The sequence below is a fragment of the Sphingomonas sp. Leaf339 genome (assembly GCF_001426195.1).
Taxonomy (GTDB): Bacteria; Pseudomonadota; Alphaproteobacteria; order Sphingomonadales; family Sphingomonadaceae; genus Sphingomonas.
Map to the genome: position 1 here is coordinate 228364 of NZ_LMRS01000034.1, position 115343 is coordinate 343706.

A 115343-nucleotide genomic window follows, 5' to 3' on the forward strand; every position below is an offset into this window, starting at 1 on the left:
GAGTAGCGACGACTTGCCCGATCCCGACGCGCCGAGCAGCGCGACGCTTTCGCCCTGCCCGACGCGCAGGTCGAGCCCACGCAGAATAGTGGTGGTGCCAAGCGCCAGCGTGACTTCGCGCGCGTCGATCACCATAGAAGCATCAGGATCGGTCATGAATGGAGCATCGCATTGGCGGGACGGGTAAGGCGCTATGCGGCAGGGGCCGTGCTTCTCCAAGCCCTCGCGATCGCCGGGTGCGATCGATCGCCCGCGCCGCCCCCCGCTCCCACCGCCGCCGCGACGCCCGCATCGGTCGCCCGGCCGGCGGGGCCGGAACGGCTGGTGTTGGCGTTCGGCGACAGCCTGTACGCGGGCTATGGCCTCGACCGGGGCCAGAGCCTGCCCGATGCGATCGAGGCGAAGCTGCGCGGCGCTGGCGTCAATGCGACGATGGTCAATGCCGGCGTGTCGGGCGATACCAGCGCAGCGGGGCGGCAACGGCTGGCCTTCGCGCTCGACAATCTGAAGCGCAAACCCGATCTGGTCCTGCTGGGACTGGGTGGCAACGACGTGCTGCGCCAGATTTCACCGGCGGAAACCCGCGACAACATGATCGCGATGCTGGCCGAGCTTGACCGTCGCGGCATCCCAGTGTTGCTGACCGGGATGAAGGCACCGCCGAATCTGGGGCCGGACTATGTCGTGCAGTTCGATGCGATCTGGCCTGATCTCGCCGCGCGCTATCGCGACACGCTCTATCCCTTCATCCTCGACGGCGTGATCGGCGATCCGGCGCTGATGCAGGCGGACCGCGTCCATCCCAACGTGCGCGGCATCGCGCGCATCGCCGATCGGGTGACGCCGCTGGTGCAGGAACGGCTCAAAGCCGCACCGTCGACCGCAGGCTAATCGTCCGCGGCCGCGCGCTGTACAACTGACGCTCGCCGAAGGCGCTGGAGAACAGGCGCACCGGCGCGATCGCGTTCAGGGCGTTGTCGATGTTCAGGTCAACTTGCCACGATCCGTGTTCATACCCCGCCCGCAACGCGACCTCGGTGCGCGACGCGGTGTGGGTGAAGTACGGATTGCCGGCGTTGAAACCAGTCGGCGACGCGCCGTTACCGCTGACGTCGATGCCCGCGACCAACCGATCGCCCGGCGTCGGCGGCGGCAGCGTCGCCTCAGCCGACAGCAGATAGGCGATCCGGGGCACATTGGGCAGGCGATCGCCCTTTCGCCCCATGCCCTCGCTCGTGCCCAGCACGGTGTCCGCACCCAGCCGCGCATCGCTCAGACTGGCGGCGGCGATCAGGCGTAGCGGCCCGGCGGCGACCGTCGATCGCAGCTCCGCCCCCGTGATCCCGACATTGGTCAGGTTGGCGTTGTAGTTGAATGCCCCGTTCGCGCTGCTCGCCGCGAAAATCGTGTTGCGCCATTCGATCCGGTAAACCGCCGTCTCGACCGACCAGCCGCGCCGCGACGCCTTCATCCCGAGTTCGTAATTCCACAGGTGATCGGCATCATAGAAGCGTTCGGCATCGGTCAGGTTCGGCGTCACGTTGATGCCACCGGGCCGATATCCTTCCGATATCAAAGCATAAAATAGCGGCCCGTCCGGCACCCTGTACGCCAATTCACCCTTCAGATTGCTGCCCCTCGCCCGGCCGGCATAGGTCTGTTCGGCTAGGCCCGCGGTGCCGGTAATGATATTGGGAATCGGCACCGCGCCGGCGGCCCGGCGCTGATACCGGTAATAGCGCGCGCCCAGCGTTGCTGACAGGCGGGGCACGACCTCATACATCCCCTCCGCGAAGACCGCCTGCTGATCGATCCCGGTGGCGATCGTACGCAGACCGATGACATCCAGCGGCTGGATCAAGAGGCCGGTCGCCGCATCGGCACGGGCGGCATAGCTGGCCACCGCATCGCGCCGATGCTCCATGAACGCGCCGATCGTCCAGGTCAGCGCCGCACCGGCGGGAGAGGCCAGCCGCACCTCCGCATTGCTGCTGCGCATCCGGGTCGGCTGATAGAGGATCGACGGCAGCCGCGCATCGACATAGGCGCGGAACACCGCCATCTGATCGGCCGAGCACCGCGCCCCGACCGGCAGGCCGGCGAGCCGCAGGCACCCCGCCATGCTCTCACGCTGGCGGGTCAGAACATTGGTGTAATCGAGCTGGCGGACCAACGCCCAGCGGACGTGCGACCCGGTCGCGGTCAGCGTCATCCCCGCGATCCCGGCATGCACGGTGGCGCTGGCCAGATCGATGCGGTCCGTATTGGGCGTCCGCGTCGCCGGCACGTCGCGATAGCGGCCCAGTGCCGGGTCCCACGCACCACCATCGTCGATCCGCGTGTGCTGGTGCAGGTACAGCCCCTCCACCCGCACGTCCGGCGCCGGCGCCCATGCCACGCGCAGGCGGGCACCTTCGCGCACCAGACCGCCCGTATCGGCGATGCCCAGCCGGTCATTGTCGATGTAGCCGCCCAGCGACCGGCGATGCGCGACGATCCGCACCGCCAGCCGGTCATCGATCAACGGCAGATTGGCGACCGCCGCGATCGACCCGCCCCATCCACCGCCATTAACCGCGTCGACACGGGACTCCACGCTGGCGCTCGCCCGCGCCAGATTGACGGGTTGCGGCAGGATGCGCAGCGTCCCGCCCATCGAACTGGCGCCGTATAGCGTCCCCTGCGGCCCCTTCAGCAACTCGATCCGCTCGACATCGACCAGATCGATATCGGGGGCGAAGGCGCCTGGATCGCCGGTGGTGCCGGACGGGCCGTTGATCGGCGTCTCGCCGAAATAGACGCCGACCGTCGCCTCGCCAGTGCCGGAGACGCCGCGGATGGCCAGCCGCTGCTGCAACGGCCCGGTATTAAACGCGACCAGCCCCGGCAACTGCCGGGCGACCGATCGCAGGTCGTAACTGCCCCGCGCGTCGATCTCGGCCGCGGATACGGTGGCGATGCTCATTTCGGTATCGACCAGCGGCGTCGGTCGTTTCAGGGCGGTCACGACGATCTCGTCCTCGACCAACATCGGGAGTGGCGCAGCGGTCTTGGGCGCAGGCGCGGTGGCGACGATGATGACGACCCCACCCGGCAGGGTGCGGGCGGCCAGGCCACTGCCCGCCAGCATCCGGCGCAGCGCCCGGTCGCGGTCGACCGGCCCCCTCACGCCGCTCGTCCGGCGATCGCCGACGACGGCCGGATCGAACAGCACCTGCCGGCCAGTCGCCACCGCCAGCCGCCGCAACGCCGAATCGAGTCGGCCGGCGGGGATCGACGTGACGGTGGCCGGGGGCGGCTTACGCTGCGCCACGACCGGCGAACACAGAGCGATAGCGATCCACAGCGAACGCCGATATCCTGCAAGCGCCCACCGCCCCGATCGCTGATGCGTCATTTCGGTATCGCGGCGCATGGCAGGCTCGTCGGCTACTCCAGGTTAAGGTTGGGGCAACGGCGGATCGGACCCCCTTCGTCCCCTCCGGTGCGTCCGCCACCCTCTTCTGGCGTTCGATCCGTCATCCGATCGTCATCGGTCAATGTCCACGCTTGACGCGTCGCTGGCAACATGATCGATTGCTGCCATAAACGGGGGGATGCCGGCGGCTGCATTGGATGGGCGACGGACGTGGTCATGCTGGGACTTTATGCATCCATTGATATGGAACGGGGCGCCGGGGGGCCAGCGCGGACGGACGAGATGCGCCAGGGCTTCACCCAGCATCTGGGCGCGATCCGCCGTTTCTTCCTGAAACGCGCGCCGGTCGCCGATGTCGACGACCTGGTGCAGGACGTCGCGATGCGGATGCACACTCGCCGCGCCGACGATCCGATCGCCAATGTGGAGGGATATCTGTTCCAGACTGCCCACAGCGTGCTCGCCGATCGCGGCCGTCGCGATTCGACGCGGTGCCGATCGAGCCACGACAGTCTGGAAGAATTTCACCATCCGGTTGAGGACAGGTCGCCGGAGCGCGTCTTGGAAGGAAAGGAGCAGTGGTCGATGCTGCTCGCGGCCATGGAGGACCTGCCCGCGCGAACGCGTGAGGCTTTCGTCCTTCACCGGTTCGAGGAGATGCAGTATGCGGCCATCGCTGGACACATGGGAATATCGGTGAGCGCGGTCGAAAAACATATCATGCGGGCAATCCGCCGGCTTGCAGACGCGATCGCCTGACATGAGCGGCCCCGATCTGTCAGACGACCTGCGGCGCGACGCGGGCGGTACGGCGGCGCGCTGGTATGCGCGGCTGCGCGCCGATGACGTGACCGATACCGATCGTCTGGCCATGCGCCGCTGGCACGCGGCCGATCCTGCCAATGCGCGTGCATGGGACGCGGTATCGCAGGTCGACGGCCGGTTGAGCGCGATGCGGGACGATCCCGCCATGCGCGCGATGCGGGACCGGATGCGCCCCCACGCGTATGCCAAATCCGCACTCCCTTGGCGATCCTATGCCGCCGCGGCGGCGATCATGTTGACGGTGGGGACGTCGGCCACGTGGCTGATCGCCGGCCGCGCGCCACCGGTGCGTGAGGAGCGAATCGCCTCCGCCACCGGCCAGATGCGGCATCTGCGGCTGTCGGACGGCAGCGTCATGACACTGGACACTGCATCGACTGCAATGGTCCAGGCGCCGGGCGACGAGCGGCGGGTCACGTTGCAACAGGGCCGCGCGTTGTTCGCCGTCGCCAAGGATGCCGTCCATCCATTCATCGTGTCGGCCGGCGACAACACCGTCACCGCCGTCGGCACCGAGTTTTCGGTCGAACTGGCCCCGAACGGCATGACGGTCGCGCTGATCGAGGGATCGGTCCGCGTCGCCTCGCCCGACGCCACCCGCCTGCTGTCACCGGGTGATGTCCTGACGATTGCGAACGGGCATGGCACGGTGCGAGCCGGTGCAGCCACGATCGACACCGAATGGCGCAACGGCACGCTGACGTTCGACGCGATGCCGCTGGGCGAGGTTGCGGCCCAGTTGAACCGCTACACCAAGCGCCAGATCGTCATCGGCGACCCCGCGCTGGCCCGCCGCCCGTTCAGTGGCGTGTTGCTGACCCGTGATGGCGCCGATGCGTTGGTCGCCGCGCTCGACGCCTATGGCACCGCTCGTGTCGCGCGGACCACGCGCGACCAGATCGTGCTGATGCCGCAATAAAACCCGTGCCGCCCGGATGGCGGCACGGGTATCTTCCTTATTCCGCTGCCGGTGCCTTGCGGTAATCGAGCGGGGGCTTTCGATCGCCGAGCATTGCCTTGTACGTGAAGCCGGGGCCGCGCTTCTTCTCGAATTCCGCCTTTGCCGCGGCGATCGTCGCCGGATTGCGGAACAGATCCGCCGCCGCCAATGCCAGCGTCTTGGTCGCCAGCACCGCGCCCTTGGCACCGATGCTGCTGCCCGCCGCTGCGACGTTCTGCCAGCTGTGCCCGGCCGATCCCGGCACAAACGTGGCGGTCGACAGTCCCACCGTCGGCGTCACCCAACTGACGTCGGACACGTCGGTCGATCCGCCCAGCGCATCGTCTTCCATCACCGCTGTCTGGATTTCACCAACGCTGGACAGTGGCGGCGCACCTGGTGCCAGCGTCTTCTGAATGCCCTGTGCAAACGCCGTTTCCTCCGGCGTCCAGCTGATCGCGCCCGCCGCGTGCAGGCTGCGGTCCATTACTTTCATCAACGCCTCATTCGGCAACAGGCTGTACACGCCGCCCGTCACCTCGAAATCAACCTTCGTCTCGGTGCCCAGCGCCGCGCCCTCAGCAGCCTTCTTCACCCGGTTCATCACCGACACGACGATCTTGGGATCGACGTGTCGGACATAATAATAGACCTCGGCCTCGTCCGGTACAACGTTGGGCGCCTTGCCGCCATTGGTGATGACGTAATGGATGCGGGTGCGGTCGGGAATGTGTTCGCGCATCAGGTTGACCATCGCGTCCAGCGCCTCGACCCCGTCCAGCGCTGACCGCCCCTTGTCGGGATTGCCGGCGGCGTGGGCGGAGATGCCGTGGAAGCGGAACTTGCCGCTGATATTGGCCATTGACGGCCCCTGCGACGCGCTGTTCGTGTTGCCGGGATGCCAATGCAACACGGTATCGACGTCGCTGAACAGACCGTCGCGGACCATGTACACCTTGCCCGACCCGCCCTCTTCAGCCGGCGTGCCATAGACGCGGATCTCGCCCGCCACCTTGTTGCGGACCATCCATTCCTTGACCGCGATCGCGGCATAGGTGCTGGCGGTGCCGAACAGGTTATGGCCGCAGCCATGGCCCGCCTCGCCGCCGACCGACTGCTTGGTGGGCGACGCCGCCTGCGACAGGCCGGGCAGCGCGTCATATTCGGCCAGCACGCCGATCACCGGCCCGGCGCCGTTCTTGAAGCTGGCGACGAACGCGGTCGGCTCGCCCGCCACGCCGGGCTTCACCGCAAAGCCCGCCGCCTTCAGCTTTGATTGCAACAGGGTAGAGCTTTGCTGCTCCTGATACCCGACCTCGGCGAATTTCCAGATCTGCAATGCGGTGTCGGCGATCGGTTTCTGATCCGCCTCCACCGCCGCCAGTATCTGTTGCCGGTCGGCCGGCGCCAGTTCCTGCGCGGCGGCGGGCATGGCCGCCCCTGTCATCAACGCGGCGATCGTCAGTGTCTTTATCATGATCCGGTTCCCGTCAGGTCAAAAGCGCTTGGTGATGCCGATGAAAAAATATCGGCCCATGACATCGTAATTCTGGGCGTCGAACGTCCCCTCGATATCGCCGACTTGTGGCGGCTTTTTATTGAACAAGTTCGTTGCACCCAGCCGAAACTCGGTCGTCTCCCCCGCCTCGAACCGGGCGTTCAGGTCGAACACGTTGTACTTGTCGACGCCGCGCGTCGTGCTGGTCGGCGACACCACCCGCGCCGATGCCTTCATGCTGCTGATGTACCGCCACCGCATGCCGAGACTCGCGCCGCCCAGGGAATAGGTGAGCGACGTGATCGACTTCCAACGCGGATGCGCCGTCCCTGCCACGCTCTCAACGCCGGTGCCGATGCTGCCGGCATAGTCATAGGTGGGCGCCCCCGGCAGCGCCTGAATCTTGAATGAGTCGGTATAGCTGACCGCCGAATTGAGCGCGATCTGACCAGCATCGCCGTTGAAGCCAAGGCTATTCAGCGGAAAACGCCAGTCGAACTGCACGTCGATCCCGCGCACCTGGAACGTGCCTAGATTGAGCAGCGGCTGGAGCGGATTGACGGGCACGCCGCTTGCCGTGCTGCGGGTGATGAGCGAGCAGTAATAATTGGTCGCGCTGTACGACGGATTGTTGCCGCCCGAATTGAAGCAGAACTGGAAAGCCTGTGCGATCGACAGCGGCCCCACCGCGTCGCGGATCTTGATCTGATACGCATCGACCGACAGCGACATGTTCTTCAGCATTGCCGAATCGAACGGCGACTGGATGACGCCGCCGACCGAATAGGTATCGGCGGTTTCCTCCTCCAGCTCAGGATTGCCGCCGGTCAGCGCGAAAACCTGCGCGGTGCCGAGTTGATAGCTGTCGATGATCGTCGTCGGTATGCCCTGCGCCAGGCACAGCGAGCGCACCTGCGCGGCGGCGGTGCCCCGGCGATAGGACGAGCGGGTGTCGCACGGATCGCCATTGGTCGTCGTCGCCGATGCCGTGCCGATCGCGACCGATCCGGTGGACACGGGCGCGAACAGCTCGCCGACGCTGGGCGCCCGGATCGCGCGGTTGTATCCGCCGCGCAGTCGCAGCCCCTCGAACACCGTCCACGATGCGTCCGCCTTGTACGTATGGACACCGCCGACCGTGTTGTAGCGCGAGTAACGATAGCCGAGGTCGAGATCGAGCTGCTGGATCAGCGGAGTATCGTGGAGCAACGGCACCAGCAATTCGGCATAGGCCTCGCCTGTGTCGATCGATCCGCCGGCTGGGCGCAGCACGCTGTAGCCGAGGATGTCGCTGGTCCCGTCCGGCTGCGCCAGTGCCGCATCCGGGCTGAAGCCATAACCGTTGAACCGGTAATCGGCGCCGACCGCGAACCGCACCTCGCCAGCGGGCAGGTTGACGAAGCCGCCCTGGATATTGCCTTCGACCGTCCGCTGCTTCAGCTCGTTGGAATTGACGGTGCGGCGCGAGATGTAGTCGATGCACGCCTGTGACGGCGTCAGGTTGCCGAACGGGTTGAAGCCGCCCGCGCACAACTCGGTGCCGCCGGTCGGGCTGTTGAGCAACCGCGCGGTCGCGCTGGCGCTGGCACCGCCGGTCTGCGCGTTGACGAACTTGGCTTTGCTCACGCTGCCATACAGGTCCCAGGTCCAGTCCCTGATCCCGATCTTGCCCGACAGGCCGGTCGTGATCTGGTACACGTCGTAATCATAGGTCTGATATCGCGGCCCCAGAATATTGAGCGCCTTGTAGAAGGTGAACGCCCCGTTCGGCGTCGGTCGCGATGCCAGGATGGTACGGAACGCGGCCGGGATGAACGGGTTCGTCACCGGCACCGTCAGGCCGTATACGTTCGATGCCAGCGTCGGGTTGGTGATCCCCAGCGACGAATAGCTGGTGTAGCTGAACTGCACGAACGCCTTGATCGATTCCGTCACGTCGTAATCGATCTTGCCGAACACGTTGTATCGGCTGAGATCGGATTGCAGCGAGCTGCCGTTGAAGCCGAAATTGACCTGTTGGCTGTTGGTGCCGCTGTTGACGATATATGCCTCGTCGGTCTGCGGATCGCGGAAGTTCAGCACCGGCACGCCGACGGTCGAGAACAATGTCTGGTCGGTGTTGAACCCGATCTGCCCGGTGTAACGCCCCGCCGCATTGCCGGTCAGCGCGGGCACGCCGTACCCGCTGAACACGCCGTTGACCGACGCCAGCGTGGGCAGGTTCGCACCAAACAGCACGGTGCCCTGCGGAATGGTGGCAAGGCCCGGCGTGGTCTGACGCGCGGTGTAATAATCGCGCGCGCTCTGCAGCGCGCGTTCGCGTTTGGTGTAATCGACCGAGAGCACCGCCCGACCGCGCCCCTCGTCGAACGCGCCGCCGATCGTGCCGGTCAGACGATACGAGTTGCCGTCACCATAATCGCTGACGCCGGTCTGGCCGTTCAGCTCCAACCCCTTGAAGTTGCGGCGCAGGCGGAAATTGACGACGCCCGCCGTCGCATCCGATCCGTAGGTCGCCGACGCGCCGCCGGTGATGACCTCGATATTCTCGATCAGCGCATCGGGGATGATGTTCAGATCGACCGAGCCATCGGGGTTCGACGGCTGGATGCGCCGGCCATCGAGCAGCAGCAATGTGCGCTTCGATCCCAGACCGCGCAGCGACGCGTAGGCCTGTCCGCCGTTCAGGCCAGTCGACGTACTGCCACCGTTCGCCTGCCCGAATGCACCGCTGAACTGCGGCAACTGGGTCAGCGCGCTTTCCACGGTGACGCGGCCGGTGTTTTCCAGCGCATCCTGCGACAGCGAGACGATCGGGCTGTTCGCGGCATAATCCTGACGCGCGATGCGCGATCCGGTGATCAGGATTTCCTCGGACGGTTCGGGCGCGGTGTCCGGCGTCTGCGCGTCGATTGCGGACTCCGGTGGGTTCTCCGCAGTCGGCACGCCGATCTGCGCCGGCGCGCTGGCGGCGATCAAGGCAAAAGAGGCGCAGCTGGCAGCCAGCAACGAACGGCGAACGGTGCGTCGAACCATATGGAAGTGTCCCCGATTTGCGGCCGCTTCGTTGGCGGCTTCATCGGGAAAGACGCGGGGCTGTCACATTCCCTCACCCCGGTTTCGTAAAAAAGTTCCGAAAAAATGAACCCGCTAGTAATTTTGCTGTCTTGATGGTCTGTGCAACGAAACAACCACCCTCACCCATAAATGCTGTTTGCCTTCCTCTCTCTCCCGGCGGGAGAGAGAGGAACGGCGGCAAAGTTGCGGAACGGTGAGGGCGAATGTTTACCGCGTTGCCGCCACCGAAGGCCCATACAGCAATCCGTTGAACAGCAACTTGAACGTCGCATAAGGCTGCGCCCGCTGCGTCACCTCAGGGCCCATCGCGAACAACTTGCCGCGACCCAGATCAAGGTCCGCGACCGCGATCGTGCCCTGCAGCTTTTCCTGCCCGACCGCCCAACCGCTGCGCAACGGTTTGGCGCTGTCGAACCACGCCACCCGCGCGCCCGACCCGCCATCGAGGCGGAAGGGCTGGCTGTCGTCGAAGAAGATATCGACCTTCGGCGTCATCCCGTATCCCAGCGGCTGGCGCGTATCGACGCTCGCCGACAGGACCGCACCGGGGATGTAGAACTCCTTCGTATCCAGCGCCGCCAGCGTGCCGTCCGCCTTCTTTGTCACCAGTGCCGGCTGCAATTGCGGCGCGAGCAGCGTGGCGAGCCGGTTGGCGCTGCCCACCGTCAGTACCGTACCGCCAGCCTCCGCGAACGCCTTCACCGCCGGCACCGTCCTGTCGGTCGTCACATCGCCCAACCAACTGCGATATTCGGCCGGGATGCTCTTCGGCTTGGGCATCTCGAACCGGTAACCGCCGGGATATGGCCCGCCGCGCACCGTTGGCACGGTGCCGTCCGCGAACAGCAGCACGTCGTATTTCGCGTTCAGATTGCCGGCGTCCAGTTCCTGCGGATAGACGACCGAGAAGGGGAACTCGAACTGCTCCAGCAGCCACCGCGTCCATCCCGCCGGCATGATCCCGCCATATCGATCGACCAACCCGACACGGACCGGCTTCAGCGCCATCGTGCCGCCCGTCGGCACGCGACCGGCGGCATAGGCGTCTATCCCCAGCTCCGCCACGCCCCGCGCCAGCACCTCGCGCGCGGCCGCCGATGCCGGAATCCAGATCGCGCCGGGTGCCAGTGTCTTGCCCCCGGCCTTCGTCTCCGCCTTCACCCACGATACCGGCACGCCCGCCTTCAACAAGCGATTGGTCAGGATGAAGCCGTTGTTCGTCTCGTGCCCGACCATCCAGCCGGCGCGGCCCGACCCGACGATCCGGCCCGGCGGTGGCGCGATCATGTCCGCCACCTTGGCGAATGGCCCGTCGAACCCTTCCAGTACCCGGTCGAAGCCGATGCCCATCTGGTATGCCAACGTATAGCCGGTGATGTCGTACGGTGCCTTGGGCGGGCCGCCGGGATATTCCACGTCGTGCGGGTGATCCTGCGGTTCGAACATGTCGAGCACGTGCGGGCGATACGCCTGCGCGGTCTTCACCACATACGACCCCGCCGGATAGCGCTTGCCACCGACCGTGAAGGCCGCTGTCGAACGCTGAACGTCGACGCCGTTCTTGATCAGCGTATTCAGGAACGCCACCGTCGTCGGCAGGTCGCGCTGATCGGCGGACAGGATGTATCCGCGCGGATCGCGCTTGGCCGGGTCCTGCAGCACCGTCTTGTACAACTCCGGCGCCACCATGCCTTCGCGCGCGCGGCTGTTGTAACCGACAAATCCCTCGTCAGCCTTCTTCAACTTGCCCGCTTCCTTCAGCGCATCGACAGCTGCCGGGGTCGTCGTCCAGCTGTCGCGATTGCCGCGCTGGATCGCCTGATCGCCCATCCGCCAGATGTTCAGCAGCAACCGTTCGCGATTGCGCGCGGCGTAATCCATCACCGCCCGGTCGAGCGACCATTGGTATTCCAGACTGTCGCGTAAGTGCCAGTCGCGCGGCCCGATCGGCAGCGGTTCGTCGCTGCGCGCCAGTTGCGTCTCGGCGATCAGCGGGATCTTCTCCGGTGTCGGACCACCGATAATCTCGGTCAGCAAGCCGATCGAATTGTGGAAATACGCGATCGATCGCACCATGCCGTTGTGCCACGTCGAATAGGGCGCGGCGCTGCGCATGCCCGATCCGCCCTTCTCCTCCGAGACCAGCCGGCTGTGCATCGCCGCGCCGACCTCGTTCAGCTCGGTCATGACGATCGGGTTATAGTTGTAGTTGAACGGGTCGCGGAACGGCGGCACGAACACCACCATGCCGGCCGGGCCGGTCTGGTGCTGGTTGAACACGATCTGCGGAAACCATTCGCGGAACAGCACGCGGTTCATCGCCACCGTCTCGGGCATCTGCGCCATGAAGCTGTCGCGGTTGTTATCGTGGCCGACATATTTCTGGTAAAGCCGCGGGATGGTGCGGAACTCGCGGTCCTTGGGGTCCTTGTTCCGCATGTACCAGTCGGCCACCAGTTGCAGGCCGTCGGGATTGTCGTGCGCGAACAGGACGATCGTCTCGTCCAGTATCCGCATCGTCTCGGCATCGGTGCCGGTCAGCATCCGGTATAGCACATGAATCTGGCTCTGCGTCGTCACCGTCTCGGTCGCGTGCAGGCCGGCGTCGATCCACACCACGGCCTTGCCCTCGGCCGCCAGCGCCTTCGCCTCGGCCTCCTTCACGCCCTCCGCCTTGGCCAGCCGCTGCGCGATGGCGCGGTAGCGGTCCAGCTTGGCGAGATTCGCGGGCGACGAGACGATCGCCATCCACATCGTCCGCCCCTCGGCCGACTTGCCGATATCGACCAGCTTCATCCGGTCGGACTGGCTGGCGAGCTTCTTCAGATACGCTTCATACGCGTCGTAGTTTGCCAGATAATAATCGCTGCCCGGCTCGGTCGGAAAGCCTTGCGACGGCGCGGTTACGCCCGCCACCGGCGGGGTGATGACCTGCGCCGGCAGCGTCTGCGCGCTCGCCAGCAACGTGGTGCCCAACAGCAAACCGATCTTCATCATCGCGTCCCCCCGATATGGTCGGTCGCCGCCCCATGACGTGCGACCGGTCAACCATCATGACGCAAGTCCGGCCGTCCACCACACCCCCGCCCGACAAATAATCACGCCGGCAACAGATCGAACGCCACGCTCAACCGCGACGCCTCGCCCGTAAACGGCTCGGTCCCGTGCCACAGATAGGATGGGAACAGCACCAGTTGCCCTGGTCGCGGCCGGATATGGCGCACCGGCCACAGCGCCGGCCGCGTCGCGATGCCCGGCCGCCCCAGCGCCAGCCACCCCTCCGGCTCCCGCGCCACCGCCTCGGGCAACGCGACGTAAAAGGCCGACGACAACCAGCCGCGCGGATGGACATGGTCGCTGTGGAAACCGCCCGGCGCCAACCGCACCGACCATGCACCGGCAAAGCGGTAGCCGCCCGCCACCCGCCGCCGCACGGGATCGGTGCCGCTTCCCAATCCCGCGATATACGCCCGGATCGGTGCATCGAACGCGGCGAACAGCGCGCGGACGACCGGCACGTCGAGCTGCGCCAGATCTTCCTGCGTCTGGCTGCCATGCCGCACCGACTGTTCCAGCGGATGCGTGCGCCAGCGATGCCGCGCCGTCAGTTCGCCCGCCAGATCGCCGAGGAACGCGGCAAGATCCGGCCACCCCGCCGGCGTCTCGATCGTCGTCACCAACACCAGCGCCGGGTCTTCGCACAGCGCCGCGTAACGCGGATCGCCGAGCAGCCGCCACGCCGTCGCCTGCACCGCGATCGCGCCCTGATCGTCCGGCACCGCCGCCACGATCCGCGCCGCTAGCGCCGCCGCCTCATCCGCGCGGCCGGCGTGGAGCAGCGCCTCGGCCACCGCCTTCGCCGCCTCGATCGATGCGGGCGCCGCCTGCAATGCCGTGCTCGCATGCGTCAGTTGCCCGTCCGCATCGCCCAGCCGTGCCGCCACCTGCGCGGCGAGCAACCGCAAGCCCACGTGGCCCGGATCGATCGTCAGCGCCGTGTGCAGCACCGCCGCCGCGCGAACGTCCTCGCCCGCCTCCATCAGCACCGTCGCCTTAACCTGCGTGATGGCGGCGGTGGGCGGGGCCTGTTCGATCGCAGTCAGCGCGTGGCCCACATCGGCGCTGCGCATCCAGCGCAATTGCGCGAGATCGCGGTGCGCCACCGCATAATCCGGCCGCCGCGCCACCGCCGTCGCCAGCGCATCGTCCGCCGCGTCGAGTTCGCCCAACCCCTGCAAGGCGCGGCCGCGCACCAGCCACGTCTCCGGCGCATCGCCGCCCTTGGCGATCGCCCGCCCCGCCGCCGCCGCCGCGCCCGCGAAGTCGTTCAGGTCACCCAGCACCGATGCCAGATTATGCTCCGCCACTGCACTGTCCGGCCGCGCCGCCACTGCCTGCGCATAGCAAGCCGCCGCCCCGCGCAGATCGCCCTGCGCCTTCAACAAACGGCCACGTTCGGTCGGGGATGGGGGAGCGGCGATCACGGGTCTCCGGCTGGATGCCCGATCCTATCGACGTACCCGCGACAAGTCATCTAGCGTCGCCATGCCATGACATGGCCCGCCGGACGGGGGGGGGGTGAAAGCGCGGAAAGTTAGGCTAAAGTTAGGCCTAAACCGTCCCTAATTTTTCGATGACGGCGATGAAAAAGAGCGGCGGCGTTGATCTTGACGACGTCATACCAAGGCCGGGGCCTGTAGGACAGATCGCGCGGCGACCGGACGCGCCGCCCCCGTCAATAATCCACGTAATAATCCTTCGCGAACCGTTCGCCGGCAAATGCGCGTTTCATTGTCCAGTCCTGCGGCGGCACGGTCCAGTAGCTGTCGGCCGCCGGCAGGCCCAGCGCCAGCAGGCTAAGCGAGGCGAGGTACATGCTGCCTGCGTTCGAATACCAGTCGCCCAGCGTCGGCTGATGCCCGGCGAACCCGATCGTCAGATACCCCTTCGCATCGAAGTTCGACGGATGGCGGAAGATCGCGCGCTGTGCCGCCACCGTCGCCGCGCGCGCCTGTCCCTCTGGCAGGGCCTTGGGCAATCGCTTGCGCCATGCCAGCAGGCCCAGCGGCTGGAAGGCGGCGGTGCGATAGGTGAGCGATCGGCCGATCGGCGGATAGCTGCCATCGGGGCCGATCATCCGTTCCAGACTTTCGCCGCAACGCTGCATCCGCTTGTACGCCTGATCCAGCAGGTCCTTCGTCGGCAGGCTGTTGAACTTCGCGCCGGTGGCGACCAGCACTTCGAGGATTTCGACGATCATCGGATGGATGACGTAGGAGTTGTAATAGTCATAATGGAAATGCGGACCGTCCGCATACCAGCCATCGCCGACATACCATTCGTTGAACTTGCGGATCGCGAGGTCGAGGCGAACCGGGTCCCATTGCTCCCCGATCGACAGCAGGAACGCCTCGTTCATCGCCGCGAACAACAGCCAGTTGGTATAGGGCGGCGAGATGTCGCGCAGCCCCTTGATGACCGTCACGATCCGGGCCTTCGTCGCCTTGTCGAGCGGTTCCCACAACTGCTTGGGCGCGCGCATCAGCGCGTTGGTGAAATAGGCGGAATCGACCAGTGCCTGTCCCGCGCCCTGCCACAACAGGCAATCCGGGCTTTTGGGATCGACCGAGTTCGCATAGGCCGCCACCGCCTGCGCGCGCAGCGTCGCGCGCACCCGTGCCTCCGCGCCATCGGTATCGGGCAGCGCCAGCCATGGCGCGATGCCCGCCATCAGCCGCCCGAAACATTCCAGATAGGCCACCCGCCGGTCCCGCCCGTCCCAGGTGGGGCTGAGTTCGGGATCGAAGCGGGCCTGCAACTGCCCCTTGGCCATCGGTTCGAGCACCGGCGTCGCCATGCGTATCAGCAGGTCGAGCATGTAACGGCGGTCGCCCGCGCCATTTCCAGCGGCCGGCCCCGTGATCGGCCCCGCCGCCACGCCGCCCTGCGCCATGGCCGGTGCCGCGAGCGCACCCAGTCCCGCCGCCGTCAGGAATTCGCGCCGTTCCATCCTATCGTCCTTTTGCCGGCACGGTGAAGTCGAGCTTCGCGGCCATCACATATTTGTCCCAGTCCGCCTGACTGCGGATATCGCCGACCCCCCGGCTCCACGCCGCGCCGCTGTAATAGACGAACGGCTTGCCCGGGGTGACGCGCAACAGCACCAGATGATTGTCGGCATCGTCGCGTATGTCGGCAATCATCGCCGGATCGACGCGGATCGCGATCCCCATCGCGCCATGCCCCGGATCGTCCGGCCCCCAGAACGACAGCACGCCCCGCGCCCGGTCGACCGTCAGCTTGCCGCCATCGCCCGTCGCGCGCTTGCCGATGCCGATGCCGACCAGCAGCGGCGCCGGCTGATCGGACGAGATGGTCGACACCTGCCGCGTGAAGGCGGTGCCGAGCGGGAGGGTGAAGCGCCGCGTTTCCCACACCCGCCGGCCGACATCGACCGGCCAGGGCGCGTAATTCACCTCGAAATCCGCCGCGTCGGGTCCGTTCTTCAGAATCCGATGGCGGATGAAATTGCGCGAGGTCCACAGCTTGTTGTCGTACCAGACGCCGAGACCACCATCGCCGCGCGCGCTGCCGACATTATAGAAATCCAGCCCCTCGCCATGGAACGCGTGCTGGTCGCCGGTGCGCAACTGGCGGTCCATGAACGGCCAGGCGACGTTCTTGCCCCACGCGTCGATGCCGGAGCCGGACGGTGGTTCGGCCACCTCCAGCGCATGGCCATAGATGCGGTGCGCGGTGCGATCGTTTTCCCACAACAGATCGTCATAGCGATAATCCGCCAGCATCACCGCCGCGCGCGGCTGGCGTGCCGTGCCGGTCGGCGGGGCAAGCGGTTTGGCGGCGGCGGGCTGAGCGGCGGGCGGCGCGGATTGCGCAGACAGCAGCGGTGCGGCAATCAGTACCGACAGGATCGCGACCAGGCGGGGACGTTTCACGCTCTCTCCTCTTGACCCGTTATCGGGATCGACGCTCCGTATGAACGATGTTAGATTGATAGTACAAGAGCATGGCCACCGCACAAGCCGTAAGGATAAGGGCCACATGGAGAAGACCGTGACCGATCGCCCATCGTCGCTGACCGACGACCTGTTCGTGAAGCTGGAGGCGCGCATCAGGTCGGGCGAAATGCCCCCCGGTTCACGATTCCCGACGCAGAAGGATATCTGCATCGCCGAAAACGTCAGCCGCACCGTGGTGCGCGAAGCAGTGGCGCGTTTGTCGGCGCAAGGGCTAACCAATTCGCGACAGGGATCGGGTGTGTTCGTCGCCGATACCGCCGCCTATCGCGCGTTTCAGGTCACGCGCGATGAATTGAGCGAGCTGACCGATGTCATCAAGCTGCTCGAAATGCGCCTCGCGGTAGAAACTGAGATGGCCTCGCTCGCCGCCGCCCGCCGCACCACCGCCGATATCGGCGCGATCCGCGAGGCGTTGCAGGAAATGGCCGACGTCAGCGACGATCCCGCCGCCGCCGCCCGCGCCGACATCGCCTTCCACCTCGCCATCGCGCGCGCGACGCAGAACGATTATTTTGTCCGGCTGATCGATTTTCTCGGCCTGCGCCTCGTCCCGCCGCGCAACCTGTATCTGGAAGGGCAGTCGGACGAAGCGCACCGCGCCTATGCCGCGCTGGTCCGGGCCGAGCATGAGGCGATCCTGGACGCGATCGTTCGCATGGATTCCGAGCGCGCCCGTGCCGCGGCCCGCCAGCACATGCAGGAAAGCCTCAGCCGCCATTCGCAACTGAGCGAGACCAAGCGGCTGCGAGACCGGGCGGCGTAAGCGAGCGAGCTATTTGAGGATAATGTTCCGACCTGCCATACTCGCCGTCCCATCCGTCATCCCGGCATTCGCCGGGATGACGGATGGGACGGTGCATGACCGGTGGCGCGATCAAATTGGTATGCCGCCGGTTGACGTTACCCAGAGTTATATGACAACAATGATGAAACGCAGCGATAGCCTGCGCCAGTGAGGATGACACCGCGGATGCCCAGCCCTAATCGATCCGCAACGTCATGACCGATCCCGTCGATACCACTGCCGATGCCGCGATCACCGGCGCGGCGACGCGCGCCGGGTCCTATCGCTGGGTGATCTGCGGGCTGTTGTTCGCCGCCACCGCGATCAATTACGTCGATCGTCAGATGATCGGCGTGCTGAAGCCGCTGTTGCAGGCCGATCTCGGCTGGCGCGAGAGCCAGTATGCCGACATCGTGTTCTGGTTTCAGGCCGCCTATGCGATCGGCTTCCTGTGCGTCGGCCGGTTCATGGACGTGGCGGGCGCGCGGGTCGGTTATGCCGTCGCCTTCACCTTCTGGACGTTGGCGCACATGGCGCATGGGCTGGTGAACAGCGTCGTGCAGTTCGCGGTCGTCCGCTTCGCGCTGGGACTGGGCGAATCCGGCAACTTTCCCGCCGGCTTGAAAGTGGTCAGCGACTGGTTCCCGCAACGCGAGCGCGCGTTTGCGGTCGGGCTGTTCAACGCCGGCGCCAATGTCGGCGCGATCGTCACGCCGCTGCTCGTCCCCGCCATCGCGCTCGCCTATGGTTGGCGGATGGCGTTCATCGCGACGGGCGCGTTCAGCGTCGTCTGGTTGATCGCGTGGATCGCCATCTATCGCCGGCCCGAGGAACACACCCGCGTCGGCGCGGAGGAACTGGCGTTCATCCGCAGCGATCCCGTTGCCCCCGCCGGCCATCTGCCGTGGCGCAAGCTGTTCGCGGTGCGCGAGACCTGGGCCTATGCGCTGCCGAAATTCTTCACCGACCCGATCTGGTGGATGTTCCTGTTCTGGCTGCCCGATTTCTTGGGCAAGCGATACGGCCTCGACCTGAAGAGTTTCGGGCCGCCGCTGGTCGTGATCTATGTCATCTCCGATCTGGGCAGCGTGGCGGGTGGCTGGGCATCGTCGCGGCTGTTGAAGGCGGGATACAGCGTCAATGCCGCGCGCAAGCTGACGATGCTGGCCTGCGCGTTCCTGATCCTGCCGATCGTCACCGTGCAATATATCGATTCGCTGTGGACGGCGGTGCTGCTGATCGGGCTCGCCACCGCCGGGCATCAGGCGTTCTCGGCCAATCTCCTGACGTTGCCGTCCGATCTGTTCCCGCGCGCGGCGGTGGGATCGGTGGTCGGCATCGGCGGCACGGCGGGGGCGATCGGCGGCATGCTGATCGCCAAGTTCATCGGCTATGTCCTCGACGTGTCGGGCAGTTACGGCCCGATCTTCGCGGTCGCCGGCGGTGCGTATTTCCTGGGGCTGATCGCACTTCATCTGCTCAGTCCCCGCCTGACGCCGACGCGCGCGGGCCTTCCCCTTGCTGCTTCGGAGACATCCGCATGATCGTCCGCCCCCTTGTCGCGCTGATGGCGGCGCAAGCGCTTGCCCTGCCCGTCGCCGCACAGGCGCCGACCAGCGCGGCCGCCGACACCGCCAGCCCCCGCGCCGCGATCGCCGCGGCCACCCGGTTGGCGGAATGGCAGCTCGGCCGGATGTCCGACACCGCCACCGTGTCGCGCGCAACGCATGAGACGAAGAACCCGCGCGCCTGGGAACAGGCGGTGTTCTGGGTCGGCATGACCGCCCTCGCCGATGCCGGCAAGTCGCCCAAGATCAAACAGGCGATCATGGCAATGGGCCGCGCGAACGAGTGGCAACCGGGCGCGAAGCCCTATTTCGCCGACGATCACGCGATCACCCAATCCTATCTCTGGGCCGCGCGCAACGGCGCCGGGGCGTCGGCGATGGCGCCGACCAAGGCGACCTTCGACCGCATCCTGGCCAAGCCCGCCGTCACCACGCTCGCCTTCGCGGTGCCGCCGGCGGGTTATGGCGACACCGAATGCCTGACGCGGTGGTGCTGGTGCGACGCGCTGTTCATGGCGCCGCCCGCGCTCGTCGCGCTGACGCAGCAGACCGACGATCCCCAGTATCGCGACTTCGCGATGAAGGAGTTCTGGGCGACCACCGACTTCCTGTTCGATCCGGTCGAACACCTGTATTACCGCGACAGCCGCTTCTTCGACCGCCGCGACGACAAGGGGCGCAAGCAGTTCTGGAGCCGCGGCAATGGCTGGGTCTTTGCCGGCATGGCGCGGATCATTCCACTGTTGCCCAAGGGCAGCGCCGACCGTGTCCGCATGGAACGCCTGTTCGTCGAAATGGCGGTGCGACTGAAGGGCCTGCAAAAGCCCGACGGTTATTGGGCGCCCTCGCTGCTCGCGCCCGAAAATGCGCCGCCGGAATCGAGTGGCACCGGCTTCTTCACCTACGGCATGGCGTGGGGGATCAAGGCCGGGCTGCTCGACCGTCCGACCTATGAGCCCGTCGTGCGTCGCGGCTGGGCCGGCCTTGTCCGGGCGATCCAGCCCGATGGCCGGCTCGGCTGGGTGCAACAGGTCAGCGACCGACCGGAAAAAGTGGAGCCGACCGATACGCAATATTACGGCGTCGGCGCGTTCCTGCTGGCGGCCACCGCCGTCGCCGATCTGAATCTCCGCTGATGTTCGAGCGCACCTATTACGCCAGCCATCCCGACATGATGGATACCGCGTCAGGGCAGGACCTGCGCGACCGGTATCTGGTCGGCGGGCTGTTCCGGGCGGGTGAGATCGTCCTCACCTATTCGCATGGCGAACGCTTCATCATCGGTGGCGCGGTGCCGGCGGGCGATCCGATCGCCCTGCCCCGCCAGACGGAACCGGCCAGCGCGGCGGGACATCCCCTGCTGGAACGTCGCGAGATGAGCGTCGTCAACATCGGCCATGGTGACGGCATCGTCACCGTCGATGGCGAGGCGATCACGATCGCCAAATACGAGGCGCTATATGTACCGATGGGATCGGCCGACGTGACCTTCGCGGGCGACGGCGCGCGCTTCTATCTACTGAGCGTCCCGGCCCATGCCGCCTTCCCGCTGCGCAAGCTGGTCCGGGACGAGGCCAATCCGATGGAGCGCGGCAGCCTGAAGACCTCGAACGAGCGGAGCATCTTCCAGTTGCTGCTGCCGCATACCTGCCAGAGCGCATCGCTGTGCCTGGGGCTCACCATCCTGAAACCCGGCAGCGTCTGGAACACGATGCCGCCGCATGTTCATGAGCGCCGTTCCGAAATCTATCTGTATTTCGATCTGGAGGACGACAATCGCGTCTTCCATTATATGGGCCAACCCGACGATCTGCGCCATATCGTGATGGATAACGAGGAGGTGGTGATCTCACCGCCCTGGTCCGTTCACATGGGTGCCGGCACCAGCAACTACAGCTTCATCTGGGCAATGGCGGGCGAGAATCTCGATTACAACGACATGGACGTGCTCGACATCTGCCAGTTGCGCTGACCCGCTTCCCCTTCACCGGCGCTTCGATTAGACGTCGGATCGAAGAGGATGCGGACCATGATCCCATATCGTGAACTTATTCTGGCAATATCGATGCTGGCGGCATCGGCCGTTCAGGCGGCCCCGCGCGACACGGTACCGCTGACGGCGGACTGGCGTTTTAAGCTCGGCGACCAGCCCATGGCCGCGCAAGCCGCGACGTTCGACGATGCCGGCTGGTCGCGCGTGTCCCTGCCGCACAACTGGAACCGGATGGGCGGCACCGCCGAACGGCGCACCGATTACCAGAACGTCCACGGCGCCGGCTGGTATCGCCGCACCTTCGCCACCCCTGACAGCCTCGGCGATCGTCGGGCGTGGATCGAGATCGACGCGGCCAGCATCATCGCCGATGTCTGGGTCAACGGCGTCCATCTCGGCCGTCATGCCGGCGCCTTTGCCCGTTTCCGCTTCGACGCGACGGCGGCGCTGAAGCCGGCGGGCGACAATATATTGGTCATCCGGGTCGACAACAGCTCGCCGCGCGATCCCGGCTCGCCGACCGCGGAAGTGCTGCCGATGAACGGCGACTGGCCGATGTATGGCGGCCTGTACCGCGGTGTCTCGCTGGTCATGACCGATCCGGTCCGCGTCGCGATGCGCGATTTCGGCGGCCCCGGCATCTATGCCCGCACGCTGACCGCCGATGCGACGCGCGCCAAGGTATCAGTAACGACGCGGCTGGAAAACGATCGCCGCCGCGCCGCCGGCGTGCGTGTGCAGGCAACCGTGCTGGACGCCACCGGCCGAACGGTCGCGACCGCCGCCACCCCCGCGACCATCGCCGCCACCGGATCGGGCGTCACCACCCAGACGATCGCCGTCCCGACCCCTCACCTGTGGAACGGTGTCGCCGATCCCTATCTCTACACACTGCGCGTCGAGGTTGTCGGCAAGGGTGGCGCGATGCTGGACCGGGTCGAACAGCCGCTCGGTATCCGCACCTTCCGCATTGACCCGGACACCGGCTTTCACCTGAACGGTCGCGCGCTACCCCTGCGCGGTGTGTCCCGTCATCAGGACCGGCCGGTGAAGGGTTGGGCGATCGACGACGCCGACATCGCCGAGGATATGGCGATCATCAAGGATATCGGCGCCAACACACTACGCCTGGCGCATTATCAACATGCCGACGCCGCCTATGCCGCCACCGACAAAGCCGGCCTGGTGACATGGGCGGAGATACCGCTGGTCGATCGCTCCGCCCCCTGGGCCAGCGCGACGACGACACCGGGCTTCGCCGCCAATGCCGAACAGCAACTGCGCGAATTGATCCGCCAGAATTACAACCATCCTTCGATCGCCGTCTGGTCAATCGCCAACGAAGTGAACCTCGAAGCCGCCAAGGGTCGCGGTACGTCGAACGCCCGGCCGCTGCTCGAACGCCTGCAGCGCGTCGTTCATGATGAAGACCCGTCGCGCCCCGCCACGCTGGCCGATTGCTGCGGATCGATCCCGGCGGAGGCGCGCGCGGGCCTCGATACGGTGGCGGGGATCACCGATGTGATCGGCTATAACCGCTATCATGGCTGGTATGCCAACGACGTCAACCTGCTCGGCCCCGACCTCGCCCGCCTGCATAAGCTCTATCCGCACCAGCCGATTTCGATCAGCGAATATGGTGCGGGCGGTGCGCTGACCCAGCACAGCGACGATCCGCGCGGTGGCCCGATCGCCGCATTCGGCCGCCCACATCCGGAGGAATTCCAGAACTATATCCTGGAAGAAAGCTGGCGCCAGATCGCCGCTGCACCCTTCGTCTGGGCGAGCTGGGTGTGGAACATGTTCGATTTCTCGAACGAGCTGCGGCTGGAAGGCGACCTGACCGACACCAACGACAAGGGGCTGGTGACGTTCGACCGCCGGACGAAGAAGGACGCGTATTATTTCTACAAGGCGAACTGGTCCGCCGATCCGTTCGTCCACCTGACCGGCAGCCGCCACGCCGATCGCCCCTATCCGCTGGCCGAGGTGAAGGCATATAGCAACCAGCCAACGCTGCGCCTGACACTGAACGGCCGCGCGATCGGTACGGCGACCTGCGCGATGGGCATCTGCCGCTGGCCGAACGTCGCGCTGACCCCCGGCGACAACCGGTTCGAGGCATCGGGCGACGGCGTGGCGGATACGATGACATGGCGGTTTGCCGGCCGCGCCGATACCTACGCCATCCGCGCCGGCACCCTGACCGGCGGGGTAGGCAAGGATGGCAAGCGATGGGGATCGGACGTCTTCATGATCGGCGGCACCGGCCATTTCCGCGACCAGCCCTCATCCTCGCGCGGCGGCCAGCCGGGTCCAGTGCGGCCGGTCGCCGGCACTGTGGATCAGGCGCCGTATGAAAGCTGGCGCGAGGGGAATTTTCGCTATGCCATTCCCGTCGCCAAGGGGCGGTATCGTGTTACGCTGCACCTGTTCGAACCGGTCGCTGACAAGCACCGCGGCCAGCGCGTCTTCACCGTCGCGGCCGAGGGGAAGGCGATGGGCAAGCCGATCGACATGGTGCGCGAAGCCGGCGGGGCGATGACCGCGCTGACCCGACGCTTCACGGTCGATGTCGGCGACGGCGTGCTTGACCTGAGCTTTGCGGGGCAAGCCGGCGATGCGATGGTGTCGGGGATCGAGGTTGAGCCGTCCTGAACAGCTTCCCCGACCTCTGCCGGGGAAGCGAAACGGCCACGCGCGCGCTTCATGCCCGCTGAACGAGCATCACACGGCGCCGTTCAACCCCGCCATCACCTGATCGAACCGTCCCTCCGCCTCGGCATGGCGGAGCATCTTCACCCGTTCGACCAGTATCTCCGATGGTGTCGGCTGCTGTTCGAACAGGCCCATCACCTCGTCGATATAGTCGGCAAGCGGCATATACATATCGCGCGTTGCCTGTCCTGGTGTCAGGTCGGTCTGCACGCCGGGAGGTGCCAGTTCGATCACCTCGACCTGCCCGTGCAACTGGTGCCGCAGCGACAGCGTGTAGGAATGGATCGCCGCCTTGGTCGCGGAATAGGTCGGCGCCGACACCATCGGCACGAACGCCAGCCCCGACGTGACGTTCACGATTACCGGGTCCGGCTGGCGCGTCAGATGATCGACCAGCGCGTTGGTCAGCCGGATCGGCCCCAGCAGATTGGTGACGATCATCGCCTCCGCATCCGCCAGATCGCGTGCGCCGGTCAGGGTTTCGCTGCGCATGATGCCGGCATTGTTGATGACGACGTTCAGCGCGGGATGATCGGCGATCAACCGATCGGCGAACGTGGCGATCGCGGCCGGATCCTCGACATCGACGACCATCGCGGCCATCCCGTCATGCCCGGCGATCGTCTCGTCCAGCGCATCGCGGCGGCGGCCGGCGACGATCACCTGATTGCCCAGCGCGTGAAACCGGCGTGCCAGCGCCTGGCCGATACCGGACCCGCCGCCGGTGATGAGAATGGTGTTGCCGGTCGGTTTCATCGCAGATTCGTCCTTGCGTGCAGAAGTGTGATCGAGCGGCCCAACGCACGAGCGACACGATCGGGGCTTTCCGCCGCCGCGCCATCGGCTTAATCGAACGACCGATGATCAACCGTGCGCGCCGTTTCCTCTCGGAAGAGCAGTGGACCTTCGCCCCGCACGAGGCGCCGGTAATGCCCGGCTCCCCCGGTTCACCCGATCATCCGCATCATCGCCGCCTTGCCTACGGCCTGATCGCCGTCCTCCTTGGCCTGACCGCCGGGTTCGGCAACGCGCTGATCTCGGCGAACACCTATACGTTGCAGGGTGCGCTGGGCCTCGATCCGGCGCAGATCGCGTGGTTGCCGACGGTCTATGTGATGACCAACGTGTCGATCAACCTGATCATGATAAAGTTCAGGCAGCAATTCGGCCTGCGCCCGTTCGCGATGATCTTCCTCGGTATCTATGCGCTCCTCACCTTCGCGCATCTGTTCGTCCACGGCTTCGCGTCGGCGATCGCAGTACGGGCGGCCAGCGGCATGGCGGGCGCCGCCGTGTCCAGCCTGTGCCTGTATTACATGATGCAGTCGCTGCCCGCGAAATGGCGGCTGAAAGCGGTGGTGCTGGGCATCGGCGTGCCGCAATGCGCGACGCCGCTCGCGCGCCTGTTCTCGCCCGATCTGCTGGCGATGTCGCAATGGCGGACTTTGTATCTGTTCGAGTTGGGACTGGCGCTGCTCAGCCTTGCCGCCGTCGCGACGCTCCGCCTGCCGCCGACCACGCGGCAAAAGGCGTTCGAGCCGCTCGATTTCCTCACCTTCGTCCTGTTCGCGGGATCGATGGCGCTGTTTTCCGCGGTGCTCGGTCTTGGCCGGATCGTCTGGTGGACGGAAGCCGGGTGGATCGGCTGGGCGCTGATCGCCGCCATCCCGATGCTGGCGGCGGCGCTGATGATCGAACATCACCGCGCCAATCCACTGCTCAACACCCGCTGGCTGGGCAGCGCCGACATCGTCCGCTTCACGATCGTCACGATCATGGCGCGCATCGTCCTGTCCGAACAGACCTATGCCGCGGTCGGCCTGTTGACGACGCTGGGGCAGAACAACGATCAGCTCGTGCCGTTCTTTTCGATCATCTTCGCTGCCTCGGTCGCGGGGGTCGTGCTGAGCGCGGTCATGCTCGACGTGAACAAGCTGGCGCATCCGGTGATGCTGTCGATCGGCCTCGTCGCGGTCGCCGCCTATGTCGATTCCTATTCGACCAGCCTGACGCGCGCGCCGCAGCTTTACCTGACGCAGGCGCTGATCGCGTTTTCCGCGACCTTCTTCCTCGGCCCATCGCTGCTGTTCGGCATGACGCGCGCGCTGAAGGAGGGGAGCGGCCATATCATCAGCTTCATCGCGCTGTTCGGGATCATCAATTCGATCGGCGGCCTTGGTGGCGCCGCTTTGCTCGGCACCTATCAGGTGGTGCGCGAGAAGGAGAACAGCGCCGCGATCGTCGAACAGCTCGACGCCAGCAACCCGATCGTGACGCAGCGTATCCAGGCAGGCGGCGCGGCGGTAGGTCGCGTCGTCGGCGATCCGGCGCTGCGATCGGCGGAGGGCGCCGCGATCCTGGCCCAGACCGCGACGCGCGAGGCGAACGTACTGGCGTATGACGACGTATTCCGCCTCGTCGCGATCCTGGCGGCGGCGACGTCGGCCTATCTCGCTTTCCTCCTCGCACGTCGGCGCTGGCGCGAACGGCGTGCGGTGGCCATGTAGGGGCCCGCATGACCGATACCCGATCCCCTGTCTCCACCAGCCCTGTCTCCCCCGGCCCCGTGACCGAGGAACGCGCCGCCGAGGTCGCGCCGGTCGCGGCCCCCGTCGCCGCGCCGGTCGGTTCCGGCTGGCGCCCCGCCCGGCCCAGTCGCACGGCCCTCATCGTCATCACACTAGTCGCCATCGCCGGCGTGCTGGCGGTGCTCGCGGCGTGGCGGTTGCCGCCGTTCACGTCGGACTATGAATCGACCGACAACGCCTATGTTCGCGGTCGCACCACTGTCATCAGTCCGCAGGTGTCGGGATATGTGACGAAGGTGCTGGTCCGCGACTTCGCCACCGTGACCGCCGGTACGCCGCTGGTCCAGATCGACGACCGCATCTATCGCCAGCGCGTCGAGCAGGCCGAGGCGCAGGTCGCCGCCCAGTCCGCCACGCTCGACAACGCGCTGCAATCCGCGCGCAGCCGTCAGGCCAGCCTCGCCGCGCAGACCGCCGCCGTCGCCAATGCCGAGGCGCAGTTGATGCGCGCGCAAGCCGACATGAACCGCGTCAACGACCTCGTCACCGACGGATCGGTCAGCTTACGCGAACGCGACCAGACGCTGGCGGCGCTGCGTCAGGCGCAGGCCGGTGTGCGTCAGGCACAGGCCGCGCGCGAGATCGCCCGTCAGGATATCCGCACCGTTGAGGTCGGTCGTGGCGGCCAGCAGGCGGGTGTTTCGGGTGCGGAAGCGGCCCGTCGCCTCGCGCAGATCGATCTAGCCAATACGCTGGTCCGCGCGCCGGAGACGGGTCGCCTGAGCGAGGTCGGCGTGCGGCTGGGGCAGTACGTTACCGCCGGGTCGCAGTTGATGTTCCTCGTGCCCCCCGAAACCTGGGTCATCGCCAATTTCAAGGAGGCGCAGACCGCGCGGATGGCGGTGGGCCAGCCCGCGTCGTTCACCGTCGATGGCCTCGCCAATGCGCGCCTGACCGGGCATGTCGAGCGGCTGTCGCCGGCCGCCGGTTCGGAATTCGCGGTGCTGAAATCGGACAATGCGACCGGCAATTTCACCAAGGTGCCGCAACGCATCGCGGTGCGCATCCGCATCGATCCCGGCCAGCCGCTGATCGACCGGCTGCGCCCAGGCATGTCGGTGCAGGCGCGTGTCGATACCTCGGGTGGACCCGCCGTCCGGTGAAGAAGCTCGGCTCGCTGACGGTCGTGCTAGCCCTCGCGGCCTGCGCCGGCCCGCGCCCCGCGCCGCCCGCCGGAGTCGCGGTGGTCGCGCCGCCGGCCTGGCGCACCGCGCTCGGCCCCGGCGCGCCGATCCGCACCGACTGGTGGAACGCGTTCGGCGACCCGGTGCTGACCGGCTATGTCACCCGCGCGCTCGCCAACAGCCCTGATCTCGGCGCCGCCGCCGCGCGGGTCGAGGAAGCGCGCGCCGCCGAGCGCCTCGCTCGTGCACAGCAATCGCCGCTCGTCACCGCCGGCGTGCCGCTGACCGATGGCCAGACCGTCAGCCCGTTCGGTACGCCCAGCACGGCGATCGGCGCGCAGCCGCTGGTGCAGGCCAGTTACGACCTCGACCTGTTCGACCGCCTGAAATCGGCGAGCGCCGCCGCCCGCGCGCAGGCTTTGGCCAGCGAGGGCGCACGCGACACCGTGCGCCTGGCGATCGCCAGCGGCGTCGCCACAGGCTACATCACGCTGCGCGCGCTCGACCACCGGTTGCTGGTCGCGCGCCAGACGCTGGCGGCGCGCGCGGAGTCGCTGCGCATCGCCCGCCGCCGCGCGGAGACCGGCTATACGTCGAACCTCGAACTGCGTCAGGCGGAGGGCGAATATCACGCCGCCGAACAACTGGCGCCACAAGCGCAGTTGCTGATCGCGCGGCAGGAAAATGCACTGAGCGTCCTGATCGGCGATCCGCCCGGCCCGATCACCCGCGGGCTGGCGCTCGACCGGCTCGCCGCGCCCGCCATCCCCGATGGTCTGCCCGCCGACCTGCTCCGTCGCCGTCCCGACCTGTTCCAGGCCGAACAGACGCTGGTCGCCACCGACCGGAGCCTCGACAGCGCGCGCGCCGCGCTACTGCCCGGCATCTCCCTCACCGGATCAGCGGGTGTCGTACTGTCGACCGCGTTGTCGAACCCGATCGGCGTCTTCTCGCTGGGTGGCAGCATCCTGTCACCGCTGTTCGACGGCGGCCGGTTGCGCGCGCAGGCAAGCGCCGCCGCCGCCCGGCGCGATGCCGCCGCCTTCGCCTATCGTCGCAGCGCGCTGACCGCCTTTCGCGAGGTCGACGACAGCCTCGCCGGCGTCCTGCGCTCGGGCCAGCAGGCGACCGCGCTGGCCGCGCAGCGTGAGGCGCTGGCCGGCGCGCTGCGCAACGCGTCGAACCGCTACCGGGCCGGATATTCATCGTACATCGACCAGCTCGATGCGCAGCGCGGTCTGCTGACCGCCGAGCTTACATTGATTCAGGCGAGGGCCGATCGCCTCAACGCCTATGTCTCTCTCTATCAGGCGCTAGGCGGTGGATGGTCGAGCGCCGACCTCACCGACATTAATCGATAGCAGTATTTCCATTATATGGGATGACTATCGGAAGTATAGAATACCGATTGCAATCCTAAAATTGATAGTACATATCCGGCCCTAACGGGAGGACGGTCCGAACATACGGTCCGCCCCGATCCAGGGGGATGGATAATGAAGCGGAATGTGTACGTCACACTGATGGCCACCGCCGCAGCTTTTGCGGTGCAGCCGACAATGGCGCAGAGCCAGTCGATCGCGCGCGACCAGCCGGCGACCTCTGCCACCAACCGCCCGCCGACCCCCGTCACCGGCACCGATCCGCAGACCGATACCGCCCCGCCCGCGCAGGCCGACGCTGCCGTGCAGGCGCAGGTCGAGGGCAATGCCCCGGTCGGCGACACCGACATCGTCGTCACCGGCATCCGCCAGAGCTACGCCAATGCGCTCGCCGCCAAGCGCAACGCGGTCGGCGTCACCGACGGCATCTCGTCCGATGGCATCGGCCGCTTCCCCGACCTGAACGTCGGCGAGGCGTTGCAGCGTGTCCCCGGCGTCCAGATCAACCGCGAGGCGGAAAGCCGCGACGCCACGATCAACCTGCGCGGCCTGCCCGGCACCTATGCCCGCACCACGTTGAACGGCAGCACCTTCGCCGATCCCGTGCTCGACGGCTCCAGCCCATTAGGTGCGTTCGAATCGGACGTGTTCAGCGCGTTTCAGATCATCAAGTCGCCCTCCGCCGCCGACCAGCCCGGCGGCATCAGCGGCAATGTCGATCTCCAGATCCAACGTGCACTGGCCCGCAAGGACGGTGCCCTGTCGGTGAAGCTGGCCGGCGCGTACGAGGAGCTGACCGAGAAGTTCAATCCCGCCGGCTCGCTCTCCTATTCCAAGCATCTGCTGAACAACACGCTCGGCGTGTATTTCGTCGGTGCCTATTCCAAGCAGAATTTCCGCCGCGATTCGATCACCTTCGCGCAGTACACGCCGCTGTCGCGCACCACGACGCCGGATTATGTCGCCCGCTTCGGTGCCGCCGGCACCCCCAACGTGCTGTTCCCGTCCGACATCCGCCAGTTCGTGAAGACCAACAAGGGCGATCGCTTCACCATCGCCTCGGGCGCGGAATGGGCGGCGACGGACGAGCTGACCTTTGGCCTGAACGGGCTCTATACCCGCCGCAACTATAGCGACGCGAACACCGACATCATCGATTACGACATGCGCGATGCGAACACGGTCGTGAACCCGACCGGCGACGCCTTCACGCTGCCCGATGGCAACCGATATGTGAACGCGTACGACTTCCGCAATGCGCGTGTCTTTGCCTCTGCCCGTGCCGAACCGTCGAAGATCCAGTCCTACGGCATCTATGGCGATATCGGCTACAAGACCGACGAGTGGCGGTCGCTGACCACCTTCTCCTATTCGGATGCCAGCAACTCCGTCATCCAGACACAGTTCGATTACCGCAAACTGCCCAGCGCTGCGGGTAACGGCACCAGCGGTTCAGCCTTTTCGGGCGGCAGCAATATCGAGGACTTCCGTTTCCTGCTGAACCCCTCGCCCGCCGTCACCTTCACGCCGGGGCCATTCGCGGTGCTCGATGCCAACCAGTTGCGCAACGCATCGGGCGACGTGTTCATCGTCGCGGGCAGCGAGAGCATCGCCAAGAACAACCTGTATGCCGGCCAGACCGATCTAGAGCGCTATTTCGACGGTAATCTGTTAAAAAGTATCCAGGTCGGCGCGCGGTTCGAGAAGACCAAGTTCACGTCGCAGCAATACCGGTCGACCGTGTTCGGCGTGCAGCAGCAGAACATCAATGCGGGCCTGATCGTGCAGAGCCCGTATGCCGGCGACTTCTTCGGCGGCAATCTCGCCGGGTACAGCACCAACTGGCAGACACTGAATTTCGCCGCGACCGACGCCGCGCTGAAGCCGGTGACGGTGGGCGCGGGCCAGACGCTGACCGCGAATGGCTTCGTCAACAACACCGCCGATGGCGGCGTCGGCTCGCTCAACTTCAACCTGACCAACGATATCGTATCCAGCTATGCGATGGCCAAGCTCGACACGACGCTGCTCGGCATCAACATCCGCAGCAATGTCGGCCTGCGTTACGAACATACCCGGCAGCAGACCGATTCGACGCAGTTGTTGCTCGGCCAGCCATCGACGGTGGAACGCAGCAGCACTTATGGCGAGTGGTTGCCGTCGATCCTGGTCGCCGCCGACCTGACCGACAAGCTGGTGTTGCGCGGCGCCTATTACCGCTCGTTCGTGCGGCCGCAGCCGCGCCAGGTATCGCCCTCCACCGTCATCAGCGGCGGCGGCGCCTTGTACAACGTCACGCTGGGCAATGTCGGCATCAAGCCGTTCACTGCCAATTCGTTCGACGCCTCGCTGGAATTCTACAACCGGCCGGGCGGCGTGGTGTCGGTCGCGGCCTTCTCGAAGAAGATCGACGGCCTGATCGCGCCGATCACCGATCGCTCGCTGCTCTGCCCGGCGGACGGCGGCGGCTTCGGCCTCGGGCCGCTGCGCCTGGTCGGCGACAGTTGCCAATCGACGACGCTCGTGTCGGCGGGTCAGCCGGTGCAGGTCGTGGTGGGCGGCAACATCAATTCGACCAGCCCGATCACCGTTCGCGGCCTGGAATTCTCGGTTCAACAGAATTTCGATTTCCTGCCCGGCGTTCTGTCGGGGCTGGGCGGACAGGTGAACTATTCGCTTACCGACGTCAGCGGCCGGGCGTCGAACGGCACCGAAGCCATCCTGCCCGGCGTATCGAAGCACGTCGTCAACGTGATCGGCTATTACGAGACAAAGCTTTTCGGCATCCGCGGCACGTACAACTACCGCAGTAAATATGATCTGGCGGCCGGTGGCACCTTTGCCGGCGCGGCGCGGCAGGTGAAGGCGCGCGGCCAGGTCGATGCCTCCGCCTCGCTCAACATCAATGACAGCATCTCGCTGACCGCCGACGCGTTCAACCTAACCAACGCCAAGCGCATCGAGTTCGAGAATTCGGAGCTGAAACCACGCCGCGCCGATTACGACGGCCGGACATACCAGATCGGGGTACGGTTCGCGCTGTAACCCCCGATGGGGAGGCGCGCGCACTCCCCTCCTTGCGCCTCCCCTTCTTTGTCCTGACGGAAAGTGCCGCCCGATGTTCCACCGCCCGTTCATGACCGTCCTGCTGGCCGCCTGCGCCCTGCCAGCCATCGCCGCGCAGCGTCCGGCGGGTGCCACTGCCGAGGTACCGGCCGGTCCCGAACTGTCGGCGATCGACCGCGTCTGGTCCGGCCACAGCGCCCGCTTCGCGTTGCAGGTGACGGCGGATGCGATCATCGTCGCCTATTACGACGCCAACCGGCAACTGACCGTCGCGTCGCGCCCGCGCCGGTCGGCGGCGTGGGTGTATCACAAGCTCGACAGCTGGTTGGGCTGGGACAGCCATAATTACATCGCGATGGCGGTGGATACGCCGGGCCAGATCCACGTCGCCGCCAACATGCACGGCGACCCGATGGTCTATTACCGCAGCACCGTGGCCGGCGACGTCCGCGCGCTGGCGCGGGTGCGCGTGATGGTCGATTCCGCGGTCGAGGCGAAGATGACCTATCCCATCTTCCTGCGCGATGGCGCCGGCCGGCTGGTCTATAAATATCGCGACGGCAGCAGCGGCAACGGCAACGAAATCTACAACGTCTATGATACCGCGACGAAGACGTGGACGCACCTGCTCCAGACACCGCTGACCGATGGCGAGGGCCAGCGGAACGCGTATTTCATGGGGCCGGTGCTGGGGCCGGACAAATATTTCCATATCGCCTGGGTCTGGCGCGAGACGCCAATGGCGGAAACCAACCACGACCTGTCCTATGCTCGCAGCCGCGATCTGGTGCATTGGGAACGCGCGGACGGCACCCCCCTGCCGCTGCCGATCAAGCTTTCCACCGCCGAGATCGTCGATCCCGTGCCGGTCGAGGGCGGGATGATCAACAACAATACGATCATCGGCTTCGACCCCGCCGGCGCGGCGATGATTACGTTCCACAAGTTCGATGCCAAGGGAAACACCCAGATCTACGTCGCCCGGCACGAGGCGAAGGGATGGCGTATTGCGCAGGTCAGCGACTGGCAGGGATTTCGCTGGGATTTCCGTGGTGGCGGCTCGCTGGAAAGCCGGTTGTTCGTGAAGGGCGCCGAACCCGTCGGCCGCGACCGCATCCGCGTATCGGTGATCCGCGACGGCAATCCGATCGACTTTCTGCTCGATGCGAAGACATTGAAGCGGCTGGAAGAGAAACCGGGCGTGCTGTTGGCGGAAAAGCTGGCCGGATCGATCACCACGCCGGCGGGTATGATGCTGAACACGGTCGAGGACGCGAGCGGCATCGCGCTGGCGTGGCCGACCCGCCCACCGCATCGCGACCTGCCGAGCGAGGATATTCCCGATCCCACCGTGTTACGGATGGTAATGCCGCGTTAAATACCGTTCCCCGACGGAGGCCGGGGCCCAGTCGGAAAGGTCTTCGTAACGGAGCGAAGCGCCCGTTCGGCAACGTCCCCCAACTGGACCCCGGCCTCCGCCGGGGAACAGGACTACCGCGCCGTCACCGCAGCCTGATCCACCGGCACCACCGGCAACCACACCCGGCTCGGCGTCGCGCCGCCGCGTTCGATCGTTACCGTCGCCTTCTGGTAATCGGCCTTCTTCGCCAGGAAGATGTTCGGCACATGTTTCTGCGGATTACGGTCGTAGAGCGGGAACAGGCTGGACTGCACCTGCACCATGATCCGGTGTCCCGGCTGGAACACATGGTTCACCGTCGGCAGGCGGAATTTATATTCCTGCACCTTGCCGGCCGGGATCGCCGATGGCTTGGCGAAGCTATCGCGATACCGGCCGCGAAAGATGTCGAGGCTGATCGGCAGTTCGTACCCGCCCATCTTCTCATCCGTCGCATTCTCCGCCGGATAGACGTCGATCACCTTCACCACGAAATCGCCGTCGGTCCCGGTCGTCCGCGCGAACAGATCGGCGATCGGCGCGCCTGATACGCGGACCGGCGCGGTCAGCACCGGCGTGCTGTACGTCATCACATCGGTGCGTCCATCGACGCCGCGCTGGTCACTGACCAGCCAGTCGCCCCAGCGGCCATCGCCGAAATTCACGGGGCGCGGCAGATGCGGAACCGGCTTGGCAGGATCGGAGACGTAGCTGTCGTCCCCCGCCGCCTGCTTGCCGAACCCCAGGCCGCCGTCCGCGCCGAAATTGATCGCGGTCAGCGGCGCGGCGCACCCCTGTTCGCAGGCCAGCGGCCAGCTCGTCAGCTTGTCCCAATGGTTCTCGCCGGTGTTGTAGATCGCGGCGGCCGGCAGGTTCGCCGCCGGCCCGTCTTTCAGATACTGGTCGAACAGCGGCAGCACCATCTGCTCGCGGAACTGCGCGGCGGTGTCGCCATTCCACTGGAACGGCCCCAGCGAGCGGCCCTCGCGGTTCACCTGGCTATGCCGCCACGGCCCCATGACCAGGAAATTGTTGCCCGTTTTTCCCTTGGCCTTCAGCGCCTCCCACGCGGTGATCGCGCCGTACATGTCCTCCTGATCCCACAGGCCCTGTTCCCAGATCGTCGGCACGTTCGACGGATTGGCCGCCAGCAGCTTGTCCAGCGCCTGCCCGGACCAGAACCCGTCATAGGCGGGGTGCGACACCATCCGCTGCCAATACGGCAGCTGGTCGTATCCCGATTTCTTCGCCCAGTCCCCGGCGGAACCAATGTCACGGAAATTCTCGTAATCGTCCCAGCCACCGGTCGGCGGCGCCGAGCCGGCACCCTTGTATCCGGTCTGCGATCCCAGCCAAGCGATGTTCGCCAGGCGGAAGGCGCCGTAATGGAACCAGTCGTCGCCCATCCAGCCGTCGATCATCGGACTTTCGGGCGCCGCCACCTTCAACGCCGGATGCGGATTGAGCAGCGCCATGACGACGGTGAAGCCCTCGTACGACGATCCGATCATCCCGACCTTGCCGTTCGATTCGGGCAGGTTTGCCTTGTTCACTAGCCAGTCGATCGTGTCGTACGCATCGGTGACGTGATCGACCTTCGTCGGATTCAGCGGCCCGATCACCGGCCGCGTCACGACGTAATCGCCCTCCGACCCGTATTTGCCGCGCACGTCCTGATACACGCGGATGTAGCCGCCCTTCACGAACATCTCGTCCGCCAGCGGTAACGTGGCGAGCATCGATGAACTGTCGCTGCGGCTGGCGCGACCCTTGGCGTTGTAGGGCGTGCGCGTCAGGACGATGGGCGCATTCGTCGCGCCTTTCGGCACCACGATCACCGTGTACAGCTTCGTGCCGTCGCGCATCGGCACCATCACCACCCGCTTGTCGTAATCGTTCTGCGCGGTCGGCGGCGTGAAATTGGCCGGGATATCGCCACCCGCCGGTGCGGTGGCCGTCTTCGGCGCCGGCGCCTGTTGCGCGAGGACGGGCGCCACCACCAACGACGCGGCAGCGGCAAACAGGACAGATTTCAACATGGAACAATCTCGCACCGAAAGGGACATGCCGGCATCGTGACGCCCATCACGTCCAAGATCAATCCGTGATATAATATTGCACGGCGGCGGCGCGATCAGCCGCGCCCACAAAAAAAAGAGGCGCAGGCTTACGCCGGCGCCTACTTCGACAACCCGCTGACCGTCCTAGAACGTGGCGCGCGCCGTGACCGTGAACGTCCGCCCGTCATAATCCGCACGACGGATCAGGCGCGGATCACCTTCATATTCGACGCGGATCGCGTTGGTCAGGTTATACGCATCGAACGACAGCGATACCGTTTCGCTGACATTGTACGACGCGGACAGATCGAGCTGACCGCGCGACCGCACCTGGCGCGCCGCGCCGGTGAACGTGCCGGCCGAGGCCAGGTCGTATTTGCTGCGCACGTTGTACACTAGGCGAAGTCCGTAATCATCGGTTTCGTAATAGCCGATGATGTTGGCGTTGTGGCGCGACACGCCCGGCAACGTCGCCTGTGCCCCCGACGCGGTCTTGCCGCTGATGTCGGTGAAGGCATAGTTGAAGCCGCCGCCCAGGTGACTCAGCGCGCCCGGCAGGAAATCGAGCGTCTGCTGAAGGTTGAACTCCAGGCCGCGCACCGTGATCGGGCTGTCTTGATTGACGAAGCCGCTGGCCGCGACGAGGAACGGCGTCGGCACCGCACCGCCCGTGTAGACCAGGCTGCTTTCGCACCGGTCGCCATTCACGGTCAGCGTACCGAGGCCCAGCGCGGTCGCGTTCGGCGGGCAGAGCTGGCGCGGGTCGGAGATGGTGGCGATCAGCCCGGTGATCCGCTTCTGGAAGCCGGCGACCGAGATGATGCCGTTCGGCCGGTTGTACCATTCCAGCGACAGATCGAGCGAGGTCGAATCATACGGCTTCAGATCGGGGTTGCCGAGCGTCAGCGAATAGACGCCGTTGACCGGATTGCCGACGATCGTGACCGGCGTGAACTGGCGCGGCTGCGGACGGACGTAGGTGCGATACGCCGCACCGCGCAGCAACAGCTTGTCGCTGAGGTCGGCCACCACGATGAACGACGGCAGCAGCTTGCCGTACTTGTTCTCGTAGGTGACGGTCCGGAAATCCGCGGGCGAACCGATCGTGCCGGTCAACGATACGCGGTTCAGCGCATCGATCGTGTTGCGGGCATATTCATACCGCAAACCGCCATTGCCGCGGATGCGGATGTTGCCGATGTCGAAACTATACTTCAGCTGTCCATAACCGATCGCCAGATCGGTCGTGTTGTCGAAATTGTAGAGGGAATAATTGTTGTCGTTGTAGCGGATGTTGAACCCTTGCGGCGACAGCGCCCCGCCCGGAAACACCGTGACAGGCTGAAGCTGGTCGATCGCATATTGGAACCGCGACGTCTGCCAGTTGGTGGTGTACGTTCCCGCCTTGCCACCGAAGAAATCGTCGGCAGTCGGCGACTGCTGCAGGAAGCTGCCGTTGATGTTCTGGGTTTGGATGCCGAACGCCGAGATGCGATAGCCCTCGGACCGGAAATCATTATGCTCGAAGCGGAAACCCGCCTGAATGCCGGTCAGCACGCTGTTGGTGAAGCTGCGCTCGACATCTCCCTGATACGCCAGCACTTCGGTCGTGACATAGCTTTCGGTGCCGGTCAGCTGCAGGCGATTGGTGCGCCCGGCGGCGGTGGGCGAGTTGTAATATTGGGTAGGATCGGCGACGCCGCCCCAATACCAGGTCGGCACCGCGCTGCTGATGAGGGGATCGGGGCTGAGCGAATAAAAGAAATCGTTCAGATTACCCGCACCGGTACGCAGCGTACCGGACCCGCCATTGCCGCTCGTCGTCTGCAGCCGGTCGAAATCGAGCGAAAGCTCGGCAGACTCGTTGCGGGCCTTCGATGCGGTCAGCACCGTGCTCAACCGCCAGACATCGTCGCTATATTCCGCCTTGCCGTTGATACCCCATGCCCGCTGGACGATACCCAGCCGGCGGGTCGAAGCGCGCGGATCGGCGGCGTTGCTGAAATCGATGTCGGTGACGACGTAACGTCCGTCGTCCAGCGCGATCGGCTGCGACCGCGCCGTCAGCGTGCTGACATCGTTGTTCCCGACGATCGACAGATACTGCGTCGTCTTCGGCAACCGGCGATCGGTGTAGAAACCGGTGACGCCGATGCGGGTCCGGTCATTCGGTTTCCACTCCGCCCCCGCCGCGCCGGTGTAGAGGTCGCCGGGATTGATGCGCGAATATTGGCGCAACTGCGAATTATAGAGGACGCCGGCGGTGGTCGTCGATCCGGTGCAAGATGGGCACGCAGCCGACCGTGGGTAATAGGCGCCGAGCGTCGAGGCATTGGCCTGCGCCTGAGCAGCCGAGAACGCCGAATAGCTGTTGAATTGCAGCGTATCGCGGCGGAAATTCTCCTTCTTGTACGCCAACACGCCAAAGATCGCGAAGCTGTCGGAGAACAGGTGATTGTAACCGACCGTCGCGCCCGGCGCGAAGCGATCGCCGAGCTGGTTAAATTCCAGCGCAGCCTTGACGAATCCACCTTCCTTGCGGCTGAGCGCGGGTGCGATCTGCAGGTCGACATTGCCCGACAGGCCGCCGGACTGGGCGTTGGCGAGTGGCGACTTGTCGATCACGATGGCGCTGAAGATGTCGGCGTTGAAGGCGCCCAGCGGTGCCGCTTCCGCCAGCACCGGCTCGGCAAAGGCGACGCCGTTGATGGTCAGTCGGGCATATTCGCCGGGCAGGCCGCGCAGGTTGATCGTCGCGTTGCGGCCTTCGGCCTCGCGGTTGATCTGCACGCCCGGCACCCGCTGCAACGCCTCACCGACGTTCAGGTCGGGAAAGCGGCCGAGACCATCCGACGAGATGCCGTCGGTGATCGCGATCTCGTTCTTCTTCGACCGGATCGCGTCGGCATAGCTCTGGCGGAAACCGGTGACGACGATGTCGGCGCCGGGCTGTTCGGTCGCCTCGGGCTGCGACTGCGGATCGGCGGCGGTCGTCTGCGACGGATTGGCCGGCGTGGCGACGGTGGGCGTCGGCGTGCTGACGACCGGGGTTTCAGCCGGCACATCGGCCGGTGTCGTCGTCTGTGCATCCTGCGCGAAGGCCGGCACCGCCGTCAGCATCGTCGCACCCAGCAACGCCGTCGCCATGGCCACCCGACGTGCCGCGTAAATCGTCTTCATCATCTCATCCCCTCTTGTCGTTGTTTGCACGCCTTTTCAGGCGCGTCGTTGTCGCTCCCGGTCGCTCACCAGTTCCACAGGGTGCCGTCCTCCAGCCGGTTCACCGGCAGGTAGGCGCGTCGATATTCATACCCCTTGGCAAGTTCTTCATCGATGTCGACGCCAAGGCCAGGCGCGTCGCCCGGATGCATCATGCCATCGGTAAAAGTGTACGCGTGCGGGAAGACCGCGTCGGTCTCCGCCGTGTGGCGCATATATTCCTGGATGCCGAAATTGGGCACCGACAGGTCGAAATGCAGCGCGGCGGCCATGCAAACCGGCGACAGGTCGGTCGCGCCGTGGCAGCCGGTGCGCACCTGATACAGGTCCGCCAGCGCCGCGATCCGGCGCAGGTGCGTGATGCCGCCGGCATGGACCACGGTCGCGCGGATGTAATCGATCAGCTGGTTTTCGATCAGCTCCTTGGCGTCCCAGATCGAATTGAAGATCTCGCCCACCGCCAACGGTGCCGTTGTATGCTGGCGGATCAGCTTGAACGCCTCCTGATTCTCGGCCGGGGTCGCATCCTCCAGCCAGAAAGGGCGATACGGCTCCAGGTCCTTGCCCAGCCTTCCCGCCTCGATCGGGGTCAGGCGATGGTGGATGTCGTGGAGCAGATGGACATCCCAGCCCAGCGCTTCGCGCGCCCGCTCGAACAATTCGGGCACGACGCGCAGATACTTGCTGGTCGACCAGACATTCTCGCTCGGCAGATCAGCATCGGCGGGCTCGTAGAAATAGCGATCCTTGCTGACGCCGTAGGTCGATGCCATCCCCGGCACGCCGCATTGCAGGCGGATCGCCTTGTAACCCTGCCGCTGGTAATCCAGCGCCGCCTCAATCGTATCGTCGATCGTCGCACCATTGGCATGACCATAGACCATCACGGCTTCGCGACTGGCGCCGCCGAGCAACTGATAAACGGGCAGGCCGGCGACCTTCCCCTTGATGTCCCACAGCGCCATGTCGACCGCGGCGATCGCCGTCATCGTGACCGGGCCACGCCGCCAGTATGCGCCGCGATACAGATACTGCCAGATATCCTCGATCCGGTGCGCGTCGCGCCCGATCAACAGGGGGACCACGTGATCGGCCAGATAGCTCGCCACGGACAGTTCGCGCCCGTTCAGCGTCGCATCGCCGACGCCGGTGGTGCCATCATCACACTCGATCCTGAGCGTGACGAAGTTCCGCCCTGGACATGTGACGATGACGCGCGCGGACACGATCCGTGGCAAATGACCCCTCCTGATTTGGTAAGGCCAATGTGGCCTGATTGGCCTATTGTGTCAATTGCCCCGATGTGGGAACCTGTGATTGTGAAACCACGCGTCGAAAAATTATATCAGAAGGTCGCCAACGCGATCGCCACCGCGATCGGCGAGGGCCAGTACGCGATCGGCACCCGCCTGCCCGGAGAACGCGAGTTGGCGGAGGACTTCTCGGTCAGCCGCCCCACCGTGCGCGAGGCGATGATCGCGCTCGAAATTCGTGGCCTGGTCGAGGCGCGGCACGGGTCAGGCCTCTATGTCACCAGTCTGCCGAACCAGAGCGAGGCGGCACCCGAGCTCGATGTCGGTGCCTTCGAACTGATCGAGGCGCGCATCCTGTTCGAAGGCGAGGCATGCGCGGTCGCCGCCACGGTGATCGACGATGCGACGCTCGCCGAATTGGACAGGGCACTGGCCGACATGGCCGCGTTCGATCCCGCCAGTGCCGAAGCGTTGCAGGCGGACCGCCGTTTCCACACGCTGATCGCCGAGGCGACCGGCAATACCGTCATCAACTCCGTGGTCGAGTCGTTGTGGAATATCCGCGAACACTCGCCGCTGTGCGCGCACATGTTCGCCGAGGCGCGGGGTGAGGGCGTCAACCCGCGTGTCGACGAGCATCAACTGATCGTCGATGCGCTACGTGCCCGCGACCCCGAACAGGCGCGCCGGACGATGCACCTGCATCTTCGCCGCGTGGTCGAGGATCTGCTCTCCGCCACCGAACTCGACGTGATGGAACGCGCCCGCAGCGAAATCCACCAGCGCCGCGTACAGGTGGCGCACCGGCTGGGCATCAGCCATGGCGACACGGATGAGTGGCAGCGCGCGACGGCGGGTTGACCTAAGAACCACCCGATGCCCCGGCCTGCGCCGGGAGAACGACGTTGTCATTGTGCCGTGTCTTCCCATCGGGGCGAAGCGGAAGCCCCCTACCCGCCCGGCGTCATCGCGCCGTACAACGGCCGCGCCCCGTCGAACACGAGTTCGATCCGATCGAGCAGGATGCCCGGATCGAGCGCATAGACCCGGATGACATGCTCACCCTGCCGCAGCGTCTTCAACGCGATCGTCCCTGTCGCGGTGTTCGCCAGCACGTTCAGCCGCCACTGATCACTCCGCCCCACCGTCGCCAGGTCGACCATCACCGGCGCGTCGCCATCGATGCTGACCATCATCCGCAACCCATGCTGTGGATCGCGCGGATGCACCGGCAGGCCGACGATGCGCAGCTTCGCCCCCGTCGCGGTGACGGTCGATAACCGAAACACGGTCGGCGTCAGATTTCCCACCTGCGCCGGCGAACGACTCGGCAGATCGAGCCGCGACCGCAGCGCCCCGCCTTGGCTGCCCAGCCCCGCCACCGCCTGCCAGTCCGCGCCGGCCACCCCGGCCAGCGCCGGCACGATCACCCGCCGTTCCCGCTCGGCCACGACACCCGCCGCCGCGACAGGCGCCGTAACCACGGCGGTATGCAGCGGCAGCGCGCGGCCGTCGCAGATCAAATCGACCGTGCCGCCCGCCCCCCGGCCGTCATAGCTGACCGTCAGTCGCTGCTCATAGCCATTGGCGGCCGAAAGCGTGCCCGACGACGCGGACAACGACACGCCCCCCGCCCCGCGCGCAACCTTCCACGCCACGTCGCGCGGCTGATGACCATACACCGTCACGGTGCGCGTCGCAGGCTGACCAGCGGCAAAGGTCAGCGTATTATCGTCGTTGATCCACCCGCCCCATAGCGCGCTGTCGCAGCCCGTTTTCGTGGAGGCGGCCCAGGCCGGCCACATCGGCTCGTCGAACACCGGCAGCCGGCGTGGCGCCATGTCCATCATGTACCGCCACTTGCCTTTCGCCAGCCCGTTATAGGCGGCGGTATCGGCGACCAGCACCGCGTGCGCCGCCCGTGCCCGCGCGACCCAGACATTGGCGCTCGCCCGCTGTTGCCGCGCATAAAGCTGCGCCAGATCGAGCGACAGGATACGCTCGTTCAGCTTCGCCGCCGCCCGCACCGGATACAGCACCAGTTCGAAGAACGCATCGCGCCGATCAGCCGGCATCCGCGCCGCAATCGCCTCCGCCTGGCGCACGATGTCGGCAGAGGCCGCCAGCCGCGCCTGTGCCTCCTCGCCATCGGAATGGACGAAATCGGTCGGACGGTTCGGCGTCACCCATTCGGTCTGGCCAAAGCCCATGAACTCAGGCCGCCGGTCCCACGCCAGCGCATAGAAGCGCATCATGATCGCCGCGATCCCGTCCGCCTCGCCCACGCCGAACTGTTCGCCCATGAACCCGCGCAGATGCGCCACCGGATCGGCGCGCAACAGATCGGCGTCAAAGGCGAGATCGAGGAAATATTGCGACAGATATTCGATCGGCTTGATGTCGCCGACATTGACGATCCACATCCGCCGCGCGTCCGTATCCCAGGAGCGCTCCATCTGCTCGCGGATCAGCGCCGGGTGCGTCGTTCCCAGCCACAGATAGTCATGCGGCCGGCCCCAGTATGACAGATGATAATATACCCCCGCCCCGCCCGGCCGCTTTTGCTCGGTGGGCGTACTCAGCCGCCGCAAATAGCCGTAATTGTCGTCGGTCCACATCAGCGTCACGTCTTTGGGCACGGTCAGCCCGGCGTCATACGCCTCCTGCAATTCGTGATAGGCGACGAACACCTGCGGAATATCGCCGATCGGCCGCTGCAACGTCTTCGCTAGCAGATCCTGTTGCAGGCCGATCACCCGTTCCAGGATCGCCTGCCTTGCGGCGGTGCTGGTCGCCCCCTGCATCGGCCCGTCGTGAATACCGCGCAGGCCGAGCGTGTAGATGTCCTCCTGCCCCCGCGTCGCCGTCACCCGTTCGCGCCAGTAATCGACCAGCGCCTCTGGCCGCCGGGTGAAATCGAACGCACCCCGCGTCGCCTCGTCCCATTCGCGCAGATTGTTGCGCATCATCGGTTCGGCATGGCTGGTCCCGACGACGATCGCATAGCGATCTGCCAGCGGCGCATTGGCGGCGTCGCCGTAAAAGGGCGTCGAGATCGAATGCATCGCCGGCCACAGCGTATTCGCCTTCAGCCGCCACATCAGTTCATACACACGGTTGTAAGTGCGCGGACCGATATTCCCCTTCGCCGGATCAAAGGTCTTGGCCGCCCATTGCTGCAGCCCCCAATCCTCGTCGTTCAGGAAAATGCCGCGATACTTCACCGACGGCGCTTTCGACACGAAGGTGGCATCATCCACTGTCACGTTCGCCCGCCGCCGTGGCGCCACATCGGCCCACCAGCGCCACGGCGAAATCCCCAACCCCCGCGACAGATCGACCGCGCCATAGATCGCCCCGCGCCGATCGGAGCCCGCGATCAGCAGCACGCGGCGATCACCCATCGTCACGACCGCGCGCACATGCCGCTCCCACGCGCTTGCCAGCATCGACAGATCGACCCGGCCCGCCCGCGCGACCTCAGCCACCAACGGCGTTTCCCGAACCCCGATGACGATGCACGTCGCTGCGCAATCGGCCAGCCGCGCCACGATCGCCGGCCGCCGCGCGCCCAGATCGGCCAGATCGCCCGCCAGCATGTCGGCGGCCAGCCGCATCGTCGCATCATCGCCCGCCACGATCGTCGCCCGGCCCAGATCGAGCGGCGCCGCCATCGCCGGTGCCGCGATGGCCATGATTGCGCTGGTCGCCACCATCATCCGACGCCCGTAAATCATCAATCCCTCCAATATTGGATTGGCCAGTCTGCCGCCGGTTTGCCGGGCTGGTCATGCCACCTGGTTCGCGCTACGTCGAGCGCAGAACCGCGGGGTCCGTCAGCCGCGGCCGTTTCAGGAGGGTTCATGTCCCGCGCGTCCATCCCGTCGCTCCGTGCCGCCGCGCTGGCCGGTCTGCTCCTGTCCGCCACCGGCGTCGCCGCGCCCGCTGATCCGCAACTCTATCGCTATGTCGATCCGCTGGTCGGCACTGGCAACGACGACCAGGGCGATACCGTCCCCGGCCCCACCTTGCCCGCCGGATCGATCCATCCCAGCCCCGAAACCCTGACCGGCAGCAACGCCGGTTACGACCCGGCGGCGCCACTCAGCGGCTTCGCGCAGTTGCATACGCAGGGGTCCGGCGGCCGGACCACCTATGGCACCTTCCTCGTCTCGCCCCAGACGGGCGAGCCGCAATTCGACGAGGCGCAGCACCTGTCGCCCAAGGCGGACGAGGCGGCGGCGGCGGATCGCTATGCCGTCACCCTGTCCCGCTATGGCATCAAGGCAGAGGTGACGCCGGCCGCCAACGCCGCGCTATACCGTTTCGATTATCCGGCCGGCGCTCCCGCGACGATGGTGTTCGACATCACCCGCAAGATTCGCGGCGAACTCGGCAGCGCCGGGGCGGACGTAACACTCGATCCCGTGCATGGCCGCATCGTCGGCCGGGTGAGGACCAAGGATTACTGGAACCCCGCCAACGTCGACATCTGGTTCGTCGCCCAGCTAGATCGTACGCCGACCAAATGGGGCATCCGTCACGGCGACACGGTGCAGGCCGGCGCCACCAGCGCCAGCGTTCCCGCCGACACGAAACTGGCGGCGTGGTGGCAATTCGATGCCGGCAAGCCGGTGATGATGAAAGTCGCCGTGTCGTTCACTAGCGCCCAACGCGCCGCCGAATTGCTGGCCGAGGATATTCCTGGCTGGGACTTCGACGCCGTCCGCCGGAACGCGCAGACGACCTGGAACCACGAACTGGCCCGCGTCACGATCGACGGTGTCGGCGCGGCGGACAAGCGGCGTTTCTACACCGCGCTCTATCACACCACGATCCAGCCGCGCGACCGCACCCGCGATCAGGCGCCCGCCGATCGCGCGACGCCGCATTGGGACGATTACTACACGCTGTGGGACACGTGCCACACCGGCTTCCCTTTGATGTCGCTGCTGCGCCCCAGCGTCTATGCCGGCAACGCCGCCTCGATCATCCGCACGTTCGAACGGTTCGGCGCCGCTCACACCGCCTTCATCGCCGGCCGCAATTATCATGTCGGCCAGGGCGGCGACGAAGTCGACAATGTGCTGGGCGAAGGGCTGATCCGCGGCGTGCCCGGCATCGACTGGAAGCAGGCGGCCGAGGTGTCGCTGCACAACGCCTATGAAGAACGCCGCCCGCGTTATCTGATCGATGGGTATTTCGGCGTCGGCGACAAGAGCCCCGAACCCGACAACCAGCGCGCGCGCTCCGGCTCGTCCACCCCCGCCTTCGCGCTCAACGATTTCTACGCCGGCAAACTCGCCGCCGCCGCCGGCAAGCCAGACGATGCTGCCGCCCTGCTGAAACGGTCCGGCAGTTGGCGCAACGTCTGGAACAAGGATGCCCGCAGCGACGGCTATACCGGTTTCATCATCCCGCGTTATCCCGATGGCCGTTTCCAGAACCTCGATCCCAAGATCGGCTGGGACGGCAAGAAATACGAGAATGTCGGCTTCTACGAGGGCACGGCGTGGGTCTATTCCTATACCATGCTGCACGATTTGCCCGGCATGATCGCCGCGATGGGCGGTCGCGACCGGTTCGTCGAACGCCTGCGCCATGCGCTCGACACCAACCTGATCGATATCACCAACGAACCCAGCTTCGCGACGCCGTGGCTGTTCAGCGATGTCGGCCGCCCCGATCTGGCCAGTTATTGGGCGAACCGCATCTACCTGCGCTTCACGCCCAACGCGTATCCGGGCGATGAGGACAATGGCGCGATGAGTTCGCACTATGTCTTCAACCGCATCGGACTGTTCCCCAAGCTGACGACCGACCTGTTCTACCTCCACGCCCCCCACCAGCCGCGCAGCACGATCACGCTGGAGGATGGCAAGACCTTCGCCATCACCGCCCGCAACTGGAAACCCGGTCGCATCTATATCGCCTCCGCCATGCTCAATGGCCGGGCGGTCACGACGCCGTTCTTGCGGCAGGCCGACATCACCGGCGGCGGCACGCTGGCGTTGACGCTCGCGGACAAGCCGACGACATGGGGGCGATGACGATGCAGCCAACCCGCCGCCTATTTTGCGCCGGCCTCGCCGCCACCGCCGCCGCCCCCGCATTGGCCGCAAAGACTGATCGCCATTTCGCCTTCACCTATTTCCGCAACGCCGATGATGGCGGCGCGGGGATGCGGCTGGCGATCAGCGACGACGGCTTCACCTATCGCCCCGTCCGCGGCGGCGCGCCGGTAGTGGTGCCGCAGGTCGGCGAGAACAAGCTGATGCGCGACCCTTGCGTTGCCCGCGATCCCCGCGCCGGCCTCTATCACATGGTCTGGACCACCAGCTGGACCGGCCAGACCATCGGCCATGCCTCGTCCCGCGACCTGATCGACTGGTCCGCGCAACAGGCAATGCCGGTGATGGCGGCCTTCCCCGGCACCCGCAACAGCTGGGCGCCCGAGCTGATATGGGACGACGCGAAACGCCATTTCGTGATCTTCTGGTCGAGCACGGTCGGCACCGCGGGCAAGGAAGGCGACCATCGCCTCTACGCCACCATGACCAGCGATTTCCGTACCTTCACCCCGACGCGCAAAATCTACGATCCCGGGTTCAGCGTGATCGACGCCACCTTCCAGCGCGTCGGTGAACGCCTCATCATGTTCGTGAAGGACGAGCGCAAGGAACCGCTGCGCAAGGTGATCCAGTGGTGCGAGGCCCAATCGCCGACCGGCCCGTTCGGCGCGCTCTCACCCCCAATCACCCCGGCGTGGAGCGAAGGCCCCACCGCGATCGAGGTTGATGGCGAGACGGTGGTGTTCTTCGATCGCTACATCGACAAACGCTACGCCGCCGTCGCGTCGCGCGACCTGAAGACATGGCGCGACGTATCAGATCGCATCACCATGCCGCCCGGTGCCAACCACGGCACGATCATCCCGATCGACCGCGCCCGTTACAGTGCTCTGGCGGCTCTGGGCTGACACGCGCGGCTGGGTCCGGCTGAAGGGGTATGTCCTACACGGCGATGGCGGATTATGCCCGTTCCATCATCCGTTATTTCTCACCGGCCTGCCGGATTATAATCATACCTCGCGCGCGCATGCACACGCACGCACGCACGTGGGTGAGTGTGACTTTAGAGACTTTTCGCCGTGCAGATCAGAACGGCAGCCAGCGGGTCTTGTGGGTGAAATTCATGTAACCGACGTTGACGCCCGCGCGCCAGCCGACGCCCAGGCGGATCGGGATCAGCACCACATTTCCCCGCCGCAGATACGTCGCGGCGAAACCGCCGACCAGATACAGCCGCCCTTCCGCACCCGGAAACCGGTGGAACAGATCCGCCGTATCGTAGAGGTTGTACACCAGCACGAAGACCTTGTTGGCATCGCCCCCGACATCGAAGCCCACCGACGGCCCCGTCCAGTACACCGGCTGCTGCCCCTCGACCTTGTGCGTCATCACCCCGGAGCCGTACCGCAGGCCGACGATGAATGCGCCCGACGCCTCGCGCCCGGCGATATAGGCGTTGGGGCGCCCCTGCTCCTTCAGGATCTTCTCCAGGATACCGGCAAGACCCTCGGCCCCCTTGCCGAACACGCCCTCGCCCGCCGCCATCAGGTCGTCGCGCTGATAGGTGTCGGCCGCCTGCGTCGTGTTCTCCGCCCGCGTGGTGGCCGCCTGATCGGCGGCTACTGCTGGCGGCGTCTGGGATGGAACCGGATCGACCGGCACCGGCTCGGACGCCGGCCGCGACTGCCGCACGGCGGGGGTGGAGGCCGGCGGCGGCCCGGCGAGATCGCCATCCACTGCCCGGTTGGGGTCGATCGTGCGCACCTGCGCGCCCACCGACGCCGTTGCCACCGTCATCGCGAGGACCAGACCCGTCCAGATACTGCGCATGACCCGTTCACCCCGATTGTTCGACCGTGCCCCGTTAAGCAATTCCCGCCTTGCCGTGCAATGAACGATGGCAATGATCGATGATCGACAAACAATCGCGACAAGGCCGTTGATCCCGGCCCCACCGCTGGCTATAGCCGCCCTCTGCCGAGCCGGAGACGTGGGTGAGCGGCTGAAACCAGCGGTTTGCTAAACCGCCGTACCGGGATTACTGGTACCGAGGGTTCGAATCCCTCCGTCTCCGCCATCGGCTTGCGCAAGCCCTTGATTTTACACAATTTTAGTTCGAATTGTGGGTTTGGACCATCATCCCGCCCAACATCGAGTTGCAGCTAGTTTCATATCAGGGGGCGGTACGTGGCTAGCAGTGCAGTTAAGCTAGAAAAGGTGCGGTATGGCATCGCCGAGTGGTACGGGCGCCTTGTTCCGACCTTGACGCACGATGAAATTAAAAGCTTCGCAGCGATTGGGAGTGGTAAGCTCTCGAATCTACCCTGCCCTTTTCGTCAAGCCGCGTCTCCGGGTGCTAAGTGCAACAAGAAAGGTGGGGTATGTACGCTGCGACGCCACGCCTTGCAGGACGACGGTGGGGTCGAGTTGGTTGGGCCTGCCGTCACGGTCTGCCCATCACGATTTTGGGCTGGCAACGAGGTCTTTAGGTGGATCGGCGAGACCGTCCTGGGATCAAAAGAGCCAACACTTGTTAAGGAGGTACCTTTCCTGTCCTCTGTTGTCGAAGAGGATAGTGAGGAAATCGGGGATGCAGTGGGTCGTATAGATTCAGTTCTTGTTGATCCGGCTGACAGTTCGCTTTGGTGTGCGCTAGAACTTCAGGCTGTTTACTTTTCAGGGCCGAGTATGGCCTCTCATATCGAGCAATACAGTGCAACCCAACAAGCACCTGTATTCCCGGATAAGGTACGTCGGCCCGATTACAGGTCATCTGGACCAAAGCGACTAATGCCACAATTGCAGATAAAGGTGCCTACGCTTAGGCGTTGGGGAAAGAAGATGGCCGTCCTAGTTGACCAGCCCTTCTTTTCATCGCTTGGAAAGCTTACGAGGGTGCCGCATTTGTCGAACTGCGATATAGTCTGGTTCGTCGTTGACTACTCGCCTGACGACGGCTCTATCATCCTGTCGGAAAGAGTCTTCACTACTTTAGAGAGTTCTGTCGAGGCTCTGACAGCAGGCGTGCCTCTTAGCCTTGAGGTATTTGAAGCTCAAGTAAACACTTTCTTGACTGGTAGCGATAAGCGATCATTGGCAAAGGTCGTTCGCCTAAGTGCGCCTACGCCGCCTATAGACGGCGGGAGCCACGTAGGAGGCATCGAACTCCCCGATGAGTAAGGGTACTAGACCCCCCTATTCGGCAGCTTCAAGGTAGCCTACAGAATTGGTCATCTGCAAGATTCGCTCTGCTATAGCTCTGCCAAGCAGCGGCGGTACAGCGTTGCCGACTTGAACGTACTGCTCCGTCCTCGACCCCTTGAATTCAAATGAGTCGGGGAACGACTGTAATCTTGCTGCCTCTCTAACCGTGAGAGTTCGATCCTGATCGGGATGAAAGTACGCACCCCAGTGAGGGTCACACTTGGTCAGAATGGTCGAAGCTAAGCCCTTCCACGTTAGGCGACCATACCTCTTAGTATGATCCGAGCGCTTCGCCTTCTTCATCCCTTCAGGAAGAAGGTCGATGGGAATGTCGCGCCATGAGCCACCTTGCGGAATGTGGTGAAGGCGGTCGAGGTTCACTTTAGATAGCTTAGCCGCCGCATGATTTGTTACGCCATTCTGCCCATTTCGCATTGCCTTCTGATACGAAGACGTTGGCGAGGTCTCGTAAGATGATACTTCGTACCCTTCTCCGTTCTTTAAGCGGGGCAGGTCGGAAATGGCGTCCTCGATTGTAACAAACGGTTCAAGGTTGACGCCATGTGTCGGCTTCGGGAACTCTATAGGAACGCCAATACGGTTACCTATAAAGACAAGCCGCCTTCGTTCTTGTGGAACACCGTATTCTTCTGCTCTAAGAATTTTCGCAGACACGTTGTAACCTAGCGCCCCAAGCCCTTCTACAATGCCGGTGACGGCTCCGCCGCCGCCGGCAGAGGTCATCCCTGTCACGTTTTCAAGTACTACCCACTGCGGTTTTAGACCTGCGACCACGCGAAGGTATTCATGGTAGAGGGATGACCTTGCATCGTGCAGTCCGCGTTGGTGGTTATAAACCGAGAACCCTTGGCAAGGGGGGCCGCCGACCAGAACGTTAAGCTCACCGCGCTTTAGTCCTGCAACTTTCAGTATCGACTGTACGGAATGATCCTGAATTGGACCGGGCAAGAATCTGGCTTCCGGGTGCGTCGCTACGAACGTAGCGCCAGCAGCGTCAAAAAAGTCGTTCCCTGCGAGGACATGATAGCCCGCCTGCCGGAAGCCTTCGCTAAGCCCTCCGGCTCCGCAAAAAAGATCGATCACTGTACGATCGGTCATAGCCGAGGCTTCCCTTGTGTCATTGCGGGCCTGCTATCCCAACGTACGAATCCTGTCCACACGCTAGAACACGAAGGGAACACAGGCGACCGCGTTTTGCAACAGATTGGCGTCGCTAGCTTGGGTGCGCTGGAAAGGCCGTCACGATCCGAACCGGGCGGCGGTAGACAGGTCAATTCTTCGCGACCATACCCAGAGCAGTGACCGTGGGACCCATCTGATGCCCGACAATGACGAATGGCGCGTGCAAGACACGGAGGAAAGTCCGGACCAGGAACCGGAACCAAAACTCGAATACGAGATAATGAATTACCCTGCCGATATCACTTTAGGCGGGTACGTCGATTATTGGAACAAGAACGAACTCATAATCCCCGATTTTCAACGGAAGTATGTCTGGGATCGGGTCAGGGCAAGCAAGCTTATAGAGAGCTTTCTGCTAGGGCTTCCAGTTCCTGGAACCTTTCTTTACAAGCAGAAATCGAAACCCGGCTTCCTTGTAATCGATGGTCAGCAAAGAATAACGTCCGTTGTCCGTTTTATAAAAGGAACGTTCGAGGATTCCGTATTCCGACTGAAAAACGTAAGCGCTCGCTTTGAAGGAAAGTCGTTTCTTGACTTGGACGAAGACGATCAATTTAAGATTCGTAGCTCTGTCCTTCGTGCTACAATCATTCAGCAAATCAATCCTCTTGATGACACCAGTATTTATCAAATATTTGAACGCCTAAATACCGGTGGTGTCAATCTTAATCCTATGGAGGTGCGTCAGTGCGTATCCTATAGTCCGCTTGTCATCGCCCTGAAGCGCATGAACGAAGACGTCGCCTGGCGAAAGCTAATTGGGCAGGAAAAGGTCGATAAACGTTTTCGAGACGTAGAGCTAGTATTGCGGTGCCTTGCTCTATCAGAAGAGGGGCGTCAGTACGAAAAGCCAATGAAAGGCTTTTTAAATAAGTACATGGAAAAGCACCGTGGGAAGGATGCCGATTTTGGTGACATGATCGATAACTTTCAACGTACAACGAAGTACGTTCTTGATCAGCTTGGTGAGCGGCCTTTTCATGTGAGGGGGCGTCTGAATTTTGGTGCCCTAGACTCCATAATGGCTGCGACTTTAGCTGACGTTGCGCCAATCGATTTGAAAAATCGCTATGACAGGCTTTTGAAGGACGAGGATTATATTCTTGCCATATCGTTTAACACAAGTGACGAGGCAGTGGTTGAGGAAAGACTAGACCTTACTGTAGAATACCTAAGCTAATATGAGACTTGCTCGTACTGCATTCGCTTTAGACGAAGTCCAAGGGTTCTTACGCGGTGGTGAGAACAACCCTTTGGTTGAAAGCTATCTTGTTCAGTATCTACTAGTGGCATTCTACTCGGAGCTTGAGGAACACGTCAAAGGGATCATAGCTGCGAGAATCTCACAGGTTCAAGACCGTAAGGTGGCGTACTTTGTAGCAAAGACCCATGAGCATATGTTAAAAAGAGTAAAAAAGTCCGAGATAAATGATGTTTTGCAGAAGTTCGGCTGCGGCGAGGGTGATGTAATCTCGTCGCTTGTCGGCGATTTAAACCTTCAACCATACTATGATATTATAACTAATCGGCATCTAGTTTCTCATCAGGGCGGGACAAATATGACAATGTCCCAAGTAGCTGCCGCGCTGCCCGTTGCGGAGGTCGTTCTGAATGCCCTGGCGGGTGCGCTAGCCGCAGATGAGGTGCCGCCACAGTCTCGGCAGGCGACGGAGTTCGAGGCGCTAGAAGGCGCACCTAACGCTGGAGTTATCATCCGTGCTTATTGCTGGGTCCGTAACATGTGGCGGTGAACCGGAGCGTGTCTCCACGCAAGGGAAGGGGTAACCTAAACGGTCGCATTCGATGCGACACACTCTAGGGGGCTCGGAATGTAGCCCCTAGAGTTTTCTGTGGTGGCTAGGTTTGTAGCGCCGGTTTCGGGCCTACGACGCTCGATTACCCGTTTGATCTGTGCCGCGCTCCATTCACCGCCTCGCGGCGCTGTAATGCCTTCTACGGTAAGGGCCGCAGCTATCTCTCTTAGCGACACTGCCCCTTTGCTCTTCGCATGTTCGACCGACACAAGAACGTCACGCGCACGTTGATCTGCCGTCGCGGCACGAACCTTAGCGCTCGCTGCTGCTGCCGCTTTCGATGGCAGCGTGTGGCCACGTAAGCCGCCGAGAACTACCCCTCTTGCCTTCGCTGCCGCCAGCGCCGCCTTTGTTCGTGTCGATATAGCTTCGCGTTCCTGTTGGGCCACCAGCGCCATTACGCCGACTGTGAACGAGTTCGCGCCCGGCATGTCTGCCGCTACGAACGATGCCCCAGAGTTTTGCAGTTGCATAAGGAATGCGGCGTCACGCGATAGCCGATCAAGCTTTGCGACTATGAGCGTCGCGCCCATCGCTCTGCATAGGCGTAGCGCTTCCTGTAGCTGCGGACGGTTGTCCAAGCGCTTACCAGACTCGATTTCAACTACCTCTCCTACGAGGTCCCACGATCCGCCGTTTAGAAAAGTACGAACTGCAAGCTGTTGAGCTTCGAGGCCAAGACCGCTGCGGCCCTGTTTAGCAGTTGAGACCCTATAGTACGCCACATGTTTGCCGGTCGCCATCGAGTCGTTCCATTTGCTTCATCGTTCGTTGAAGCTGATGTAACACCGGCTTACGGTGGTGCAAGGGCCGATTGTGAAGCGAGGCCTATGAAATTAGCCTACCCCGCTATTGACGCTAACGATCATACGGTATGTTTAGGGCGCGATACATTTCACGACGCCGCCGATGCCGGCATGACGCCAACAAGCTATAGGTTGCCAGTAAATGGATAGTCAACTTTCCATAGAAGCTCTGCCTGAAGGCGCCCCGAAGTCGAAGCGGGATTATTTCGCTTTGTCCACAGAACAAGGTCTGCCCAAAAGGTGTCCAATCTTGCAGCGATGCGAACGTCGCACCTTCACGATTAAGGTCAGCCGATACAACGACGGAGAGCATTATGTTCTTCCAAATGAGCCGCAAAGTCCAGTGGTGAAAATGGTTGAAGAGGCTACTCTCGCTGGGGGAAGCAATAACTTCTATGTTAATCATATGTGCCCTGAGGTTGCACTGTTCGACCCTTCGAACTCATTTCCCTATATGTCGGGATTCCCGATGACAAGCGCAGAGTACGACAAGTATTGGTCACCGCAGTATCGGTTGCTCGATACGGGTCACTTCTCGGAGTGCTCGGAGTACATTGGTACGATTAATGATTCACATGGGCTACAAGAGCCACCTCCCACGCCTCCTGTGGCGGGCATCCAGCCCGTATCAGGGTTCAACGGGGCGAATGTCGGTAGGGATCTTATTGTTCATCTAGGAGGCCACCCGACTTCCTTGGAGAAGGCGTCGACCTGGGGGCGCTGGCTGAGTAACGGCAGTGCCATAGCTACGATAATGGCTCTGGTAGTTGGTTTGGCAGTGTGGCTGTATGGAGACAGCATCCTAAAGTAAGAATCTGAGCTGGGAGTAGGAGTGCTTCGTAGTGTCCGACAGTGTGAGTGTATAACGTGCGCTGCCGCAGATAAGAATGCAGTTTCGTCGGCTTTGGTCATGTTGGCGGGTGATACAGGTCGATAAGGATAATCACATGAGTCTGATCACGCTTTTGCGTAAGTTGCGGGGTCAGGCCGATCCGGTAGCGGTCGGTGCTATGCTGCTTTCTATTATGTCGCTTCTAGTTGCGATACGTAGCTGTGCCATATCCGATGATGCCTTAAATGAGACAAGGCTCCAATACAGGCAAGACAGGCAGCTTGTATTGACCGGTAGCTTCAAAGAACCCGGTCCATTGCATTGCGAGGATTGGAGCGTGAAGCCGATAGCAGAAGGTTTTCAGTATCAGCAGGGACGAGCATTCCTGCCTACACTCATAGATAGCGCCCCCGTCAAAATTGAATCAAGCGGCTGGGTTCACTTCCTGCACAGTGCCTGTGCTGCTATCAGTCGCTTTAGCGAGGAAAGAATGACGCCGAAGGAACCGGGGTTTGTTTCGGTAGGCGAAGGAGACATTCCACTGATATTAGAATCTTCCTATGCGGTAAAGGGAGAGGCTTATACTGATTCCTCTTTGTATCTATTGCATGGAATAACGGCAGTGCCACATAGCGGCGAGGGACCGACCACGGTCACTTTCACCGGTCTATCTTTTGTACAACGGCTGCCGGTCGATACAGAAGCGAACATCGCGTCACTCGATAAACTTTTCAACAGCGATAGCCTCCGCAAATACACAAAGCCCAAGCAACTTCATAAAGCCAACGAAGACCCGAAGTCCTAATAGGATCAAGGATGCCTGTTAGTAGTCCGTAGTCAGTAAAATACCCTGAATATCCTTGGTGTGAGGATTGGGTTTTGCCACCCCAGGCTATCTAATTGCTAGTGGGTATAAAAGCTCAAATGTAATCCGCCTTATCTTACCAACCAGTTGGTAGCTTGAATTAGCGGAAGAGCAATGAGCGGTTACCGAAACGCTGATGCGCCATGCGCCATGCGCCATGCGCCGGGGCGGCGTTTAAGGGCCGTGCAGTGGCAAGATGCGGATGCAGGACGGCCTTACCCATGCTCAGTATGTTCGTAAGGCCGTCGCCGACGAATTGAAGGTTGCCGGGGCCTATGCAAACCAGCCCGCCCGCGTGACGATCACCGGGGCCTTGGTCGAGATAGATTCATCATCCGGCTTGGGATCGAACAACGGGCGCTGGTCGATGACCCTGCGGCTTCAATCGAGCAATGGCGCATCCCTCACCACGTCCAACACCTATGACTTCCGTGCGGGCTTTGCTGCGACCGCCGCCTGTAACAACGTGGCAAAAGCCTTCGTCCCGGCGGTGCAGGATATCATCGGCAGGGCAGTGGCATCACCCGACTTCGCCGCGCTGGTGCGCTGATAGCTTCGAACCGAAAGGGAAAACGATGGGCTTTGGCGCTATCCTGCTAATTATCATCCTTGTCGCGTTTGGCCTGTTTGTCGGCTTTCTCGTAATGATGAACGGCGTCATCACGAAGAATCAAGCCAAGTTGGCAGCATCCATAGCGCAGCTTACCGAACGCTTCGGCACTGGCGACTATCATGCGACCCTGCCCGAATGCCGATGCATCGGTATCGCGTGGGACCAAGAACAGCTTGTCATGGGTGACGATCCAGACCGCGCTATCGGCATCCCTTTTGACGACATTAGGGGAGCGGAAATTGAGATAGATGGAGTGGACGTTACCACGTCCCGTTCGACCACCAGCAGCAACAGGGGATCGCAGCTTGTGGGCGGCGTTATCGGTGCCGCTGCCTTGGGGCCTGTAGGGCTATTAGCTGGTGGCCTGTCCGGTAGCTCGACCACGACCGGGACAGCGATTGGCGAGCGCAAGATAAATACGGTGAAGCTGGTTGTCCGCGTTGCAGACCGAGCCGCACCCTTACGCAAGTACAGCTTCTACGATGCCGGATATGGCGAAGGCTACTCCGCTGCCAATCCTATCGGTAAAATCATCAGACGATAAATGCGCCCACTTCCATGCCTTGGTCATTCAGGTAATGGAAGGCCGACATAGCTCAGTAGAAGCGGTTGTTGGGGAAATCAGATGATTTGGTATATCAAAGGAGCAATAATCGCGATAGTTTTGTCCGCGTCTCCGTCGGCATATGCAGCAAACGTGACGTATTACCTATCTGGGAAGATAACATCATTCAATGATGTCGAGAATACCTTGGGATTAAACAACCTTATCAGCAAGTAATTTAACATTTCCACTGATATTGATCTTCAAGGGGGCTATATAGATCATAGCTATCAAATTGATAGAGTTGGGCTTCTGAATGTAAGTGACCTTCTAAATGTTAATACTCCCAATGACGCCGCTTTCAATCAGCAGACTTCTGTTGGCGGCTATGCTGCTTTATCACCATTCGCTCCTATATATTGGACGACGAGTACCGGTGCATCTTACGCATGTCGAGGTTCTGGAAGTGTAGCCATCCTTAATAATGGCCAAGGGTCATTCTTAATGAGCTGTAACGCCAACCTTGACTGGATTGGCGCTTTTCCAACTTTCCATATAGGTGGCGTTGGGACATGGGGGCTGGCACCTGCCGCCCCCATCCCCGAACCTGCCACTTGGGCCATGATTCTGGTCGGCTTCGGTATGATCGGTGCAACCGCCCGCTATCGCCGCAAGGGCGCCCAAGTTCGTTACGCCTAATGCCCTCGTCTTAGGCGCGGTGGAGGGTCGTTGGCCGAAAGACCAGCGGCCCTTTTTGGTATCTCCCTTCCACAAGCCGGGATCGAATCTCCTTGTCCAATGTTCCCGTTCCGTTCTACTAGTAGAGCAAGGAGTCAGCCATGGGCATCATAACGGTCGAGCGGATTGCGGAGCTAATTGAGGAAGCGCCGGGTTGGGCGCTGGTCGCCCTAACGATGCCACAAGAGGGCCTTCGGGAAGCCGCACGGCATGAAGTAGCCAGCCACGTCTATAACGCCCTGTATGCGCTCCCTGTGGACGGCGGTAGCCAGCTTCCTCTGCCCTTGTGACAAGTGGGCAGCAATCAGCGCTTTGACACCCTCTACGACTTCACCCGACAGGGGATTAATCTGCATCTGGAATGCAGGAACCATCGGTGTCGCCACAAGGCTGTCCTGAATAGCGGGCTGGTCTGGCGATGGGGTTCTATCTGGCGTTGGCCTAAGAGCCTCGACGGGAACGTGATGGACCATTTCCGTTGTCATCGATGTGGGACCAGGAATCCAACGCCCCGTCCGACCGGACAGGGGATTAACCATATGCCCTTCTTTCCTGTCAGCGAGGGGGAATGGAAGCGGATGATGGCGAAGATTCGGGGATAGTCCGCATCCCAATCAATAACCGGCTGGCAAGCTTCCTCATTGATACGGGTCCTATGAGCTTCAAGAAACCCTTCCGTGCCGTGCCTATCAAGCTAGGTGCGCGCTACCGAGCTGAAAGGCGCCGGAAGCAGGTACGGTCATGGTTGGTCGCTATGACTGTGCTAGCGTCGAGTGCCGTCGTCGGCGTTGCCATTGGGATCGCCCCGACATTGCTTTCAGCCTCTACGGGTAATGCCGCTGCTAATACGACAGACACCCTTTACGGCTGCCGGGTGACAGACGGTGATACCATCCGGTGCGGTAAAGAGCGCATACGGCTAATGGGCATCGATGCCCCCGAGTTGCCCGGTCATTGCCGACAGGGCCGAGCTTGCGCGCCCGGTGACCCTTACCGTTCGACTGAAAGCCTGAGAGCAGCGATGCAAGGCAGGATGACTATCCAGCGATACAAACAAGATCGCTACGGACGTACAATAGCTACCATCGCCGGCAACAAGGGCGACTTGTCATGCTGGCAGCTAAAGCACCGACAAGCTATCTATAAGCCAAAATGGGATGAGGGCGGCATTGTGGCTAGTCTTTGCCCTGCCGCCCTTGACTAGGTTGATTCAGACCTTGCGACGAAACGCCCATACCAAGCTTGATAGGCTGGTGATGACTGCCGCTACAGCGATCAGCAACGATGAATCTGGAATGACCATGACGCGACTCCTTTCGTCATCGACTTATCAAAGCCCGGTACCTGTAGGACAGGAAAAAAGTACATATCAAGAACACAACATTTACGCCGCTTGTTGGAAGACGGGGACCGGTGCATCCCTCGATCATGAAACCAACCAACCCATGGCCCGCCATCACCGACGATGCCCGGGTAGAACGCCTGATCGCCGCCATACAAAAGGAAGTGGTAGGAGAATCAGGCGGGAAGGAACCCTATAGCGACGAAACAGAGCTACATGGCCCCGACCTAGCCAACGCCCTGTTATTCGTCCTAGCGACCGTCCTAGAGCCTTCGCCATCTTGCAACACACCGGCAGGGGTGCGGAAGATGGCAGGGGCTACAGGCAAGGAACTTCACCAGCTTATGAAAGAGACGCGGCAGATGAAGGCTGTGCCGATTGGGACGGTATAATCTAGGATACTTGAAGCCGAAGTCGTACCAATATGTGGGATTATCGTATATATTGCAGTCATTTAGTATAAGTCCGTATAAGCTAGGCTCACACAAAGCTTGGACTATTCTTTGATATCCAGCATGGGTTTTAAACCAAGATATCGCTGAAACTGCTGCTGCATTACCGTCTTGACGATCTCGACCTTTGACACCGGCACCCTTAGTGAATCATGAATAGGATAAGCCGGGATATCATAGACTGTAGCAAGCTCGACAACCGAAGCAATCATCGGTTCGCTTTCTCGGAATTGCAGATCGCCCCATCTGATTTTACAGTTTGGCCAGTCCTGTAACAGCGGAATGGCTATTAGAGTAGCCTCCTTGACTGCATTAAAATCATACTTTTGCAGATCAAGCTTGTCTTTGCTTTTCCTCTTCGCCGTCTCAACCGTCTCTTCGGGCCAATCGGCATGAAAGGCGCCGTAACCAAGGCTGGCGGTGATGAACGCCTTGATGACTGCACGGGGGAAATCACTAAAATCGTATAGGTCCGGGCGGTTCGGCATCGGGGTGTTCGTAAGCCGATGAAGGATCGTGATATGACTGGCCTTCACGTCAACCTCAACGGTCGGTTCGCCGTTGATGAGGATGGCCTTCCGTTCTTCCGCTGGCATCCCCTGTAGGGTAGACCCACCGATACCGTACAACCTGCCACCCTTATCTAAGTTGGCACCATCGATATCCCCACGGGCAAAGACGCGTTGAAAGGCGTAATGGGTAGCGTTCGTCAGGCGCTGCTTAGCCCAATAGGCATTGATGAAATCCACTTGCTCCGCGTACCGGATGGCGGTGGAATGATTGCGATCGAACCGCATCCGAACCCCCTCCTTAATGTAGGTCTTGGCCGTCTTAAGGACGATTGGGTCGGGGATCGATGCCGCCGCTGGCAGGTGTTCAAAATGGTCAATCAGGTTTGCCGGTGTGATGCCATAACCGGCGGCGTAGGCCAGCAGATCGGCGTTAGCCTTGGATCGGGTGGCAAACGACTTATCGCCCTTCCAATCCTTTTCTCCCTTTTCGTAATCGGTCAATCCAGCGACCCGAAGGCCGTGGACGCAATCACTAAATCCTCGGTAGCTGATATGTAATCCGGTGAAACATTCCGGCTTCATCTGCCGGTATCCGTAGGTATCCCTGTCTCTTCCTTCCAATACAAGAAGGTCATAAACCAGCGCGCCTAAAGCTGTATTCAAACACGTTGTTGGCTTATTCTTCTTTCCTGCCGCCTTAGATACCCTGATCGCCAGATCATCGATCATAGCTCTGGCCACGTTACTACAAGGTAGATAGATAAGCGCCAAATAAGCGCCATCCATCATATGGGTATTGAAGGTGCTGAAGTCCCTCTGAGTTTTGCTGTTTACTTTTATTATCTTCCTTTCAAACAAGATAGATTGGTTAGGATAAGAATTAGGTGGTGTTAGTTTGTTGTGATTACATTTAGGGTAACGGTTTTGATCGGTTAACGTTGTGTACGATACGGTTTCAATGTTCATGTTTATCCAAGTTTGGGTATGTTTAACTGTAAGTGAATAATGATGTTTATATCATAGTGTAATGGTTTGATTTCATAGCATATAAACAAAGCGCGAATGGCAATGCAGTGGTATTAAGGCGCGAAGTCCCTACTTTTCATCATCGTAAAGTATCGATGCGACGCCTTTAGGTTAACAAAAATGTATCCTCACCGTAGCTTCGGCGTCTAATAAGCAAATATGAGAGTAAAGTGACTGCTCGTCCGCCTAAGCCGGTAGATCGTTTTACAGACCTATTTGTAAGTTTGGCTCTCCAATGAGCAGGAGTCTTCTGAACACCGCTGCACGGCGATCCTAGGCGGGTTTTGAGGGCATTGGTGGCGTAGTTCGATAGAACTAACTCGCCGGTAATATCCAACGGTGCGATACGGGCGGCTAGCTCTAACGTGCCTCTCGCCCGTGCGCTTGCGCGATGGTAAGCCTATCGGGCTTAAGCGCTCTCGAATTCCCTTAAGCCCCGAATAGTATCGGCATGGCGGCTTATGCTTGCGGCCACAACTATCTGTGTCGTAGTCAATTGATGAACAACACTTTTAACACGATCGCGCTCCTGCCAATCCAGCGCTTTTCCTTCCAAGCACATATAGAGAAAGCTAATGATTTCTTGAAGCTCAGCTTCGACCTTAATCGCTTCTTCATACTGCGCCTCAAAGCGTCGATTTTCTCGTTTACGTAATAATTCTTGTACGGTGGTAATGATCATTTCCTTTCGATCTAGATAGAGGGTTGCCGAGACGACAGCCAATCAGCAACCGCCTCGCTTTTCCAACCAACGGCACGTTTACCGAGCAACAGGGGGCGTGGAAATTGGCCTGTCGCCATCCACTGGTAGAGGGTTGAACGGCTTACGCCGATTAACTGTAACAGTTCAGTTCGGCGAAGGATTGGGTTAGCTGCCATAGGTTTGCTCCGTTGTTGGAAGCCTATTCATAGGGCATCCGCGTCGGGTAAAAAACCGTTAGTATATTATTACTTCCGCAATTTGCGAAACTTTTCATAAGTTACTCAATTTGGTCACCTTGATTAAGCTGTTAGCCCGAAGTCCTAGATCTTGTTGTTACCGACGTAGGATGACCAGTCATTCATCAACGCGCGGCGCTTCTCAAAAAGGTCGGAACGAGCATAGGCGGCTTCGGCCTTGTCCTTTATGCCGTGCGCCATAGCCAACTCGATTACCTCGCGCGGGTGTGCCGTCGTCTCGCCAGACCAATCACGGAAGGACGACCGGAAGCCGTGCGGCACAGCTTCAATGCCAAGCTCCTTAACGAGCTTGGAGAGCGTCATATCAGACAGGGGCTTCCCCTCCTTGGTGCCGGGAAACACAAGGTCGTCGCTTTGCCGCTTTAAAGCCTTCGCTTCCTTCAAGATGGCGAGGCAACGGGTGGACAACGGCACTCTATGAGACTTCTTGGCCTTCATACGGGCAGCGGGGATAGTCCACACGGCATTCGATAGGTCGAACTCGCTCCACACCGCTTCCCGTGTCTCGCCTGATCGCGTTGCGGTAAGAACAAGGAACTCGAATGCCAGCTTTGTAGCTATACCGGCATCGCTGGCGCGTATCTTGGCGATAGCGTCACCTACCTTGTCATAGGGCAAAGCCTTACGATGCTCGACCTTCGACCGGTCATGTTTGGGAAGACCCTTGATCGTCGCTTTCGTAGGATTGTCCGTTCGCCAACCTTGGGCGATCGACCAATCGAGTACGGTACCAATCCGTTGCCTCACCCGACGCGCCGTTTCCGGTCGACTGTTCCAAATCGGCGTAAGGACAGCCAATACGTCGCTACTATTGATAATATCGACCCGCCTTTTACCAATGTAAGGAAATGCGTAAGTTGTCAGCGTATTAATCCACTGCTGACCGTGCTTATCGTTCTTCCACGTTGGCTTTGATAGTTCGTGGATACTCTTTGCCGCTTCCTCAAAGCTTAGGATGCTCGTAGAGCGCTTTTTCGCCGCGATGGGGTCATCACCTACCCTTGCAGCCTTTCGGTTCTGTAGGGCTGCTTCACGGGCTTCCGCGAGCGTCTTTCCGGCAGCATCGCCAGAGCCTAAGCCGATATCCCGGCGTTTACCCTGAATTACGATCCGTTGGACCCATCGCTTAGCGCCCGACGCATCAACCTTTAGGTAAAGACCGTGGCCGTCGCCATAGAAGCCGGCGACCTTGATTGTCCGCACAAAGGCAGCGCTAAGACGCTTCTCCCGATGCTGTCCGGTTGGTTTAATACCGCTCATAGCGCCCTACATAGCGACCAACATAAAGACTTGGAATACGCTGGATCGTGTCGGATCTCAACGGACAAACCATTCCGCTAAACAACTGGTTTACAATACAAATCTGGATTACATTGGTCCACATCGGAACACCTGATGGCGGACTCCGTCTCCGCCATAGCCGCAACTACGATGTTGAAAAATCGCAATATTGTAGAGGCCGTCGTTACTCTGCCATCATAAATATCGTGTAATGCGGACGGCCAGGTCAGCCTTTGCGCTCGTCCGGCATCGGTTTGAAACGACAATGCTGATGTCGATCAGCGCTGGTTGTGATTGAAGAGTGATCCGCTAGGCTCGGCGTTCCAGGGATTCAGGAAGCCGACCATGATCGCATATCTCGTTCTGCTGGCGCTAGCCTCGGCGCCACAATTGCCTGCCGACGCTCCGGTGCGGGCGGAGCATGTTGCGATCCAGTCGGCGGATATCGATCGCAGCGCAGCTTTCTATCGGGAGGCGTTCGGTCTGAAGATGATACCGACGCCGCTCAAGAACCGTCGATGGCTTGATCTCGGCAACGGACTGGCGCTCCATATTCTCGATGGCCGCACCGCGCCGAAGCCATCAAACCGTGATGAGCATCTCGCTCTTCACGTCAACGATCTGGCGGTGGTCACTAGTTGGCTTGACCGGCGCGGTCTCGTCTGGACCGATCTCGCCGGCAAACCGCGCACCATGCAAATCCGGTTCGACGGCGTCCGCCAAATCTATGTTCAGGACCCGGACGGCTATTGGCTGGAGATCGGCGATTCACGCGGCGTATCGACACCTTGATCGCAGGCAGCCTCGCTATTCGTATCTTCAAGTTCTGCACGCCAACACTCATTTGATTTTTTGCTACAAGCGCGAGGCGGGCTGTCGCCGTCGTGAACCTTGTGATGCAGCACTGCACCGCTGACGCGCGATGATCCCGATGACGGGGCTCGCGCGGGTTTGTGTTCGCATACAAATCATGTTGCAATTCGGTTACAGGTATTGAAATTTCGTTACTTGTATTAGGCCCACCTCGGACTTTCTATTGCAGCCCGGCGTGTTTTCCAGAAGGTCTGTCCTCACCAAATTCAGGGGGGCCTATACCGATGATGAACCGAACCTTGCTGCGCTCTGGCGTGTGCCTCGCTGCCGTGCTGATGAGCGGCACCACCGCATACGCTCAAGCCGTCGATGTCGGCCCTGCGGTCGCGGCCGATGCTTCCACCGGCGAGGCGGCCGATACGTCCGAGCCTGACGACATTATCGTTACCGGATCGCGGATTCGTCAGAGCCCGTTGGAGCAACGCTCGCCCGTCGTCACGCTGGATTCCGCCGCGCTGGCGCAAACCGGTCTCACCTCGGTGGCGGATATCCTGCAGCGTTTGCCAAGCGCGGCCGGCGGTCTCAACACCAAGGCCAACAACTCGGGTAATATCGGCAACCCGCAGGATGGTGGCGGGGTCGGCGCCGGCTCGGCCGAAATCGACCTTCGCTATCTGCTCGCGAAGCGCACGCTCGTGCTCGTCGACGGACTTCGCTACGTCAATGGCGCCTCGGCCAGCGGTATCCCCGGCGTGGTCGATCTGAACTCCATCCCGAACAGTGCGATCGAGCGCATCGAGGTGCTGCAATCCGGCCAGTCACCGCTCTATGGCTCGGACGCCATCGCCGGGGTCGTCAATATCATCACGAAGAGCAGCCAGCAGGGCCTGCGCATGTCCGGCCAATTCGGCACGTTTCGCGCGGGCGACGGACATTCTTACAATGGCGACATCAGCTATGGCGTGAAGGGACCGTCCACGTCGATGGTCATCGGCGCCAGCTATGTGAAGGAAGGAAGCGTTCGAACGCGGGATCGTGAGATTTCGCAGTTTCCCAATCCGGGGCAGACGTCTTGTACCGATCCGCGTGGCGGCTGTTCGGGCGCAGCGCTTGGCGGCCGGGTGGTATTCAATGCCGGCAATGCCATTCGCCCCCAGGGTGGCACCATCACTGTGCGCCAAAACGGCCTCACCACTCGCGGCGTCTATGATCCCACGCTGGTCGGTGGCGATTTTCGCGCGTTCACCGCGGCGGACCGCTTCAACTTCGCGCCGTTCAACTATTTCCTGACCCCGTCCGAACGCTATGGTGCGTTCGGCAGCTTCAGGCAGGAACTCGGCTCGGATATCAATCTACGCCTGAAGGCCGTCTATAATCGCCGGAACTCGCAGAACCAGGCCGCCTTCCTGCCGCTGAACGTCGGACCCGACGCAGGCACCGGCACGCTCACCGACCGGATTTCGATCGATGCGACAAACCCGTTCAATCCCTTCGGTGTCACGCTGTCAGCCGGCGGGGCCGGCCAGCCGGCCGCGAATTACGCGCTGATCGGCCGCCGCCTCGTCGAGGCGGGTCAGCGCACCTATAGTCAGCAGGTCGACACGATGACCCTGAGCGCCACGCTGGATGGCAAGTTCCAGATCGGCGAAAAGCGGTTCTACTGGGACGTGAACGCAGTACAGGGCTTGAACGACGCCAAGCAGGTTTTCACCGGCAACATCAACACGCAGCGCCTGGCACAAGCACTGGGCCCGCTTTCGCAATGCACGGGCGAATGCGTGCCGTTCAACATTTTCGGCGGCGCGGGTTCGATCACGCCGCAAATGCTTGCCTATGTCGGCTTTGTCGAGCGCGCCAAGAGCAACCAGGAACTGCAAGACTACACCGCCAACTTGTCCGGCGAACTCTTTGACCTGCCCGGCGGTCCGGTCGGTATCGCAGTCGGCTACGAACATCGTTATCAAGAGGGGTCGTTCACGCCCGATCCGCTGATCCAGGCGGGCTTTGGCGCCGACATCCCCGCGCAGGCCGCGCGGGGCGCCTTCAATTCGGACGAAGTGTACGGAGAAATCCGCATTCCGCTGCTGAAGGACGTACCATTCTTCAGTTCGCTGGAGGCATCCGGCGCGGTTCGCCATGTGAATTACTCGACGAGCGGCAGCAATACCACCTTCACCGCCACCGGACTGTGGAAGCCGATCCCCGATCTGCTGTTACGCGGCTCCTTCGCCGAAGGCTTCCGCGCCCCCAGCATCGGCGAGCTTTTCGGCGCACAGTCGCGATCCGATATCGGCGTGCCCGATCCGTGCAGCAATATCGCCGGCTCCCGTTATCAAGCATCGGCAACGGTGCGCGCAAATTGCACCGCGAACGGCGTGCCCGCCAACGGCAGCTATCAGGAACCGATCGGCCAGTTGGGCGTGACAACGGGTGGCAATCGCGCACTGGCGCCCGAGACTTCCAAGACGTGGCTGTTCGGTGGCGTCATCAGCCCGGCCTTTGTCCGGGAAAGCGGCTTCGCCAGCCAGTTCGCGCTGGAGGCGAATTACTACGACATCAAGGTGTCGGGCGCGATCGCCTCAACCAACCCGCAGGTAACGCTGGCTCGTTGCGCAGAGGCGGGCGATGCGCTGAGCTGCACGAACGTGGTGCGCAGCAGCAGCGGTCGGATTTCCAGCATCATCGGCCTGTTGCAGAATATCGGGCAGATCCGCACTCGCGGTATCGATCTGACGCTCAACTACCGGTCGCCCCAGACCGGCGCGGGCATCTTTGGCCTGTCGCTGAACGGCAACCACCTGATGAAGTACACCGAAACGACGCCGACCTCGACCGGGTTCAGTGCGATCAGCTATCGCGGCACCACCCGTGGTTCGCCGGATCAATCCTATCCCAAGTTCAAGGGAACCGGTGTCGTCAGCTGGAGCCTCGCTGACTTCGAAGCGTCGTTCACCGGCCGCTATATCAATCACGTTACCGAGAACACGGGAAACCGGTTGGCCAATACCTTTTACGGTGATGTCCAGCTGATCTTCGCGCCGTCCTTCCTCGATAAGAAGGTCGATTTCACGGTCGGCGTTCGCAATGTGTTTGATCAGGATCCGCCCGCCTGCACGACCTGCACCGGTCCGAACTACGACCCGACGACTTACGATGTCCCTGGTCAGTTCGGGTATCTTCGCGTCTCATACCGCATGTAACGACACTCGTTCGCCACCTTGTCCGATTGCGACAAGGTGGCGAACGGGGCGCGATGGTCGGGAGTAAGGACGGCGATTATATCGTCCTAGGTCTGCGAGATGCCTACGGGAATGAAACCCGCCGTCCCATCAATGTTGTCGGCGACACGATGACTTCGATCTTCGGCTTCGGCCCTCTCGTCGTCCTGTCGGGTGTATTTGGGTAGACGGAATCATGACTCGATGCGCAGCCTGTGTATCAGTTCTGACAGAACCCAATCCGACTACGACCCGCGAGCGAGACATCCTGGCCCCGCCGGCTGGCTAGTCTTGTAGGTTAAGACAAATTCCTGATGCCCCAGATCCTCCGATTTGGTTTTCCGACCATCCGCCACCATTTCGATCAGCTCGACGATTTCCGCCCCTACCTCATCAAGAGTGGCATCCCCTTCGAGGATACGACCGGCATCGATATCCATATCGTCTTCCATGCGACGATACGTTTCCGGATTGGCGCAAATCTTGATCACGGGAGAAATTGCCGAGCCGACGACCGAACCCCGGCCCGTGACGAACAGGTTGATGTGCGCGCCGCATGCGATCAGTTCCGCGATCTCGGCATTGTCGACGATGTTCGGAAATCCGAATTTCGGATCACCGGGGGGCACGACATCGAGAAGATACAGGCCCGGCGCCGATGCCTGTTCCGCCGGCAGGATCACGCCGTCGATCCGACGGCTGCCGGATTTTGCATATGCGCCGGCGGATTTTTCCTCCTGACTGGAAAGCCCCCCCTCGGCATTGCCAGGAGCAAAGCTGCCATATCCCATCGCGCGATAATAATGCTCGGCCTGTCGGATCGACGCGATGATCGCGTCAGCAACCATGAACGATGCCGCCCGCTCGGCCATATGGCCTTCGCAGCCGATCATCTCGCCTGTTTCCTCGAAAATACACGTCGCTCCCGCGTCGATCAGCGTATCGAAGGCGCGGCCAACAGCAGGATTTCCGGTGATTCCGCTGGTGCCATCCGACCCGCCGCAGATGGTGCCGATCACCAGTTCGGATCGATCCATCGCCACCCTGACGGCCCGGTCGTCGGCCATTTGAATAACCCGCCCCACCGCCGCCACGCCGTCAGCGATCGCCGCACGCGTACCGCCGACCTGCTGAATGACGACGGTTTCTACCGGGCGATGATGGTCGATAGCGTGAGCGGCGAGCGCTTCGCGATTGAAGCTCTCGCATCCCAGTGACAACAGCACGACGCCACCGACGTTGGGATGAGTTGTCAGCGCCTTCATCATCGCGAGGGCATAATCGTTGGGATAGCATCCGGGAAAGCCGATCAATTGAACGCGCGGGTCGTCGAATGACTGGACCACCCGCCGTGCCACATGGTGCGCGCATTCCACCAGATATACGACCAGGATCGCATCTCGGATGCCCTTGCGGCCGTCCGAGCGCAGCCACGCGTTCATCATGCCTGATCCCCAGCGGCATCACGCAGATGTGCCGGCATATAATCGCTCTTCATGTTGTGCATGTGGATCCACTCACCAGGCGCGGCATCGGCCGTCATCGACCCAATCGCCATCCCGTATTTCACGACCTTGTCCCCGACCTTTAGCGGGATCAGCGCCAGTTTGTGACCCAGCGGCACACGGACGGTGACCATGAATTCCTGGTGGTCGGTTGCGATGGTCTCACCGGCCTCGATATCGCGGCAACAGACGACGACATTGTCTGTGGACGTCAGCTGGATCACGGCCGTCGTCACCGGGCAGCCGTCGGCACGGGCGCGTCGCGTCGGATGAGGTTCTGCTCGCGCAACTCATTCCAGAAATCGTCGGGAATCTGTTCGCGGTATAGCGTCATCGTCTGCTGGACCCGGTCGGCGCTGCCGAGGCCGGGGATAACGCTGGCCACCTGGCGGTTTGCCAGTACGAATTGCAGGGCCGCAGCCGGCAGGCTGACGCCGTGCCGATCAGCGACATCCTCAATCTGACGGACGCGCGCCACGACATGTTCGGGTGCTATGCCATAGTCGTAATGAACCACCCCGCCGCCCTTGGTTCCCATGGCCAGAATGCCACTATTATATGGTCCGCCGATCACGATCGACGTATTGTCAGACGCTGAGGCGGGGAACAGTTCGTCGAGCGCATCATGTTCAAGAAGCGTGTAGCGACCAGCCAGCAATATGACGTCCAGACGGGTCTCATGCATGGCGTCCAAACAGACGTCGATCTCGTTCACGCCAAGACCGAATGCCTTGATCGCCCCCTCGTCGCGCAAACGTTCAAGTGCCCTGAAGCCGCCGCCCGTGGTCAATTGGTCCCAATAATATGAAGCGCGAGACGCATGGGTCCGTTGTCCGATGTCATGCACATACAGGATATCGACATGATCCAGGCCCAGCCGCTGCAGGCTATGGTCGTGGCTCCTGAGTATGCCATCACCCGTATAGTCGTATGTCATCTGGAACGGCATCGGTGACCGGAAACCGTCTCGCTCCCGGTCATCGATCACGGTAGAATCGGGCTGCATCAATCGGCCCACCTTGGTGGAGACGATCAGCTCGGTTCGTAACCGCACGGCGTCTCCGGTGCGCCGTTCCGACAGACCGCGGCCATAATGCGGTGCCGTATCGATATAGCCAATCCCGGCCTCGATCGCGCGGTCGAGAGCAGCCCGTGCTACCGCGTCGCTGACCGGGGTAAACAGATTGCCCAGCGTCGCTGCCCCGAAGCCGAGTTCGGTGACGAGGAGATCAGTCGCGCCTAACGACCGTCGTGGAATGGCCGTCATGCCATGGCTTTCGTCGAGCCCGCATCCGAACGCGTGCAGGCCATCGCGAACACGAACACGACGGCGAAGCAGACTGCCGGTACGAGCATTGCCGTCGAAATGCCGGCTCGGTCGGAAACCCATCCGGTCAGGGCAGTGACCCCTGCCCCGCCGATGATCGCCATGATGATGAGCGACGAACCCAAACGACGAAGCGGTCCCAGCCCTTCCACGCCCAACGCGAAAATCGTGGGAAACTGGATCGACATGAAGAAACTCGCGGCGACCAAGGCATAAAGCCCCGCGTGACCGTCAAGCGTCGCGGCAGCGATCGCCAGCCCGGCCGATATCGCCGCAAATACGGCAAGCAAACGGACAGGCGCGATGCGTGCCATCAACGCGGTGCCGGCAAAACGACCAACCGAGAACAGGATCAGCGAGGCGAACAGCGCATCTGCGCCACCGCGCTCCGATACGCCGAGATTTCCCTGAGCGTAGCGGATCGTGTAGCTCCACAATCCGACCTGTGCCCCGACGTAGAAGAATTGGGCGACCACCGCACCCACCAGCCGGGGGCGGCGCAAGACATCGGCAAAACTTCCCGGTCGGGCGCCCGATCCTGTTTCACGTCGAACGCCTCCTGGAAAACGTAAAAATGCCGCCGTTACGGCGAACAGCAGGACGACGCCGGCGATCACCAGATAGGGCACGGCCACGGCCTGGACTTCGGACTGCAGGAATGCCGTGCGAGCGGCATCGCTCATGGCCGAGAGCGCCCGTTCATCATGCTCGATGCCCGACAGAATGAAATTGCGACCGATCAGAATTCCACTGATGGCCCCCAGCGGATTGGCCGCTTGCGCCCAATTCAGTCGTCTCGTCGCCGTGGATGGATCACCCAGCTCGGTAATCAGTGGATTGGCGGAGGTCTCCAGAAACGCGAGACCGGCCGCAATGACAAACAAGGCGAAGAGAAAAAGCTGATAAGCGCTGAGAAGTGCCGCGGGGTAAAAGAGCAACGCGCCGGCTGCGTAGAGCGAAAGGCCCGTTACGATCCCGGCCTTGTATCCATAGCGCCGCAGGACCGCCGATGCCGGAATGGCAAAGATGAAATATCCCAGGTAGAAAACTTGCTGAACGAAGCTGGTACCAAAATCCGATAAGGTGAACGCCTTCCTGAAATGCGCGATCAGAATATCGTTCAGATTATTTGCCATTCCCCACAAGAAAAAGAGGGACACGGTGATGACGAGAGCGGGGCGATAATTGCGGTCGCCGATGCCAGCGGGATCGGCGATGTTTTCATCCACGATATCGGGGGCTGCGTGCATCAGGCGCCCCTTTCCGCGTTGCTGAAAAATGCCACCGGTACGGGGAACGGCTGAAACGCCCTGAACCGATGGAAGTCGCCGCTATCCAAGCTGGTCATCGAAGCGCCTCTCACATAAATATTATTTTATCGGTAAAAGCTAGTTTGCATCCGCAGATATCGCAAGATAAAATCGGTAGCTCGACGATCGGCTAGTCGAGCTGCGGACGGGTATATCCCAGTCGATCCGAAATCCGTGCCGCCGCTTCGCCAAGGCGCAGCCGAGCCGCGGTTGCGTCAAGTTTTTGAGAGCCGTCGATCAATTCCAGAAATGGGATCGTCAGGGCCGCCATCAGTCCGCCGTCGAAGCCGAAGAGCGGATAACTCATATCAGTCACGCCGAATGTGACCGGGCTTCGCCGCACGTCGAACCCTTCAGCGCGCACCCTTTTGAGGCGTAGCTGAAGTGCCGCCACATCAACCGGCGGTTGCCGCTCATGCAGCAGCCTGTCGATCAACAGTTCTGCCTTGTCGGGTGGCGACATCGCCAAGAGGATATGTCCCGAACAGCTGTTCAACAGGTCGATGCTGGCGCCCAGGCGGAGCGCGAAGCCGCGGGTGGCCGGGTTCTCCTCGCGGGCCACGATCATACCCTGCGTGCCGCTGACGACGACCAGATGGCAGGACTGTTCGATATCCTGCGCCAACGCCCGCATTTCCGGTAGAGCCGCCTCCACGACATTCTGCGCGGGCGTCGCGCTGAATGCGAGGTCGAGCAGCTTATAGGCCACCGAATAGCGATCGGTGACCGGCGATTTCTGAAGATAGCCGTGCCGTTCCATCACGATGACAATGCGGAACAATTCCCCAACCGACCGGTCGAGGACGGCGGACATCTCGCTGATCGTGGCGCCGCTGTTTTGCTTGGCAAGCAGCTCCAGAATTTCAAATGCCTTTTCAAGAGCCGGAGCGGCATAGCTTCCCTTGGGGCCTTCTCGCGTCATATCTTCTCCCGTCGACGGGATCGACGGTAACGGTTGCGTCACGTCAGAACAATCACGCGCCGGAGCAACATGCGCCGCCGCGGGTAGCCCCGTCAGAACGTCGCGATCGCCTTCAAGACGTGATCGGCGCCGGCGATCAATTCGGAAATCCGCGTGGGGAGTTCGTCCGCATCCACACTGTGGGTGTGAAGCGCATCGGTATCGATCTTGCCGTTTCGGATCGCCGCGATCACCCGGTCAAAGTCGGTGGAAAGCGCATTTCGACTGGCGATCAGCGTCGTCTCGCGTTTGTGGAATTCGGGATCGGGAAAGACCAGGTCGCCCTTGACGACACTGATCAAAACATAACTTCCGCCCTGGGCCACATAATTCAAGCCGGTACACATCGCATCGATGTTGCCGGTGGCATCGAAGACGCAGTCAAAGAAGTCGCCGTCCGTCTGCTCCGCAAGCGTTTGATGGATCGCGCTATCGACGAGCACGGTGCTGTCGAAGCCCAGCCGTTGACGGGCGTAATCCAGCCGCGCCGCGCGAGTATCAATGATTGTGACCGCCGCACCGTCCAGTCGCGCAAACAGGGCAGCGGCGATACCGATCGGGCCAGCACCGACGACGAGCACGCGATCGCCCGATCGTAAGCCGCCACGGTTGACGGCATGGGCTCCGATCGCAAGGAATTCGACCATCGCCGCCTGCGACAGCGAAAGGCCCGTCGCATCGACCACCGCCGACTGTCTGACGACGATGCGATCCTGCATGCCGCCATCGATATGAACCCCCAATACCGCGATACGAGCACAGCAATTGGGCTTGCCCCTCCGACAGGCCACACAGGCGCCGCACGAAAGATACGGGTTGATCGTGACCACCTGGCCCTGTCGCAATGCCGATCCATCCGGCGCGGCCAAAACCTCGCCCGCCAATTCATGGCCCATGACGCGGGGATAACTGAGGAATGGCTGGTTGCCGGTGAAGATATGATAGTCCGTGCCGCACAGGCCGACGCGGCGGATGCGGATCTCGACTTCATCCTCCGCACGGACCGGCGGCGCGCTCTGGATCACCTCGAGAGATAGTGGTTCTCGACACATCACGACGCGCATCGTTGGCTTCCCTCTCAGATTTTGCTCTGTCTTATTCCACATATGAAATAGTATTTCTTCTTATGCAAGATAGGTGCTTGTCATCGGCATTTTCCTTGCGTGCTGAGGTTGAGGTTCGACGTGCTCGGAAACGATGGAATTAGCCGTTGGCGCATATGGTTCGCCGGAAAACATCTGTTTGCACCGGGCTGATATACGTCAGGGTCGCGTACTGTCCTATTGACACCCTCTCATCAGCGAATATACTTTTTCATATAAGCAAAGACGGGAGAGGTGGATGACCGGCGAATTCTCGCGACGCGATCTGTTGGAAGCTGGCGGCATCGCGGTCGCTGCCACCGGTCTTGCCGCCCTTCCGCTTCGCGCCATGCCGGCTTCTTCGACGGATGATCATCGGCTGTGGTTCGACGCACCCGCGACCCGTTGGGTGGATGGGCTGCCTGTCGGTAACGGGCGGCTGGGGGCGATGGTCCGCGGGGAGGTCATGCGCGAAGTCCTGTCTTTGAACGACGACACGCTCTGGTCCGGCTACCCCACACCGAACGCAAACAGCGAGGCGATCCGCGCCCTTCCCGGCGTGCGTGAGGCGACGTTCGCCGGCGACAACCACGAAGCCGACAAGCGCGCCATGCGACTGCAGGGCCCGTTCAGCCAAAGCTATGAACCGCTCGGCGACCTGACCATCACGATGAATCATGGCGGATCGGCGTCAGGCTATCGTCGCGCGCTTGACCTCGATCAGGCCGAAGCGACGGTCAGTTACGCAGTTGGCAGCACCCGTTATCGCCGGGAGGTTTTTGTCTCTCATCCGGATCAGCTGATCGTGGTGCGACTGACGGCGGAAGGTGGTGCCATCGACTGCGATCTGGCCATGGCCACCTTGCTGCGCGGTGAGAGTCGGGCGGTGGGCAAGCGGCTGATCCTGCGCGGCAAAGCGCCGGCCTCGTGCGCGCCGAACTATCGCAAGATTGCCGATCCGGTAGTTTATGACGACGCACCGGGCAAAGGCATGGCCTTCGTCGCCCTCGTCGATGTCGAAACACGCGGCGGCAAGGCCACGGCGCGGGATAGGATGATCGAGGTACGGGGCGCCAGCGAAGTGGTCCTGCGCATCGCCGCCGCCACCGGCTTTCGCCGGTTCGACCAAATGCCCGACCTGTCGAGCGACGAGATCGAAGCCAGAGCGGCCGCGGTATTGAAAGCCGCGGCTGGCAAGCGCTTTGCCGCACTGCGCAGCGTGCATGTTGCCGATCACCAGCAACTCTACCGACGCGCGTCGTTACAGCTGGACGGCGGATCGGCCGACCAGCCGACCGGGGCTAGGCGGATGGGCAATGTTCGCGCCTCTGATCCGGGACTGGCCGCGCTGCTGTTCCATTTCGGTCGATACCTTCTGATCGCCAGTTCGCGGGCAGGCACTCAACCTGCCAATCTGCAGGGCATCTGGAACGCCGAAGTCCGACCGCCGTGGAGCAGCAACCACACGACGAACATCAACACCCAGATGATGTATTGGCCGGCGGAGACGGCCAATCTGGCGGACTGTCACACGGCGCTGTTCGACTGGATGGAGCATGTGGCGGTACGGGGTCGTGCCGTCGCGCGCGACTATTACGGCATGCCCGGCTGGTGCCTTCATCACAACAGCGACGTCTGGGCGATGGCAAATCCCGTCGGCGAGAGGGACAGTACGCCGGTCTGGGCCAACTGGCCGATGGGCGGTCCATGGCTCGCCCAGCATCCATGGCAGCATTACCTGTTCAGCGGCGACGTCGCTTTCTTGCGGGAGCGTGGCTATCCGTTGATGCGCGGCTGTGCAGAGTTCTGCGCCGCCTGGCTGGTCGCCGATCCCCAGAATGGCCGGCTGACGACTGCGCCGTCAGTATCGCCGGAAAACCAGTTTCTTGCCGCCGATGGCAAGCCCGCGTCCATCAGTGCCGGCTGCACCATGGACCTCGCCTTGACGCGCGAAATCTTCACGAATTGTATTGCGGCCGCACAGATATTGGGAGTCGACGGGCCGTTTGCGGCCCACCTGACCGATCTGGCGAAGCGGTTGGCGCCGTACCAGATCGGCTCGCACGGCCAGTTGCAGGAATGGTCGCGTGATTTCCCGGAATCCGAGCCCGGTCACCGGCACGTCTCGCATCTATATCCGCTATATCCGGGGAACGAGTTCACGCCCTCGCGTACGCCTCGCTGGGCCAAGGCGGTGGCGACGTCGATGCAACGTCGAGAAGACAATGGCGGTGCGGCAACCGGGTGGAGCCGTGCCTGGGCGACCTGCATCTGGGCAAGGATGGGGGACGATGCACGATCGGGAAAATCGATCGATGCGTTCTTCGCTCATAGCGTTCTCGACAATCTGTTCGACACGCACCCCTCCGGCAACGGGCCGATCTTTCAGATCGACGGCAATTTCGGGATCACCGCAGCGATCGCCGAGATGCTGTTGCAGAGCCATGACGGCGCGATCGCACTTTTGCCTGCGGTGCCGCCGGCGTGGCGCAGCGGCAGCGCGCGCGGCCTGCGCGCGCGGGGCGGCATCACCGTCGATCAACGCTGGAGCGCGGGACAGTTGGATGGCGCCGACCTGCATTTCGTCAGCGGCGTCGATGCATTGATCCGATTGCCCGCCGGGCGACAATTGCTGGCGGCCACGCGTGATGGCGCGACGGTCGCCATCCGCGCCGGTGACGGCGGACTGCATGTTCCCGGTCGTCGCGGCGACACCATCACGTTGAACATCGGCGCTGCTCGGGCGTGACAATCATCATCGGCGACCCGTCACCAAGGGCGGGCGCCATCACAGGGAGAGTAGAATGACGACATCTTTTCTGACCGGTACCGCATCGCTGCTGGCGATCACGGTCGCGTCATCGGCCATGGCGCAGACCGTGCCTGCCGAGGCGCCAGCCACGCCCGTCGCCGCACCGGCCACGCAAGATGATCCGGTCGACGCCGCCGCGGGCGGAGAGGAGATCGTGGTCACGGGCATTCGCCGCAGTTTGGCCGATGCCACCGCGTTGAAGCGCAACAACATCGGCATCGTCGACGCCATTTCCTCCGAAGACATCGGCCGTTTTCCCGACCAGAATCTCGCGGAATCGCTCCAGCGCGTCACGGGCGTGCAGATCACGCGTAACAAGGGTGAAGGATCGCGCGTCGCACTGCGCGGCCTTGGGCCCAATTTCACGCAGACGCTATACAATGGCAGGCAGATCGCGACGCCCGGTGGCGGGCGGAGCTTCTCCTTCACGTCGCTGTCGTCCGATTTTGTCAGCGCCGTCGAGGTCATCAAGTCGCCAAGCGCCGAACAAGTCGAGGGCGGCCTTGCCGGTCTGGTCAACGTGCGCGTCGCACGCCCGCTGGACGCCGGGCGCGACGTGATCGCCGTCACCGCCGAGGGTATTTACGAGGAAAATCCGAACCGCGTCACGCCGCACGCATCGCTGTTCGTCAACAAGGTCATCAATGACCGCTTCGCCGCCAATTTCGGCATCAACTATGAAAAGCGCCGCGTCCTCTCAGCCGGCTATCTGGGCTATGGCGCGGAAAATGGGATCGAGGCACGGCGCAACCCACCGCTCGACTATAATCGCGATGGCGATTTCAACGATGCCTACCGGTTTATCCACACGACCAACCTGGTCGCGCAGGATGGAAAGTTCGAACGCGTGACGATGATCGGCGGGTTTCAGTTCAAACCGACCGATACGCTCGACCTGTACGCCGACGGCTTTTTCTCCGATTTCAAAGACTACTCAATCTATAACGAGCACCAGGTCCGTTTCACCAACATCCAGGGTACGGGCGCCGGGATCGTCGGTAGCACCGTCGCTGACGGGTATTTGACCGCGCTCGATGCCAACGGCGTCGATCACCGCTCCGATACGCGGCCGATCGACACGCGCGACAAACTGTTCACCGGTGCGGCAGGCGGCATCTGGACGCTGGACCAATTGAAGGTGTCGAGCGAATTTACCTATTCAAAGGCGCGGCGCATCTCGAGCAACTATGGCTTTGCGATCAATTCGCGCGCGCGGGCCAGCTACGACACCGGGGGGAACCTAGGGCGCGAACCCACCGTCGCGTTCCAGCGTGGCTATGACCCGCTCGATCCCTCGACCTTCAATCTGCTTGCAGTCGGCGGCACGTACCGCGCGCCCAGCATCGACCGCAATTACGATGGACGGCTGGACGTAGCGAGGGACATCGACCTGGCTGATGCGAAATTGGTATTGAAGGCGGGCGGCATGTTCGCGAACCGGAAAAGCGCCTTCAACTCGCGGACGTTCAACCTGACGTCGCAGCAGTTCGCCGCCGCTCTGGGTCAGCCATACAACGCCAATGTGGAGGGCGGCAGCACCTCGGCTGCCCCCATCCTGGGGCAGGTCGATTACTCGAAGTTCGTGCAGCCTTCGCTCGGCGTCTATCTCGCGCCGAACCTTAATGCCTTCTTCGACCGGATACCGCTGTCGACGGTATTGTCGCTCGCACCGCCGCAGGCGCAGCTCGCCAACGATTTCACGGTCACCGAACGCTCCTATGCCGGCTATGGCCAGCTCGATATCCGGGCGCTCAACGATCGTTTCAACGGCAATGTCGGGCTGCGCTACGTTCATACCGACCAGACGTCGGATGGCAATGCCGCCGACCTGTCCACGCTACTCGTGCGGCGCGGCGGTATCATCACGGTCGTGCAGGGAACGACACCCGTATCGATCGACAACAGCTATTCCGAATGGCTGCCGAGCGCCAACCTGTCCTATGATCTGACCCCGCAGTTGAAGATACGCGGGGCTGTCGCGCGGACGCTGACCCGGCCTGACATCGGCCTGCTTTCGCCAACGCTCAGCGTTGACGCCAACACCAGCACCATCAATGCACGTAACCCCAACTTGCGGCCTTACCTGTCGAACCAGATCGACCTGTCGCTTGAATATTATTTCGCGAAATCCGGACTGCTGTCAGCGGCGGTATTCTACAAGGACGTCAAGAACTTCATCATCAATTCGGCGAACTCGGTGACGCAGACCGTGCAGCTGGAGGAAGGCGGTAGCCGCCAGCAGGTGTTCCTGCTTCGCCAGCCGCGCAATGGCGCCAGCAGCAAGATCAAGGGTTTTGAGTTGGGCGCGCAGGTTCCGTTCACGTTCCTGCCCGGGCCGTTCGACGGGCTGGGCGTGCTGGGGAACTTCACCTACCTCGACCTGGGCGACGTCGTGGTTACGCAGGGACAGCCGGCCATTCCGATCTCCGGCGCATCGAAGCGGAGCTACAATATCGCGGGATATTATGAGAAATCCGGCTTTGGCATCCGCGCCTCGTATAACTATCGCAACGGCTTCGTGAACGACCCGACCAGCACGTTCGGCGACGGGGACTATCAGCGTTCCTATGGACAGTTGGATATCTCGGCGAGCTACGACCTGAACCGCATGGTGACCCTGAACGCCGATCTGACCAATGCGACCAACGCGAAGATCATCAACGACACCGGCGTCGGGCTGCTGCGCGGTATCGTGGATAACGGTCGGCGCGTAACGGCGGGCGTACGCGTTCGCTTCTGAGAAATCGCGCTGGGGCCGTCATCGGCGCAGGACCAGCATGGCGGCTTCGCGCAAAGGGTGCATCCTCGCGGATGCCCGGTACCGGTAGGACAGAATGGCATGACACGACTGAGGGGCAAGCGGGCGATCGTCACCGGCGCGGCACAAGGTATCGGTCGCGCATCGGCGGAAATGTTCGCCCGCGAAGGGGCAGACGTGATCGCCGTCGATCGCAACGCCGACATGCTGGCCAGCGTGGCCGGATGCCGCCAGCACGTACTCGACCTGACCGACGAAAGAGCGATTGCGGCGTTTGGACGTGACACTGGCGAGGTGGACATTCTGTTCAACTGCGCGGGATATGTCGATGCTGGAACCCTGGTCACCACCTCGGACGATGGATACCGCCTGTCTTTTGATCTCAATGTCCACGCCATCACCTACATGCTTCGCGCCTTCGTGCCGGGCATGATCGCCCGGGGCGGCGGATCGATCATCAACATGGCCTCCGTCGCTGGCCCGATCATCGGCGTCGCAGGTCGCTATGCGTATTGCGCGAGCAAGGCGGCGGTCGCGGGATTGACCCGAGCGGTCGCGGTCGATCATGTCGGCGACCATATCCGGTGCAATGCGATTTGCCCGGGTACCGTGCAGTCGCCTAGCCTGAACGAACGGCTGGCCGCCACCGGGGATGAAGCGGCCGCGCGTGCCGCCTTTATCGCACGCCAACCACTTGGTCGGCTGGGCACGGCGGACGAGATCGCATTCCTCGCAGTGTACCTGGCTAGTGACGAGAGCGCCTATACGACCGGCCAGTTGCACACGATCGATGGCGGATGGAGTATGGCGTGAGCTCCCTGAAGCGACTTGGCGAGCGGCCGATCGCATCCGCGATTGACGCTGTCGACTGGTCTCCCCGGTTCGGCGGCTACCAATCTGCCGGCCAACCTATTGTTTGCTTCGATCGGACGGGCGCGCTCCACCGTCGGGTACCGAAATATGATCGATCCTGAATCGCTGATTTCCGAGAATAGGCGATCAGGCTTTCGTGTAGTTCCAAAGCTTGCGACATCGATACTATGATGGAATACGGGTGTCCGTAGGTAGGCCCAAGATACTCGCATTCGTCGAGACAGCCTAGGAGACGGATATGCGATGTGTTTCGGTGCTATTATTGCCGATATTGGCTCTGGTTTCGACGTCCGCGATTGCCAGCCGAGATAACGCGGCGAACAATAGCCTGACCCCGAACGAGCGGGCGGCGGGTTGGCGGCTGTTGTTCAACGGGCGGGATCTGGACGGTTGGCGATCGTATCAGGGCGGAACGGCGCCCGCGATGTGGAAAGTGCATGACGGATTGCTGGAACTGACCGCGACCAGTGGGCAGATGAGCGGCGGCGATCTGGTGACGGCCGACGAATATGGATCGTTTGAAATGACGATCGACTGGAAGGTGGATCGCGGTGGCAATAGCGGGGTCATATATTTGGCCCGCAACCTGCCACAGACGACCCGGGTCTATGAAACCGGCCTGGAGATGCAGATCCTCGACGATGCGGGCCACCCCGACGGCAAGATACCATCGCATCATGCCGGGGCGCTTTACGATATCACGGTTCCGCCCCCGAAGGCCTCGCGACCGGCCGGACAATGGAACCATGCACGACTGCTGGTCGAGCGCGGTCGCATTCGCCAATGGTTGAACGGCATACCGACCGCCGATGTCCCGTATGGTGACGATGGATGGCGAAAACTGGTGGCGCAGTCGAAATTCGCCAAGATGCCATTCTTCGGCACCCTTTCGAGCGGTGTCATCGCTCTTCAGGATCACGGCGAGCCGGTCGCGTTCCGCAACATCAAGCTGCGGCGGATTGGCGCAAGCGCGAAGGTGGCCGAGAGATGACGAGCCCCGCTGTTGGTGCGGTGGATACCGCGGTCGACGTAATCATCGTCGGATCGGGTGCAGCGGGTGGCATGGCGGCATTCAGCCTGACCAAGGCGGGTCTGCGCTGTCTGATGCTGGAAGCCGGCCGCGACTATGATCCGCAGGCCGAGGTCAACATGTTCGCACCTGAGAGCGACGCGCCGCTTCGCGGCACATCGACGCCAGACAAGCCGTTCGGATATTTCGACGCAACGGTCGGTGGCGGATGGCAGATCGACGGTGAGCCCTACACGATGCGTAAGGGGTCGGATTTCCGGTGGTATCGTCCACGGATGCTGGGAGGACGTACCAACCATTGGGGACGCCACGTGCCACGGCTGGGGCCATACGACTTCAAACCGTTCTCCCGAGACGGGCTGGGCGTGGACTGGCCGATCGGTTATGACGATGTGGCACCATTCTACGATCGCGTGGAGCGGATGATCGGTGTCAATGGCGGCCGGATCGATCTGGAGAACCACCCCGACTCCCCGGCCGATTGCCTGATGCCGCCGCCGCATCCGCGCGTTCCCGAGATGCTGATCAAGGCCGCTGCTGAAAGTCTCGGCATCCCGGTGCGACCGGCGCATACCGCCGTCTTGACGCGTGACATGCCCGACGATGTAGCCCCCCGCAGCGCTTGCCTGAACGCGACGCCATGCACGCGCGGCTGCACGATCGGGGCAATGTTTCAAACGACGACCTCGTTGCTGCCGATGGCGAAGGCGACCGGGCGACTGACCATGGTAACAGACGCGATGGTATCCCGCATCGTGATGGCCGCGCCGGGCCGTGCGGCTGGCGTCGAGTATGTCGATCGGAAAACGGGCCAGCGCCACGTCGTCAAGGCACGCGCCGTCGTACTAGCGGCGGGCACGGGAGAGACGACGCGATTGCTTCTGAATTCGGGTGAAGGGCGACAAGGGCTCGCGAACTCGTCGGGCGAACTGGGTCGCAACCTCACCGATTCCACCGGCGCATCGTTTCGCGCCTACATCCCCGCACTTGCCGGCCGGCCCCGTTACAATGAGGATGGGATCGGCGGTCAGCACATATACATTCCGTTCTGGCTCTATAAGGAGCAGCAGCGCGGCGAGCTGGACTTCGCGCGTGGCTATCATTTCGAAATCGGTGGTCGCTTCGGCATCCCTCCGGCCGAAGCACTTCCCCGAACATGGGGAACGGCGCTGAAGAAAGCGGTACGCAATGCATCGGGCGCGACGATCGGACTGACGCTGCGCGGCGAGATGATCCCCAACAAGGACACGTTCTGCGAGATCGATCCGACGGTAAAGGATCGGTTCGGTATTCCCGTGTTGCGCTTTGCGTTCCGCTGGTCGCGGAACGAGGTGAATCAGGTCGCGCATGGGCGTCGCACCGCGCATGCGGTCTTTCAGCGCCTCAAGGGTACGGTCCTTGATCCGGACCTGCCGCCTGAGGAGATCATGACCGCCGGGGGTGAAATTATCCACGAACTGGGCACCGCGCGGATGGGCGCCGATCCGCGATCATCAGTCGTCGATGGATACGGACAGACCTGGGATGTCGGCAATCTGGTGCTGATGGATGGCGCGATCTTCGCATCGGGCGCCCATAAGAACCCCACCCTCTCCATCCTCGCGCTCGCGCTGCGTGCGTCCGAGCGACTGGCCGCCCGCTTCAAGACGGGTGCATTCGCATGACGCCGTCGCGCCGCACCACGATGCAATGGATGATGACGGCCACCCTGCTGCCGCTCGCGCGCTGGTCGCCCGCCGCAACGCTGGTCGCCGGCAACGTCGCGGCCGCGCCGTTCAAGGTCGTCGCCCCCTGGCCCGACGTACCGGAGCCCGTGCCGGCGAAGGGCTATGGCCGCGACCCCGATCTTACCCAACCCAAGGTGCCGTGGTCGTTGACGTTGGACAAACCCCAGCGAGCCATGATCGACCTGCTGGGTGACATGATCCTGCCCGCCGATGACATCTCTCCCGGCGCCGGCACGATCGGCGTCGGAGCATTCATCGACGAGTGGATCAGCGCCCCCTACCCCGTTCAGCGGCTGGACCGGTCAAAGGTGATCGGGGGCCTCGGCTGGCTCGACGCGCAAAGCAGGTTGATGCACGCCAAGTCATTCACGGCGATCTCGTCACAGCAACGCGGCGTCATCCTCGATGGCCTTGGCGAGGCCGTCCCTGCCGCGAGCATGGTCGCGCCGATCGCCTTCATGGAAACGCTGCGCAAACTGTTCGTCCTTGGGTTCTACAGCTTGCCCCAGGGCAAGGACGATATGGGCTATATCGGTGAGCAGCCCACACCGGGCCCCTATCCGGGGCCAACTGAAGCAGCGCTGGCTCATCTCAGCGGCATACTGGCTGAGCTAGGCTTGAAAGGGGCGCCCTGAGCACCTGCCGGTTTCTGGCGATCAGTGAGAGATGACGGGCCTCGCGGGCCAGAGATACCACCTTATCATCAGCGTGCGGTTGTAAGAAGCAGTCGTTGCACCGCCATTGGCGCCGCGACGGATCGATGGTGGAAGGCAGCAGGACGAGGGAACGAACGATGCAGATCGTCATCCGATCAATAATCGTGGCAGCGGGCATCGGCGCGACGATCTCGCCAGCGTATTCCGCTACCAAGTCCGCAGGATCGGCGGTCCCAACCCTTCGCCATGAAAAATCGGGAACAGCCGCCGCAGCGGCTGCCGTCACCCGTCTGATCGGCCCGCGCGCCGCCGCGTTCGACATGCGCCTAACCCCTCAGCCGGACTCATGGTACACGGTACACGCGACGGACGGGCGTGCCCGGATCGAGGGATCGTCCCCGGTAGCGCTGGTGCGTGGCGCCTATGCCTATCTCAATCGCGCCGGGCTGGCGTCGGTCAGTTGGGAGGGGAATCGCGTCGCCTTGCCGGCGCGGCTGCCCGATGCGGTGATCAACCGCACCGCATCGCCGTTCCGGCACCGTGCCTATCTGAATACCTGCACCTATGGTTACACGACGCCGTTCTGGACGTGGGCGCGATGGGAGCGCGAGATCGACTGGATGGCGGCCAACGGTGTCGACATGCCGCTGGCACTGGAAGGACAGGAATATGTCTGGCGCGCACTGTGGCGCGAGGCGGGGCTGGACGATGCGGCGATCGCCGGTCACTTCTCCGGTCCCGCGTTCCTGCCATGGGAACGGATGGGCAATATCGAGGGCTATCGCGCGCCGCTTGCCGCCGGCTGGATCGAGAAGAAGCATCGCCTGCAACTGCGCATCCTCGCCCGGATGAAAGCACTGGGGATGAAACCGGTGCTGCCCGCCTTTGCCGGCTATGTCCCCAAGGCCTTCGCCGATCGGCATCCAGAAGCGCGAATCTATCGGATGCGCCAATGGGAGGGATTTCCGCCGACCTATTGGCTGGACCCCGCCGACCCTCTGTTCGCGCACCTCGCGGCGCGGTTCATCGCGCTCTACACCAGGACCTATGGTGTCGGCGGTTACTATCTCGCCGATGCTTTCAATGAGATGGTACCGCCGATCGCGGAAGACGGCAGCGACGCACGCGACGCCAGCTATGGCGATGCGACGGCGAACACCGCCGCCGTGAAGGTCGCCGCGATCCCACCTGAAATCCGCGACCGTCGCCTCGCCGCCTATGGCGAGCGGCTGTACCGGTCGATCGCCGATGCTGCGCCGGGCGCGACATGGGTGATGCAGGGCTGGCTGTTCGGGGCGGACAAGACGTTCTGGTCGCCGCCCGCGATCGCCGCCTTCCTGAGCAAGGTGCCCGACGACCGGATGCTGCTGCTCGATATCGGCAACGATCGCTATCCCGGCGTTTGGCGCGATACCCGCGCGTTCGAGGGGAAGAACTGGGTCTATGGCTATGTCCATAATTATGGTGGCAGCAACCCGGTGTACGGCGATCTGGACTTTTACCGTCGCGATATGGCGGACGTGCAGGCCAATGCCGGCAAGGGGCAATTGGCCGGGTTCGGAATGTTTCCCGAAGGTCTGCACAGCAATGCCGTCGTCTATGCCTATACCTATGATCTCGCCTGGGGTGCGGGCGCGGAATCAACTGAGGCGTGGATCGCGCGATATCTGCGTGCCCGGTACGGCCGGACCACCCCGGCATTGCTGGCGGCATGGTCTGACATCGTCGCCGGCGCCTATTCGACGAAATACTGGACACCGCGCTGGTGGGAGCAGGAGGCCGGCGCCTATCTGCTGTTCAAGCGGCCGACCGCGCGGATCACGACCTTTGCCGGGCCACCGGGTTATCCGGCACTATTGGCACGCGGCATCGACGGACTGTTGTCGGCGGCCAGCGGGTTTGATCGGGAACCGCTTTTCCACCGCGACCTGATCGATCTGGTGCGTCATCTGGCGACGATGAAGGCCGACCGGCAATTGCAGGCGGCGGTAACCGCCTACGCGGCGGGCGACGTGGCGGCAGGAGACCGGGCGACCGCCGCCATGACGGCGCTGGCCATGGCGACCGATCGGCTGGTCGGCGGGCAGCGGGAAAGTCTGGCCAGTTGGATCGGCGATGCCCGCGCTTATGGCGACACTCCTGCGGAGCGGGACGCTTACGAGGGCAACGCCCGCGCGCAGGTGACGATCTGGGGCGGACAGGGACATCTGTCGGATTATGCGTCAAAGGCGTGGGCCGGACTATACGCCGGATATTATCTGCCGCGGTGGACGATGTTTCTTCGCGCGATGCGGACCGCGGCAATAGCCGGACGGCCGTTCGAAGAAGATGCGACGATCGCGCAGATTCGCCGCTGGGAAACTGCGTGGGTCGCAAGACGCGACGTACCCGCCGCCCCAGCGCCGATCGATCCGGTCGCACAGGCCCGAAGGCTTGCCACGATGGCAGCCCGATGAGCGACACCGCCTTCCCCACCGCCCCGCCAGCCCCGCCAGCCCCGCGCGAACGATTCCTGTCGCTCGATGTATTTCGCGGTCTGACGATCCTGCTGATGATCGTGGTCAACACCGCCGGACCGGGAGCGGAATCCTATGACCAGTTGAGGCATGCGCCGTGGCTGGGATTTACGCTGGCGGATCTGGTCTTTCCGTCGTTCCTGTTTGCGGTCGGGACGGCGATGAGTTTCTCGCTACGGCGCGATGCGCCCGCCGGCCCGTTCCTGCGGCAGGTGGTGCGGCGCGGGGCGCTGATGTTCCTGCTCGGCTTCCTGATGTACTGGTACCCCTTCGTCGCCGCGGCGCCCGATGGCGGTTGGGCGATCAAACCATTGGCTGAAACCCGTATTCCCGGCGTGCTGCAACGGATCGCGCTTTGTTACGTCGCTGCGGCGATCGCGATACGCTGGCTGGACGTGCGGGGGCTGGTGCTGTTGGCCGCGGCGTTATTGATCGGATACTGGCTGGTACTGACCGGCTTGAGCGGACCCGGCCTAGCCTACGATAAGATGGGCAACATCGGCACCCGGCTGGACCTGTTGCTGATCGGCCCGGATCATCTTTACCGTCGGGATCATGGTTTCGATCCAGAGGGTCTGCTCGGCACCGTGCCCGCCATCGTCAACGTGCTGGGCGGCTATCTCGCCGGTCGGTTCGTGCGGTATCGCGGCAAGACCGGGCAGACCGTAGCCGGCCTAGCCCTGGTTGGCGCCGGATCAATCGCCCTATCTGCGTTATGGGCACCGTGGATGCCGATCGCGAAGAAGCTATGGACCGGATCCTATGCGCTGCTGACCATTGGGCTCGCGTTGATCGCGCTGGCGGCACTGGTCGAATTGGTGGAGCGCCGCGGCTGGCGGAAGGGAACACGAATTTTCACGATTCCCGGCCGCAATCCGCTCGCGATCTACCTTTTTTCCGAGCTGTTCGTCACGACGCTGGCGCTGATCCCGGTCGGCCCGGATATGCACGCGTATGAATGGGTTGGGATCGCGATCTTTCAGCAGATCGTGCGGGGGCCAGCGGGTTCTTTGATGTGTGCGGTTGCTTACACCGCTTTATGCTGGCTCTTTGCCTGGATGCTCGATCGACAGGGGTGGATTTTGCGGGTGTGAGGTAGCCGCCCTCCCTTCTCAGCTTTGCTGAACAGTCAGCTTAGCGCGGGTAATCGCGCCAAAGCCATTCAAGTGCCTCGGGCAGGGTGTGCATAACCACGTCGGCGTCGACGTGGCCTGCCCCTTCCGCCACCACGTACCGGTGATCGTAATGCTTGGACGCCAGGGCAACTGCCATGCGGTTGTTCGCGAGCGGCCAGTTGTGGAAGCTGTCCTCGGGATCCTGCCAGTGCAGGTCGTGCGTGCCCACCTCCATCCAGATGCGGATCGGCTTGCGCGCGGCTTCCGGGATCAGGTGATTGGCATAATCCCACGCGCCGTGCGGTGTCTGGGGATCCACAGGCGAAGCCTGGTTCACGAATGTGCCCGAATAGGACAGCACCTTGCGATACCATTCGGGATGAAACCACGCCATCGAGAACGCCGCCGCGGCGCCCGAGCTGCCGCCCATCGTCGCACGACCCTCCGGATCGCTCGTGAAGCGGACGCCGTACAGACGCGTAACCTGCGGCAACACTTCCTGCTCGACGAACTCGGCATAGCGGCCGGACACGGTGTCGTACTCCAGGCCCCGTTCCGACCCCTGCGCATCGCCACCACCTGACTGGATCAGGACCGCCACCATCGCCGGCACGCGGTGCGCGGCGATCAGGCTGTCGAGGGCAGCGGCCACCCGTGCCGCATAGTCACGCCCATCCTGCACGACGAGCAGGGGCGCCTTCGTACCGGGACGGTACCCCGCAGGAATGTAGACGAAAACCTCACGCCGATAAGGCGCAGGCTCGGATTGCTGGTCCGCGATCGCGGCAAGCCGGTTGCCCTGTGCGTCGCGGCGACGGGTGGTTTCGTTATCGAGCTGGCGGATACCTGAATAGCTGCGACTCTCCGCCGAATTCATAATGAAGCTCTGGAGCGTGCCGTGCGGCATGTCCGCCCGGGGAACCATCTCAGCCGCATCCCGATAAGGTGCGGCGATGTGCAGCGTATCTGCGCCCGCCGCGCCGACAGCCGACAAAAGAAAAGCAAAAGTGATCGATAATCGCATCTGCATGCTTCCCTCGCCGCGTGCTTCAGGACTGGCTTACCCTGTTATCAGCAACTGATCGCGCTCTCATGTCGGACGTGTCCATCTCTCTCAGAAGCCGCGGGTAAAGGTCGCCCACGTCACCATCGAAGCGCCTTTCATTCAGGAGTGAGATCAATCTAAACGCGAACTGCCTTCCAAAAGAGGCACGTAGGCATTTCACCCTGCCGCAAGCCGCAGGTTGTCCCGCCGCGACACTCCGGAGCGGTTGATTCAAACAGATATTGTCACGCGCAACGTCACCTTGCTCGGCACGTGGGGTATCGACTGATATCCAGCTACCACGCTTCGCAGACAGGGCTCGATCCGAAATTGCTTGCGCTCAAGCTGGCTCCTCGCCCCTGATCCGCCGGAACTGCTTTCTCACAATATTGAAGAAGCCAGGGCAATAATGTATGACTTAATTGGCGGAATTGTTTCCTGCGCCATGCATGAGGAGAGCGGCAGATGAAGAGCGGTATCCCGTGGAATATCGGTCGTCGCCAGTTGATCCAGTCGCTCACCATTGCGCCGTTCCTCGGGCTGATCGAAACCGCAGTCGATGCCGCTGAAAGCAGCGGACCGCATGACGACCTAGGTGGCCTATGGCGACGGGCGCTCGATCGCACGGACAAAGGCCTTTCGCGGCGCTGGTACGCCGAGACGCTCGACGACGTGCTGCCTATCCCTGGCAGCCTGGAGCAACGCGGTGTCGGCAATGCGGTTACGGTCGATACCCCGTGGACCGGTGACATGCACGATCACTCATTCTTCACGGCCGCCAATTATGCCGCCTACCGGAAACCAGGTCACGTCAAGGTCCCCTTCTTTCTTCAGCCAGACAGCTGGTACCGGGGGCCGGCATGGTATCAACGCGACATCGTCATTCCCGCCGACTGGAATGGCAAGCACGTCGAGCTTTTCTTGGAACGTCCCCACTGGGAGACAAGGGCCTGGCTTGGCGAGCGTGCACTGGGGCGCAGCGACGCCCTGCATGTTCCGCATCATTACAACCTTGGTGTCCTGAAACCCGGCACCCATCGACTGACAATCCGCGTCGACAACCGCATGATCGTCGAAATCGGCCATAACGGCCACGGCGTGACCGATCATACACAAGGTAACTGGAACGGCATCGCGGGCCGGGTCGAACTACGCGCGACCGCACCGGTATGGATTGATCGGGTCGATCTGCATCCGGCCTTTGCCGACCGCATATTAACGGTACGTGGGCAGCTGCGTCGTACGCAGGCCACGACCGAGGTCGGGACGGCGCATATCCTGTTCGGCAACAGTAAGACTTCGGCAAAGGTGAGGTGGAACGGCGAGGTGGGCACGTTCGAGCATCAGGTCCACGCCGACCCCGCCGATACTGCTCAGTCCCGGCCCTGGGACGAATTCGATCCCGTCCTGCACGAAGTGATGGTTCGACTGGATAACGATGAGGAATGGCACGGCCGGTTCGGGTGGCGTGAATTTGCGTCAACCGCCGCCGGCTTTACGATGAACGGACGGCCCGCGATGCTACGCGGCGCGCTCGAATGCAGCATCTTTCCGTTGACCGGCCATCCGCCAACCGACCTGCCGAGCTGGCAACGGATCATGCAGCGGGTGAAGGAGTATGGGCTCAACCACCTGCGCTTCCACAGCTATTGCCCGCCCGAGGCCGCGTTCGAGGCCGCCGATGAGGCTGGGATTTACATGCAGGTGGAAACGGTCTGGGCGAACCAGTCGGTGATGATCGGCAGCGGCCTGCCGGTGGATCGATGGGTGTATGCTGAGACCGATCGGGTGATCGCTGCGCACGGCAACCATCCGTCGTTCGTGCTGATGACCCATGGCAATGAGCCCGGCGGCGGAAAAACGCCCGAAGGCGAAGCGAAACGCGACGCGTTTCTGGGCGCGTATGTTCGCTATTATCGAGCACTCGACGAACGTCGACTGTGGACCGCCGGGTCCGGTTGGCCACTGATCGAGGAAAATCAGTATCACCTGACCCCGAAACCCCGTATCCAGGACTGGGGCCAGGGCCTGTCCTCACGCATCAACAGCCAGCCGCCAGAGACGCAGACGGATTACACCGGGTTCATCGGGCAATATCCCGTGCCAGTGGTCAGTCACGAGATCGGACAATGGTGCGTCTATCCAGACCTGAATGCGCGCCGGAAATACACTGGTCACCTGAAGGCGAAGAGCTTCGACATCTTCGCCGACCGACTGCGTGAGAACGGGTTAAGCGATCAGGCGGCAGAGTTCCTCTATGCATCCGGCCGGTTGCAGGTGCTTTGCTACAAGGAAGAGATCGAGAGCGTTCTTCGGACGCATCGAATGGGGGGATTTCAGCTTCTGGGGCTGCAGGACTTTCCTGGCCAGGGGACGGCGCTCGTTGGCGTGCTGGATCCGTTCTGGGACGACAAGGGCTATGTGACCGGGGCTGAATATCGCCGGTTCTGTTCACCGACCGTGCCACTGGCACGCATGAAATCGCGCGTGGCGTGCTCCGGCGAACCTTTTCCGTTCACGATCGACGTCGCGCATTTCGGTTCCGAGGCGATGGAAGCCGACGTGGAATGGGACATCAAGACGACCGACGGCGTTGAATTGGCCCGAGGCAGCTTTGCAAAGCAGGCGATGCCGCTCGGAAACGCCCCGCTCGGCCTTGCGGCGGCGCCCTCGCTGACCGCTACGAAGGCCTGCGCGGCTCGGTTGACCATTACCCTGCTGCGAGCCGGCCAGCAGTCGGTACAGAACGATTGGGATCTTTGGGTCTATCCGGCGATCACCACGTTATCGCCAGTCAGTCACCGCATCCTCCGAACGGATCGTATCGATCAATCGGTGCTCGATCACCTCGTGCAGGGCGGCGATGCGTTGATCGGTCTCCCAAGTAAGACCGTCGCGAACTATCCCGAACGCCCGGTGCAGCTCGGCTTTTCGAGCATCTTCTGGAACACGCTTTGGACCGAGGGACAACCGCCGACGACGCTGGGCATCATGTGCGATCCTGCTCACGCTGCCTTGGCCGATTTTCCGACCGACGCTCACAGCAACTGGCAATGGTGGCATCTGATCCACCGTGCCGGAGCGCTGCGACTGGATCTGCTGCCGGCCGGAGTGAAACCGATCGTCCGGATCATCGACGACTGGTTTACAGCCCGCCCCCTGGCGCTCGTGGTGGAAGTCGCCGTCGGCAAGGGTCGCGCGATCGTATGTGGCTTCGAGCTGGGCGATCCCGGTGCACAGGATCCGGTCAGCCGGCAACTGGTCGCCAGCCTTGAGGCCTACATGCAGGGAGAGAGTTTTCGGCCGACGTCACAGGTTTCGCCTGAGCAATTACGGCGGCTGGCCCGGGCCTGACAGCCGAAGGTTCGTAAAAAGCGGTCCTGGTCCACGAAGACCGGGACCGCGTTTCCGAATGCACCGGCGCGCCTTGCGACATGTTGTACACCTCGGTCTATTTACATCGGCTGGAGACCACAGTCGCACGCCGACAGCGATATCATCAATGCTACAATCAGCTATTTTAGATGGGGTGATGCAGGCGAACTGAAGCAGAGACGTGCCCTGCGCCACATTGCCCTTCCTGCGTAACGTGGCAGATTCAACAACGCGCCTCTTGCCCGCACATCCTTCAAAACTCACGCCGAAATCGATAGCTTAGATCGGCGATACGGGGGGACATCTTGATGCCCGATGCCATAACCCACGGAGGCCATTGAGGTCTGAACAGACCTTAAGACCATGGGTGCCGGCGCCCCATCTCTGGAACGACCACCTGAGAGGTTTTCCCTCTACCCAAAAACGATAGATGCGGGCATTGGCCGGACCGCGCTGCGCCCAGATAACTGACGGAGCCATCTGCAACGCCCCGTCACCAATCCTGTTCGATCTGCTCCAGCGTCTTGCCCTTCGTCTCCGGCAGCATCCGATGAATGAACACGAACCCCACCGCACAGATCGCCCCATAGATCCAGAAGGTCACGCCCGTCCCTGCGCGGGCGTTGAGCAGCGGGAAGGTAGAGGTCAGCAGGAAGCACGCCGCCCAAAGGGCCGTCGTTGCGATCGCCATGCTCGCGCCGCGGGCCTCGCCCGGAAAAATCTCCGCCAAGGCGACCCAGGTCACCGGCGCCAGCGTCATGGCATAGGTGGCGATCGCCGCCACGACCAGCAGCAGCAACGGCCACCCCTGCACGCCCATGACATACCCCGCGCCGACGGCCGCATAGATGACCGAAAGGCCGGCACAGCCCACCAGCAACAGGCGGCGCCGCCCCCAGCGCTCCACCGTTCCCAACGCGACCAGCGTGAACACGCAATTCACGACGCCGGTGATGACGATATTGAACAGCGTGTCGGACACCTCGTATCCGGCGCCGGCGAATATCTCCTGCGCATAATTGAAGATGACGTTGATGCCGCACCATTGCTGCAGCACGGCCAGGCCGACGCCGATCAACAGGACGCGGCGGAAACGGGGTTCCCGCAACACCGCCCGCAGGCTGCGACCCGGTGCCGCGTCCATCGCGCGGCGAATGTCGTCGAGCGCCGCTTGTGCGTGCTCCTCGCCGTACAGCCGGGCCAGCACGGCTCGCGCATTGTCCCACCGGCCACGCAGTGCCAGCCAGCGGGGGCTTTCGGGGATCAGAAGGCAACCGAGCACGAAGGCGATCGCCGGCACCGCTGCCGCCGCGAACATCCAGCGCCAACCCAGCGTGCCGTTCCATGACGCCGCGATGTCGGCGGCCGTGGCACCGGGCGCGACCGGCTGCGCGATCAGCCAGTTCACGATCTGCGCCGCCAACAGCCCGATGACGATGGCGATCTGGTTCAGGACGACCAGCCTGCCGCGACTGCCCGATGGCGCGATCTCGGCGATGTAGAGCGGTGACAGGCCGGACGCCATGCCGATGGCGACGCCACCCGCGATGCGCCACGCGACGAAAATGCCAAAGCCACTAGCCAGCGCCGTACCGATCGACGACACCGCGAATATCACCGCTGCGATCAACAGCGCTGGTCGGCGGCCGTGACGATCGGCGATCACGCCCGACACCATCGCCCCAACCAGGCATCCGATCAGCGCGCAACTGACCGCCCATGCCTGCGCCGACGGCGTATCCAGCGCGAACGCGGCTTCGTAAAACGGTTTGGCGCCGCCGATCACGACCCAGTCGTATCCGAACAGCAAACCGCCCAATGCCGATATCGCCGCCGCCAGCCAGACCGCGCCCGTCGCGCTTGGTGCGTCGACCCTGTCGTCAGTCCCCCCGAGATCGACGACGTGCATTCTACAGCCTCCCCATGCGGCCGCCATCGGCGACGATGTCCTCGCCGGTGATGAACCGCGCCGCATCCGAGGCGAGAAAGGCCGCCAGCGCGGCGACGTCATCTGGCTGGCCGAGATCGGCAGGGTCGACCACTTCCGCACCCGACGCGATGGTCGGACTGGCACGGAGCAACGCACCTTCGATGGCACCGGGCAGGATCGCGTTCACGCGTATGCCCAGCGGCTTGCCCTCGATCGCGGCGGAACGGGTCAGGCTGACCAGCGCCGCCTTTGCGGCCGCATAGGGCGCAACGAGCGCGGAGGTGCGCCGGGCATGGACAGAGGCGATATTGACGATGCAGCCGCCCGGCGTCATCCGGCGAAACGCTTCGCCGATGAACATTGCCGCGCCGACCAGATTGACGTCCAGCAGCCGGCGCCAGTCCGCTGCCTCCAGTTCCGCTAGCGGTTTGTAGATCATGATGCCCGCAACGTTCACGACGACGTCGAGCGATCCGAATGCTTCCTGTGCGGCGGCCGCCGCGGCTGCTACAGCATTCGTGTTGGCGATGTCGGCAGTGCGGATCAGCACTTGCGATGCGCCTTCGGCCAGCAGTGCCTCGGCCGCACCGCCGCCATCCTCGCGCGCATCGACTAGCATCAGCGACGCGCCTTGCCGCGCGAAGGCGCGGGCCACTGCCATGCCGATATCGCCCAGCCCGCCGGTCACGATCACGCCGCGCCCGATCACCATTCGCGAAGCTCCCCGTCCTGTCCCCGCCACACCGGATTGCGCCAACGGTGGGGATCGACCGCCATCGCCCGCACCGCGTCCTCGTCGATATCGACGCCCAGGCCGACGCCTTCGGGCACGGCGACGCTACCGCCGTCAATATGGAAGAGGTCGGGGTTGCGCATCAACGTCGCCAGTTCCTGAGCCGCGCCATTATAATGGATGCCGAGCGAGATTTCCTGGATGACGAAGTTGGGCGTTGCCGCGGCGAGATGCAGGCACGCCGCCAGCGCAATCGGCCCGATCGGACAATGTGGCGCGAACGCCAAGTCATACGTCTCGGCCATCGCGGCGATCCGGCGGCATTCGGAAATACCGCCGGCATGCGCCACATCTGGCTGGGCGATATCCAGCGCGCCGCTCTCGAAAAACGGGCGGAAATCCCAGCGGCTGTACAACCGCTCGCCCATCGCCAGCGGCACGCTGGAAAAACCGGCCAGACCGGCGAAGACGTCGGGATTGTCGCCCAGCACAATCTCTTCGGCGAACAGCGGACGCAGCGGCTCGATCGCGCGCAGCACGGTGCGTGCCATCGGTTTGTGGACGCGACCATGGAAATCGATGCCAACATCGATGCCCGTGGCCCGCACCTCCGCCAGCCGCGCGGCGACGGCGTCGACCTTGGCCGGGCTATCGAGCCAGCCGAAATCCTCGGTGCCGTTCATCTTCACCGCGGTGAAACCCTGATCGATGCGCGCGCGGGCAGCAGCGGCCACATCGGCGGGGCGATCGCCGCCGATCCACGCATAAACCGGGATGCGATCGCGCACCCGCCCGCCCAGCAACTGATAGACCGGCACGCCCAGCTTGCGCGCCTTGATATCCCAAAGCGCCTGATCGATCCCGGCGATGGCCGACAGCAGGACCGGGCCACCGCGATAGAACCCCAACCGGTGTAGCATCTGCCACGCATCCTCGATGCGGTCGGGGTCATGCCCGATCAGGCGGTCACGCACCGCCTCTAGCGCGCCGACCACGGCCTCGGCATGGCCCTCCAGCGTGGCCTCACCCCACCCGATCGCCCCCTGTTCCGTTTCGACGCGGATGAACAGCCAGCGGGGACGAACCAGGAATGTCTCGATCCGGCCGATCCGATCCACGCCAACGGCGGTCATCGACATACTCCGATCTGAAGTGGCTCGATCATGCGCAATCCTAACAATCGCGCTCGACAACCGTCAAGAATTTATCATATTTTTTATGCCGAGGGCCGACCACGCACCACATCGGCCGGCAGCCCCGCCACCGCCTCAATCTGGTCGATGGTGTGATCGCGTCGATCAAGCTGAAGGAATTGATCGACTGGGTGCTACCCGGTTTAACGGCTTCTCATTCGTCGCCGGTTTCAGCAGCGGGCTCCACATCCTCGATGTCGAGACGGGAGAATGGCGGCTGATCGGCAACGCGGAGGCCGACCGTCCGGGCAACCACCTGAGCGACGCCAAAGCCCATGCGCAGAGTCCCCTCCTCGACGCTGGGTTGCGAGGCGGAGCCATGCGCCGGGGCGCTGTTCGAGGTGGACACCGGATGCATCGGCCTTCCCGTCAGCCGCTTCACTGGCTAGCCTTCTCCCCCTACCCGGTGACCCTGCGACCACGATCCGGTATGCGACAGGGATGGACAGCAACGGCAAGCCATCGGCGGCGCGGAGAGAAGGAAGCGGGAACATCACCCGACGGATCGCCAACGATCTGGGCCGGGCAATCGTCACCGAGCAATTCACCACAACAACCGGATTTCCGTTCGAAGCACAGCTTTGCGAGCAATATGGCGCCAGCCGACCAGTGGTGCGAGAAGCTGTGAAGATGCTGACCGCGAAAGGACTGCTACGCGCCCGTCAGCGCGCCGGCACCGTGGTTCAGCCTGAAGATAACTGGAACCTCCTTGACCCCGACGTGCTCAAATGGCTCCTGGAGAGGAAATTCTCGATCGATCTGCTCATCGAGTTCACCGAGATGCGAATGGCGATTGAGCCGCGCGCGGCCGGACTGGCGGCCGATAGCGCGACCGGCGCACAGCGATCCGCGATCGGCCACGCAACCGACCGGATGTTCAGCGCCGAACAGGGAAAGGACGACCCATTGGAAGCCGACATCGCGTTTCATCGCGCCGTGATCGAAGCGAGCAATAACCGCTTCATGCGACAATTCACCGATCTTTCAGAGGCGACATTGCGGTTCAGCATCCGCCGGACCAACGAGTATGCCGGCGTCAACCGTGCGAGCGCCATCGATCACAAGCGGGTGGCGACTGCCATCCTGAGAGGCGATGCGATTGCCGCTTCAGCGTTGATGAGCAAGTTGATAAATGGCGCTCTAGATTTACTGTTAAAAGCAGGGAAGCATACTACAAAATCGACTTTTTAATTTTAATTTGACAACCAATAGTGATGACATTGCGCTTCTTTCCCATGACAGCCTGGATCGCCGGGTTATCCACGGCGCGAGAAGGGTAATCCGGCTGCGCCAAAGAGGCTCTGAGAAGTGGCCTCGGCCCTCCTGCCGCCGCCCTTAGAAGAACTGTTTCAGCAGGCCGACATTTGTCTTGCCGAGTTCGACCACCGCATCGCCCCGGCCGGAGATGATTGCCTTCGCCATATACAACGTGAAACCCTTCATCTGTTCGAGCGTGATCTTGGGCGGCATCGACAATTCGGTTCGCGCCGTGACAGCATCAAGCAAGGCCGGACCCGGATGGGCGAGCACCTCGCGCACGCCAGCCTCCACTTCGCCCGGATCGGTAATCCGCACGCCGTGGAGTCCGATTGCGCGCGCCATCGCCGCGAAGTCGGGGTTGTCCAAGACGACCCCGGTCTCGACCAGCCCTGCCGCCTTCATCTCCATCTCGACGAAACCCAACGTGCCGTTGTTGAAAACAATGACCTTCACCGGCAGTCCTAGCTGACGTAGCGTCAGCAGTTCCCCCATCAACATCGCCAACCCGCCGTCACCCGACAGCGTCACGACCTGCCGTTTGGGAAAGGCGCATTGCACGCCGATCGCCTGGGGCAGCGCGTTGGCCATCGACCCATGGTTGAATGATCCGATCAACCGCCGCCGCCCGTTCATCTCCAGATAGCGGGCCGCCCAGATCGTCGGCGTGCCGACATCGCAGGCAAAGACCGCGTCGTCTTCGGCCAGCGCGCTTACCACGCGCGCGACATGCTGTGGGTGAATGACGCCGCTGCCCGGCGTGCCGTCTGCCAGTTCGTCCAGACCCTTCCGAGCTTCGACATAGTTCTTTCGTGCGGATTGCAGAAATGCACCGTCGCTATCGCCTGTCAGCCGCGGAATGAGCGCCCGCAGCGTCACTCCGACATCACCGACTAGGCCGATATCGATCGCGGTCCGCCGTCCGAGGTTCTCCGGGATCAGGTCGATCTGCGCGACCTTGGCCTTGTCCGGGTAGAATTGCCGATAAGGAAAATCGGTGCCGAGCATGAGCAGCACATCGCACTCCATCATCGCATCGTAGCCGCTTGAAATCCCGATCAGCCCCGTCATTCCAACGTCATAAGGATTATCGTATTCGACGAACTCTTTACCGCCGAGCGCATGGACGATCGGCGCCTGGAGCAACTCGGCGACCTTCATCAATTCGGTATGAGCGAGCCGGCATCCTCGCCCGGCCAGGATCGTGACCTTCGCGCTATTCAATAACGATGCCAAGGCCGCCAGATCCGATTCCGCAGGAACCGTCGTCGATGGCGGCGGAAGCAACGCAGCGGCGGATCGCGCCAGCGTACCTGTCGTCGTCCGCAGCGCAACGTCACCCGGCATGGCGACGACGGAAACGCCACGACGGCCAACCGCCGCACGGATCGCGGTTTCCAACGTCCGCGGCATCTGGTCCGCATCGGAAATCGTCTCGCAATAAACACTACATTCGCGAAACAGCGCTTCGGGTCGCGTTTCCTGAAAATAGTTCGACCCGATTTCGCCGCTCGGTATCTGCGCAGCGATCGCGAGAACCGGCACGCGCGTTCGGTTGCAATCGTAGAGGCCGTTGATGAGATGCATATTGCCGGGGCCGCACGATCCGGCGCAAACCGCGAGCCGCCCGGTCAGCTGCGCCTCGGCCCCTGCTGCGAACGCGGCCGCTTCCTCGTTGCGCATATGGATCCACTGGATCTTGCCATGGCGCCGCAAGCTGTCCGTCAATCCGTTCAAGCTGTCGCCAACGACGCCGTAAATTCTTTCAACCCCCGCCAGATAGAGCGTTTCGGCAAACAGGTCGGCGATGAGGGTCTTTGACATAGGGCAGCTCCGGTAAACTCACGACGCTTCTTCGTTCACGCGTCACACCGGAGGCAAACGCGTTGCGCGACGGTCGGGATGCAATGCGCGCAACCTACGTTGGATCTTCGTTCGCGGTGATGGCGCTCGGGCCGCACTATCAAGCGGCTGTTCGATGCCGGCGACAAGCTTGGGTCGCTAACTGGTCGTCCACCCTTGAAGTTGCTGGTCGAGGCGAGGAATCTATAAGACGCTCATGCTGCCTGCGTTGAAGTTTATGCGTCAGGCCGCTTGATTGGCGAGCACCACATCGAGGAGGCCGGGGAAACGCCGGTCGAAATCGGCGCGTCGAAGCGTGTTTATCATTTCACGCCCAGCTTGGATCGTCTCGATCAGACCCGCAGCCCGAAGCAGCTTAAGGTGGTTGGACAACGTGCTTTTAGGGATAGAGTCACACGGCGCCGCGTCAGTGCAGCTCAAGCGCTCGGTCGCGGCCAGGCGCGCCACCATGCCCAACCGATTGGGATCGGCCAGCGCATGCAGCGCCAGATCGAGTGGGACGTCCTCCAACCTGGGATGCGTGAAACGGGGCATTGAAGACATATAGGCCCAAACGAACGATTTAATAGTTCGGTTTTATTGAACCGTGAAAATATGGCACTATTTGCTGTGCTGCCGGCAGCACACGATGGCGTGATCGCGGGCCACATATTTGGAGAACTCGCATGTCACTGCAGGGAAAGAAGGTGCTCGTCACCGGTGGATCGCGCGGTATCGGCGCGGCAATCGCCAAGCGGCTGGCGGCCGATGGCGCGGCGGTCGCGATCACCTACGCTGGCAATAAATCCGCCGCAGACGCGACTGTGGCGGCGATCGAGAGCGCAGGCGGCACAGCATTTGCGTTTCAGGCGGATGCGGGTAACCCTGCATCGCAGCGCGCCGGTGTCGAACAGGCCGCAGCGGCGCTGGGCTCCTCGACATACTGGTTCACAATGCCGGAGTAGCGGAGTTCTCTCCTGTCGCCGACGACACCGATGAAACCTTCGATCGCCAATTTGGCGTTAATGTGAAGGGCCTGCATGTTGGCACGCGCGCGGCGCTACCGCACATCAACGATGGTGGGCGGATCATCCTGATAGGCAGCATTTCCGGCGAGCTCGCGTTCCCGGCGACCGCCGTATATAGCGCAACCAAGGCGGCGGTGGCGGCTTTTGCGCGTGGCTGGGCGAAAGACCTGGCATCACGCAATATCCTGGTCAACGCAGTGCAGCCGGGCCCGATTGATACCGACATGAATCCTGCCGACGGCGACTTCGCCCAACAAATGATCGGATTTATTCCGCTTGGTCGATACGGCAAGGTCGAGGAGATAGCTGGGGCAGTGTCGTTCCTTGCCGGGCCTGACGCGAGCTACATCACCGGCGCCACGCTCAACATAGACGGCGGCGCGGCCGCCTAAAAATTGGTGACCGGCCTCTCAAACCGTCCCGGCCTTTTTGGATCGACTGCGTTTCGCAGAGGCCGGCTGAGCGAGTGCGAAAGGTCGAGGTCGGCAGCGGCTAGCGCGTAAGATACCGGCCTGAGGGGTTAAGGATCATCGTGGAGGAGGGTATCGTACATGGATGTCGGCCGCCGAGGGAATGATCCGCCTTTTGCGGACCAATAAGTCTCTTGCCGCCAACCTAACGCATGCCGCCACCATGATGACCCCCGTCACACCCACGAGGGTCGTTAGCGCGTAACGAGGCATCCATTTGCGAGGCTCGCCATCCCAAAACGCCTCCCAATCTTCGCGGATTGAGTCCGGTTCGTCGTTCATGACGATTCCCGCTCCGCCACTGGACGATCGCCGTCGATCATCCGCTCGATTGGATTGTCGCCTATGGGGCCAGGCGATTGATCCTCCTCGCTATGCGCGAAGAGCCACCGTCCGATGAGCCCCGCCGCGGCAGCTCCCGTCAGCGGGGCGAGCCAAAACAGCCATAGCTGCGACAACGCCCAGCCGCCCATGAAAAGCGCCGGACCCGTGCTGCGCGCAGGATTGACCGACGTGTTATCGATCGGGATTGAAATGAGGTGAATCAGCGTCAGCGCGAGGCCAATCGACAGCGGTGCGAAGGCCGCCGGCGACCGTTGATCCGTCGCACCGAGGATGACGGTCAGGAAACCCGCGGTCAGGATCGCCTCCGCCAAGAACGCCGTCGTGGCGCCGTAGCCGCCTGGTGAGTGAGCGCCGAATCCGTTCGCTGCAAAGCCGCTGGCAATCAAATCAAAGCCAGGACTACCAGACGCGAGAGTGGCAAGCGCCGCGCTGCCGACAATACCGCCGACCAGCTGGGCAGCCACATAGCCGGGCAGATCTCGTGCAGGAAATCGTCCGGCGATGGTCAAGCCAAAGCTGACAGCCGGGTTGAAATGACCGCCAGAGATGAAGCCGACCGCAAAGGCCATCGTGAATACGGTCAGGCCGAAAGCGAGTGCGACGCCGGGCATCCCGATCGTTCCCGGGATGCCGGGGCTTGCCGCCAATACGGCTGCACCACATCCGCCGAGTACCAACCAGAAGGTTCCGATCGCCTCGGCCGCCAGCCTGCGGGCCGTCGCGATTCGTCGAGGTCTTGGCGTGCGATCGCTGGTGAAGCGAGCTGTCACCGGAGGCTGATCTTCATTCATTGCGGCTGGTCTCGACAAGAGGTGATTACGAAGTCCGCTGAAATGTGGCGGGGAGAGGCGGCTATTCGGCCCCTCCCCGATGCGTGGACTATTTGCCTCGCAGTGTGTTTATCACGGCGATGCCCAGCACACCGGCGACTGCGGCTGCCGTGAAAGGGCGCTCACGCGTGAATTGACGCACATAATCGATCAGCGGACGGATAGTCTCCTCAACGGTGTCGCGAGCCTCTCCGATCGTCTTCTGCACGGTACCTCCGAGCTGGTCCGCTGCACCTTCGCTCTGCAGGCTCTTATCGCCGATCGCGCCGCCGACAGTTTCCTTGATTTTGCCGCTGAAGTCCGTGGCCGATCCAGTGATGGTGTCGCTGTTCATAATCATGCTCCTTATGTGTGAAAGTTATGGGTGAACGTCAGAATACAGGGCGCGGTGGTACGGTGTCTGTGCGCCCGTTTTCCGTCGCGCGATCGACCCCGCTGGACCCGGTTGCATCGTCTGTTCCGCTGGCGTCGACATCATTCGCCCCCGCCTTGCTCAGCAGGCGTTTGACGGCTTGTCCCGCGGCATCTCGCCCGCCAAGACCGAATGCCAGCGCGAAGGCGACCGCGATCGCTCCCAGGAGTAGGCCAAAGGCCAGATTGATGATGTCGTCCGCCAGTCCCATGAAGCGCAGTCCGATGGCGGTGCCGAGGATGATGATAGCAACCCGGACGACCGGCGCTGCGATCCGCGTGCTCTGATCGCCATTGCGCTCGATCCCGCGGGCGATGAGCCGGGCGATGACGACGGACGAGAAGATGATGATCGCACCGAATACGACCTGCCCGAACAGCGTAAGGACTTCGGCCATGATCTTGGAGCCGTAGGCAAAATTCAGCTGCCGAAACGCTTCCATCAAGCCAAAGATCAGAATGGCAATGAACGCACCCGTTCCAATTGCCTTCGACGGCACGAAGGTGGGCGCCTCGCCAAAATGGGTCTGACCGGTGAGATCATCCCGCCGCTCAGTCATCGAGACGAACAGCCCCGTGGCGCCGAGTGTGCGATCGAAACCGGTCGTTACCAAAAACTCGGTTAGGAGACGCGACGCGAACTTTGCAATAACGAACGCCAGAGCGAGGATCATGCCCGCGGCAATGACGTGAGGGATGGCGTCAAGAATGATGCGCAGCATGGCCGTAGCAGGCTGGGAGATCGCGGCGATGTTAAGCGTGTCGAGCGCTGCGATCGATACGGGGATGATGATAAGCGCAAAGACAATCCCACCGATTGTCCGCGGAAGCGTCGTTGGATCGGCCGGCGTGGCTCCACCCATACGGCTAGAGAATCTTTCGATATGGCTGGCGGTGATCACGGCCTCGACCGCTTTCTTGGCCACCTTGGCGAGCACATAACCTAGGAAGAAAATGAGCCCCGCGCCGATGATCCGCGGCACCGCCTGCCCGAAGCCCCGAAGCATATCGCCAAGCGGGCCACTCGCGCCACTAAGCCCCAACGGCTGTGTCGCAAGGAACAGCGCAATAAGGAGCACGATCCAATAGGCCGCATCGCCTACCTGCACACCGATGGTCGAAGGATGACGTTCATTCGCGTTTGGCTCGTTGGCATGGCGCGCCAGCGGCGTCCGGTTGATCAGCTTTGCGACCCCCCACTTCACGCCGCGCGCGATCAACCAGCCGATTCCGAGGATAACCAGCGCGGCAATCAGCCGTGGCCCCCAAATCTCAGCATAATCGAGCGCGCGAGCGCCGAAATCGCGGGTATTCGACACGACCGTGTCTCCCGCGTAACCTACATCTTCCATCGAATATGTCCCTGTTTTGATCTATGCCGTCGGAGCGGGCAGGCACTGTGGCCCGTTGTCATCACCCCGGTTCAAAGCGGCGAGGCGGGGTCGGTCAGGATACCGCAGGCTACCGCGGCTTTGCCGACCTCAAGCGGCACTTTGGGGTCCTTCACTTGACCCGCGACGCGGATGAAGTCGCTCGTCGTCAAACGGCCGGGCGTAGTATCGCCTTCCTTCGAAGCTCTTGCTGCACGGCCAAGTTGCTGGAGCTGCCCGATAGAAAGATTGGCCTCAAGCCGATCACCGACGCACTGCGATTGCGCGGGCTGGAAACCATAGCCTTCCAGCGAAGTCGCGATCTTGGCCGATGGATTGACGCAACCCGCAACGAACAGAACCGCGACACCAGCCGTGACGCTGAGGGTGGACCGTACTATTGTTCTTTTTCCCATGGTGAAGCGCCCCTATCGTCGAATTCATGTCACGCCATCGGAATAGATGGGTTGCGAAGACACGAAAGCTGAACGTCAAACTGCCGACACCAAGATGTGTATCCTAGGTATTGATGCACCATGCCTAGTAGAAATGTTCCAAGCAGTAGGGACAAATGCGTCAGGTTGGGCACCCTAAACTTGCCTAGTGTCAGGACTGGTGGATCAAAGCCAGAAGACGGTCGTGGCAGCGAGGGCGATGTCGAAAAAGACCTTCGGACACCATGCGGCGTGGTTGGCGACGCCGCGCCAGTCCTTCGGCCGTTGAAACATGGGTCGATACGGTTGCGGCTTCATTGCGACGCCTGGAGTGTTTGGTCGGCTCTGGCCTTTCGCCTGTAAGGCATCCTTGGAACCAATCGGCTCCGTAGCCGCGCTTGCCAAACAGCCTCTATCTCTGGGAAATCGTCCAGCAGCGTCGCACGACCAAAAGGCTCCCAAAATTCCGTTTTTAGCTCGCAGGCTGGATGTGGCACGACGTTCTTTCAGACAGCGCCGCATCCATCGTGACGGTTCGTAGTTTAGCCTCTCGGCAGCTAGCCCTTCCATCGCACGGTGGACCAGACCGGCGGCGACCTAATTCTGCAGCAAATTATCATTCATTAGAATGACTTCCAGTCGTCATCCACCCGCACCATCGCCGGGATGGCGGCGGCGGGCAGCGGCTTGATCGGCGAGGTGTACGCGCCGGGCGTCACATAATCCGGCTTGCGTGCCGGGGCGACCGCACGGCCACCGCTATGGGCGACCTTGAACCGCCCCGCCTTATCGGCGAGGTTACCGACTTCGCTGGCCAGGTTGCGGGCCGCCGCCGACGTCTCCTCGACCATCGCCGCATTCTGCTGCGTCGACTGGTCCATCGTCCCGATCGCCGCCGAGATCTGCGTGATCGCTGCCGACTGTGCCTGGTTGTCCGCCGCCATCGTCGCCAGCAGTTCGTGCACCTGGGTGACGTCGCCTGAGATGTTGGCGAGCGCCCCGTCTACCTTGGTCACCGCCTCGACCGCGGTCACGATGTCGGTCTGCGTCACCGTCAACTGGTCACGTGCCCGCTTGGCTTCCTCCTCGGCACGCATCGCCAGTGCGGACACCAGATCGGCGACCACCGCAAAGCCTCGACCGGCATCACCCGCCCGGCCTGCTTCCACGGCGGCGTTCATCGCCAGCACGCGCGTCTGGAACGCGATCTTGTCGAGGCCTTCGATGACGCTGTCGATGCCCTTGGCGCTTTCCGACACCCGGCCCATCGCCTGCACCGCCTCGTCCGCCACCGCCCGGCCGCCGCCGACTGTCGCGATCGCCTGGTCCGCGCGCTCCACCGTCCGCGCCGCCGCACCCGCCGACGCCCGCAGGCGGCCGTCCATCTGCGTGACCGACGCCGCCGTCTCTTCCAACGAAGCCGCATTGCTCTCCGTCCGCCGCGCCAGATCCTCCGACGCCTGCGCAATCTCCCCCGATCCCGTCCGGATCGTCGTCGCACTCTCCGACACCGCACCGATCAGGTCGCGCAGCTTCCCCAGCGCGTCGTTGAAGTTGCTTTTCAACTCCGCAAATACCGAAGGCAGATCGGTATCGATCCTTGCCGTCAGGTCGCCCTGAGCCAATGCGGTCAGTCCGTTGCCCAGGCTGTCCACGATCATCCGCGCCTGAGCTTCTTTAGCGAGGTCGGCGGCCTGCAACTGATCGCGGAAGTCTGCCATCGTGCCTGCGAGTGCACCGAGTTCGTCCTGACGGCCGACTGACGGGATGACCACGCTGCGATCACCCTCGGCAAGTTTTCGCACCGCACCGGTTAGCGCGATCAGCGGTGCGACTAGCCGCGTGCCGACGGCGCGAGCGGCAAGCAATGCAGCAACGACCGACGCGGCGAGCGCCGCGACGACCAGCCAAATGGCGAAGGCGCCGAGCCAGGCCGCTTTCTGAGCCGTCTGATCGCTATGGCTTTCGATCGCATCCGTGGCGGTGGCCATGCCGGTCTCCAGCTTGCGGAACTGCGCCATGAACGGAGCCAGATTCATCGCGCGGCCAGCGTTCGACGTCACGATCGCCTCCGCCGCCGCCACATAGGTTTCGGTCGATTGGCCGAGCAGGCTGGTCGCGGCCGTGATCTCGGATGATTCACCATAAGCAATATCGGTTTCGACCGCCTTTTTCAGGGTGTTTGCGTGCTCTTTCAGATCGCTTGCGGCTTTCTCTCGATCGATTCCGCTGCCCGGCTCTTGCGCTAACAACACAGCCAGGACATCGCTGCGAACAGCGTCGTGCATCATGTCGGCGGTCATGTGATTGCGCAACAGGTCGGCCGCCGATGCCTGTTCGCGCAACGCATTGCTCAGTTGCCACGAAGACCAAATGCCAACGCCGCCGCACAAAATAATGAGGGCGATGATGCCGATGCTCACCTTTCGCGCGGCGTGACGGAGAGAGGTGTTCAAGGCAGTGATCCCTTCTAACGCCCCGCCACACTTCGCCATGACTGAGCTGGCCGGGGCCGATCCACACTCCTCCCATTTATAGTCGACACAATGCGCCGGAGGTCCTGCCGCCCTCATATAATGACTGGAGCAAAGGGGTTGGCGGTATGAAGTTCCGATGGACGTTGATGGCTGGCGTCGCCTCGTTCCAGACCCTGCCGATGGCGGCCTCAGCGCAGGAGAAGGCACCGCCAGCGATCGACCTGGGCGCGTCGTACGTTATCGACGCCATTGGCGTGATGTCGGCGGATCAACCAGACCATGCCGATCTCCTCGACAATCTGGACCTGACCGCTACGCTGGATCTCGATCGGCTCATCGGCTGGTCCGGCGGCACCGGGCACCTTCATCTGCTCAACAATTTCGGCGGCAATCCTAATAATTACGCTGGCACCTTGCAGGGCATCGATAATATCGAGGTAGCGGGCCAGCGTCTGCGCCTGTTCGAAGCTTGGATCGAACAGAGCCTGAGCCGTACGACCACGGTGCGGGCGGGTCTCTACGATCTCAATAGCGAGTTCTACACAAACGAGTCGGCCGGCTTGCTGATCGCGCCGGCGTTCGGCGTGGGGTCGGAGATCGCGGCGACCGGACCCAACGGCCCCTCCATATTGCCCTCGACGGCGCTGTCGGTCCGTATCGATCACCATATCGGCGACAGTGGCTATATCCGTTTCGCGGCGTTGAACGCCTCAGCCGGCACATTAGGCGACACGCAGGGGGTCAACCTGACGTTTAACGACGGCGCGTTACTGATCGCTGAAGCGGGCATCGGACGACGACGCAAGATTGCGGTGGGCGGCTGGAGTTACACGAAGCGACAGAATGACATCCGAGCGATCGACAGCGCCGGCAATCCCGCCCAGCAAAAGGCGCATGGACCCTACGCGGTCGCCGAACATCCGATTGGTCCGGTGGACGCTACTCATCCGGCTAGCGCTTTCCTCCGGCTAGGCATCTCGGATGGTTATACCACACCGTTTCGAGGTGGCTGGCAGGCCGGGTTGCTAATCGCGCACCCGTTTTCCAGTCGCCCTGACAGCGTCGCATCGATTGGGGTCAATCAGGGCTATCTGTCGCGAGGCTACCGTCAAAACCTGCGCGATGCCGAACGACCTATGGCGCTGGCCGAAACGGCCTTCGAGGTAACTTACTCCGATAATATGACGCCGTTCCTGATCGTGCAGCCTGACCTGCAGATCGTGATCGATCCTGCAGGCGATAAAAGCCGGAATGTCGTATTCATCGCAGGCATGAGGATACGCATCGACCTTTGATGCTCTCATCAACCGGCACGCAATCGACCACGTGCCAGGGGCCGGCCGTGGAATTTACCGCCCAATTCAACGACGTTGCCATCAGCGGCCTGATGGCAAGGTCATCTGCAAACGTTTCGCCGTCAAGGCGTAGTCCGCAATTCAGGAAGCCCGTTTAGCCCGCTCAGCAGATTAAACCGGGGGAATCTATATCTTGCCACGAAGCTTTCCGGCACCTGACGAGTAACCAATCGTTCCATAAATTGGGTTTGGGGGAGAGTGATTTTGCGCAGTCTAGATTTCAGCTCTTGGCAAAGCCTGTTAGCGACGATCCTCGGCTTGACGCTGGTCACGCTGCTTGGTGTCGGCATCCGCCTACTCACACAGATGACGTTCCAGCAGCGCCGCGAGCGCATGAACCGTCAGATCAACGAGCGTCTGCGTACGCTCATCGCAGCCTACAAGGTTCTCGGTGGATCGTTCACGGGCGACCTGACGGTCGATCCGGCGCACAGGCGAGACTTGCGGCGGCGTGAACAGGACACGGTCGCGCAAAAGCCGCTGGCTGCCCTGGACCTCAGCGCGGAGAGCGCGTTGAAATCGGACCGCACGCGCCGCATCCGCGATGCAGTGGAGGCTGCGCTTTCCGACATCATTCTGCTCGGCACCGAGGAGCATGTCCGACTTGCTGACAGGGCCATCCATGAGCTGGTCGCCGGTCGTCCGGTACACACGCACGAACTGGTAGTCTCGCTGCGGGCGTTCGTGCGTGATGCTCTGGACCTCGATCCGATCCCGGCCGACCTGACGATCGCGATGCAGGGCCCCAAGCGTCCAGCGTCGTCGGGCGGTAGCAAGGAGGATGGTCGCCGGAGCGGCGGCGGTGGCAGCGGCTCTGGCGGCGGGGGCGGCGGGTTCGGGGGCTACGCTTCCGGCGACGATCCGCACCCTGTCGCGGCGCCGGATGCGGAGCGATAGGGTCCTCGAGGATTATTCAACATCGTCTGACGTTTGCGATAGGAGCGCAAAAGGATGAGAAATCAGGCTTTACGCTGCTAAACTATGGGTACCCGCCTAGGCAGCCTCCAGTTGGGCCGCACGAAGTGGCAGGTGTAGCCGTTGGGCCGACGCTGTAGATAGTCCTGATGCTCCGGCTCGGCCTCCCAGAATTCGCCCATCGGGGCCAATTCGGTGACGACGCTGCCCGGCCAAAGTCCCGACGCCTGAACGTCCGCAATCGTGTCCTCGGCCACCGCCTTCTGCTCGTCGTCCGTATAAAAGATAGACGAACGATAGCTCGCGCCGCGATCGTTCCCCTGGCGGTTCAAGGTGGTTGGATCATGAATCTGGAAGAAGAATTCGAGCACCGTGCGGAAATTTGTTCGGGCCGGATCGAAGATAATTTCGACCGCCTCGGCATGACTGCCGTGTTTGCGGTACGTGGCGTTAGCCACGTCGCCGCCCGAATAACCGACCCGCGTCGAGATTACGCCGGGCAGCCTGCGGATCAAATCCTGCATGCCCCAGAAGCACCCCCCGGCGAGCACGGCGCGCTGCGTCATGGTGGGCGCAGCCTTGATCTGATCCAGATAGGCACCATAGCCCTGCTCGACCATATCGGCTCGCGATACGAAACGTAGCGCTGCGGAGTTGATGCAATAGCGCAGGCCGCCGCGATCACGCGGTCCATCCTTGAACACGTGGCCGAGATGGCTGTCGCCCTGAGCCGAGCGAACCTCGGTGCGCGGTATGAGCATCGACCAGTCCCGCTTCGCTTTCACGCTCACGGCGTCGATAGGCCTGGTGAAGCTGGGCCATCCACACCCGGACTCGTATTTGTCGGTGCTGGCGAACAGCGGCTCGCCCGAGACGACGTCGACGTAGATGCCGACCTCCTTATTCTTCAGGAGCGCGCCCGTTCCCGGGCGCTCGGTACCATTCTGCTGTCAGAGCGGCAACGGCTTCTTCGCTCTTGGCGTAGCTGGCCATACCTTAGATGTGGTGCGCTGCCGGTAAGGTGTCGAGGGCATCTGGCCATCTGCGCGACATCCGCGATCCGAGATGGGGAGCCTCGAAGTCCATATGGCCTCGTCCACGTCAGAGGCGAACACCGCGAACCGCTTGCCACTTCAATCGCCGCCTTTGCAAGGCGGGCTAATGTTGAACGCTGAGTGTCGCTTCACGTTATCCTGACTGCGGTCGTTTGCTCATCGCAAGCCATAACTAGTCGAACGATAAGCTCTTTGTTTGACCGCAGACGGCCGGATCGTCATTAAAAGACGATGACCCTCCGTCTCTCCCGTCGCGAAACGCTGGCAAGCTTTACGGCAGTGGCGGCCGCGACCGCCGTTCGCGGCGTCGTACCTTTAAGCAGCGCCACGGTGCTGCTCGATCGTCTCGCCTGGCGACTGCTCGAGTTCGTTCCAGAGCGCGCTACGATGCTCGGTGTCGACGCAGGCAAACACGCAGCCTTACGCCAAAGACTGGAGAACCGTTCGCCCGCTGGGCTAGCGGCGCGACGCGATTTTCTGAAGGGTGCGCTGGCCGAACTGAAGCGGATGCCCCGCAGCGACCTGGATCCTACTTCTCTCACCAGTCTGGCGGTGACACAAAGCGCTTTCCAGACAGCGCTAGACGGTATGATGCTACCCTACGGCGTTGCGACAATCGGTGAATGGCGCAATACGCCCTACGCGGTTGCACAGAACGTCGGCGCCTGGCTCGATGTGCCGCAGTTGCTCGATGGCGACCAGCCGTTGCGCGACGCCGCGGATGCAGAGGCGTATCTGGCGCGTCTTGCCGCGATGCCTAACCAACTGGATGGAGAAACGGTGCGCATACGGGCTGCGCGCGGCCGCGGGCTCGTTCCGCCTTCCTTCCTCCTTGACAAGACAATCGCCGGGATGAAGCGAACGATTGCCGAGGCGGCAAACGCCAACGGCCCGCTGATTGGACCTCTCACGCGCAAGTCGGCGGCAATCTCCGGCGATTGGACGGCGCGAGCAGTTGGCATCGTTCGCTCCGTTATTGTCCCGGCATTGATGCGGCAACTCGATGAGTTACGCGCCGAGCGGGCCGTGGCTACAGACGCGGCCGGTTTGGGTGCGCGTCCGCATGGCCCCGAATGGTATGCGTGGGGCCTGCGCGCTGGCACCACTACGCAGCGGAGCGCAGCCGATCTCCACGCCGCCGGTCGTGCGCGGCTCGCCGACCTTCAAGCCCAGATGGATGTGATCCTTCGAGCCGAGGGCCTGACGCAAGGCAGCGTTGCCGAGCGAACGATCGCGTACCAGCGCCGTTCCGGTCTGGGCTTCCCCGATGGCGATGAGGGCCGGCGCCAGATCGTAGCCTACATGCAAGGTCGCATTGATGCGATCCGTCCTCAGCTACCGCGTGCGTTCCGTCGCCTCGCCAAGGGTAATCTTGAGATCCGGCGCATGCCGCTCGCCCAAGAACCGGGGGCGCCCGCCGCATATGGTGGTCCGGGTACGATCGACGGGCGTGTGCCGGGCAAGGTCTGGGTAAATCTGGGTGATCCCTCGATCCACAACCGCGTGACGATCCCCGACCTCGTCTACCACGAGGGCATTCCCGGGCACGTCTGGCAGGGCGAGTATGCGCAGCAGCTACCGCTGATCCGTTCTATCCTCGCCTTCAACGCTTATTCGGAAGGATGGGCACTCTACGCCGAGCAACTCGCCGACGAACTTGGCATGTACGAGGGCGATCCATCAGGAAGACTGGGCTATCTGATGGGGCTAGCCTGGCGAGCAGTACGACTGATCGTCGACACCGGCATTCATGCGATGGGCTGGTCACGCGACAAGGCATTGGCCGAATTCGTTGCCGCTACCGGATTGCCGCGCAGCAACGCGGAAAGCGAGGTTGACCGGTACTGCGCCTGGCCGGGACAAGCCTGCGGCTACGAAGTCGGTCGCGCCGAGATCGTCGCGCAACGCACCCGGGCGCAGAACGCTCTTGGTCCCCGCTACGATCTTCGCGACTTCGATCAGGCGGTTGTCGACGGCGGCAACGTTCCACTGGATGTCCTCGGCAGCAACGTATCGCGGTACATTAGTGCGAGCCGGCGTACGACGACCGATTGAGCAGGTGAGCGGCGGTTTTGCGGGAGCGGGGCAAATGCCTTGCCCCGCTCCCCTCCCCTTAACAAGCACCGCATTCCAGCTGAAAAGTCGCCGGACTACGCCCTCGTACGGCGTGGCATTGGCACCGGCGCAATGTGGCTGGGCATTGGAGTAAAACTGGGCTGGGCAAGACCGGAAACAAGACTATCGATCCGCACCGCCTGCTTCGTTTCGAAACAACGATTGGCAGCGATGCCGACAAGGCAAGAGGCAGCACCAGCGCGCTCGTCCGCTGTTCGTAGCAGCGGATCAATGGTGTGGGCCGGATCGAAGATATCGGCCAGCATCACGGCATCGCCGCCGCCATGGCCACCGGCCCCGGCTGCGGGTTCGATGATCTGCGCCTTGCCCCGCATCGGAATGATGCGTGTCGTCACGATATCCTTCGGCCCGTCGTCGGCCGCACCCGCCGTGCCACCGCTTTCCACGACGCTGTGCTCCAACCGTCCCTTGGTGCCGTTGAACGCGACATGATATCCCTCCCACGCGTTGAACGCGTTTAGGCTGTAGCTGAGCGTCGTCCCGCCGGCATAGCCGACGATGACGTTCATCGTATCCTCGATGCTGATGTCGTCACGAAAGACGCAGCGATCGCGGAAATAGCCGTCGAGCGCCTCGTTATCGGCGAATAGCGCCTTCAGACCGGGATCGGCGGCGATGTCGAGGTAGAAGCTGCATTTGGCCTTTTCCGGGCAAGTGCGGCAGCGCTCGTGCGGTCCGCTCAACCCCAGGCGCCGTGCCATTGCGGGGGTATAAAATTCGCGCTTGCCGGTGGCATTGACGCTGACCGGCACGTCGGACAGCCACCAGTTGACCAGATCGAAATGATGCGTCGCCTTGTGCACCATCAAACCGCCCGAGATTGGTTTCTGCGAATGCCAGCGGCGGAAATAATCGGCGCCGTGAACCGTGCTGAGCAACCAGTGGAAATCCACCGACAGCACGTCGCCGATCGTGCCTGCCATCAGCAGTTCCTTCACCTGGCTGCGATAGGGCGCATAGCGGTAATTGAAGTTGACGCGCACATGCCGCTTGTTGCGCTGCGTGGCATCGATGATCGCCTGAACCTTCGCCGCATCGGTCGTCATTGGCTTTTCGGTGATGACATCCAGCTCGGCGTCGAGCCCGCGGATGATATAGTCGACATGCGTAACGTCTGGCGTAGTGACGATCAGGCCATCGGGTTTCAATTCATCGAGCATCCGCTGGAAGTCGGCGGCGGCATAGGCCTTTGGCGGTGCCGCGCCGGCCTGTGCGGCGCGGCGGCCGACCAGCGCGAGCCGCCCCGCATTTGTGTCGCAAGTGCCAACCAGTTCGGCATGAGCCTTGTGCGGTCCCCAGATTGCATCCTGGTACATCCGCGCCCGGCTGCCGCAGCCAACCTGCACATAACGCCGCCTTCCCGATGCGGCCGCCGCATTACTCGCGACCGAGGCCGCGCTTGCGGCAATGCCCGCCAATACCGCGCGGCGGTGAACGCCGGTGCCATCCGTTTCCATGTCGCATCCTCCCGAGGATTCGTTCTTGTTTTAGGAAGGCTAAACGCGCCATTGTTATATGACAAGCACGGTAGCGAAGAAGTGATATCGAGATCCTAGAGGTGGTCGACAGTCCTGCCGTTCACTCTCACATTCTCCAGCGTCAGCTTGTTAATGCGGGTCACAATACTTGGTTCATGCACCCCGTCGAACCGGCAATCGCGCAGCGTCAATCGGCCGACCGGGGCCTGTGGCAATCCCTGGCAATCAAGCACCCGGATCGCGTTGGCGACGCGTAACCGCTCTACGACGACATCGTCCAGTTCAGGTATGAACGCACCCTTGGCGCCTTCCTCATAGTTGAAGTCGCAGGTGAGTGCTGCGCGGCCAACCTGACCAACGGTGATGTCGCGGGCGCGGATGTGGGCGGTGCGCCCGCCGCGTACTGCATTGCTCTTGAAACGCAGCGCGTACCACAAATCGGGGCTGCTCATCGCGCAGTGTTCGGCGAAGACGTGTTCGACGCCACCCGATGCCTCGCTGCCGATGACGACGCCACCATGCCCCGCCTTCATCGTGCAATGGCGAATGACGATATCGCGCGCCGGCACATTCAGGCGGCGGCCATCGGCGTTGCGGCCGGACTTGATCGCGATGCAATCGTCGCCGGTATCGAATGTGCAATGTTCGATGACCATCCCATCGACCGATTCCGGATCGCAGCCGTCATTATTGGGCCCAAGACCGGTGACGGTGACGCCGCGCATCGTGACATTGAGCGCGAGTACCGGATGGACATTCCAACAGGGCGAATCCCGCAGATGTACGCCTTCGATCAGCACATTCTCGCAACGTTGGAATTGCATCAGGTTCGGTCGGATATAGCCACCCTCGCCGAAGCGCCGCGCGGCGACCGGCGTGCCCGCTTCAGCCATGGCGAACAAGCGGGACCGGGCGGCGCGCTGGCTGGGCATCCCTTCGCGCCAGCCATGATGGCTGCCGCCGCTCCACGACCACCAGGCTGCGCCCTGCCCGTCGATCGTGCCCCGCCCCGTCACCGCAACGTTGCGCGCATCGCTGGCATAGATCAGCGGCGAATAATTCATCAACTCGACGCCTTCGAACCGGGTCGGCACGATCGGATAATGGCCCGAATCAGTACTGAACAGGATCGTCGCGTCGTCCGCGAGGTGGAGCTCGACATTCGACAGCAAGCGGATGGCGCCGGTCAACCAGCGGCCCGCCGGGACCAGCAGGCGCCCGCCGCCCGCCGCGGCGCATGCGGCGATGGCGTCGGCAAAGGCCTGCGTACACAGCGTCTGGCCGTTGCCGGTGGCACCGAAACGACGAAGATCGAACTGGCGACGAGGAAAGCGTGGTGGTCGGACGCGAGCAAGGATCGCGGTCGCCCGGCCCCAGCCATCGGTCGCGGGTGCCCGACCATGCGCCCCCGTCGCGATGGCCGCACCGGCTGCCAGCAATGTGCGCCGGCTCAGACTATCATGCATGGCTTCTCTCCCGTGGTTGCAACGTGACGATCCGTCGATAGGTCGATCCGTACCCCTTGTGTTGTACGATAAATCAATCCACCCTTCGTGCAACGGACAATGGACCGGCAGGGAGGATCGCGATGAACAGCGCTACGTTTCTACATTCGGGGCTGACAATCGTCGCCGTCGCCCTGCTGGCACAGGTCGCGCCCGCCGGTGCCCAGATAAAACCGGTGGCCGGACAGGCGGACAAAACCGCCGTCACCGACGTCGGCGACGCGGTGACCCGCCTGACACCGGCCTATCCAATGCCTTATCTTAACCCGTCCGACACGGCGGTGAAGACGGTGATGGACCGCGTGCTAGGCTATATCGAACGGGAAGCCCCGATCGGGATGACCGACGATCAGGGGCGCACCGTCGCGATCAACCGGCTCGACGGCAAGAGCCGGTTCAAACCCGGCTTCCGGTTGACGAGCTATGAGTGGGGGGTGACTTATTCCGGGGCGATGCTGGCCGGGCAAGTGACAGGCGACCCACGCTATACCCGCTATGCCGCGGACCGGATCAACTTCGTCGCCGATGTTGCCGCGCGCTATCGCGCTGGCCGCGTCGATCCGCAAACCACGCCGGTGCGCAACATGCTTGCACCCGACCGGCTGGACGATTCGGGTGCGATGTCGGCCGCGTTCATCAAGGCGCAGCGGGCGGGTATCGCCAATGCGAACGTTCGCCCGCAGATCAACGTGTATCTCGACTGGATCACCAACAAGCAGTTCCGGATGCCCGATGGTACGCTCGCGCGGCAGCGGCCCCTGCCCGTCACGCTATGGCTGGATGATCTATATATGAGCGTCCCCGGCCTGTCGCAGATGGGCGTACTGACCGGCGAGCGGCGTTATTTCGACGACGCAGTCCGCCAGATTTTACAATTCTCTCAGCGCATGTTCGTCACCGACAAGGGGCTGTACATGCATAGCTGGGCCGAGGGCATGGACCCCCATCCCGCATTTCATTGGGGACGGGCGAATGGCTGGGCGGTCGTGGCAATGGTGGAGTTGCTTGACGTTCTGCCCGCCGATCACCCCGGTCGTGTGGCCGTGCTGGCGCAATTACGTGCACACGTCGCCGGATTGGCGCGAGTGCAATCGGCCACTGGGCTGTGGCATCAGTTGCTCGACCGGCCGGACAGCTATCTCGAGACGTCGGCCAGCGCGATGTACACCTATGCAATGGCACGGGCGATCAACCGCGGTTGGATCGATCGCCGCGCCTATGCCCCGGTCGCGATGCTCGGATGGAATGGCGTTTCGACGAAAGTTTCCGCGGCTGGCGAAGTCGAAGATGTCTGCGTCGGCACGGGCGTAGGGTTCGATCCCGCCTTCTACTATTTCCGCCCACGGCACGTGCGGGCGGCGCACGGATACGGACCGGTGCTGATGGCGGGCGCCGAGATCATCACCATGCTTCGCAGCGGTGGTCCGATCGCGGCGGGTAATGGGCAGGGTCTGGTCTTTCCATCCGCGACCCCTGACCAGGTTGGTGCGCCTCGCTGACATCCGCAGCACCGCGTGTACCGTCAAGCGGCGATCTCAACATCCTGTTCTGACACGACTACGTGCAATAACGTAGTAGTTGTGATACAAATCCTTTACAAACGGGCACTGCTTGGCGATACCGTCGGCATAACAAGAAAATGATCAGGGTTGGGAGGGATGGACCGAAGCGTACAGCGCCGGTCGATCGTCTCCTTATGGAGAGGGATGAGGATGAACAGGCAGTTCCACGGTAACGGCAAGTCGTTGTTCGGGGCGGTTTCGCTACTAGCGCTTGGCTTCGGCATCGCGCCGACCGTGGCGGTGGCTCAAACGGCGGTGCCGTCGGCCACCACCGTCGAGCCGCAGACCAGCGGCCCGGTCACCCCGTCTAGCGACACCGCAACCGGCACGGCCACCCCGGTTGCCCCGGGCGAGGAAGCGGATATCGTCGTCACTGGCTTTCGCGCATCGCTCAACAGCGCGATCAACCTTAAGCGCAACGAAACCGCCGCAGTCGACAGTATCGTCGCGGAAGATATCGGCAAGTTTCCCGACAGCAATCTCGCTGAATCGATGCAGCGCATACCGGGCGTCGCACTGTCGCGCGGCGACGGCGGCGAAGGCAAGAACATCTCGGTGCGCGGCCTGGGTGCCGGCTTCACCCGCGTTCGGATCAACGGCATGGAGGGCACGTCGCAAACTGGCGCGTCCGACATCTATGGCGCGGGGAATTCGGGTCGCAGCTTCGATTTCAACGCA

83 protein-coding genes, 1 tRNA gene and 1 pseudogene (2 of these 85 only partly in view) are annotated in these 115343 nt (G+C 62.6%); 44 read left to right on the forward strand and 41 right to left on the reverse strand.

Features of this window, described 5'->3' with window-relative positions; genetic code table 11:
* A protein-coding gene (locus tag ASG67_RS13540) for an ABC transporter ATP-binding protein (RefSeq protein WP_056531200.1) crosses the window boundary here: on the reverse strand, nucleotides 1-156 show its start. Its footprint begins 531 nt before the window's first position; only the first 156 of its 687 coding nucleotides appear in the window; it begins with the start codon at nucleotides 154-156; its stop codon lies off the left edge, out of view.
* A gap of 51 nt (nucleotides 157-207) precedes the next feature.
* Between ASG67_RS13540 and ASG67_RS13545 the strand changes: the two genes are divergently transcribed.
* Nucleotides 208-891 carry an arylesterase gene (locus ASG67_RS13545; protein WP_235535209.1) on the forward strand — a complete coding sequence of 228 codons (684 nt, stop codon included), beginning with the start codon at nucleotides 208-210 and terminating at the stop codon, nucleotides 889-891.
* On the opposite strand, the gene ASG67_RS13550 is transcribed toward ASG67_RS13545, so the two are convergent.
* Nucleotides 863-3415, reverse strand: a complete 2553-nt coding sequence (locus tag ASG67_RS13550; protein ID WP_056531207.1) for a TonB-dependent receptor domain-containing protein — start codon at nucleotides 3413-3415, stop codon at nucleotides 863-865. The genes ASG67_RS13545 and ASG67_RS13550 overlap by 29 nt on opposite strands.
* Nucleotides 3416-3634: 219 nt before the next feature.
* On the opposite strand from ASG67_RS13550, the gene ASG67_RS13555 reads away from it, so the two are divergent.
* Complete coding sequence (locus tag ASG67_RS13555) at nucleotides 3635-4177, forward strand: RNA polymerase sigma factor (RefSeq protein WP_235535210.1); 543 nt, start codon at nucleotides 3635-3637, stop codon at nucleotides 4175-4177.
* 1 nt (nucleotide 4178) lies between these two features.
* Nucleotides 4179-5162 (forward strand): FecR family protein, encoded by a 984-nt coding sequence (locus ASG67_RS13560; RefSeq protein WP_056531210.1) that lies wholly within the window; start codon nucleotides 4179-4181, stop codon nucleotides 5160-5162.
* 37 nt (nucleotides 5163-5199) lie between these two features.
* Here ASG67_RS13560 and ASG67_RS13565 read toward each other — a convergent pair whose 3' ends face one another.
* The 6 genes from ASG67_RS13565 to ASG67_RS13590 all read right to left on the reverse strand — a co-directional run bounded on the left by ASG67_RS13565 (nucleotide 5200) and on the right by ASG67_RS13590 (nucleotide 16715).
* Complete coding sequence (locus ASG67_RS13565; RefSeq protein ID WP_056531213.1) at nucleotides 5200-6660, reverse strand: amidohydrolase; 1461 nt, start codon at nucleotides 6658-6660, stop codon at nucleotides 5200-5202.
* A gap of 18 nt (nucleotides 6661-6678) precedes the next feature.
* Complete coding sequence (locus ASG67_RS13570; protein WP_056531217.1) at nucleotides 6679-9717, reverse strand: TonB-dependent receptor domain-containing protein; 3039 nt, start codon at nucleotides 9715-9717, stop codon at nucleotides 6679-6681.
* Nucleotides 9718-9966: 249 nt separating this feature from the next.
* Complete coding sequence (locus tag ASG67_RS13575; protein ID WP_162244359.1) at nucleotides 9967-12753, reverse strand: M14 metallopeptidase family protein; 2787 nt, start codon at nucleotides 12751-12753, stop codon at nucleotides 9967-9969.
* Between the two features lie 104 nt (nucleotides 12754-12857).
* Nucleotides 12858-14243 (reverse strand): 2OG-Fe(II) oxygenase family protein, encoded by a 1386-nt coding sequence (locus ASG67_RS13580; protein WP_156460821.1) that lies wholly within the window; start codon nucleotides 14241-14243, stop codon nucleotides 12858-12860.
* Nucleotides 14244-14494: 251 nt separating this feature from the next.
* On the reverse strand, nucleotides 14495-15769 hold the full coding sequence (locus ASG67_RS13585; RefSeq protein ID WP_056531226.1) for a DUF2264 domain-containing protein: 1275 nt from the start codon (nucleotides 15767-15769) through the stop codon (nucleotides 14495-14497).
* A 1-nt stretch (nucleotide 15770) separates the two neighbouring features.
* Nucleotides 15771-16715 carry a DUF4861 family protein gene (locus ASG67_RS13590; RefSeq protein WP_056531229.1) on the reverse strand — a complete coding sequence of 315 codons (945 nt, stop codon included), beginning with the start codon at nucleotides 16713-16715 and terminating at the stop codon, nucleotides 15771-15773.
* 106 nt (nucleotides 16716-16821) lie between these two features.
* Here ASG67_RS13590 and ASG67_RS13595 point away from each other — a divergent pair, with 106 nt between their 5' ends.
* The 5 genes from ASG67_RS13595 (at nucleotide 16822) to ASG67_RS13615 (ending at nucleotide 23802) form a co-directional block, all read left to right on the forward strand.
* Complete coding sequence (locus tag ASG67_RS13595; RefSeq protein ID WP_056531232.1) at nucleotides 16822-17562, forward strand: FadR/GntR family transcriptional regulator; 741 nt, start codon at nucleotides 16822-16824, stop codon at nucleotides 17560-17562.
* Nucleotides 17563-17798: 236 nt separating this feature from the next.
* On the forward strand, nucleotides 17799-19127 hold the full coding sequence (locus tag ASG67_RS13600) for an MFS transporter (protein WP_056531235.1): 1329 nt from the start codon (nucleotides 17799-17801) through the stop codon (nucleotides 19125-19127).
* On the forward strand, nucleotides 19124-20287 hold the full coding sequence (locus tag ASG67_RS13605) for a glycoside hydrolase family 105 protein (protein ID WP_056531238.1): 1164 nt from the start codon (nucleotides 19124-19126) through the stop codon (nucleotides 20285-20287). Before ASG67_RS13600 ends, ASG67_RS13605 begins: the two co-directional genes overlap by 4 nt.
* Entirely contained in the window at nucleotides 20287-21123 is an 837-nt protein-coding gene (gene kduI / locus ASG67_RS13610; RefSeq protein ID WP_056531241.1) for a 5-dehydro-4-deoxy-D-glucuronate isomerase, read from the forward strand. Before ASG67_RS13605 ends, kduI begins: the two co-directional genes overlap by 1 nt.
* A gap of 57 nt (nucleotides 21124-21180) precedes the next feature.
* Complete coding sequence (locus tag ASG67_RS13615; RefSeq protein ID WP_156460822.1) at nucleotides 21181-23802, forward strand: glycoside hydrolase family 2 TIM barrel-domain containing protein; 2622 nt, start codon at nucleotides 21181-21183, stop codon at nucleotides 23800-23802.
* Nucleotides 23803-23871: 69 nt separating this feature from the next.
* On the opposite strand, the gene ASG67_RS13620 is transcribed toward ASG67_RS13615, so the two are convergent.
* Nucleotides 23872-24618, reverse strand: a complete 747-nt coding sequence (locus ASG67_RS13620) for an SDR family oxidoreductase (RefSeq protein WP_056531245.1) — start codon at nucleotides 24616-24618, stop codon at nucleotides 23872-23874.
* A gap of 104 nt (nucleotides 24619-24722) precedes the next feature.
* Between ASG67_RS13620 and ASG67_RS13625 the strand changes: the two genes are divergently transcribed.
* From ASG67_RS13625 to ASG67_RS13645, 5 genes are all read left to right on the forward strand, one after another.
* Nucleotides 24723-26369 carry an MFS transporter gene (locus ASG67_RS13625; RefSeq protein ID WP_056531247.1) on the forward strand — a complete coding sequence of 549 codons (1647 nt, stop codon included), beginning with the start codon at nucleotides 24723-24725 and terminating at the stop codon, nucleotides 26367-26369.
* Nucleotides 26370-26377: 8 nt separating this feature from the next.
* Nucleotides 26378-27553, forward strand: coding sequence for an HlyD family secretion protein (locus ASG67_RS13630; protein ID WP_056531249.1), 1176 nt, complete (start codon nucleotides 26378-26380; stop codon nucleotides 27551-27553).
* Nucleotides 27550-28935, forward strand: a complete 1386-nt coding sequence (locus ASG67_RS13635) for an efflux transporter outer membrane subunit (protein WP_056531251.1) — start codon at nucleotides 27550-27552, stop codon at nucleotides 28933-28935. The genes ASG67_RS13630 and ASG67_RS13635 overlap by 4 nt, the downstream gene beginning before the upstream one ends.
* Nucleotides 28936-29070: 135 nt before the next feature.
* Nucleotides 29071-32001, forward strand: a complete 2931-nt coding sequence (locus ASG67_RS13640; RefSeq protein WP_056531252.1) for a TonB-dependent receptor — start codon at nucleotides 29071-29073, stop codon at nucleotides 31999-32001.
* Between the two features lie 73 nt (nucleotides 32002-32074).
* A complete protein-coding gene (locus ASG67_RS13645; protein WP_056531254.1) occupies nucleotides 32075-33400 on the forward strand; it encodes a BNR repeat-containing protein in 1326 nt (441 codons plus the stop codon).
* 113 nt (nucleotides 33401-33513) lie between these two features.
* On the opposite strand, the gene ASG67_RS13650 is transcribed toward ASG67_RS13645, so the two are convergent.
* The 3 genes from ASG67_RS13650 to manD form a co-directional block, all read right to left on the reverse strand.
* A complete protein-coding gene (locus ASG67_RS13650; RefSeq protein WP_056531256.1) occupies nucleotides 33514-35460 on the reverse strand; it encodes a CocE/NonD family hydrolase in 1947 nt (648 codons plus the stop codon).
* Between the two features lie 165 nt (nucleotides 35461-35625).
* Nucleotides 35626-38661 carry a TonB-dependent receptor gene (locus ASG67_RS13655; protein WP_056531447.1) on the reverse strand — a complete coding sequence of 1012 codons (3036 nt, stop codon included), beginning with the start codon at nucleotides 38659-38661 and terminating at the stop codon, nucleotides 35626-35628.
* 65 nt (nucleotides 38662-38726) lie between these two features.
* Nucleotides 38727-39938, reverse strand: a complete 1212-nt coding sequence (manD, locus tag ASG67_RS13660) for a D-mannonate dehydratase ManD (protein ID WP_056531258.1) — start codon at nucleotides 39936-39938, stop codon at nucleotides 38727-38729.
* Nucleotides 39939-40019: 81 nt separating this feature from the next.
* On the opposite strand from manD, the gene ASG67_RS13665 reads away from it, so the two are divergent.
* Nucleotides 40020-40814: a FadR/GntR family transcriptional regulator gene (locus ASG67_RS13665; protein WP_235535211.1), complete on the forward strand. Its 795-nt coding sequence runs from the start codon at nucleotides 40020-40022 to the stop codon at nucleotides 40812-40814.
* A gap of 89 nt (nucleotides 40815-40903) precedes the next feature.
* On the opposite strand, the gene ASG67_RS13670 is transcribed toward ASG67_RS13665, so the two are convergent.
* On the reverse strand, nucleotides 40904-43690 hold the full coding sequence (locus tag ASG67_RS13670) for a glycosyl hydrolase 115 family protein (RefSeq protein WP_235535212.1): 2787 nt from the start codon (nucleotides 43688-43690) through the stop codon (nucleotides 40904-40906).
* Nucleotides 43691-43816: 126 nt separating this feature from the next.
* Here ASG67_RS13670 and ASG67_RS13675 point away from each other — a divergent pair, with 126 nt between their 5' ends.
* Together ASG67_RS13675 and ASG67_RS13680 are read left to right on the forward strand one after the other, a co-directional pair.
* On the forward strand, nucleotides 43817-46003 hold the full coding sequence (locus tag ASG67_RS13675) for a GH92 family glycosyl hydrolase (protein ID WP_056531262.1): 2187 nt from the start codon (nucleotides 43817-43819) through the stop codon (nucleotides 46001-46003).
* On the forward strand, nucleotides 46000-46932 hold the full coding sequence (locus ASG67_RS13680) for a glycoside hydrolase family 43 protein (protein ID WP_156460823.1): 933 nt from the start codon (nucleotides 46000-46002) through the stop codon (nucleotides 46930-46932). Before ASG67_RS13675 ends, ASG67_RS13680 begins: the two co-directional genes overlap by 4 nt.
* Nucleotides 46933-47110: 178 nt before the next feature.
* Here ASG67_RS13680 and ASG67_RS13685 read toward each other — a convergent pair whose 3' ends face one another.
* Nucleotides 47111-47854: a DUF1134 domain-containing protein gene (locus ASG67_RS13685; RefSeq protein WP_056531265.1), complete on the reverse strand. Its 744-nt coding sequence runs from the start codon at nucleotides 47852-47854 to the stop codon at nucleotides 47111-47113.
* A 154-nt stretch (nucleotides 47855-48008) separates the two neighbouring features.
* Here ASG67_RS13685 and ASG67_RS13690 point away from each other — a divergent pair.
* Nucleotides 48009-48101, forward strand: a tRNA-Ser gene (locus ASG67_RS13690).
* Nucleotides 48102-48241: 140 nt separating this feature from the next.
* Nucleotides 48242-49204 (forward strand): NotI family restriction endonuclease, encoded by a 963-nt coding sequence (locus tag ASG67_RS18435; protein WP_235535225.1) that lies wholly within the window; start codon nucleotides 48242-48244, stop codon nucleotides 49202-49204.
* A 15-nt stretch (nucleotides 49205-49219) separates the two neighbouring features.
* Here the strand turns inward: ASG67_RS18435 and ASG67_RS18440 are convergent, their stop codons facing one another.
* A complete protein-coding gene (locus ASG67_RS18440) occupies nucleotides 49220-50347 on the reverse strand; it encodes a DNA cytosine methyltransferase (RefSeq protein ID WP_082543525.1) in 1128 nt (375 codons plus the stop codon).
* 220 nt (nucleotides 50348-50567) lie between these two features.
* Between ASG67_RS18440 and ASG67_RS13695 the strand changes: the two genes are divergently transcribed.
* Together ASG67_RS13695 and ASG67_RS13700 are read left to right on the forward strand one after the other, a co-directional pair.
* Nucleotides 50568-51611, forward strand: a complete 1044-nt coding sequence (locus tag ASG67_RS13695; protein ID WP_082543526.1) for a DUF262 domain-containing protein — start codon at nucleotides 50568-50570, stop codon at nucleotides 51609-51611.
* Nucleotide 51612: 1 nt separating this feature from the next.
* Nucleotides 51613-52182 carry a HEPN domain-containing protein gene (locus ASG67_RS13700; RefSeq protein ID WP_056531267.1) on the forward strand — a complete coding sequence of 190 codons (570 nt, stop codon included), beginning with the start codon at nucleotides 51613-51615 and terminating at the stop codon, nucleotides 52180-52182.
* 35 nt (nucleotides 52183-52217) lie between these two features.
* Here ASG67_RS13700 and ASG67_RS18445 read toward each other — a convergent pair whose 3' ends face one another.
* The gene (locus ASG67_RS18445; RefSeq protein WP_082543527.1) at nucleotides 52218-52988 is read right to left on the reverse strand and encodes a recombinase family protein; all 771 of its coding nucleotides are present in this window, start codon (nucleotides 52986-52988) and stop codon (nucleotides 52218-52220) included.
* Nucleotides 52989-53998: 1010 nt separating this feature from the next.
* Here ASG67_RS18445 and ASG67_RS18975 point away from each other — a divergent pair.
* From ASG67_RS18975 to ASG67_RS19875, 6 genes are all read left to right on the forward strand, one after another.
* Nucleotides 53999-54688 (forward strand): hypothetical protein, encoded by a 690-nt coding sequence (locus ASG67_RS18975; protein ID WP_156460824.1) that lies wholly within the window; start codon nucleotides 53999-54001, stop codon nucleotides 54686-54688.
* Between the two features lie 262 nt (nucleotides 54689-54950).
* Entirely contained in the window at nucleotides 54951-55298 is a 348-nt protein-coding gene (locus tag ASG67_RS13705) for a hypothetical protein (RefSeq protein ID WP_056531268.1), read from the forward strand.
* A 25-nt stretch (nucleotides 55299-55323) separates the two neighbouring features.
* Complete coding sequence (locus ASG67_RS13710; protein ID WP_056531270.1) at nucleotides 55324-55905, forward strand: hypothetical protein; 582 nt, start codon at nucleotides 55324-55326, stop codon at nucleotides 55903-55905.
* Nucleotides 55906-56409: 504 nt separating this feature from the next.
* Nucleotides 56410-56604, forward strand: a complete 195-nt coding sequence (locus tag ASG67_RS19870; RefSeq protein WP_082543528.1) for a PEPxxWA-CTERM sorting domain-containing protein — start codon at nucleotides 56410-56412, stop codon at nucleotides 56602-56604.
* A 140-nt stretch (nucleotides 56605-56744) separates the two neighbouring features.
* A complete protein-coding gene (locus ASG67_RS18980; protein ID WP_156460825.1) occupies nucleotides 56745-56933 on the forward strand; it encodes a DUF6771 family protein in 189 nt (62 codons plus the stop codon).
* A 632-nt stretch (nucleotides 56934-57565) separates the two neighbouring features.
* The gene (locus ASG67_RS19875; RefSeq protein ID WP_414887642.1) at nucleotides 57566-57847 is read left to right on the forward strand and encodes a thermonuclease family protein; all 282 of its coding nucleotides are present in this window, start codon (nucleotides 57566-57568) and stop codon (nucleotides 57845-57847) included.
* Nucleotides 57848-58481: 634 nt separating this feature from the next.
* On the opposite strand, the gene ASG67_RS13725 is transcribed toward ASG67_RS19875, so the two are convergent.
* From ASG67_RS13725 to ASG67_RS13730, 4 genes are all read right to left on the reverse strand, one after another.
* A complete protein-coding gene (locus ASG67_RS13725; RefSeq protein ID WP_156460826.1) occupies nucleotides 58482-59915 on the reverse strand; it encodes a hypothetical protein in 1434 nt (477 codons plus the stop codon).
* Between the two features lie 469 nt (nucleotides 59916-60384).
* Complete coding sequence (locus ASG67_RS18985) at nucleotides 60385-60657, reverse strand: hypothetical protein (protein ID WP_156460827.1); 273 nt, start codon at nucleotides 60655-60657, stop codon at nucleotides 60385-60387.
* Between the two features lie 11 nt (nucleotides 60658-60668).
* Complete coding sequence (locus ASG67_RS19880) at nucleotides 60669-60854, reverse strand: AlpA family phage regulatory protein (RefSeq protein WP_082543529.1); 186 nt, start codon at nucleotides 60852-60854, stop codon at nucleotides 60669-60671.
* A 144-nt stretch (nucleotides 60855-60998) separates the two neighbouring features.
* Complete coding sequence (locus ASG67_RS13730; RefSeq protein ID WP_056531278.1) at nucleotides 60999-62195, reverse strand: tyrosine-type recombinase/integrase; 1197 nt, start codon at nucleotides 62193-62195, stop codon at nucleotides 60999-61001.
* Between the two features lie 366 nt (nucleotides 62196-62561).
* Between ASG67_RS13730 and ASG67_RS13735 the strand changes: the two genes are divergently transcribed.
* Both ASG67_RS13735 and ASG67_RS13740 read left to right on the forward strand, forming a co-directional pair.
* Nucleotides 62562-63008 (forward strand): VOC family protein, encoded by a 447-nt coding sequence (locus ASG67_RS13735; protein ID WP_056531280.1) that lies wholly within the window; start codon nucleotides 62562-62564, stop codon nucleotides 63006-63008.
* A 305-nt stretch (nucleotides 63009-63313) separates the two neighbouring features.
* Nucleotides 63314-66229, forward strand: a complete 2916-nt coding sequence (locus tag ASG67_RS13740; protein ID WP_056531282.1) for a TonB-dependent receptor domain-containing protein — start codon at nucleotides 63314-63316, stop codon at nucleotides 66227-66229.
* 263 nt (nucleotides 66230-66492) lie between these two features.
* On the opposite strand, the gene ASG67_RS13745 is transcribed toward ASG67_RS13740, so the two are convergent.
* The 6 genes from ASG67_RS13745 to ASG67_RS13770 form a co-directional block, all read right to left on the reverse strand.
* A complete protein-coding gene (locus ASG67_RS13745) occupies nucleotides 66493-67692 on the reverse strand; it encodes a UxaA family hydrolase (RefSeq protein ID WP_056531283.1) in 1200 nt (399 codons plus the stop codon).
* Nucleotides 67689-67988 carry a UxaA family hydrolase gene (locus ASG67_RS13750; RefSeq protein ID WP_056531285.1) on the reverse strand — a complete coding sequence of 100 codons (300 nt, stop codon included), beginning with the start codon at nucleotides 67986-67988 and terminating at the stop codon, nucleotides 67689-67691. Before ASG67_RS13750 ends, ASG67_RS13745 begins: the two co-directional genes overlap by 4 nt.
* Nucleotides 67985-69019 carry an aldo/keto reductase gene (locus ASG67_RS13755; RefSeq protein WP_056531287.1) on the reverse strand — a complete coding sequence of 345 codons (1035 nt, stop codon included), beginning with the start codon at nucleotides 69017-69019 and terminating at the stop codon, nucleotides 67985-67987. The genes ASG67_RS13750 and ASG67_RS13755 overlap by 4 nt, the downstream gene beginning before the upstream one ends.
* On the reverse strand, nucleotides 69016-70329 hold the full coding sequence (gene fucP / locus ASG67_RS13760) for an L-fucose:H+ symporter permease (protein WP_056531289.1): 1314 nt from the start codon (nucleotides 70327-70329) through the stop codon (nucleotides 69016-69018). Before fucP ends, ASG67_RS13755 begins: the two co-directional genes overlap by 4 nt.
* Nucleotides 70330-70519: 190 nt before the next feature.
* Nucleotides 70520-71311: an IclR family transcriptional regulator gene (locus ASG67_RS13765; protein ID WP_056531291.1), complete on the reverse strand. Its 792-nt coding sequence runs from the start codon at nucleotides 71309-71311 to the stop codon at nucleotides 70520-70522.
* A 92-nt stretch (nucleotides 71312-71403) separates the two neighbouring features.
* On the reverse strand, nucleotides 71404-72414 hold the full coding sequence (locus ASG67_RS13770) for a zinc-binding alcohol dehydrogenase family protein (RefSeq protein ID WP_056531293.1): 1011 nt from the start codon (nucleotides 72412-72414) through the stop codon (nucleotides 71404-71406).
* 277 nt (nucleotides 72415-72691) lie between these two features.
* Between ASG67_RS13770 and ASG67_RS13775 the strand changes: the two genes are divergently transcribed.
* The 8 genes from ASG67_RS13775 (at nucleotide 72692) to ASG67_RS13810 (ending at nucleotide 85898) form a co-directional block, all read left to right on the forward strand.
* Nucleotides 72692-75181, forward strand: a complete 2490-nt coding sequence (locus ASG67_RS13775) for a glycosyl hydrolase family 95 catalytic domain-containing protein (RefSeq protein WP_056531295.1) — start codon at nucleotides 72692-72694, stop codon at nucleotides 75179-75181.
* Between the two features lie 55 nt (nucleotides 75182-75236).
* Complete coding sequence (locus tag ASG67_RS13780; protein WP_056531297.1) at nucleotides 75237-77984, forward strand: TonB-dependent receptor; 2748 nt, start codon at nucleotides 75237-75239, stop codon at nucleotides 77982-77984.
* A gap of 99 nt (nucleotides 77985-78083) precedes the next feature.
* The gene (locus ASG67_RS13785) at nucleotides 78084-78815 is read left to right on the forward strand and encodes an SDR family oxidoreductase (protein WP_056531299.1); all 732 of its coding nucleotides are present in this window, start codon (nucleotides 78084-78086) and stop codon (nucleotides 78813-78815) included.
* A 298-nt stretch (nucleotides 78816-79113) separates the two neighbouring features.
* Nucleotides 79114-79866, forward strand: a complete 753-nt coding sequence (locus tag ASG67_RS13790; RefSeq protein WP_056531301.1) for a DUF1080 domain-containing protein — start codon at nucleotides 79114-79116, stop codon at nucleotides 79864-79866.
* Entirely contained in the window at nucleotides 79863-81569 is a 1707-nt protein-coding gene (locus tag ASG67_RS13795) for a GMC family oxidoreductase (RefSeq protein ID WP_056531303.1), read from the forward strand. The genes ASG67_RS13790 and ASG67_RS13795 overlap by 4 nt, the downstream gene beginning before the upstream one ends.
* Nucleotides 81566-82267, forward strand: coding sequence for a gluconate 2-dehydrogenase subunit 3 family protein (locus ASG67_RS13800; RefSeq protein WP_056531305.1), 702 nt, complete (start codon nucleotides 81566-81568; stop codon nucleotides 82265-82267). The genes ASG67_RS13795 and ASG67_RS13800 overlap by 4 nt, the downstream gene beginning before the upstream one ends.
* 158 nt (nucleotides 82268-82425) lie before the next feature.
* A complete protein-coding gene (locus ASG67_RS13805; RefSeq protein WP_056531306.1) occupies nucleotides 82426-84744 on the forward strand; it encodes an alpha-N-acetylglucosaminidase in 2319 nt (772 codons plus the stop codon).
* Nucleotides 84741-85898 carry an acyltransferase family protein gene (locus ASG67_RS13810; RefSeq protein WP_056531309.1) on the forward strand — a complete coding sequence of 386 codons (1158 nt, stop codon included), beginning with the start codon at nucleotides 84741-84743 and terminating at the stop codon, nucleotides 85896-85898. Before ASG67_RS13805 ends, ASG67_RS13810 begins: the two co-directional genes overlap by 4 nt.
* Before the next feature lie 40 nt (nucleotides 85899-85938).
* Here the strand turns inward: ASG67_RS13810 and ASG67_RS13815 are convergent, their stop codons facing one another.
* Nucleotides 85939-86943 (reverse strand): alpha/beta hydrolase, encoded by a 1005-nt coding sequence (locus ASG67_RS13815; protein ID WP_082543551.1) that lies wholly within the window; start codon nucleotides 86941-86943, stop codon nucleotides 85939-85941.
* Between the two features lie 525 nt (nucleotides 86944-87468).
* Between ASG67_RS13815 and ASG67_RS13820 the strand changes: the two genes are divergently transcribed.
* Nucleotides 87469-90318, forward strand: a complete 2850-nt coding sequence (locus ASG67_RS13820) for a hypothetical protein (RefSeq protein ID WP_200940800.1) — start codon at nucleotides 87469-87471, stop codon at nucleotides 90316-90318.
* A 514-nt stretch (nucleotides 90319-90832) separates the two neighbouring features.
* On the opposite strand, the gene ASG67_RS13825 is transcribed toward ASG67_RS13820, so the two are convergent.
* From ASG67_RS13825 to ASG67_RS13840, 4 genes are all read right to left on the reverse strand, one after another.
* Nucleotides 90833-92248, reverse strand: coding sequence for a sugar porter family MFS transporter (locus ASG67_RS13825; RefSeq protein ID WP_082543531.1), 1416 nt, complete (start codon nucleotides 92246-92248; stop codon nucleotides 90833-90835).
* Between the two features lies 1 nt (nucleotide 92249).
* Nucleotides 92250-92981, reverse strand: coding sequence for an SDR family NAD(P)-dependent oxidoreductase (locus tag ASG67_RS13830; protein ID WP_056531314.1), 732 nt, complete (start codon nucleotides 92979-92981; stop codon nucleotides 92250-92252).
* A complete protein-coding gene (dgoD, locus tag ASG67_RS13835; protein WP_056531455.1) occupies nucleotides 92975-94135 on the reverse strand; it encodes a galactonate dehydratase in 1161 nt (386 codons plus the stop codon). The genes ASG67_RS13830 and dgoD overlap by 7 nt, the downstream gene beginning before the upstream one ends.
* A 214-nt stretch (nucleotides 94136-94349) precedes the next feature.
* Nucleotides 94350-94553: a hypothetical protein gene (locus ASG67_RS13840; RefSeq protein ID WP_056531316.1), complete on the reverse strand. Its 204-nt coding sequence runs from the start codon at nucleotides 94551-94553 to the stop codon at nucleotides 94350-94352.
* An 83-nt stretch (nucleotides 94554-94636) separates the two neighbouring features.
* Between ASG67_RS13840 and ASG67_RS13845 the strand changes: the two genes are divergently transcribed.
* Nucleotides 94637-95386, forward strand: a complete 750-nt coding sequence (locus ASG67_RS13845; RefSeq protein ID WP_056531318.1) for a FadR/GntR family transcriptional regulator — start codon at nucleotides 94637-94639, stop codon at nucleotides 95384-95386.
* Between the two features lie 144 nt (nucleotides 95387-95530).
* Here ASG67_RS13845 and poxB read toward each other — a convergent pair whose 3' ends face one another.
* Nucleotides 95531-97276, reverse strand: a complete 1746-nt coding sequence (gene poxB / locus ASG67_RS13850) for a ubiquinone-dependent pyruvate dehydrogenase (RefSeq protein WP_056531319.1) — start codon at nucleotides 97274-97276, stop codon at nucleotides 95531-95533.
* 261 nt (nucleotides 97277-97537) lie between these two features.
* The gene (locus tag ASG67_RS13855) at nucleotides 97538-97849 is read right to left on the reverse strand and encodes an ArsR/SmtB family transcription factor (protein WP_056531321.1); all 312 of its coding nucleotides are present in this window, start codon (nucleotides 97847-97849) and stop codon (nucleotides 97538-97540) included.
* Nucleotides 97850-97980: 131 nt separating this feature from the next.
* Here ASG67_RS13855 and ASG67_RS13860 point away from each other — a divergent pair.
* Nucleotides 97981-98714: pseudogene (locus ASG67_RS13860) on the forward strand (SDR family oxidoreductase).
* A gap of 356 nt (nucleotides 98715-99070) precedes the next feature.
* On the opposite strand, the gene aqpZ reads toward ASG67_RS13860, so the two are convergent.
* The 5 genes from aqpZ to ASG67_RS13885 form a co-directional block, all read right to left on the reverse strand.
* Nucleotides 99071-99928 (reverse strand): aquaporin Z, encoded by an 858-nt coding sequence (gene aqpZ / locus ASG67_RS13865; protein WP_082543532.1) that lies wholly within the window; start codon nucleotides 99926-99928, stop codon nucleotides 99071-99073.
* An 88-nt stretch (nucleotides 99929-100016) separates the two neighbouring features.
* On the reverse strand, nucleotides 100017-100301 hold the full coding sequence (locus tag ASG67_RS13870) for a CsbD family protein (RefSeq protein ID WP_056531323.1): 285 nt from the start codon (nucleotides 100299-100301) through the stop codon (nucleotides 100017-100019).
* A gap of 37 nt (nucleotides 100302-100338) precedes the next feature.
* Nucleotides 100339-101730 carry a mechanosensitive ion channel gene (locus tag ASG67_RS13875; protein WP_056531325.1) on the reverse strand — a complete coding sequence of 464 codons (1392 nt, stop codon included), beginning with the start codon at nucleotides 101728-101730 and terminating at the stop codon, nucleotides 100339-100341.
* A gap of 71 nt (nucleotides 101731-101801) precedes the next feature.
* Nucleotides 101802-102164, reverse strand: a complete 363-nt coding sequence (locus ASG67_RS13880; protein ID WP_056531327.1) for a hypothetical protein — start codon at nucleotides 102162-102164, stop codon at nucleotides 101802-101804.
* A 641-nt stretch (nucleotides 102165-102805) separates the two neighbouring features.
* The gene (locus tag ASG67_RS13885; protein ID WP_414887643.1) at nucleotides 102806-104485 is read right to left on the reverse strand and encodes a methyl-accepting chemotaxis protein; all 1680 of its coding nucleotides are present in this window, start codon (nucleotides 104483-104485) and stop codon (nucleotides 102806-102808) included.
* Between the two features lie 320 nt (nucleotides 104486-104805).
* Here ASG67_RS13885 and ASG67_RS13890 point away from each other — a divergent pair, with 320 nt between their 5' ends.
* Together ASG67_RS13890 and ASG67_RS13895 are read left to right on the forward strand one after the other, a co-directional pair.
* Nucleotides 104806-105954, forward strand: a complete 1149-nt coding sequence (locus tag ASG67_RS13890; RefSeq protein WP_162244362.1) for a carbohydrate porin — start codon at nucleotides 104806-104808, stop codon at nucleotides 105952-105954.
* A gap of 318 nt (nucleotides 105955-106272) precedes the next feature.
* The gene (locus ASG67_RS13895; protein WP_235535215.1) at nucleotides 106273-106911 is read left to right on the forward strand and encodes a hypothetical protein; all 639 of its coding nucleotides are present in this window, start codon (nucleotides 106273-106275) and stop codon (nucleotides 106909-106911) included.
* Nucleotides 106912-106988: 77 nt separating this feature from the next.
* Here the strand turns inward: ASG67_RS13895 and msrA are convergent, their stop codons facing one another.
* Entirely contained in the window at nucleotides 106989-107840 is an 852-nt protein-coding gene (gene msrA, locus ASG67_RS19765; protein ID WP_156460828.1) for a peptide-methionine (S)-S-oxide reductase MsrA, read from the reverse strand.
* A gap of 375 nt (nucleotides 107841-108215) precedes the next feature.
* Here msrA and ASG67_RS13905 point away from each other — a divergent pair, with 375 nt between their 5' ends.
* On the forward strand, nucleotides 108216-110039 hold the full coding sequence (locus ASG67_RS13905; RefSeq protein WP_082543534.1) for a DUF885 domain-containing protein: 1824 nt from the start codon (nucleotides 108216-108218) through the stop codon (nucleotides 110037-110039).
* 95 nt (nucleotides 110040-110134) lie between these two features.
* On the opposite strand, the gene ASG67_RS13910 is transcribed toward ASG67_RS13905, so the two are convergent.
* Together ASG67_RS13910 and ASG67_RS13915 are read right to left on the reverse strand one after the other, a co-directional pair.
* A complete protein-coding gene (locus tag ASG67_RS13910; protein ID WP_056531330.1) occupies nucleotides 110135-111577 on the reverse strand; it encodes a Gfo/Idh/MocA family protein in 1443 nt (480 codons plus the stop codon).
* 95 nt (nucleotides 111578-111672) lie between these two features.
* Entirely contained in the window at nucleotides 111673-113064 is a 1392-nt protein-coding gene (locus ASG67_RS13915; protein WP_056531332.1) for a glycoside hydrolase family 28 protein, read from the reverse strand.
* A 122-nt stretch (nucleotides 113065-113186) separates the two neighbouring features.
* Here ASG67_RS13915 and ASG67_RS13920 point away from each other — a divergent pair, with 122 nt between their 5' ends.
* Together ASG67_RS13920 and ASG67_RS13925 are read left to right on the forward strand one after the other, a co-directional pair.
* Nucleotides 113187-114602 carry a glycoside hydrolase family 105 protein gene (locus ASG67_RS13920; protein ID WP_082543535.1) on the forward strand — a complete coding sequence of 472 codons (1416 nt, stop codon included), beginning with the start codon at nucleotides 113187-113189 and terminating at the stop codon, nucleotides 114600-114602.
* Nucleotides 114603-114815: 213 nt separating this feature from the next.
* Nucleotides 114816-115343 carry the 5' end (the start) of a TonB-dependent receptor gene (locus ASG67_RS13925; RefSeq protein ID WP_056531334.1) on the forward strand. Its footprint extends 2493 nt past the window's final position, so only the first 528 of its 3021 coding nucleotides appear in the window; it begins with the start codon at nucleotides 114816-114818; its stop codon lies beyond the right edge, outside the window.

Bases quoted from the DNA above. Each gene is read 5' to 3' on its own strand.
- ASG67_RS13550 (WP_056531207.1), bottom strand. From the start codon at position 3,415: ATGCGCCGCGATACCGAAATGACGCATCAGCGATCGGGGCGGTGGGCG.
- ASG67_RS13555 (WP_235535210.1), top strand. From the start codon at position 3,635: ATGCTGGGACTTTATGCATCCATTGATATGGAACGGGGCGCCGGGGGG.
- ASG67_RS13560 (WP_056531210.1), top strand. From the start codon at position 4,179: ATGAGCGGCCCCGATCTGTCAGACGACCTGCGGCGCGACGCGGGCGGT.
- ASG67_RS13565 (WP_056531213.1), bottom strand. From the start codon at position 6,660: ATGATAAAGACACTGACGATCGCCGCGTTGATGACAGGGGCGGCCATG.
- ASG67_RS13570 (WP_056531217.1), bottom strand. From the start codon at position 9,717: ATGGTTCGACGCACCGTTCGCCGTTCGTTGCTGGCTGCCAGCTGCGCC.
- ASG67_RS13575 (WP_162244359.1), bottom strand. From the start codon at position 12,753: ATGAAGATCGGTTTGCTGTTGGGCACCACGTTGCTGGCGAGCGCGCAG.
- ASG67_RS13585 (WP_056531226.1), bottom strand. From the start codon at position 15,769: ATGGAACGGCGCGAATTCCTGACGGCGGCGGGACTGGGTGCGCTCGCG.
- ASG67_RS13595 (WP_056531232.1), top strand. From the start codon at position 16,822: ATGGAGAAGACCGTGACCGATCGCCCATCGTCGCTGACCGACGACCTG.
- ASG67_RS13600 (WP_056531235.1), top strand. From the start codon at position 17,799: ATGACCGATCCCGTCGATACCACTGCCGATGCCGCGATCACCGGCGCG.
- ASG67_RS13605 (WP_056531238.1), top strand. From the start codon at position 19,124: ATGATCGTCCGCCCCCTTGTCGCGCTGATGGCGGCGCAAGCGCTTGCC.
- kduI (WP_056531241.1), top strand. From the start codon at position 20,287: ATGTTCGAGCGCACCTATTACGCCAGCCATCCCGACATGATGGATACC.
- ASG67_RS13615 (WP_156460822.1), top strand. From the start codon at position 21,181: ATGATCCCATATCGTGAACTTATTCTGGCAATATCGATGCTGGCGGCA.
- ASG67_RS13620 (WP_056531245.1), bottom strand. From the start codon at position 24,618: ATGAAACCGACCGGCAACACCATTCTCATCACCGGCGGCGGGTCCGGT.
- ASG67_RS13625 (WP_056531247.1), top strand. From the start codon at position 24,723: ATGATCAACCGTGCGCGCCGTTTCCTCTCGGAAGAGCAGTGGACCTTC.
- ASG67_RS13630 (WP_056531249.1), top strand. From the start codon at position 26,378: ATGACCGATACCCGATCCCCTGTCTCCACCAGCCCTGTCTCCCCCGGC.
- ASG67_RS13640 (WP_056531252.1), top strand. From the start codon at position 29,071: ATGAAGCGGAATGTGTACGTCACACTGATGGCCACCGCCGCAGCTTTT.
- ASG67_RS13645 (WP_056531254.1), top strand. From the start codon at position 32,075: ATGTTCCACCGCCCGTTCATGACCGTCCTGCTGGCCGCCTGCGCCCTG.
- ASG67_RS13650 (WP_056531256.1), bottom strand. From the start codon at position 35,460: ATGTTGAAATCTGTCCTGTTTGCCGCTGCCGCGTCGTTGGTGGTGGCG.
- ASG67_RS13655 (WP_056531447.1), bottom strand. From the start codon at position 38,661: ATGAAGACGATTTACGCGGCACGTCGGGTGGCCATGGCGACGGCGTTG.
- ASG67_RS13670 (WP_235535212.1), bottom strand. From the start codon at position 43,690: ATGATTTACGGGCGTCGGATGATGGTGGCGACCAGCGCAATCATGGCC.
- ASG67_RS13675 (WP_056531262.1), top strand. From the start codon at position 43,817: ATGTCCCGCGCGTCCATCCCGTCGCTCCGTGCCGCCGCGCTGGCCGGT.
- ASG67_RS13680 (WP_156460823.1), top strand. From the start codon at position 46,000: ATGACGATGCAGCCAACCCGCCGCCTATTTTGCGCCGGCCTCGCCGCC.
- ASG67_RS13685 (WP_056531265.1), bottom strand. From the start codon at position 47,854: ATGCGCAGTATCTGGACGGGTCTGGTCCTCGCGATGACGGTGGCAACG.
- ASG67_RS18440 (WP_082543525.1), bottom strand. From the start codon at position 50,347: ATGACCGATCGTACAGTGATCGATCTTTTTTGCGGAGCCGGAGGGCTT.
- ASG67_RS13695 (WP_082543526.1), top strand. From the start codon at position 50,568: ATGCCCGACAATGACGAATGGCGCGTGCAAGACACGGAGGAAAGTCCG.
- ASG67_RS13700 (WP_056531267.1), top strand. From the start codon at position 51,613: ATGAGACTTGCTCGTACTGCATTCGCTTTAGACGAAGTCCAAGGGTTC.
- ASG67_RS18445 (WP_082543527.1), bottom strand. From the start codon at position 52,988: ATGGCGACCGGCAAACATGTGGCGTACTATAGGGTCTCAACTGCTAAA.
- ASG67_RS18975 (WP_156460824.1), top strand. From the start codon at position 53,999: ATGAGTCTGATCACGCTTTTGCGTAAGTTGCGGGGTCAGGCCGATCCG.
- ASG67_RS13705 (WP_056531268.1), top strand. From the start codon at position 54,951: ATGCAGGACGGCCTTACCCATGCTCAGTATGTTCGTAAGGCCGTCGCC.
- ASG67_RS13710 (WP_056531270.1), top strand. From the start codon at position 55,324: ATGGGCTTTGGCGCTATCCTGCTAATTATCATCCTTGTCGCGTTTGGC.
- ASG67_RS19870 (WP_082543528.1), top strand. From the start codon at position 56,410: ATGAGCTGTAACGCCAACCTTGACTGGATTGGCGCTTTTCCAACTTTC.
- ASG67_RS18980 (WP_156460825.1), top strand. From the start codon at position 56,745: ATGGGCATCATAACGGTCGAGCGGATTGCGGAGCTAATTGAGGAAGCG.
- ASG67_RS19875 (WP_414887642.1), top strand. From the start codon at position 57,566: ATGGGCATCGATGCCCCCGAGTTGCCCGGTCATTGCCGACAGGGCCGA.
- ASG67_RS13725 (WP_156460826.1), bottom strand. From the start codon at position 59,915: ATGAACATTGAAACCGTATCGTACACAACGTTAACCGATCAAAACCGT.
- ASG67_RS18985 (WP_156460827.1), bottom strand. From the start codon at position 60,657: ATGATCATTACCACCGTACAAGAATTATTACGTAAACGAGAAAATCGA.
- ASG67_RS19880 (WP_082543529.1), bottom strand. From the start codon at position 60,854: ATGGCAGCTAACCCAATCCTTCGCCGAACTGAACTGTTACAGTTAATC.
- ASG67_RS13730 (WP_056531278.1), bottom strand. From the start codon at position 62,195: ATGAGCGGTATTAAACCAACCGGACAGCATCGGGAGAAGCGTCTTAGC.
- ASG67_RS13735 (WP_056531280.1), top strand. From the start codon at position 62,562: ATGATCGCATATCTCGTTCTGCTGGCGCTAGCCTCGGCGCCACAATTG.
- ASG67_RS13740 (WP_056531282.1), top strand. From the start codon at position 63,314: ATGATGAACCGAACCTTGCTGCGCTCTGGCGTGTGCCTCGCTGCCGTG.
- ASG67_RS13745 (WP_056531283.1), bottom strand. From the start codon at position 67,692: ATGATGAACGCGTGGCTGCGCTCGGACGGCCGCAAGGGCATCCGAGAT.
- ASG67_RS13755 (WP_056531287.1), bottom strand. From the start codon at position 69,019: ATGACGGCCATTCCACGACGGTCGTTAGGCGCGACTGATCTCCTCGTC.
- fucP (WP_056531289.1), bottom strand. From the start codon at position 70,329: ATGCACGCAGCCCCCGATATCGTGGATGAAAACATCGCCGATCCCGCT.
- ASG67_RS13765 (WP_056531291.1), bottom strand. From the start codon at position 71,311: ATGACGCGAGAAGGCCCCAAGGGAAGCTATGCCGCTCCGGCTCTTGAA.
- ASG67_RS13770 (WP_056531293.1), bottom strand. From the start codon at position 72,414: ATGCGCGTCGTGATGTGTCGAGAACCACTATCTCTCGAGGTGATCCAG.
- ASG67_RS13775 (WP_056531295.1), top strand. From the start codon at position 72,692: ATGACCGGCGAATTCTCGCGACGCGATCTGTTGGAAGCTGGCGGCATC.
- ASG67_RS13780 (WP_056531297.1), top strand. From the start codon at position 75,237: ATGACGACATCTTTTCTGACCGGTACCGCATCGCTGCTGGCGATCACG.
- ASG67_RS13785 (WP_056531299.1), top strand. From the start codon at position 78,084: ATGACACGACTGAGGGGCAAGCGGGCGATCGTCACCGGCGCGGCACAA.
- ASG67_RS13790 (WP_056531301.1), top strand. From the start codon at position 79,114: ATGCGATGTGTTTCGGTGCTATTATTGCCGATATTGGCTCTGGTTTCG.
- ASG67_RS13795 (WP_056531303.1), top strand. From the start codon at position 79,863: ATGACGAGCCCCGCTGTTGGTGCGGTGGATACCGCGGTCGACGTAATC.
- ASG67_RS13800 (WP_056531305.1), top strand. From the start codon at position 81,566: ATGACGCCGTCGCGCCGCACCACGATGCAATGGATGATGACGGCCACC.
- ASG67_RS13805 (WP_056531306.1), top strand. From the start codon at position 82,426: ATGCAGATCGTCATCCGATCAATAATCGTGGCAGCGGGCATCGGCGCG.
- ASG67_RS13810 (WP_056531309.1), top strand. From the start codon at position 84,741: ATGAGCGACACCGCCTTCCCCACCGCCCCGCCAGCCCCGCCAGCCCCG.
- ASG67_RS13815 (WP_082543551.1), bottom strand. From the start codon at position 86,943: ATGCGATTATCGATCACTTTTGCTTTTCTTTTGTCGGCTGTCGGCGCG.
- ASG67_RS13825 (WP_082543531.1), bottom strand. From the start codon at position 92,248: ATGCACGTCGTCGATCTCGGGGGGACTGACGACAGGGTCGACGCACCA.
- ASG67_RS13830 (WP_056531314.1), bottom strand. From the start codon at position 92,981: ATGGTGATCGGGCGCGGCGTGATCGTGACCGGCGGGCTGGGCGATATC.
- dgoD (WP_056531455.1), bottom strand. From the start codon at position 94,135: ATGACCGCCGTTGGCGTGGATCGGATCGGCCGGATCGAGACATTCCTG.
- ASG67_RS13840 (WP_056531316.1), bottom strand. From the start codon at position 94,553: ATGCATCCGGTGTCCACCTCGAACAGCGCCCCGGCGCATGGCTCCGCC.
- ASG67_RS13845 (WP_056531318.1), top strand. From the start codon at position 94,637: ATGGACAGCAACGGCAAGCCATCGGCGGCGCGGAGAGAAGGAAGCGGG.
- poxB (WP_056531319.1), bottom strand. From the start codon at position 97,276: ATGTCAAAGACCCTCATCGCCGACCTGTTTGCCGAAACGCTCTATCTG.
- ASG67_RS13855 (WP_056531321.1), bottom strand. From the start codon at position 97,849: ATGCCCCGTTTCACGCATCCCAGGTTGGAGGACGTCCCACTCGATCTG.
- aqpZ (WP_082543532.1), bottom strand. From the start codon at position 99,928: ATGAATGAAGATCAGCCTCCGGTGACAGCTCGCTTCACCAGCGATCGC.
- ASG67_RS13870 (WP_056531323.1), bottom strand. From the start codon at position 100,301: ATGAACAGCGACACCATCACTGGATCGGCCACGGACTTCAGCGGCAAA.
- ASG67_RS13875 (WP_056531325.1), bottom strand. From the start codon at position 101,730: ATGGAAGATGTAGGTTACGCGGGAGACACGGTCGTGTCGAATACCCGC.
- ASG67_RS13880 (WP_056531327.1), bottom strand. From the start codon at position 102,164: ATGGGAAAAAGAACAATAGTACGGTCCACCCTCAGCGTCACGGCTGGT.
- ASG67_RS13885 (WP_414887643.1), bottom strand. From the start codon at position 104,485: ATGACCGCCGACATGATGCACGACGCTGTTCGCAGCGATGTCCTGGCT.
- ASG67_RS13890 (WP_162244362.1), top strand. From the start codon at position 104,806: ATGGCTGGCGTCGCCTCGTTCCAGACCCTGCCGATGGCGGCCTCAGCG.
- ASG67_RS13905 (WP_082543534.1), top strand. From the start codon at position 108,216: ATGACCCTCCGTCTCTCCCGTCGCGAAACGCTGGCAAGCTTTACGGCA.
- ASG67_RS13910 (WP_056531330.1), bottom strand. From the start codon at position 111,577: ATGGAAACGGATGGCACCGGCGTTCACCGCCGCGCGGTATTGGCGGGC.
- ASG67_RS13915 (WP_056531332.1), bottom strand. From the start codon at position 113,064: ATGCATGATAGTCTGAGCCGGCGCACATTGCTGGCAGCCGGTGCGGCC.
- ASG67_RS13920 (WP_082543535.1), top strand. From the start codon at position 113,187: ATGAACAGCGCTACGTTTCTACATTCGGGGCTGACAATCGTCGCCGTC.